Here is a 115,343-nt window from a genome sequence, read left to right as displayed (position 1 = left end):
GATTTCATTGGCTAGGCGAGTGGGTAAATACAACAGAAACATTTTCATACCCTACTTGGAAGATTCGTTGCCGTAAAGTAAGAACTAATTAAAGTTAAGCATGATGATATGTATGGGTGTTATGATAGTTGGTGCAATCGCTATTGTAATACCCATTTTTAATGTTGTATTAATAACGATATATGCACAGTTATTAAGTACTTCTATTTATCCTTTATAGGCACTCTCAAACTCTTGTAGCAGCTCATCGATGTCTATTTCATTGTATTTTCTTGAAAAATGTACAGGAATAGCATCTTTAACATTACATGCTTTCATAATTCTTCCAGATTCAGAAGAATAACTATGATAATTGGCAATAGCCCCTTCTTTATCGGCTACTTTATAAAAGCTTTCTATAAAAACTTGATCTGCATTTGTAAATGTGTCTAAGATATTTTTATGATTTGCTGTAGATGCAGCATGATCCATAATAATGCCTAATCTCTTTCCTTTTTTCACATTAATTAGATGAAATAAATCAGAAGCCTTATAGGTAGTGTTGTCAATGATTATTTCATAAGTAAGGTCATTTGTTTCAAAGGCTGTTTTTAAATCTTTCACCCATTTTCCACCCTTAAAATCACTATTTTGAAGATCTATTTTAGTAGTGTCTCTCCCTTTAAATAGATACGCAATGGTATCAGTTTTATGATCTAAAATGGTATAGTTTACCTCAAATAAATCATTGTCAAATACATTCGGGCCATGTATATTTTCTAAAGGAGTAATTTCCCAGAATGGAGGAGTTAATTCAGCTCTTTTGATGATTCCATTAGGTTGAATTTCTCTTACTTCATAGATGATTGCATCTTCTGTGATGAGATTCCAACAATAACTTTGTATTCTGCTTTGTACCTGTTTTGTGATATCGGTTGGTCCACAAATAATAACCCGTTGTTTTCCTCCTATTTGATGACGTAATATAGTATCAAAATTCACAAAATGATCTATATGTGTATGACTAATAAAAATAGCCTTTGTATTCTGACATTCTTTTACTGTAAGTGATTTTGCTTCACCACATTCACAGATATAATTATAGGAGTGATTTTCAACACGGATTAAGATGCATATATCTTCGTCTTTTTGACTTTTAACTTCTGGAATAAACATACCTGACTTTTATGAATACAATTATTTAGAAGTGCAATGATAACTAATTTTAACAAGTAGAAGGTTGTATACGCTTTCGCGAAAGCGTACTCAGTAACATTTCAATTAATTTTAAAAATAGAAAGGCATAGATACTGCACTATGCCTTTTAAGATTCAAGGAGTGATTTAATACCTTTTATTCATCTCCTAACGAAGGATGCCAGAGATCTTCCGAAGTTCCTGTAAGTGGAATAAACTGTATAGGTGGATATGACATGGTAACATCATTTACAGTCTCTCCTTTCAGAAAGCGTAGAATAGTTTCTTGAGCTTCGGGATGATATACTATTTGTTCATGTCCTGCATTTTGCACGATAATATGTTGGCTATTTGAATATCCCCATCGCACTTGCTCTGCTTGATAAGGAGGCGTATTAAAATCTAATGTTCCGCTTAAAAATAGCGTACGAATATCTGTTGCTAAAGGAGTTCTGAAATCTTCCCCTAAATCTGGTATTGGCCAGTTTTTTACATTAGAAGGATTGATTACATTCTTAAAAAGGCTCTTTTTGTTTTCTGCCTCAATACGAGCTAGTCTACTTGGAGATGCTCCAGAAGCGGCATCCATGGTAATAGCCATTCCGTGTATGCCATATACCCGTTGATGTCTTTTTTGAACAAACCATTGTAATAAAGAATAATCCCCTTGATCTATACTATATAAAAGTCTAGGCAGTACAGGAATATCGCTAGCATCACCAATATCTATGCGTAATATGACATTCAACCCATATGAGCCTACGCGTACTTTTAAAGGTGCTCCTGTAAGTGCTGAGGTTATTTCTAATTCGACTGGTTTTTCTTTGATTTTACGGATGACTTTCTCATACAATGCCACAAGGTCTGGCACTTGTTTATTTATGGTAGGATCATTATTAGAAAGTAAAGCGATTTTATGTAGTTGCATATCCATTGCTAATGGTAATTTAAAAGTATCATTAAACCCTTCTACGCCTATGAGTACAGCATTTTCTACAGAATCAGGGTAGTATTTCATATACGTTTGTCCTAAATGTGTACCATAGCTAAAGCCAAATAATGAGATTTTAGTATATCCTAATGCCTGTCTAAGTGCATCTAGGTCGTTTGCATTTTCAATAGTCGTGTATCCTTGTAAATCTACACCCCTATCTTTATAGACTTTTAAAGCTTCTTGAGACATATTGTTAAAATGCTTTTGTGCATCTTCTGCATGTACAAAAAGGTTTTTTGGAAGCTCTTTTTGCCATATAAATAAAGTACGTTCGGTTTCGGCACCCGTTCCTCTTTGGTCTACCAAAACAACATCCCCTAATTCTAGATACGGCAACCAATTTTCTAAATATGCTGGATTACTCGCTTGCCATGTACAGCTAGAACCTGGACCTCCTTCTAGATAAAAAGTAGGTGTTTTGCCATTTGGATTTGTACTCTTTAGCTTTATAAAATGAATAGGGATCATTGCAGCATTTGGATTTTTACGATTTTCAGGTACTGCTATAGTTCCTACTTCTGCAGTAACTTCTTTTCCAGATTTACTAGTAAATGTAGTGGGTGTGATTTCTAGTTTTTGTGCAAATAAGTGCTGTATTGCAATACTAAAACATAAGAGAAAGATAAGTTGTGATTTCATGATGTGTTTAATTTTTGAGCAATGTACTCGCTGTATGAACTCCATTTTTAAAAAGAAGATGAGTGTTTAGTCAAGTAGTTTATATACTACATAAAAGAGGTTAAATACAATTCATAGGGTGCTACCTGAAATTGAGGAGTTGTTATTGCGTATTGATCGACCTATGTTATAATTGATTTGATTTTTTTCTATTTTTCATTTAATTATGGGAAAATCACTTCAATTTTTAGACAAACTATTACAAAATAGAATCGCATTACATGTGTTATTTTGGATGTGTGTATTGTTTCTAGCACCTATTATTGCAGATAGGAGCATGTCGGAAGCTATGAATTCCTTAATCTATAGAGTAGTGGGTTTACCTACTAAAATGCAAGCAACCTATTTTCTAGCCTATTATTTGATTCCAAAGTATTTTCAGAAAGAAAAGTACTTTCAATTTGTTCTTTACTTTTTATTAAGTACGGTGTTGTTTTGTGTGTTGTATCGTTTCAATAATGTTCAGATAGCAGAACGATTAGCAGGAGAAGAAGGATACAAAGAACCCATATGGGAAATTATTCAATATTATGATGAAACTATTTTAGGATATATAGGAAGGGTCTATTCTGTAACTATTCCTTTTATTTTTATTAAAATGATGAGGTCGAGAAGTGCTGAAAAAAGAAAAGTGTCGCGTTTAGAAAAAGAAAAAATAGATGCCGAGCTTAACTTTTTAAAAGCACAAATTCATCCACATTTCTTGTTTAATACACTCAATAATCTCTACGCATTAACACTTAAAAAATCAGATCATGCTCCAGATGTAGTAGCCAAACTTTCAGAAATGCTAGATTATATGCTATATCAATGTAAAGAAGATAGGGTTTTGATAAGTAAAGAGATTACACTTTTGCAACATTATTTAGATTTAGAGAAACTGCGATATGGAGAACGATTACATTTAAAATTTGAACATCATCTTGATAATGAGATAGCGCAAATGGCTCCTTTAATTTTAATTTCTATTGTTGAAAATGCATTCAAGCATGGAGTAAGCGGATCCATACAACAACCCGAAGTAAGAATCTCTATAGAAGTAAAAGAAAACGTATCGTATATTAGAGTGTATAATACAAAACCAGAAATCCCTCAAGTAGACGAAATGGGATACAAAAAAGGAATAGGGGAGACCAATGTAAAAAGACAATTAGAGCTCATTTATCCTAATCGTCATGAATGGCATTGTATAGAAACACCAAATTCCTATGAGGTTAACTTGACCATCCAATTATGAGTAAAAAAACAAAATGTATTGTGGTAGATGATGAACCATTGGCCATTGAACTTTTGGAAGGACATATTCGGCAATTTGCACAATTAGAACTGGTAGCTACTTGTTGGAATGCAATAGAAGCCTTTGAAATTGTAAAAAACACTCCGGTTGATATTATTTTTTTAGATATACAAATGCCAGGATTATCGGGAATTCAATTTGTAAAATCTCTTCAAAATCCACCAGCTATTATTTTTACAACAGCCTATCGTGAATATGCTGTAGAAAGCTATGAGCTTGATGTCATTGATTATTTATTAAAACCCATCACCATGGATCGTTTTTTTAAATCAATTACAAAATACTTTGATAAAGTAGGAGATCCTATCATTCAAAAAGAAACACTCTCAACGACGGTTACTGAAGACGATCATATCTATGTAAATACCAATAGAAAATACGTTAAGGTTGTTTTTAAAGAGGTGTTATATGTAGAAAGTATCAAAGATTATGTACGGATACATCTGGAGAAAGAAAGTATATCCACCAAAGAAAAAATCAGTGTTTTTGAACAGAAAGTTCCTTCTTATTTTATGAGAACACATCGTTCTTATATGGTAAATACAAATAAAATAACTAGTTATACGATGCAGGATATTGAGATTGGAGAGATAGAAATCCCAATAGGCATTTCATATAAAAAAGAAGTTATTAAAAAGCTACAATCATAATTGATATGTGGTTGTGTATTACCTATGGCATTTCCTAATATGAGTAACGGAAAGTTTACTTCTTTTTGTAAAATAAAAAGTTACAAAAAGCTGTAAACAACCACACCAATTCTTGGCTTATCTTGATAAGGTTATAAACTTCGTCGTTCGTACTTCAAACTTTCTACTTTGATTACCATTTTCCTAATATGAGTAACGGAAAGTTTACTTCTTTTTGTAAAATGAAAAGTTACAAAAAGCTGTAAACAACCACACCAATTGTCGGCTTATCTTGATAAGGTTATAAACTTCGTCGTTCGTACTTCAAACTTCCTACTTTGATTACCATTTTCCTAATATGAGTAACGGAAAGTTTACTTCTTTTTGTAAAATGAAAAGTTACAAAAAGCTGTAAACAACCACACCAATTGTCGGCTTATCTTGATAAGGTTATAAACTTCGTCGTTCGTACTTCAAACTTCCTACTTTGATTACCATTTTCATTAGATGAGTAACGGAAAGTTTACTTCTTTTTGTAAAATAAAAAGTTACAAAAAGCTGTAAACAACCACACCAATTCTCGGCTTATCTTGATAAGGTTATAAACTTCGTCGTTCGTACTTCAAACTTCCTACTTTGATTACCATCCTCCAGAAGCACCGCCTCCTCCGAAGCCACCGCCTCCGAAGCCGCCACCAAAGCCACCGCCTCCGCCAAAACTTCCACCACTTCCGAAGCCACCGCCGCTCCCAAAAGTACCGCGTCCCATATTACTTAAGATAATAACATCCAAAAGAGATTCTGCTACCCGTCTGCGGCCACCACGACCACCGCCACGATGGTTCTTTCTACTTAAAATAATAAGGATAACCACAAAGAAAACAAACGCTATGACAGGACCCGTAGGAAAGGAATTGTTATCTTTCCGAGTGCCTGTAAAATTACCTTCAAGGCGTGCAATCATCTCATTGGTTGCTGCATCAAGACCCCCATAGAAATCTCCTTTTTTAAATGCAGGTATCATGGTTCTATTAATAATACGCTCTGCATCACGATCAGAAATAATAGATTCGATGCCATAGCCCGTATTAATATCTACTTTTCGATCATTAATAGCTAATAGGATAAGAATTCCGTTATCTTCATCTGCTTGGCCAATACCCCATTTTTGTCCCCATTGCGCTCCCAGTAATGAAAGATCTTCACCGTTTGAAGAGTCTATAATTGCAATTACAATTTGTGTGGAGGTGGTATCACTATAGCGAATCAGTTTTTGATTTAGTGTATTGAATTGATACGAATTGAGCTGTTTTTTATAATCGTATACTGCTCTTTGTTCTGTCTTTGAAGAAGGTTTAGCAGGAATATCAAATTGCGCATGAACCACACCATTGCCTAAAAAAAGAAGAATAAATATCATGTATACGCTTTCGCGAAAACGTATATGCACTCCTTTATATGTAGCAAGTGTATCAATCATTAACTTGTAGTAATCTCATCAGGAAGTTCGTTAATATCTCCGTGTTGCCAAGGAAAATAAGAACTTAGGCGTTCTCCTGCATCTTGAATGCCTTGGATAATACCTTCTTTAAAACGCCCTTCTTTAAAATGAGCACTCATGGTATCTCTTGTAGCCTTCCAAAAGTTATCAGGTACTTTTTTATCTATCCCGCGATCACCACAAATCACAAATTTATGGTCATCTACAGCAATGTAAATAAGGACGCCATTTTCTTCTTTGGTATTATCCATCTTTAGGATATGGAAGATTTCTTTAGCACGTGTAAACGGATCAAGATCAGTATGCCGTTCTAGATGTACACGTATCTCGCCAGAAGTGTTACTTTCTGCACTTCGTATAGCTGCAACAATCTCTTGTTCTTCTGCCTGCGTAAGAAAATCTTCTACCGTTGAAGCCATTTATATAGAGTTAGGAACGACAGGTGCTTTATCTGCACCTTCGTCAGCTTCAAAATAATCTCGTTTTTCAAATCCAAAAATACCTGCTATTATATTTTTTGGAAATTTTCGAATAGCGGCATTTAGATTTTCAGAGCTTTCTATAAATCTTTTTCTGTCTACATCAATTCTATTTTCTGTACGTGACAATTCATTAATCAACTCTTTGAAGTTTTGATTTGCTTTTAAATCTGGATACCTTTCAAAAGTGGCTATTAGTCTAGATAATGCAGAGGTGAGTCCTTGCTGCGCTTGCTGAAATTGTTGTAATTGTTCAGGTGTAATATTAGATGGGTCTATGGTAATTGAAGTGGCTTTAGAACGCGCTTCTGTTACTTCTATGAAAGTCTCTTTTTCAAACTTTGCATATGCTTGAGCTGTGTTTACAATATTTGGAATCAAATCTGCGCGACGTTGGTATGAGCTTTCGACATTACCCCATTTTGATTTTACATTTTCATCTAAGTCAACAAGACTATTGTAGGATGATCCTATGAATAATCCTACAATAAGTAGAACACCGATAATTATTAATCCTTTCTTCATATCTAGTTAGTTTGTGTTTGTTGGTTTTTGTTACAGAATCCCTTTGGATTATTCAAGAGATAGTGCAAGTTAAGAAAATCTTATTTTTTTGGTTCTGTAACAAAACGAAGTTCTTGTGTACCTATGAAGTACATAAAACAATCGATGATGAGAACAACAAAGTATATATTAGTAACGATAGGTGTCTTAGGAATGATGTCCTCTATCTACCTTGCAGTGATTCATAATGAAGTTACTACAAATATAGCATCGTTTATAGCAAGCCTTTCTTTAGTGTATCTAGGAATATATAAAGTAGTTGATCCAAAAACAACAGCATGCCCTGTAGAGGAAGAAAAAACTAAAGATTTTTTTTAAGCTCTATTAATTGTGCTTTTACATGCTCCAATTTTCTAATAATATCAAAATTACTGAGCGTTTCTTTTTTACCTTCTTTAAGATGAATTTTAGCACCTTCTAGTGTAAAACCTCGCTCCTTTACAAGGTGATAAATCAATTCAAGATTTTTAATGTCTTGTGGTGTAAACTTGCGATTGCCTTTAGCATTTTTTTTAGGTTGTAATACATCAAATTCCTTCTCCCAGAAACGTATTAAAGAAGCATTCACACCAAAAGCTTTGGAGACTTCTCCAATACCATAGTATAATTTTTCTGGAAGGTTTACATGCATACGATTAATCTAACGATTGATTTTCTTGTTGAGATTGTTTTAATAACTCATCAAATTCGGCAGGAGAAAGTTTTCCATAATAAAAATGGATAGGATTGATACGTTCTCCTTCTTTAAAAATTTCATAGTGTAAATGCGGCGCTTCAGAACGACCCGTACTTCCCACAAAACCAATGAGATCTCCACGTTTTACTTTTTGTCCTTTACGTACATTGTATGCATTTAAATGTGCATATAAACTCTCATAGCCATATCCATGAGTGATTCGGATATGCTTTCCATACCCAGAAGCAGTAGCATCAGCTCTAGAAACAGTGCCATCCCCAGAAGCATATACAGGCGTTCCTCTTGGTGCTGTAAAATCCATCCCCCAATGTTTCTTACGTGCTTTTGTAAAAGGATCTGTACGGTATCCAAAACCAGAAGCCATACGCGTTAAATCTTCATTACTCACAGGTTGTATAGCAGGAATGGCAGCCAATAATTTTTCTTTATCGGCAGAAAGGCGTGCTATCTCATCAAGAGATTTAGACTGAATATCTAACTGTTTTGTGATTTGATCCATACGCTTATGACTTTCAATAATCATAGCCGAATTATCATATCCTTTTAAGTTTTCATAACGGTTTATACCTCCAAATCCTGCTTTACGTACTTCATTAGGAATAGGATTTGCATCTAGTAAAATTCTATAAATCTCGTTGTCACGATCCTGTATATTCTCTAAAACATTACTGGCAAGATCCATTTTAGATTCTAGGATAGAGAGTTGTAATACAAGGTTTGCGTTTTCGCGTTCTAGTCTACGCTCTTTTGGAGTGTCTATTCCAGAATTAGATATGGCAATTAATAAAATAAGCCCCATAAGTACAGAAGCTGTAATAAATAACAGGACAAAACCTATGGTGCGTCCTTTTTTACGCTCTACTTTTCGATAAGAAAGCGTATCACTATCATAGTAATATTTTACCTTAGACATAAGTTAAAATGTGTATTTTTGCCAGATGTTAAAGATGGTTTGTTCGCTTTCGCGAAAGCGTACTTCACTCATCAAAACGATCAAAGATAAAAATAATTATTCGATACGATTACTTCTATGAAATCTCAAGAAATACGTGCCAAATTCCTAGCGTTTTTTGAATCAAAAAAACATGATATAGTACCCTCTGCGCCTATGGTGTTAAAGGATGACCCTACACTCATGTTTACAAATGCAGGGATGGTCCCGTTTAAAGAATACTTTTTAGGCAATGGGACTCCTAAAAACACACGTCTTACAGATAGTCAAAAATGCTTGCGTGTTTCTGGAAAACATAATGACCTGGAAGAAGTAGGGAAAGATACCTACCATCATACCATGTTTGAGATGTTAGGGAATTGGAGTTTTGGAGATTATTTCAAAAAGGAAGCTATTGATTGGGCCTGGGAATTATTAACAGAAGTCTATAATATAGATAAGAACAGCCTCTATGTAACCATTTTTGAAGGCGATAAAGCCGATGGACTAGATCGTGATCAAGATGCGTATGATCTATGGAGAAATCATATTTCAGAAGATCGTATTCTAAATGGAAATAAAAAAGATAACTTCTGGGAGATGGGAGCGCAAGGGCCTTGTGGACCTTGTAGTGAGATACATGTAGATATCCGATCTGAAGAAGAAAAGGCTAAAGTAGACGGTAAATCCTTAGTAAATCAAGATCATCCATTAGTTATTGAAGTATGGAATCTTGTTTTTATGCAGTTTAATCGTATGGCAGATGGATCATTAGAAAAATTACCTGCACAACACGTAGATACAGGAATGGGGTTTGAACGTCTTTGTATGGTGTTACAAGGAGTGCAGTCTAATTATGATACCGATGTCTTTACACCATTAATGCGCGAAATAGAAACCATTACTTCTTTTAAATGCGGTCATAAGGAAGAAACAGATGTGGCTGTGCGTGTGGTAGCAGATCACTTAAGAGCGGTTGCTTTCTCGATTGCAGATGGTCAATTGCCTAGCAGTAACACAGCAGGATATGTCATACGTCGTATTTTACGTAGAGCTATTAGATATGGATATACTTTTTTAAATACTAAAGAACCTTTTATTTATAAGTTGGTGAATACGCTCGTCAAGCAAATGGGGGAGGCTTTCCCAGAATTGAAGCGAGAGAAAAACTTAATTGTCAATGTGATTAGAGAAGAAGAACATTCTTTCTTACGAACATTAGATCAAGGATTGATTTTGCTAGACAATATGGTTGCAAAAACAACTGGAGATATAATTTCTGGAGATAAAGTTTTTGAATTATATGATACCTATGGTTTTCCTGATGATCTTACAGGACTTATTCTTAGTGAGCAAGGATTGAAATATGATAAGGAAAGATTTGATGTTCTTCTGGATGAACAAAAAAAACGTTCTAGAAATGCTTCCCTTGTAGAAACTGGAGATTGGACAGTATTGATAGATGATTCAGAAGAAGAATTTATAGGGTATGACACCTTAGAGGCTAATGTGAAAATCACTCGTTATAGAAAGACAGAAAGTAAAAAGGATGGGGAAGTTTATCAATTGGTCTTTAACTTGACTCCTTTCTATCCAGAAGGTGGAGGGCAAGTAGGTGATAAAGGATATTTGGAAGTTCCTAATGGAGAAGTAGTGTATATTATAGACACAAAAAAAGAAAATAATCTTATTATACATTTAGCAAAGAACCTTCCAAGATCTACAGAAGGGACATTTAAAGCTATTGTAGATGAGAAGCAACGTTTCCGTACGTCTGCAAATCATACGGCAACACATTTATTGCATCAAGGATTGCGTAAAGTACTAGGAACACATGTAGAGCAAAAAGGAAGTATGGTGCATAGCCGTAATCTTCGTTTTGATTTTTCACATTTCTCAAAAGTAACTAGTGAAGAATTGAAAGCTGTAGAAAATTTTGTGAATGCTCGTATACGTGAAAGTTTGCCATTAGAAGAGCAACGTGGTATTGCCTATGATCAAGCGATCAAAGAAGGAGCTATTGCATTGTTTGGAGAAAAATATGGAGATGCGGTAAGAGCAATTCGTTTTGGAAAATCTATGGAACTTTGTGGAGGAACACATGTACAAAGTACAGGTGATATTTGGCATTTTAAAATCACTTCAGAAGGTGCTGTTGCATCGGGAATACGTCGTATAGAAGCGATTACTAATGATGCGGCAAAAGAGTATTTTACTTCTGAAACGGAGGCTTATAATAAAGTAAAAGCAACACTTAAGAATGCACAAGATCCTGTAAAAGCAATTACGAGCTTACTAGATGAAAATGCAGCACTTAAAAAACAAGTAGAAGCACTTATAAAAGAGAAAGCGCAAAGTTTAAGTGGAGATCTTGAAAAAGAATATGAAGAAATCAATGGTGTTCAATTTTTAGCAAAGAAAGTAGATTTAGATGCGGGCGCTATCAAAGATTTGGCTTTTAAGTTAGGTCAGAATAGAAATGATGTTTTTCTACTTTTCGGAACCGAACAAAATGGCAAAGCATTGTTGAGCTGTTATATTTCCAAAGAACTAGTAGCTAGTAAAGACTTGAATGCTGGACAAGTAGTACGCGAACTCGGAAAGCACATCCAAGGAGGCGGTGGAGGACAACCTTTCTTTGCAACAGCAGGAGGTAAAAATCTAGCAGGGATAGATGCCGCTCTGGAGGCTGCTAAGAGTTTTTTGAACTAACGACTTAATTGTCTCGCAAAGACGCGAAGACGCAAAAGCTTATTCAAAATTATAATTAGTAGACCTTAATGGAGGAAGAAAAAGAATTTTATGAAAATGATTTAGCTTCCATTATTGTGGATGCCTGTTATCATATTCATGTGAAATTAGGGCCGGGGTTATTAGAATCTGTTTATGAAGAAATTCTATATTATGAATTGACTTCTATTGGCTTAAAAGTAGAACGACAGAAACAATTACCTGTAGTTTGGAAAGGAAAGAAGATGGAACTAGGATTTAGGACTGACCTAATTGTTGAGAATAAAGTAATTATTGAAATAAAATCTGTACAAGAAATTCATCCTGTACATCCTAAACAATTACTTACATATTTAAAATTGACAAATATGAAACTAGGATTATTAATTAACTTCAATAGTCCATTAATAAAAACAGGAATCACCAGAGTAGTGAATGGATTAAGATAAATACACATCAGAATATAGAGGCTTTGTGTCTTAGCGTCTTTGCGAGATAAGTCTAAAATACTACAATAAATTTATATCTTAACAAGATGAAACTACAAACCAATATCCCACTAGAACCAGCTTCAAAACAATTTGGTTATGAAGATCAAGTGTTGTTGTTAGGGTCTTGCTTTGCAGAAAATATAGGGAATTCACTTTTATATCATAAGTTTCAATCTGTTGTAAATCCTCATGGAATTCTTTTTCATCCTCTGGCAATTGAACGGGTGTTGCAAGACGTATATAATGACTCAGAGAATGTAGAAGACACTGTTTTTGAAATAGATGGTATTTGGAAATCTTTTATAGCACATAGTCGTTTAAATAGTGGTTCTAAAGGCGCTATGGTAGATAAGCTTAAAGAAGCTCAAGAACAACTTACAAAAGCAATTGCAAAAGCCTCTCATGTTTTTATAACGCTAGGAACAGCTTGGATATACCAACATAATGAAACAGGAATTGCAGTGGCAAACTGCCATAAAGTGCCTCAAAAACAATTTGTAAAAGGGTTGCTGCCTATAGAAGAAACAACGGCAAGTCTTAAACGTCAATGCGCAATTATTCAAAAAATAAACCCTAAAGCTAGCATTGTTTTTACCGTTTCTCCTGTGCGACATCTTAAAGATGGTTTTGTGGAAAATATGCGAAGCAAAGCACATTTGATTTCGGCGGTACATCAAGCATGTGAGATAAAAGGAGTACAATACTTTCCTGCGTATGAATTGATGATGGATGAACTGCGTGATTATCGGTTTTATGCTACAGATATGCTACATCCTAGCCAACAAGCTATAGATTATATTTGGGAGAGGTTTCTGGAGGTATACGCTTTCGCGAAAGCAAAAACAACACTCAAAGAAGTGCAATCAATTCAACAAGGACTTTCACATCGCCCTTTTAATGCAAATAGTGAACAACATCAAGAATTTCTGCGAAAACTCAAGGTGCGTATAGCAAATCTACAGCAAGAATATTCTCATATTAAGTTTTAACAAGATTGTATAATAGAAAAATATAGTAGATTCGTAGGACTAAGTAAACTATTCTATGAATCGTAATATACTATATGGAGTTTTTGTGGCGATACTCATTGTGTTGAGTTTTCGATATTGCGAGTTTAAGGATGATGACTATCAACGTCTAGAAGAGCACTCTGCACTGATTGAAAAAACCATTAAAAATGTAGGAAAACTTGTCGTGACAGAAGGAGAGTATGCTGAAGTGTTTACCTATGAAGATTCTAAAGATTTTTACCTAGATATACTCACCGCCACCAAAAAAGCATTGGTAGTAGCCAATGCAAAAGCTACTATATCATATGATCTTAGTAAAGTAGAAACCCAGATAGATGAAGCAACCCAAACGGTTTATATTACTCATATTCCAAAACCTGAGTTGACTATCAACCCTAATTTAGAATACTACGATATCCAACAGGATTTATTTAATCCTTTTGAAGCCGAAGATTACAATGTGATTAAATCCAGAGTCACAAATACTCTTCGAGAAAAAATAGAAGCCTCGAGTTTATATACCAATGCTGAAAATAGATTGATTACAGAGCTTCATAAAATTTATATTTTGACCAACTCATTAGGGTGGACACTACAATATGAAACAACCCCTATTACAGGTATTTCAGATTTTGAAGAGCTTTTAGATTAGTCTTTTGAAATTCTATTTTATTTTCAATTAAACATCCTGTTTTGTAATAAGTTATCTATTGCTTTCGCGAAAGCAATAACTAGTGTAATTCGTAAATACGTCAATTGCCGTATGGATTCTCATGCGCTCTTTTGTCAATTTTACACCATCAAATAACAACACTAAAAACTTCAATTATGAAAACAATTAAATTAGTAATGCTTCTATGCGTCGTAGGGTTAACCTATACCTCTTGTAAAACAGATGATGATGGAGGAGATGGAGGAAATGCCGCTGCAGGAACTGTTGAGGCAACAGTAGATGGAGCATCCTTTACTTCTGATGCAATCGCAACAATGGCTACACAAATCAATGCTCAAGGAATTACAACTCTTAATATTGTAGGGTCGGCACTATCTGCAGGGAGCGCAAGAACAATAACATTAACAATCATTGGTGTAGATGGAGAAGGAACCTATCCTATTCAAGTTTCGACAGATAGCGGTATTATAACAGCAACTGCTACTTATATAGAAGCATCTGGAAACGTTGGAGGTGGTGGAATAGATGGCTCTTGGTTAGCGCCTTTTGATGAGAGCTTAGCGGGTGAGGTAAATATTACTGAAATTACAGATACTACTGTAAGAGGGACATTTAGTTATAGCGCAAGAAGTCAAGATGATGAATCAAATTTTGTAGAAATAACAAATGGTTCTTTTAATCTCGATTTATAGCGTTTATAAAACAATGATTTTAAAAACGACTCTGATTTTTCAGGGTCGTTTTTAGTTGCAATATATGATGTGTAGTACAAATTATAAGGCAGTTGACGTATTGAATGATGCCGTTATGATTAAGACTTTTGAACTAGTAAAAATTTAAAACCAATCAACAATGAGAACAGTACATTTTTTTGTAATTACTCTTTTACTAGTAACCACAAACGTTTTAGCTCAAAGAGCAGAAGAACCAGATATTACCTATAACATAGATGGTAAGATTAATGAAATGATCCTTACCGAAGTAGGTACATTAATAGTAGCTAGTAATGATGGACTTGTAGGTATTAAACCAGAGTCAAAAGAAGTAGTCTTTAATTTTAAAGAGTATGGACGTATCAAACCTGAAGAAGTGTATGTGAAGCCACAAACACCTTACTTGGTTGTAGATCAATCTGGCTTTGCAGCTATCAGTACTAAAAAGACAGTAATTGATTATCTGTCTGGTCAAACGCTTTTTAGTTCAGAGAAAAATGGATGGAAGCAAGTAAACATTTGTGAAATCATGATGCCTCAGAATAAACTTGTAGTTCAAGGACAGCGTAAAGCGAAAGAAAAATATGCAAATGCCATTGCTATTTATGACTTGAATACAGGAAATCAAGAAACATTTTTAAAACTAAAATACTCAGAATATTTTCAAGGAAAACCATTATTGCTTGATGACGGTATTGTGATGTCTTCTAGTAAAGGAACTTTTAAAGTAGACTTAAATAACGGACAAGAATTATGGCGCAATGATTTAAAGAATGTTACTGCGATGATCACAAATGATGATCAGTCTGAAATATATACCGTTCAAGCTACGGCTAATGGGCAAAACTCTAAAATTAGTAAAATAGGAGCAAATGGAAATGTGCAATGGGCAAAACCTCATAAGGTAAAAGGAGGTGTGAGTCAGCTTTCATTAACACCTAAAGGTTTAGCGATTGTAAGTGATGTGGATAATTCTGGAAAGAAAGGATTAATGAAATTGGCTGCAGGTAGATCAGAATCTAAGATTGCATTTTTAGATCAAAATTCTGGAGCAGACCTTTGGGATAAGGCACCCAAAACAAAGGGATATGTGCAGCATTTTTATGTGATGGATGATGGGATACTTTTTGGAGTGTATGAAGGGGGAATAAATAAAATTTCATTTGATGGGAAAACCTTGTTTAAGAAACCTTTAAAAACAGGAGAGAATATTATTACCATGGCAGAAACAGATCAGGGATTGATTTATATCACGAGTTCAGACTGTAATATCGTAAATCTTGAAACTGGTGAACAGGCTTGGAAAAAACCATTAAAGTATAAACGTGCTGATGCTGTTGCGGTAACATTAGATCAAAGTAATAATAGATATTTATTAAGTACGGATGAAAAACTGTATGCAATTAATACCCAAACAGGAGAAGCGTCTATGCTAACAGAAAATAAATTTGAGGGAAAAGAAGAACCGTCAGATATAGAAGTGCGCTCTAATGGTATTTTAAGAACATCAGATCAAAATATGACCATGTTAGATTGGGAAGGGAAAGAAGTATGGCATGAGTATAAACGGGCTCCAGGGAAAAGTGCTTTTGGAGCTATACTCGCTGGGGCAATGGCAGTGGCAAGTGCAGCGGCGGCAAGTGCTTCTTATCTTGAAGCCAATAGCCGTAGAGATGTGTTGGGTAATCTCACCCAAACTGGAGAGGCATATGCAGATTTAGGGGATGGGCTATTAATGGCTACAGGAGCTTCTGTTGCAGAGATGCTAAAGAAGTTTAAAGCCACTGCAGCAACAAAAGATGCACAGTTTGTACTCACAAAACTAGATGAGGGAGTAGGTCTTGTAAAGTTGAATAAGGATACTGGAGCTGTAGAGAAAGAAATCGTTTTAAGAGATAAAAAACCAGAATATATCGTAGATGATCACTACGGTGTGTTGTATTACAAAGCAAATAACAACACAGTGTATATGTATAATTTAAAATAACAGCGTATAAAAAAGCTCAGAATGTTGAGGTTTTTACGTGAGCCAGAATAAGATACTGTTTCTGTTCTGGCTTTTTTATTTTATCACCTTGTTCTCGCTTTGGTCGTGAACCTGCCTGTCGGTAGGCAGGTCTCACAAGTTCGCTTTCGCGAAAGCGTAAATACGGCAATTGCCCTATGGAATGGTAATAAGTATATATAGATATTTGAATACGTAAAAACCGATGATGAGATCAAAAGATAATTTTTTAATAGTGACTTGGGGGAGGCATTATTAAGAGTTGAGGAAGCCACGATTTTTGTGGCTTTTCTCATTCTTTTTGATTTTGTTACTTTTAAAACAACTAACCATTCTGAAAATCATGAAATTTACATACCTGTTATTAGGACTTTTTTTTGTCCAGTTTTCGTATGCGCAAGAAGAGGCAAAAGAGATAGATAGTTTAAAATATCTAGTTAAAAAAACCAAAAATGATATTGAAAAAGGGCAGTTGTATATTGATCTTAGTCATGCGTATTTGTATGAAATAAATGATTCTTTAACGCATTATTTGGAAAAAGCAAAACCACTTCTTAGTAAGCAACCAGATTCCATTGTTTTTAAATGGCATCATAATTACATGCTTTATTATCTGGATATTAGTAATATGGATTCTGCATCGTATCATAGAGAAAAGATGCTTCCATTAAAAGATATTAATAACACAACTAAGAGTAATTTTAGTTTAGATTCTGGGTATTTCTATTACTATCAATCAGATTTCACAAATGCATTAGAAGCTTGGAAAGTAGGATATGATGTGGCGGTCCAAGATAATAACGAAGAAGAACAAGTATCTTTTGCTTCTAAAATAGCCCTTTGTTATCAGCAACTTGGAAATTATGAAGAGGCCATAAATTTTCAACAGAAAACACTTGATCTAGCTATTAAAAATGGAGATAAAGAAGAGGAGTCAAGATCGTATAATAATACTGCGATGCTTTTTGAAAAACTCAATCAATATGAAAAAGCGCAAGAATATCTTTTAAAATCTTATGAAATAGATAGCATAACAGATGATAAAGAAGGATTGGTAGGTACGCTTATGAATCTTGGGATTGTAAATCGAAAAACAGGAGAAAAACAGAATGATACCGCCAAAATTATTTTAGCTAAAAAATACTATCAAGAAGGATTGCAGATAAGTAAAGAAATTGGGTATGAACAAGGTGTGCAAGGGGGACTAGTCAATCTAGCAAATATTGAATTGACCCTTGGAAACGATGAAAAGTCTATTGAGTATGGTTTTGAGGCTGTCGATTTAAATGAAAAGAAAGGAAATAAAATAGGAGAGATTATCTCAAGATTAAATCTTGCAATTGCCCTAAAAAATGAAGAGCGCTTACAGGAAGCAGAAGCACAAATTAAAAAATCACTTGACTTATCTAAAAAGACAAAATTTAGAAGGGGAGAACAAGATGGTTACACAGTACTCACGTCGATTCAAGAACGTAAAGGTGATTATAAAAAAGCGCTGGGTAATTATAAAAAGTATGTAGATATTAAAGATTCAATATCATCAAATGAAGTAAAAAATAAAGTTAATGAACTAGAAATAAGTTTTCAAACGGCTCAAAAAGAAGCAGCACTCGCAGATACGCGTACAACACTAGCAGAAAAAGAATTGGAAGTTCGGAAGAAGAATAATCTTATTTATGGAGTTGGAGGCGGTGCATTGTTACTAGGTTTATTAGGGTATTTGTTTTACAACCAGCAACGTCTTAAAAACAGACAGCAAGTAAAAGAATATGAACTTGAGAAAGCTTTGGTTAAAATAGAAACCCAGAATCGTTTGCAAGAACAGCGTTTACGTATCTCTAGAGATTTACATGATAATATAGGAAGCCAACTTACTTTTATTACCTCTTCATTAGACAACTTAAAGTATGGAATGAAAGACGAAGAGGTGAAGACAAAAGAAAAACTTACTGAAATAGGAGCTTTTACAAAAACAACCATTAATGAATTGCGAGATACGATCTGGGCGATGAATAAAGAAAAGATCACATTTGAAGATTTGGAAGCACGTTTGGGCAATTTATTAGATCAAGCACGTACCGCTTCGTCAGAAATAAATTTTGATCTGATCATTAGTCCTGAAATTAATAGGGAGGATGCATTAAGTTCAGTAGAAGGAATGAATTTGTATCGCATTATTCAAGAGGCTATCAATAACGCCATAAAATATGCAGAGGCAAATCATATTACTGTTACGCTTTCGCGAAATCGAACAAATTTAGAAGCTACCATAGTTGATAATGGGAAAGGTTTTAATACAGAAAGTCCAGAATTAGGGAATGGCTTAACCAATATGAAAAAACGTATTAATGAGATACAAGGTGAGATAGATATAGCGTCAAGTATAGGAAAAGGAACGACCGTTAAACTTCGTTTTCCAATAGCTATAAATACGGCAAACGACGTATAGCCTAGGAGCTTTTATAGTGATACTTTTAACTCAAAAGAATTGTATGGGAAAGTTGATTTTTTGGGTTGTATTTGTATTGTCTATTCTTAGTCTGTTCTTGTTCAAAACGAGAAACCAAAGATTGAAGATTTTACATGAACAAAGAGAAAAAGTACTTAAAGAGCAGCTAGATAAAAATAAAAAGCAAATACAAAAGAGACATCGTTATCTTAAAATGTATAAATTGTTAGCGTTTAATTTAGAAGAGTCTCTGCATGTTCAAGAAGAAATTGATGTATATTTTAAATGATGAATATTAAACTAGCAATTATAGATGACAATACCTTTCTTGTCAAGGCGATAAAAGATAAGTTGTCTTTTTTTGATGATATATCTATTAAATGGATCGCGTTAGATGGAAGTCAGGGGCTTGCTAAACTGGAAGAAAATCATAATCTTGATATTATTTTAATGGATATTGAAATGCCAGTTCTCAATGGTATTGAGACCACTCAAATGGTCAAACAAAAATATCCACATGTTAAAATTATCATGCTTACTGTTTTTGATAATGACGAAAATATATTTAAAGCAATACAGGCTGGAGCAGATGGTTATTTGCTAAAGGAAGTAGATCCTGAGACGCTACATAAAGGAATTCTTGAAACCATTAATGGTGGAGCTGCAATGAATCCAAGCATTGCGATGAAAACTCTTAAACTACTTAGAAATCCTGTAGATGAAAAATTTCTAGAAAATAAAGAAGATATTAAATTGTCTAAAAGAGAAATTGATGTTTTAGAACAATTATCTAAAGGCCTTAGCTATACGGTCATTGCAGACAATCTTATTTTATCTCCTAGTACCGTTAGGAAGCACATAGAAAATATCTATAAAAAACTACAAGTGCATTCTAAAATAGAAGCAGTTCATAAGGCAAAACGCCATAACTTGATTTGATAAATTATCTTAATTATTTAATAACTCGATGCCATTTTCTATGAGATGAGCAACTTCAGAGCGTTTTTCTTTGAGTGATGTGAGATGTTCTAAAACCGCTTTCGCGAAAGCGGAATTATTTTCATAAACGAGTTCATAGATTTCTAATGAAAGTAACCAATCGTTTGAGTGATGTATCGATACTTCTTCAAAGAGAGTTGATAATCTTTCTTTAGAACCTTCATTCTCTCGAATAGAGCGCACTTCTTGATACAAGCCTAGTAACTGTTGTTCTTTGTCAGAGATACTAGTTTTAATGGTAGTAGAGCTTACGATATGTTCATCTAATTTGAATGACAAATAATCGGCAGCGCCTGCAAAAGCAGATAAAATTTCTTGCCCTAATGCCATATCAAAATCTCCCATTTCAGGAGAAAATAATACTTCATCTTTATAGCGTACTATACAATCTGTAAATTGGATAAGCATTAGTTTTCCGTTAAGGTTACGCATTCCTGTAACGTTGAGACCATCTACCGTAATCCCACTTTCAAACTCAAAAGAAATAGGTTTGCCATCATAAAAATTATACGCCTGTAAATCCCTTGGGCCCATATTTTCTATAGATAGATTGATTCCTTTTAGCTTCCCAAGGGGAGATCTAAAACCATTAAGATGTCTGGCAGTACCATGACCTATCAATTCTTTTTCTCTGTATGCTAGTGCTGTAGGTCCTTCCGTTTCAAAATAGATGACTTCATTATCTTCATTTTGAATCATACGTGTAAAAACACCACTTACTTGAAGTCCAGTACTTAACTCAATAGTCCCTATTTGTTTAGATTCAATCAGCTTTTTGAGTCCGCGCCATCCTCCTTTTCGAACTGCCATGGTACTAGCAAACTCTTCAAGCACTTTCATAAGATATGCAAAGTCTGGTGTTACATACAATTGAGGTTGTGGTTTTGTAATATCAAACTCCTGATAAATAGCCTCTATAGAATAGGGTAATTTCTTTACCTGATCTGTCATGCACCAAGCACTTTCTCCAATAGACGATAATAGGCCTGCTCCATAAATTTTAGGATCTTCTACCGTGCCTATAAGACCATACTCAACAGTCCACCAGTGAAGGTTACGTATCAATGCAATTTCAGAGGGTTCTACTTTTTTATTTTGAAGCTCTTCTATATGTTCTTCTGCTTTTTTAATAGTATCGAGATATTCTTTTTGGGCAGGAGTAAGCGTTCCCTCTCCCTTTGGGAAGGGGCTAGGGGGAGGGCTTTCTTTTAAGATAGATAGTTTGCGTACTGCTTCATACATATCCATATCATGTGCGCTTGAAATAGCTTTAGCACCTATTTCTCCAAAACGTCTCAGGTATTCTGCATAATCAGGACTTGCAATGATAGGAGCATGTCCTGCACCTTCATGAATGATATCTGGAGCAGGTGTGTATTCAATATTTTCTAGTTGCCGAATATCACTAGCAATCACCAATACCTTATAGGCTTGAAATTCCATAAAAGCATTGGGAGGTATAAATCCATCTACGGCAACAGCAGCCCAACCTATCTCTTTTAGAATACGATTCATTCCATACATAGATGGAATTTGATCTATAGAAATTCCCGTTTGTCTCAGTCCGTCTAAGTAACTCTCATGAGCTACTTTGGCTAAGTAATCTACATTTTTACGCATTACATAACGCCATACAGCTTGATTAATAGCTGTGTATTCCTCATAATTTTGAGGCTTGATGTATTGCTTTAAATGCGGAGGTAAACGATCCAATAAAGGATTTGTTTCTATAGTAGTACTCATAGAATGTAAAATTAATGACTTTAGTGGGAATTTTTAGCACTCCTTTCATAGAGTTTTGTGATTTCTGCAAAAAGAAAAACAATGATGCTTTCATACTTTAACAAGCTTAGTATAAATTTCACTTACGTGAAAATATATAAAGTATGTTACTCAGTATACGTCAACTGACGTATGTTTTTTCAAGGTTTTCTCTGGTAGTTTTGAAACTATAAAATTAAAACCATGAGAAAATTTATAATCGTTTTTTTAGTCGCCTTTAGTTTCTATACCTGTAGTAGTGATGATACTGACACTATGATGGAAGAAGAACAAATGGAAGAACAAATGTCAAGTGAAGGATGTGACGGAGATACCTGTGAAGCAACGGTTGGAGCAGATGAGACTTCTGCTACAGTGCCCGATACAGCTTTTGGAACTTTTAATGTGGAATATACATTTGCAGATACAGGTTCACCTTTTGAGTTAGGGACAACAGCAGTATTTATTGTAAAGTCAGATCAAACATTAAGTGTGGAAATAGAGGGATTTGAATGTATTACAATTAGCAATCCTATTTGGCGCTTTGGAGCCGATGAAACATCTGGGAATTATACGTTTCAAGATGAATGCCGTGATATGCTATCGTATAATTTATCTTATAACACAGACGGTAGTTTTAATGAAGTAAACATAGAACCTTCTGAAGGGCCGGGATTTTTTGGGCAATTTACGTTGCAATAAATCAAAGCTTTACAAGAGCAAGTGCACTTTATGAAAGTAAAGAATGTTAGTTTTAATATTCTTTCATAAAGTGTATATTGCGTGTAATGAAAACAAATACGCTTTCGCGAAAGCAAGAAATATATAGAATCGCTGCCAAGCTTTTTAAAGAAAAAGGCTATAGTGCAGTTACCATGAGAGATCTTGCCGCAGCTGTAGGTATCAAAGCAGCTAGTTTATACAACCATATTTCATCAAAACAACAAATTCTCTCTGAAACCATTATAGATATTGCAGAGCAATTTACAGAAGGAATTGAGATGATAACAATTCAAGATTCAGATACCATTACAAAACTCAAAGCTGTTATCTCACAGCACATCACACTTACTGCAAACAATCCTTATGGAATGGCAGCCCTTAATAATGACTGGATGCACTTAGAAGGGAAGCTTGATTATTATTTAGCATTGCGTTCTAAATATGAAAAGAAATTTGAGAAAATTGTTCAGGATGGTAAGATGTCTGGAGAGTTAAAAGATGTCAATACAGAAATTTTACTCTATTCAATACTTACTACACTACGTAATCTCTATCTCTGGATTCCTAAAAAAGCAGATCTTAAAAAAGATGAATTAATTGAAGGCTTAAGCGTTACGTTGCTACAAGGTGTTGTAAAATAGATAGTTGGCTTTGTGTTTGGAAAATAAACTAACAATTGTTAGTTTTGTAGTATTCTAAATATCATAATGGCACAATTTCACAACATAACGATTAAAGATATTTATAAAGAAACTTCAGATTGTTCTGTAGTGACTTTTGATATTCCTGAAGCATTGCATAGTGCTTTTGATTTTCAGCAAGGACAACACCTTACTCTTAAAGCAATACTAGATGGACAAGATGTACGTAGGTCTTATAGTTTATGTTCTAGTCCAGTAGATAAAGAGTGGAAAGTTGCTGTAAAACAAATACCTGGCGGCTTGTTTTCTAGCTATGTAAATGAAAAATTAAAAGCTGGAGATATACTAGAAGTGATGGAACCAAGCGGAAAGTTTGGTGTGCCAGTATCAAAAGATAGCGCAAAAAATTATGTGGTATTTGCAGCAGGTAGTGGGATAACTCCTATCCTTTCTATGATTAAAACGCATTTGGCTCTTGAACCAAATGCTAAATTCAAGCTGTTCTATTTAAATAGAACCGTAAAATCCATTATCTTTAAAGAAGAGATAGAGCAATTACGTAATCAATACTTTGGAAGGTTAGAGATTTTCTATTTTTTAACTAAAGAACAACGAGATATAGAGTTGTTTAATGGGCGTTTTACAAGTGATAAATTACAAACGCTTACCAAAACATTAATTTCTGTAGAGGCGACAGACGAAGTTTTTATTTGTGGGCCAGAAGAAATGATATTTCTAATACGCGATGAATTGGTTACGGCAGGGTTAGAAAAAGATAAAGTCCACTACGAATTATTTGTAACAGGACTTTCAGAAGAAGATAAACAACGCGCTGCTAGACTTGCAGAACAACAAGTAGAAGGAGTTGAAGTTACTATTGTAGATGGAGGAAAAGACTTTCATTTTACAATGACAGATGAATATGATAATATTTTGGATGCAGCATTAGGTGCTGGTGCAGATTTGCCATTTGCTTGTAAAGGAGGTGTATGTAGTACGTGTAAATGTAAAGTAGAAGAAGGATCTGTTGAGATGAAAATTAACTATGCATTAGAAGAAAATGAAGTGGCTCAAAACTTAGTCTTAAGTTGCCAAGCCGTTCCAACTTCAGAGAATGTAAAAGTGAATTTTGACGTCTAGTACTGACGTTATTTGAATAACATACTATTCTCTCCCTCTGGGAGAGATGCCCAAAGGGCAGAGAGGGTTTTCGCGAAAGCAAACCATTTTTAACCTTTAAAAGATACCCGTCTACGCGGGCATAAATTATGAGTGAACAGGAAGTAAAAAACTTAGAAGAAATTTTTGAAGCGCGTATTGCACGTGATGAAAAAATTGAGCCTAAAGATTGGATGCCGGAAAAGTATCGTAAAACACACATTCGTCAGATCAGTCAGCATGCGCATTCTGAAATTGTAGGGATGCTCCCAGAAGGGAATTGGATTTCTAGAGCGCCATCATTACGACGTAAAGTAGCATTACTTGCAAAGGTACAAGATGAAGCAGGACACGGATTATACTTATATTCTGCTTGCGAAACATTAGGGATTTCTCGTGATGAACTTTATGATCAATTACACACTGGAAAAGCAAAGTACTCATCTATCTTTAACTACCCAACAGTAACTTGGGCAGATATGGGGGCTATTGGATGGCTAGTAGATGGTGCTGCGATTATCAATCAAGTGCCTTTATGTAGTACTTCATATGGGCCGTATGCACGTGCTATGATTAGAGTGTGTAAAGAAGAGAGTTTTCACCAACGCCAAGGATTTGAAATTATGCTTAAACTAGCTAATGGAACTCCTGAACAAAAAGACATGGCGCAAGATGCATTGAATAGATGGTGGTGGCCTTCGTTAATGATGTTGGGTCCTACAGATGCAGAATCTGTACATACTGCACAATCTATGAAATGGAAATTGAAGCGTAAAACCAATGATGAGTTACGTCAGCAGTTTATAGATCAAACCGTGCCACAAGCAGATTTATTAGGACTTACCATTCCAGATCCAGATTTAAAATGGAATGAGGAAACTGGTCATTATGATTTTGGAGAAATAGATTGGGATGAATTCTGGCAAGTTGTAAAAGGATATGGACCCTCTAATAAAAAACGTATGAAAGATAGAGTTGGTGCATGGGAAGAAGGAGCATGGGTACGTGATGCAGCAATGGCTTATGCCGAGAAGAAGGAGAAGCGTAAGAACGATATTAAAAGAGCTATCTAAAATAATAAAGATATTCTCTCCCTCTGGGAGAGATGCCCAAAGGGCAGAGAGGGTTTGTCAATATAAACCCTCTTAAGAATTTAAAAGATACCCGCCTACGCGGGCACGAATTATGTCAAAAAATAACTGGCCCCTTTGGGAAGTCTTCGTAAGAAGTAAAAACGGATTAGAACATAGACATTTTGGAAGCCTTCATGCTGCCGATGCAGAAATGGCATTAGAAAATGCCCGTGATGTGTATACACGTCGTAGTGAAGGTGTGAGTATCTGGGTGGTAGAAAGTAGTAATATTACAGCAAGTAATCCAGAAAATAATGGAGAATTATTTGAACCCGCTGCAGATAAAGTATACCGTCATCCTACGTTTTACGATTTGCCTGATGAGGTAAAGCATATGTAATATTCTCTCACCTCGAACCCTCTCCCAAAGGGAGAAGGAGTAATATTTTAATTATGATAAATAATAGTACAACAGATACAAATTCTCTCCCTTTGGGAGAGATGTCCGAAGGACAGAGAGGGAACTTATACAATTATATTCTAGGTATTGCAGACAATAGCCTTATCCTTGGGCAACGTCTAGGAGAATTATGTGGTCATGGACCAAGTCTAGAAACTGATATCGCAGAGACAAACATCTCATTGGATTTGTTTGGTCAGGTGCGTAGCTACTTTCAATATGCAGCTCAGATTAGTGGTGATGATGCAGCTACAGAAGACACTATTGCATTTTTGAGATTAGAACGTCAATATAAAAATGTACTCTTAGTAGAACAGCCTAATACTGATTTTGGATATGTGATCGTACGTCAATTTCTTTTTGATGCCTATCATCTGTTATTTTTAAGAGAATTAGAAAAAAGTAACGACCAAACACTTTTGGCTATTGCTAAGAAATCTGTGAAAGAAGTAAGTTATCACTGGCGTTTTTCTTCAGATTGGATTAGAAGATTAGGTGATGGAACACAAGAAAGCCATGAGCGTGTACAAGAAGCTGTGACAGATTTATGGATGTATACTGATGAGCTCTTTCACCAAACAGAGGCAGATCAAGCAATGATCGCAGAGGGTGTTGGAGTAGATACCGCTGCCTTAAAAGAGATCTATTATAAAATGGTTTCTGAAGTGTTAGAAGAAGCTACTTTAGAAGTTCCTGAAAATAAGTATTTCCATAAAGGAGGTAAACAAGGAATCCATTCAGAACATATGGGATATATCCTATCAGATATGCAATATATGCAACGTACCTATCCTAATATGGAGTGGTAAGATGACATTAGAAACCCAACATATAGAACCACATCTTGTATCAATTCTGGAAGCTGTTTCAGATCCAGAGATACCTGTGCTTTCTATTATGGATATGGGTGTAGTACGAGAAGCCATTGAAGTAGATGGAGTGATTCAAGTAAAAATAACACCTACCTATTCGGGATGCCCAGCAATGGATGTCATCGGGGATGATATTGTATCCGCTTTCGCGAAAGCGAATAAAAAAGCAAAAATTACATTGGTTTTAAGTCCCGCATGGACAACAGACTGGATCACTGATCGAGGAAGAAAAGCATTAGAAGAATACGGGATTGCAGCTCCATTATCTCCTGAAGCAGATAAAGAGGCATTATTAGGCAATAAGAAAATTGTAAAATGTACCAACTGCGGCTCTACTGAAACCCATTTAGTAAGTCAGTTTGGCTCCACAGCTTGTAAAGCATTGTTTAAATGCGACACCTGTCAAGAACCTTTTGATTATTTTAAATGCTTGAAATAGGATGTGTATGAAAAATATATTAGTAGTACTATTTTTTATTGTTTTTACTTGCTTTTCGGTAAACGCTTCAAGAGTGGTTGTCTCTACAGATATTGGATTTGATGCTAATGATAGTACTTCCTTTTTAGAAATAGCATTTACAAATACGACTGCAGATACGATTATTATAGATAATGTAGGAATGGATTGGCGTACAGGTCCTCTAGATATAAATCGTGATGATGTGACGATTATATTAGAGAGCGGTGTGGTGATACGAGCACTCCCTAATGTATTTGGAGAATTTGATTCCTTGATACGTATACGAGATAGAAGTAATATCACCATTTTGGGATATGGGGCTACATTAATAATGAATAAGCAAGAATATATTGATCTTGCAGATAGCGAGTTTAGACATGGTATTGATTTGAATTCTGCCATAAGTATCTTGATAGAAGGTTTGACAATACGAGATTCTGGAGGTGACGGGATTAGTATAAGTAAAAGCTTTGCAGCAGATAGCCCTCAGAATTATTCGGAAAATATCAGGATTAAAAATTGTGTTTCTAATAATAACTACAGACAAGGATTAGCGATTATATCTGCAAAAGATGTTGAGATTTTGTATTGCGAGTTTTCAGATACTAGCGGAACATTACCAGAGGACGGGATTGATATAGAACCTTTTGAACCAGATCAACGTATAGAGGATGTGCTTATTAAAGGGTGTAGAATTCTTAATAATAATGGGAATGCGATTCAGGTAGCCATGGAGTTTATGGACGATTCATCTCAAGATATTTCTATACTAGTAGAAGATACATACATGTCTGGTAATCATGACCCTTCTAATGCATTTTCATTTGCAGAGTTAAATATAGATGACAATGGTGAAAATGGAGTCGATGGCTTTGTTACTTTTTCTAATTGTTATGTTGATAGTAGCGAGTGGACAGCTGTGTATATATCAAAAACAATAGATAGTTATCAGGCAAATTTTGAAAATTGTGTTTTCAAAGATGTTTCAAATGATCCTATAGATTTAAATAATCCAATATTTTTTGAGGTTACAGATTATGAAAACCCAGTAGCGAGATTTGGAGGTGCTACATTTACAAATTGTACGATTATTTATGATGAGGATATTCCATTTCTGAATTTGGTTGAAAACTTACCTACGTCTCCAGGCTTAGGAAATGTTACTGGAAATTTTTATGTAATCAATCCTAATACAGTCTCTTTTGAAACAGGAGCCGATCCTGAAAATACGGCTATTACATTTAACTCTTTTGATAGTTTTCCTGTAACAGAAGTCAATATTTCGGCCTCTCAATTTCAGTACACAGAAGGGGTTGATGCCTCTTTTCGATTCGACCTTCAAAGGGAGAGTGATATATTATTACCAGTAGCAGTAAATCTTTCTTTAGATGGCACAACAACATTTGGAGAAGATTATGATAGGCAGCCTGGCTTTGTCATATTTGAAGATGGAGAAAATCAGATAGAAGAAACTATTGATATTATACTTGATCAAGAAGAAGAAGCTATAGAAAAGTTAGATATTGAAATTTCTCCAAATGATTGTTATGTAATAGGTTCTGAAGGATCATTGTCGTTAGATTTGATAGATGCAACATTAAGTGTTGATGTTTTTGATATACGTTCTTTAAAAGCATACCCAAACCCTGTAAGTGATAGGTTAATGCTTAAATTACCCGAAGGGAATTATCAAATAATTTTGTATTCGATTTTAGGAAATAAACTAAAAGAATTTTCACTTTTAGAGAGTAATACTCAGATAGCAATGAATGACTATCCTACAGGAACGTATATTTTAAAAATAATTGATAACACAGATCAAAAACAAAAAACTATAAAACTTATAAAAAAGTAAGTTTTATTAAGAAGTAGAAGAATTTAATTAAAAACAATACCTGCTTAAGCAAGGATTATTATGAGTCAATCTATACAAAAAGAAATACATAACGGAGTGGCAACACTTACGCTAAATCGTCCAGAAGTTTTTAATAGTTTTAATAGAGAGATGGCATTAGCTTTTCAAAATGAATTAGATGCTTGTGAGAATGATGCATCTGTAAGAGCTATTGTAATTACTGGAAGCGGGAAGGCTTTTTGTGCCGGCCAAGACTTAAAAGAAGTTACAACACCAGATTTAAATCCAGGATTTAAGAAAATATTGGAAGAGCATTATAATCCTATTATTACGAGAGTAAGAGCTATAAAAAAACCAATCATAGCAGCAGTAAATGGAGTGGCGGCAGGAGCAGGTGCAAATATAGCACTAGCTTGTGATATTGTGATTGCTCATGAGAAAGTGAGTTTTATACAAGCATTTAGTAAGATAGGCTTAGTGCCCGATAGTGCAGGAACATTTTTCTTACCTAGATTGATAGGGTTTGGAAAAGCCAGCGCTTTGATGATGTTGGGTGATAAAGTATCTGCTACAGATGCAGCGGAAATGGGAATGATATATAAAGTAACATCATTAGAAAACTTTCAAACAGAAATAAAGAAAGTTGCAGTTACCCTTGCGCAAATGCCTACAAAAGCATTAGGCATGACAAAGCAATTACTCAACGAGTCTATGGGGAATACATTAGAACAACAACTTGCGTTAGAATCAAAATTACAAATAGAAGCAGCAAGCAGTGAAGATTATGCAGAAGGAGTAGCCGCTTTTGTAGAAAAAAGAAAACCAAATTTTAAAGGACAATAATCATTCCCTCTCCTTAGGGAGAGGGGTTAGGGTGAGGGAATATTTATGGAAATACAAAACATTGGTATAATAGGAGCAGGAACCATGGGTTCTGGAATTGCACAAGTAGCAGCAACAGCAGGATGTTCTGTAAAACTTTTTGATGTACAACAGCCTGCTTTAGATAAAGCAGCGGTAAAACTCGAAAAAATTCTGAATCGCCTCATAGAAAAAGGGAGGATTGATGCAGATGAGAAAAATAGAATTCAAGGAAATATTCAATATGTAAATTCTTTAAAAGAACTAGCAAATGCAGACTTGACTATTGAGGCTATCATTGAAAACCTTGATATTAAAAAGAAGGTATTCCAAGAACTAGAATCGTATGTATCTGATACAGCTATTATAGCCTCAAATACGTCCAGTCTTTCTATTGCATCTATTGCAGCATCGTTAGAAAAACCAGAGCGCTGTATAGGAATTCATTTCTTTAACCCCGCACCTTTAATGAAATTGGTTGAGGTAATTCCGGCAGTACAAACTTCTCAAGATGTATTGGATACGTGTGTTACAGAAATTACTCGCTGGAAAAAAGTGGTTGCTGTAGCAAAAGATACTCCTGGATTTATTGTAAATCGTGTAGCACGTCCTTTTTATGGAGAAGCTTTGCGTATCTACGAAGAAGGAATAGCAGATCTTGCAACGATAGATTGGGCTATGAAGACTATAGGTGGATTTAGAATGGGGCCTTTTGAGTTGATGGATTTTATAGGAAATGATATTAATTATACAGTAACAGAAACTGTATTTAATGCCTTTTATCAAGATCCAAGATATAAACCTTCATTTACACAACAAAGACATAGTCAGGCCGGTTATTTAGGACGTAAGTCGGGAAGAGGATATTATCATTATACCGATGAAAATGCTAATAACGCTTTCGCGAAAGCAAACCCAGATACAGATGAGGTAGTAGGAACATACATTTTTGAACGTATTCTTGTAATGCTTATCAATGAAGCAGCAGATGCCTTATTTTGGAATATAGCGAGTGCCGAAGATATAGATAATGCCATGACTAAAGGAGTAAATTACCCTAAAGGATTACTCGCATGGGCTAATGAGAAGGGGATTGATTGGTGTGTGTCACAGTTGGACAACTTGTATGATGAATACCATGAAGATAGATACCGATGCTCACCTTTGTTAAGAAGGATGAATAAAGAAAATAAAAAGTTCTTTTAATGAAAGAAATTGCAAAGTATTATATCTCAGATAAATTTATAATTACTGGAAGAGGGTTAATCTTTGCGGGACATATATTAGAAGGTCAAATAAGTTTAGATAACTTGATTAAATTTTGTGTTGATAACAGGCTTATAGTAAGGAAAATTATTGGGATTGATGAAATAAGACATTCAATACATGATATAGGTGTATTTGATAAATTGAATATAGGATTATTGATAGAATGTACTAATGAAGAAGAAATGCAACAGATACGAAACTCAGGTTTGAAAGATGTAGAAGTGTTAATTTTTGAATCATGAAAGGGAAAGACATACCACATAAAATGCTAAGCCAAGATGCATATAGCACTTGGTTAGGAATTGAGATTATAGAATCCAAAGTTGGCTATGTAAAAGTGGGAATGACGGTGCGTAAAGAAATGCTGAATAGTATGAATTTTGCACATGGAGGTATTACATATTCACTCGCCGATACAGCTTTTGGGTTTACAGCAAACACCTATGGTAAATATGCGGTTTCTATAGAAACAAGTATTAATCATATTGAGGCTTTAGTAGAAGGCGATTATATTACTGCCGAGGCAACTGTAGATAAACAAAAAATGAAAATAGGCTTTAATATTATCGAAGTGAAAAGAGGAGAAGAACTCGTTGCTTTGTTTAAGGGCGTTGTTTATAGAACGACAAAAGATTGGGTAGAATAATTATATTATAAGTTAAATATATTCTCTCCCTTAGGGAGAGATGTCCAAAGGACAGAGAGGGCTTGTTAATATGAAGCCTAAGTTTAATTAAAAAGATACCCGCATATGCGGGCATAATATGGAAGCATATATTATAGATGGAGTTCGTACTCCAATAGGAAATTATAAAGGGACATTAAAAGCAGTGCGTACGGATGATTTAGGAGCACACGTAATACGTGAAGTCGTAAAACGCAATCCTGATATTCCAAAAGAAGCCTATGACGATGTGATTATGGGATGTGCTAATCAAGCAGGAGAAGATAATCGTAATGTGGCTCGTATGTCATTATTATTAGCAGGACTTCCATTTACAGTGCCTGGGGAAACAGTAAATAGATTGTGTAGTAGTGGTCTCTCTGCGATTATACAAGCAAATCGCGCAATCAAGTCTGGTGATGGAGATGTATTTATCTCTGGAGGAGTAGAAAACATGACTCGCGGCCCCTACGTTATGGCAAAACCATCTACTGCTTTTGGTGGAGATAGTAAAATGTATGACTCTACGTTTGGATGGCGCTTTGTGAATCCTAAAATGCATGAATTATACGGCACAGATGGTATGGGGAGTACTGCCGAAAACCTAGTGGAAAAATATAATATTTCTCGCGAAGATCAAGATGCGTTTGCATACCATAGTCAAATGAAAGCTGCAAAAGCGCAAGAATCTGGAAGGCTTGCAAAAGAAATAATTGCTGTAGAAATTCCACAACGTAAAAAAGACCCTATTGTCTTTAAAGATGATGAGTTTATAAAACCAACTACTTCCAAAGAAATACTAGCAAAATTACGTCCGGCTTTTAAGAAAGAAGGAGGAAGTGTGACTGCTGGAAATAGCTCTGGATTAAATGATGGTGCCGCAGCTACAATTGTTGCTAGTGAAGACGCTGTAAAAAAATACGGATTAAAACCATTAGCGCGAATAGTAAGTTCGGCAGTAGTAGGAGTAGAGCCGCGTATTATGGGAATAGGGCCTGTGCAAGCTTCAAATAAAGCATTGCAAAAAGCAGGACTTACCATGGATGATATAGATGTGATTGAGCTTAACGAAGCCTTTGCATCACAAGCATTGGCGTGTATCAGAGAATGGGGACTAGCAGATGATGACCCTCGTATCAATCCAAATGGTGGGTCTATTGCAATAGGACACCCACTCGGAGTAACAGGAGCACGTATTGCTTATTCGGCAGCTTTAGAACTCCAGGAACAGAAGAAAAAATATGCCTTAATTACAATGTGTGTAGGCGTAGGACAAGGATATGCGGCAATTATTGAAAATGTAACTTTATAAGCTTTCGCGAAAGCGTATTTAAAATATACCTATATGAAAATACTAATCATAGGAGGAAACGGAACGATAGGAAAAACAGTAACACAGCGTTTTGCTGAAAATCACGAAGTGATTATTGCAGGGAGGTCATCAGGAGATGTTACCGTAGATATTGCTTCATCAGCATCTATTCAGAAGATGTTTGAAGCTGTTGGTAAAGTAGATGCCATTGTAAATATAGCTGGGGATGCAAAGTGGGATAAATTTGATAGCTTATCTGAAGACGATTTTTATATAGGCATCAAAAGTAAGATGATGGGGCAGGTTAATTTAGTGCGTCTCGGAAGAGCCTTTTTAAATGATGGAGGCTCAGTAACACTGACCACTGGAATCCTAGCTGATGAACCTGTAGATATGACCACAAGTGCAGCAATGGTAAACGGTGCGATTCAAAGCTTTACAAAGGCAGTCGCTTTAGAATTAGAAAGAGGCATTCGTGTAAATGTTGTATCGGCAGATCTTGTAGAAGATGCCTACGAAAAATACAAAGATTATTTCCCAGGAAATACTCCAGTACCTATGCAGAAAGTAGTAGACGGATACGTGAAGAGTGTATTAGGAAGAATTAATGGAAGTATTATACGAATAAGAGCATAATAAAATACGTTTTCGATTTCAGTTTCGATGTTGATTTCGACTTTAAAATAAACAGTTTATGATTTTAGAATCTTATATAAATGGCCAGTGGGTTACTGGAGACAATAACAATACTCGTAATATGTATGACGCTATTACAGGGGAAATAATTGGTCTTAGTAGTACCGAGGGACTTGATATAGCAAGTGCCTTACAATATGGTCGTGATCACGGAAAAGCATTGAGAGATATGACTTTTCAGCAACGTGGTAATATGATTAAAAAACTAGCATTATATCTTAACAAGCGTAAAGAGCAGTTTTATGAAATTAGTTATAAAACGGGAGCTACACGTGTAGATAGTTGGATTGATATAGAAGGAGGTTTTGGAAATTTATTTGCAAATGCAAGTTTACGTAAACTATTCCCAGATCAATCATATGCTGTAGAAGGAGATCCTATTGATTTATCAAGAGGTGGCCGATTTATGGCACATCATATTTTGGTGCCAAAAAAAGGAGTAGCAGTGCATATCAATGCCTTTAACTTCCCTGTTTGGGGAATGTTAGAGAAGTGTGCTGTAAACTGGATGGCGGGAATGCCAGCGGTGGTACTTCCTGCACCACAAACAGCGTTTTTAACAGAAGCTGTCGTTCGAGAAATTATCAATAGCGGCATACTTCCTCCGGGAGCATTACAATTGTTGTCAGGACTTACAACGTCAATCCTAGATACGGTAGCAAGCCAGGACGTTGTTACGTTTACAGGAAGTGCCCATACAGGACGTTTACTCAAAGCACATCCTAGATTACTAGAAGAAAGTGTACCATTTACTATGGAGGCAGATAGTTTGAATGCTGCTGTTTTAGGGCCTGATGCCGTTCCGGGTACTCCAGAGTTTAGCATTTTTATCAAAGAAGTGCGTAAGGAAATAACAGTGAAGTGTGGTCAAAAATGTACGGCCATTCGCCGAATTATTGTTCCAGAAAACTTAATGGAAGATGTGCAAATTGCATTAGGAAAGCAATTGGATAGAACGGTTATAGGTGATCCTAAGCTTAAAGAAGTACGTATGGGATCATTAATCAATACCGATCAACGAGATACCATAAAAGCACAGGTTGAAAAAATTTCAAAAACAGCAGCTATTGTATATGGTTCTTTTGACCCTGTAGAAGCGATAGGTGCTGATGGAGAGAAAGGAGCTTTTATGCGACCTATCTTGATGCGCGAAGATCAGCCATTTAAAAATACACAAGTACACGAAGTAGAGGCCTTTGGCCCTGTGAGTACACTAATGCCATATAATGGTGTTGAAGAGGCGATAGAGCTTGCTCAAATGGGGAAGGGATCTCTAGTGAGTTCTGTGGTGACTGCAGATAACGCTTTCGCGAAAGCGTATACCGTAGAAGCTGCATCTCATCATGGACGCATCTTGACACTCAATAGCGAAAGTGCTCCACAAAGTACAGGACACGGCTCACCATTACCATTATTAGTTCACGGAGGTCCAGGACGTGCAGGTGGCGGAGAAGAAATGGGTGGATTACGAGGAATCAAACACTATATGCAACGATGTGCGGTACAAGGAAGTCCTACAAGCCTAACGGAAATTACGGGAATATACCAGCCTAATGGTGCATATACTGAAGCTGAAAAGCATCCGTTTGCATACCATTATGAAGATATCAAGCCAGGAATGAGCTTGCAAACGCATAAGCGTACTTTAACCGATACCGATATTCAGAATTTCGCAAATCTTACTTGGGATCATTTTTATGCTCATACAGATATTACAAGTTTGGATGGGAGTATTTTCCAAAAACGTACTGCTCATGGATACTTTATTATTTCAGCAGCAGCAGGATTGTTTGTGTATCCTAATAAAGGACCCGTTTCTGCCAATTATGGATTAGAAGATATTCGTTTTTTAAGACCGTTATATCACAATGATACCATCTACGTACGATTGACTTGTAAAGAAAAACGTGAACGCGATGTGTCAGGAAGAGAACATCCAAGCGGGATTGTAAAGTGGTATGTAGAGGTATTTGATGCAGAGCCTGTAGATTATGAAAATGGAAAAACAGATGAAGAGGCAACTGCATTAGTAGCTGTAGCTACTATCTTAACTATGGTAGAGAAAAAACAAACTACGTTTGTTGAAATGACTGAAGGAAAAATAAAAGCGTGTCTCTCAAAATTAACTAAAGATAGTAAACCAAATTGGGGAATGATGACTGCCCAGCATATGGTAGAACATTTAGAATTTAGTTACCGTGTAGCTGGAAATCAATTGCAAGATTTTGACATTGCAACTCCAGAAAAATACATAGATAAAGTAGCTGCTACTTTATGGAATTATGAAAAGATGCCACATGACTATGAGATGCCATTAATGAAAAAAGGAACGGTTGAAGACTTGCGTCATGCAGATTTAGAAACTGCTATAACGAAGTTCTGGGAAGCAAAGGAAGTGTTTAAGGATTTTTATAAGAAAAACCCTAAAGCGCAAACAAAAAACCCTGTTTTTGGATATTTAACCAAATATGAGTGGTACTTGCAAGAACGCAAACACTTGAATCATCATTTTGAACAATTTGGTTTGCTATAAGTGAGTGCGGTAGTCAATGCGCACTTGTTGCGCATTCGCATAAATCAACAACTTATTAGGTTAATCAAATGAACTGATAAAGGTATGAAAACAATGTACACTTATATTATGGCTCATATTGAAAATAAGTTATTTTATGTAGGTGTGACAAATAATATTAGACAGCGTACATTTGATCATAAAAATGCAACTTTTGGAACACATACAGGAAAGTATAATATTAAACAGTTAGTTTGGTATGAAGTCCATGATAGTCCAAAAATCGCAATTAGAAGAGAAAAAACGATTAAGAAGTGGAAACGAGAATGGAAAATAAATCTCATTGAAGAGATGAATCCAGAATGACGAGATCTTTCAGAAGGTTGGAATTTTGAGGACTATGCTACAAGTAAAGAGAAATTTGGAAATAATTAAAGCGAATGCGGACTAAATCCGCATTGACAATTCAATAAATATGAGCGATCCATACGTAAAAGAAGACATACAAAACGGCATCTCAACGATTACGTTTTTTCACCCTGCGCATAATAGTTTGCCAGGAGATATTTTAGCAAAACTTACACATACAATAACTGAAGCAGGAAAGAATGATGAAGTAAAAGTAATTATCCTTAAAAGTGGAGGTGATCGTACATTTTGCGCAGGAGCAAGTTTTAAAGAATTAATTAATATTAATGATGCAGAGACGGGACGCGTATTCTTTTCTGGATTTGCTAATGTAATTAATGCCATGCGTACGTGTCCTAAGTTTATTATAGGGCGTGTGCAGGGAAAAACTGTAGGAGGCGGTGTAGGTGTTGCTAGTGCTACAGATTATTGCATGGCATCTAAGTTTGCAAGTATTAAATTAAGCGAACTCAATGTAGGGATAGGACCCTTTGTGGTTGGGCCAGCTGTAGAACGTAAATTAGGTCTTACCGGAATGTCACAAATAGCTATTGATGCAAATACATTTTATGATGCAGAATGGGCACGTCAAAAAGGACTGTATGCACAAGTGTATGATACGACAGAGGCACTAGATGAAGCTGTGCAAGCATTTGCAGAAAACCTTTGTACTTATAACCCAGAAGCTATGCGAGAAATGAAAACAATCTTTTGGAAAGGAACCGAAAACTGGGATACCTTGTTAGCCGAAAGAGCTGCTATTTCTGGACGTTTGGTGTTAAGTGATTTTACAAAAGAAACATTAAAGCGATTTAAATAATCCATGTAGATCAATCTACATGGATAATGCGTTTTATAGGGAGTGTAACACCCTTTTTAAGAATGACATCATTCTTTGTAACACCCCATACGGTAGTGTATACGAAAATGACTCTATCTAAAGAATCTCTAAAATAAATGCGAACTTTATTTTTTACGACATTTCCTAAACGCATTGCTCTATTTATAGAATGTAAGCGTAACTCTTTTTCTTGTTGATTTTTGATGACATCTTCATCGGGGAATTTTAATGTGTATAAAAACTCCTTTTTGGTGGGATATATTTTTTCTAAAGTATCCATGAATATTTGTTTATTAAGTTGGGTGGGTTGTGAATGTGTATTTTAATCAATGTATACAATCCGATGTCGAGGTATAATAGTTCCCTTTTTAAGGATAACACTACGTTGAGTAACGGCCCAGATTGTTGTGTGTACACGCATGAGATTGTTTTCGGCATCTTTAAAATAAATATGAACTTTATTTTTAAGTAAGTTGCCTAATTGTGAAGCACGATTTAAATAATATGCACGTGTTTTTTTCTTGTTTTTATCTTGAAAAACATCTTCTTTTGGAAATTTAATGGAAGAAATAGTTTCTTTTTCTATAATACACGATGTGCTTTGTTCTATCATAACGTAAATTTGTTTACTAACTTAGTTCTAATGTAAACGCAAATGCTTACAGGATTATGAGGCAGATGAGTGATTTTTAACACAATTTTAGTTGCTCAATTGTTAAAATGATATAATATTCTAGATAATTCAAGAGTATATACATGCACATAGTTTATACAATGATTAAAAATCATGATATATAGTTTTAAAGGACACATACCTGTGATACACCCTTCTAGTTTTGTTCATCCACTAGCAGCTGTAACAGGTAATGTTATTATAGGTAAAGATTGTTATATAGGCCCAGGGGCTGCTATACGTGGAGATTGGGGAGAAATCATACTGGAAGATGGAGTAAATGTACAAGAAAATTGTACCGTGCATATGTTTCCAGGAAAGTCTATACGCTTTCGCGAAAGCGCACATATAGGGCACGGCGCTGTAATACATGGCGCAAATTTAGGAAGGAACTGCCTCATAGGAATGAATAGTGTGATTATGGACGATGCAGTGATAGGTGATGAATGTATTGTAGGTGCTATGGCATTTGTAAAAGCAGAAACAGTCATTCCATCTCGAAGTCTAGTGGTGGGTAATCCTGCAAAAATAATCAAAGAGGTGAGTGATGAAATGATCGCTTGGAAAACGGCAGGAACAAAATTATATCAACAACTCCCCGCCGATTGTTATGAGTCACTACGGGAGGTTGAACCATTAAGAGAGATCCCTAAAGATAGGCCTCAACAAGAAGACTTTTATAAAACACTACAGGAGTTTAAAGGAGGATAATCTAAGTGCAATATTAACACTTATGAGATGTTGCGTTAATTTATTGGTAATTAAGTGTTAAATAGCTCAACCCTTGCATGAATTTTGCGTCTAAAGAGTATAAAGTAATTATTAACTCTTAAAAACAAAAATTATGAAAAGGTTATTGAGAATTTTTCAGGAAAAGATGAAAAAAATGGCTGATTTTTTACAAGAATTAGCAGATGGAGCAAGTTATGCGATTCATAGATAATACATTTGAAAACCAACTAAAATAACATATGTATTATGAAAGCACAGTCATGAAAGTGATAATAGCGTTTAAGTATTATCACTTTTTTTTATGCCAAGAATGATAAATCTACCTCGTTGGTTTCTTTGCTAGTAGATAATACAATATGGCTTTGTACATTCCCTAAGTACGGGAGTAATGTTAGTTTTGATATAATAAACTTCTCATAGGCTTCAATATCTTCAACCACTAGCTTGAGTAAGTAATCAAACCCGCCACTTACACGATGACACTCTACTACCTCCGGAAAGTCATTGATTTCTTTTACAAATTTTTCAAGATAACTTCGAGTATGTCCTTGTAGCGAAATAGCAATAAAAACAGTCTGCTTAAGACCAATTTTCTTTGTGTTTAATCGGGCGGAATACCCTTTAATTAGCCCTTCTTTTTCAAGCTTTTTAATTCTTTCAAAAATAGGCGTTGTAGATTTCCCTAACTTTTGTGCTAATGACTTTACGGTTTGGCTAGAATCTTTTTGGAGTAGATCTAGTAATTTTTGATCTGTAGCATCTAGTTTCATGAATAATAGTTTACTATTTTAATGAATAAAGAGTGGCAAAAATAGAATAAAAATCTTTTTATATAAAAATTAACGAATATTATTCTATTTTTAATTTATATAGTAGGGTATTAGGCTTTTTTTAAGGTGTTTATTAGTATTTTGTGTTAGTTGTAAATAAAAATATAAATGACAGAAGATCAGCTTTTAATGCCTAAAATGGGTGAAAGTATTACGGAAGGAACTATATTAAATTGGCTAGTTGCAGAAGGTGAAGCCTTTGAAGAAGGAGATATCCTTTTAGAAGTAGCTACAGATAAAGTTGATAACGAAGTACCAGCGCCAGCTTCTGGAATATTAAAAAAACATCTTTTTGAACCAAAGAGTGTTGTTGCAGTAGGTGTTGCAATTGCTACTTATGAAGTTGTAGAAGGAACTATTGTAAAGAAAACTCCTAAAAAAGAGGCTGTAGCAACTAAAAGTACTGAGGCTTCTACTAAGAAGACTACTAAAAAAACTTCTCAAAAACCTGTAATTACAACAAATCATAATACAGCATTTACAGTTCCTGACGGGACGATGTTTGTGAGTCCGCTTATTAAAAGTATAGCACAGCAACATCATGTGTCATATGAGGAGTTAGCACGAGTACCCGGAACAGGAAAAGAGGGGCGTCTTCGTAAGAGTGATCTCATGCAATATATAGAAGACGGTCGCCCTTTTCAGTTTGCTCAACCTGTAGCTCAGGCTGATCCTACAGCATATAGAATCCCACAATTAGATCTTGATAAAGGAACTGGAAAAATTGTAGAGATGGATCGTATGCGCCAGATGATAGCAGATCATATGGTGTATAGTAAACATACGAGTCCGCATGTAACGGCATATGTAGAAGCAGATCTTACCGAGTTAGTACATTGGCGTAATGCTAATAAAGTTGCTTTTCAAGAAAAACATGGTCAAAAATTAACCTTTACACCACTCTTTGTCGAAGCAGTTGCAAAAGCAGTAAAAGATTTTCCTATGATTAATGTCTCTGTAGATGGAGCTAATATCATTGTAAAAGAGCATATCAATATAGGAATGGCAACGGCACTACCTTCAGGAAATTTAATTGTTCCTGTAGTAAAAGATGCCGATAAAAAAAATCTAGTAGAAATCGCCTCAGAAGTAAATAGGCTATCTGCACTAGCGAGAGAAAATAAACTAAGAGGAGATGATGTTAAGGGAAGTACATTTACGATAAGTAATGTAGGAACCTTTGGCAGTGTGATGGGAACCCCTATTATTAATCAACCGGAAGCAGCTATACTGGCTACAGGAATTATTAAGAAGCGTGCTGAGGTGATGGAGCGCCCAGAAGGCGATACCATTGAGATTAGACAGATGATGTATTTGTCATTAAGTTTTGATCATCGAATTGTAGATGGATTTTTAGGAGGTAGTTTCTTGAAGAGAATAGCCGATAATTTAGAACAATTTGATACGAAAAGAAAAATATAAATAATAACCTCAATACTCCCCGTTTGGGAGATATCCAAAAGGATACAGAGGCATAAAGTATAACCCTACTATGAATATAACAATCACTAAAACTTCAGATTCAAAGCTAGATAGTATTGATTTTGATAACATTCCTTTAGGTCGCGCTTTTACAGATCATATGTTTATTTGTGATTATGCAGACGGAAAATGGCAAAATCCAAGAGTAACTCCTTTAGAGCTTATTCCTACACATCCAGCGGCTATGGCATTGCATTATGGGCAAGCTATTTTTGAAGGGATGAAGAGTACGCTTTCGCGAAAGCGAGAGCCTCTTTTATTCCGCCCTGCAGAAAATGCTTCGCGTCTTAACGCAAGTGCACGCCGTATGGGGATGCCAGAATTTCCTGAAGATCTTTTTGTAGAAGGGTTAAAAGCACTTGTAGCTGTTGAGCAAGGATGGATTCCGCCAGCAGATGGAAGTGCTCTGTATTTAAGACCATTTATGTATGCAGATGAGCCTTTCATAGGGATGAGGGCTGCGACGAGTTTTAAATTTATTATTATTGCCTCACCAGCAGGACCGTTTTTTAGTAAACCCGTTAAGTTATGGGCAGAAAAAAACTATATACGTGCTGCTGCTGGAGGAACAGGAGAAGCAAAAGCAGCTGGAAATTATGCAGCAGCTATTAGACCTACAGAAATTGCAAAATCAAAAGGGTTTGATCAAGTACTTTGGCTAGATGCCAATGAACATACCTATATTCAAGAAGTTGGAACCATGAATATCTTTTTCAAGATTAATGGACAATTTATTACCCCTAATCTTGATGGATCTGTGTTGCATGGTATCACTAGAAAAAGTGTAATTGATCTTTTAAAACATAAAGGATATACAGTAACAGAAAGGCCCATTACGATACAGGAAATTGCTGAGGCAGCTCAAAATGGAAATTTAGAAGAAGCCTTTGGTACAGGTACCGCAGTAGGGATTGCTTATATTCAAGAAATAGGATGGGGGGATGATACTATAAAAGTGTCAGAAACATATCCTGTTGGGGAAGCTATAAATGATTCGCTCAATGCCATCAAAACAGGTCTAGAAGAAGATGTGTTTGGATGGATGATGCCCGCCACTACAAAAGAATTTGTATAAATAGTCATTAACACCAAAATAGTTGCCTGTCTTTACAGGTGCTAAAGATGAATAAAGATATACTTAAAAAAGGATTTAAAGACCTATGTACAGCAAAAGCAATGACCGAGCTGTATGAAGAAAATTTTAAAGTAGTTTCAAAATATGTACATGCAACAAGTCGTGGTCATGAAGTGATTCAAACGGCAATAGGAATGCAGTTATTACCTCAAGATTATGCGTTTCCTTATTATCGTGATGATGCTATGTTACTTGCTATAGGAATGACTCCATATGACTTGATGCTGCAAGTATTTGCAAAGCGGGAGGATCCTTTTTCAGGTGGTAGAACCTACTATTCTCATCCCAGTTTAAAAGATGATGATAAGCCTAAAATTCCACATCAAAGTAGTGCTACTGGAATGCAAACTATTCCCGCTACAGGTGTTGCTATGGGCTTTTGGTATTCAGAGGCAGAAGGGCTTTCAAACCCTGATGTAAAAGATGCGCCATTTGTAGTATGCTCATTAGGAGATGCCTCTGTTACTGAAGGAGAAATTGCTGAGGCATTCCAAATGGCAGCTTTAAAACAACTCCCTATCTTATATCTTGTTCAAGATAATGGTTGGGATATTAGTGCAAATGCAGCCGAGACAAGAGCACAAGACGCCTATGAATATGCGCGTGGTTTTAATGGACTAGATGCAGTAACTATAGATGGAACCGATTTTGAAGAAAGTTACAATACATTGCAAGATGTTATTCATACCATACGTACAGAACGTAGGCCTTTTTTAGTTCACGCAAAAGTACCTTTATTAAATCATCATACTTCTGGGGTGCGTATGGAATGGTATCGAGATGATTTAGAAGAAGCGCGTAGTCGTGATCCGTATCCAAAAATGATACAATTACTTTTGGATCGAGGAGTTTCTCAAAAAGAGATTGATGAAATTATTGCTTTCGCGAAAGCGGAAACAGAAGAGGCTTTCTCTAAAGCACAAAAAGCAGAAGACCCAAAACCTGAAGATTTATTTACACATGATTTTGCGCCCACACCTATTACAGAAGAGATAGGAGAGCGTTCTCCAAAAGATGGAGAGCAAGTAGTGATGGTAGACTGTGCTTTATTTGCTATCGAAGAGTTAATGCGTAAACACCCAGAATGTTTAATGTATGGACAAGATGTTGGTGGTCGTTTAGGGGGTGTTTTTAGGGAAGCTGCAACACTAGCTCAGAAGTTTGGAGATAACCGTGTTTTTAATACCCCTATCCAAGAAGCATTTATTATAGGGTCTACTGTAGGGATGAGCGCAACAGGTTTAAAACCTATTGTAGAAGTGCAATTTGCTGATTATATCTGGCCAGGATTAAATCAATTATTTACAGAAGTATCTCGCTCTTGTTATTTAAGTAATGGGAAATGGCCGGTTTCTATGATATTACGAGTTCCAATAGGGGCGTATGGCTCTGGAGGTCCTTACCACTCGTCTTCTGTAGAAAGTGTCGTAACTAATATACGAGGCCTTAAAATCGCATACCCTTCTAATGGGGCAGATTTGAAAGGGCTTCTAAAAGCAGCATATTATGATCCGAATCCTGTCGTGATCTTTGAACATAAGGGATTGTATTGGTCTAAAGTTCCTGGAACCAAAGGGGCTACTTCTATAGAGCCTTCTGAGGATTATGTGTTGCCTTTTGGAAAAGCATGGGTATTGCAAGAGATCTGGAAGCAAGAAGATGTAGAGACTATTTCTATTATTACATATGGTATGGGAGTGCATTGGGCGATGAATGCTAGTGCAGCGCTGGGAATGCAAGATCGTATAGAAGTAGTAGACTTAAGAACATTACATCCTCTTGATTACGAAACAGTTTTTAAGAGTGTAAAAAAATGCGGGAAATGCCTAGTGATTACTGAAGAACCTTCAGATAACGGTTTTAGTCGCGGTCTTCAGGGAAGAATTCAAGAAGAATGCTTCCAAGAATTAGATGCTCCAGTAATGCTGATTGGATCTGAAAATATGCCGGCAATTCCTTTAAATAGTACATTGGAGCAAACCATGATTCCCAATACAGAAAAGGTGAAAATTAAAATAGAACAGCTTTTTAATTATTGATTTTTTGCTATTAGTTCTAAAAAAAAAGAGCCCATTGAAATAAAAACTCAATGGGCTTTAACATATATTATTAATCCCCTTTGTTGTTGTTTTTGTTCTTAAACAACGTCATGCTATTACTAGAGTTATTAAGAGTTTTACAAGAGAAAATTTTATTTTTTTTCTTACTGAAATATATGTAAAATACGGTAATAACGTATTGATTTTCAGGTTTTTAATCAAATTTTAAATTTGGATTTTTCTACTATTTAATGTACTTTTAAGTATGAGATAAAATAAGCATCCCAAATTAATAATTGAATTGTACTTTATTGAGAACGTTTTTATTTCTACGTTATTTTTATTTCAATTTTTGCCCCAATTATTGCTCAAGTAGCTATAGGAACAATAGCTTTATCTGTCAGTTTTATGTTGGGTATTACTATAGCTGGTAAAGATATTTCTTGAATAGAGTTCATGTAGTAGGTTTTGCAACAGTCGTTTTTGAGTAGGAAAAACGACTGTTGTGCTACTAGTCTTTATTATGAATATTACAATTATAAAGAGTAGGCATTACTAATTTTTTTACGACTTTTAATAATGAGCACAAAAAAACACCGAAGAAAGGAATTCGGTGTTTTTCGGGATACAATATGAGAATTGCATCATTTACAGGTCTTTTCTTTTAAGGAGAAGACTAAATTTTTTCGCGAGTTAATTTACTATTGCTTGCAAGTGCTGGAGGATATACTTCCATAATTTCTTTTACAATTTCTTGTATACGAGCTTCGCGTTTATCTACATTTCCAGAGATTAGAGAAGCAGTACCTTTACCTTGCCATACCAATTGTTTTTTATCTACATCTAGTAAGTCTATATAAAGGATACCTTCTATACGCTCAGAAACAGTGTTTCCGTTATAGGCGCCACCGCCCCACCAAGGGCCGAATCCGCCTCCCCAGCCAAATCCGCCATATCCGAAACCTCCCCAGCCCCAGCCTCCTCTGAAGCCAAAGTTGTTTTGGTATACATCTACACGCTTGTTTGCTTTTGCAAAAATGCTCACAAGTACTGCTGGGTTTTCTGATTTTGTAAATCCTTTGGCTTCCATTTCTGTTTCAATAGCTCTAAGGACACGTTTTTTATCGAGATCAGAAATCTCGGCTTTGTCTATGCCTGGTTTGTAAAAGGCATAGGTTTTATATTCGTTAAAATTGACAGTTTGATCATAATCTGATGCGACACGTACAGTGTTGCATGAAGACACAATTAGCATGATGGCTAGTAATGGGAGTAATCGTAATGCTTTCATAGATTCCTTTTTTAAGTGTTATTGTTCAAATAAACGATCTTCTACAATATTTGGTAACGTTACTTTCAAGTCGGGTTGTGATTCCATGGCTCTTTTTATAGCAAAAACAGCACCTTCATTACGAGCCCAACTTCGACGTGCAATACCATTATTTACATCCCAGAAAAGCATGGATTGCAGACGTCTTTTAGCGTCATTAGTACCATCAAGAACCATACCAAAACCGCCATTTATAACTTCTCCCCATCCAACACCTCCTCCGTTATGGATACTTACCCAGGTAGCGCCTCTAAAACTATCTCCTATTACATTGTGTATCGCCATATCAGCAGTAAAACGACTACCATCATAGATATTACTGGTTTCCCTGTATGGAGAATCTGTTCCAGAAACATCATGATGATCACGTCCTAAGATTACATACCCTATAGTGCCTTGAGCAATTGCGTCATTAAAAGCTTGTGCAATTTTCATGCGTCCTTCTGCATCTGCATATAAGATACGTGCTTGTGATCCAACAACAAGTTTGTTTTCTTGAGCGCCTTTAATCCATTGGATATTATCCTGCATTTGCTGCTGGATTTCTTCAGGAGCTTTTTGAGCTAGCTTTTCTAATACGTCACAAGCTATTTGATCTGTCTTCGCTAAATCTTCAGGATTTCCAGAAGCACATACCCATCTAAAAGGACCGAAACCATAGTCAAAACACATAGGTCCCATAATATCTTGAACATAGCTTGGGTATTTGAAATCGATACCGTTTTCTGCATAAATATCTGCACCGGCTCTAGAGCTTTCTAGTAAAAAAGCATTTCCGTAGTCAAAGAAATACGTGCCTTTCTGTGTGTGGGCATTAATGGCTGCGGCATGACGTATAAGGGTGCTTTGTACGCTTTCGCGAAAGCGTACCGGGTCTTCTGCCATACATGAGTTTGCTTCTTCAAAGCTCATCCCTAATGGATAATATCCACCTGCCCACGGGTTGTGAAGAGATGTTTGATCACTCCCAATATCGATGTGAATATTGTGTTTGTCAAAGGCTTCCCATACATCTACGATATTTCCTTGATAGGCGATAGAAACCGTTTCTTGAGCCATTTTTGCCTTTGTTACTCTGTCTACAAGCGAAGCTGTATCTGTGACTACTTCATCTACCCATCCTTGTGAATGTCTTGTATGAACTGCTTTTGGATTAACTTCGGCACAAACAGTAATACATCCAGAGATATTTCCTGCTTTGGGTTGTGCTCCGCTCATGCCTCCTAAACCTGAGGTAACAAAAAGCCCTCCTTTAGGTGATTTTTTTATCTTTCTAAAAGCATTAAGTACCGTAATAGTGGTTCCATGTACAATACCTTGTGGTCCAATGTACATATAACTTCCTGCGGTCATTTGCCCGTATTGAGTCACGCCTAATGCATTAAATTTCTCCCAATCATCCGGTTGTGAGTAATTAGGGATCATCATTCCGTTTGTTACGACTACTCGTGGGGCATCTTTATGTGATGGGAATAATCCCATAGGATGTCCCGAGTACATAACTAATGTTTGATGATCATTCATTTGAGCCAAATACTGCATGGTAAGTAAGTATTGTGCCCAATTGGAAAAAACACCTCCATTTCCGCCATAGGTAATCAATTCGTGGGGGTGTTGCGCTACTGCATAGTCTAGATTGTTTTGAATCATTAGCATAATGGCAGCAGCTTGTTTAGACTGTGCTGGATACTCCTCTATAGGACGAGCATACATCTTGTATTCAGGTCTAAAACGATACATATAAATACGTCCATAAGTATCTAATTCTTCTCTAAATTCAGGAAGTAAAGTAGCATGGTGATTTGAATCAAAATATCGTAGTGCATTACGTAATGCTAATTCTTTTTCGGCGGGAGAAAGAATTTCTTTACGCTTAGGTGCATGGTTTATAGAGGGGTCGTATGTTTTTTTAGCAGGTAGCTCGTTTGGAATTCCTTGAAGTATGTGTTCTTGAAAAGTCATATGTTGATTTTTTAATAATACTGATTTTAATCGGAGTATACTTTAAAAATCATGGGTAACGCATATTTGCTCTATGATGGATCGTAGAAATACAAGTGCGATATGATACAATTGTATTATCCATTTTTAGAAGATTGCGAATTGGTTTTTTTGTCAAATCCATACGGGCAATGTCTACAGCCACTTTCACAACAATAACCACGCTTAAGGTGGTATTGCTCTGTAAAGCACTTATAACCTTCTGGAGTGAGATAATAATCTCCTTCCTCAATAGGAATATGTTTTCTTGTAAACGACATTGCTTTTTTTATGGATTACAAATATACTAAGACTGTCTGGAGATTACTATAGATGGCTGTTAATAGATTGGTAGATAATTATTCTAATGTTTGGTTTGATTACTAAGATTATAGAGTACTTTTGAACTGTGTTTTTGATTGTAAATAAATACCTGTTAAGAAAGCGTTTTGTAGGGCTTACACTATGGCCTTTTATTATCATGAAACGTGTCGAGTTAAAAAAAGACCAAGTTTTTATTAACCATGAACGTATTCATTTACGCCAACAGTTAGAAATGCTAGTACTTCCCTTTTTTGTTTGGTACGGAGTAGAGTATATTATAAGATTACTACGCTATAGGAATAGTTATAAAGCATATAGTAATATTTCTTTTGAGAGGGAAGCTTATAAAAATGAAAGTGATCTCCATTATCTGGAGCGTAGATCGTATTGGTCTTTTATTAAGTATCTATGAAAAGGGTAGAAACACATATTTTTAAATTATTTTGAATTGTGATAGAGGTAACTCAAAACCAAACAATATCGCTTCCTTATAATGTAAGTTTATCTATTAAAAGAGAAGACCTTATTCATCCACATATTTCAGGTAATAAGTATAGGAAACTTACATATAATATTGCTTTCGCGAAAGCTAATAATTATAAAACCCTACTTACTTTTGGCGGTGCATATTCAAATCATATAGCTGCTACCGCAGTTGCAGGAAACATATATGATTTTCATACAATAGGTATTATACGTGGTGATGAGTTAGGTGTTGATTTAGATAAGACCTTAGCAGAAAATAAAACACTACAGCAAGCCGCTAACCATGGTATGAAATTTAAATTCATATCTAGGGCATTATATAAACAAAAAGATGAGGTGTCATTTTTAAACATGCTTAAAGAAGAATATCCAGATGCCTATATTTTGCCAGAAGGAGGTACTAATAGTCTTGCCATAAAAGGATGTGAAGAAATACTAAGCCCATCAGATCTTTCGTTTGACTATATATGTTGTGCGGTGGGTACTGGAGGAACTATATCAGGTATTATTAATACGGCTGCTACTTCTCAAAAAGTGCTTGGATTTCCAGCATTAAAAGGTGATTTTTTGACAGCAGAAATACAGAAATTAGTACATGCATCTAATTGGGAATTAGAACAGAGATATCATTTTGGCGGATATGCTAAAGTACCCGAAACACTTGTGCACTTTATGAATGAATTCAAAAACACACATCAAATAGTATTAGATCCTATCTATACCGGGAAAATGATGTATGGTATTTTGGACCTTATTTCAAAAGATTTTTTCCCACAAAATTCTCGTATTTTAGCAATTCATACAGGAGGGCTTCAGGGTATTGAAGGGGTGAATAAAAAACTGCAAAAAAAAGGGAGTCAAACCATAGATATATAGAACATAAAATATGATAAGACGAATAACACTGTTGCTTTTAATTGGATTTGTACTTGGAAGTTGTGGTTCTTCAAAAAGAACAACACGTAAAGTAGTTACCCCAAAAAAAGAGCGAGAAGAACGTGTCATTACGCAGCCAAAGGATGAAACGCCTAAAGAAGAAGAAAAAGTAGTCAACCCTGTTCCTAAAACAGGAGTAGAAGGTTATATAGAAACATACGTAGAGATTGCTCAAGAAGAAATGCGTCAATATGGAATACCAGCTAGTATCACATTGGCACAAGGAATATTAGAATCTGGAGCAGGAAATGGGGAGTTAGTGAGAAAAGCTAATAACCATTTCGGAATCAAATGCCATGATTGGAAAGGCGCAAGAGTCTATCATGATGATGATGAAAAAGGAGAGTGTTTTAGAAAATATAACCTAGCAAAATTTTCATTTAGAGATCATTCTTTGTTTTTAACCAATAGAGGAAGGTATTCTAGTCTTTTTAAATTACCTAAAGATGACTATAAAGGATGGGCAAAAGGATTGAAAGCTGCAGGTTATGCAACAGATAGGAAATATCCAGATAAATTAATATCCCTTATAGAACGATATAAATTATATCAGTATGATGGAGAAGTATTAGGGAAGGAAAAAAGAGATTACAAGAAAGTTACCGATAGGAAAAACCAACATACAGTAGTAAAAGGAGAAACATTATATCGCATTGCAAAGAAATACAAGATTACTGTTGATGATCTTAAAAAATTCAATGGACTTGAAAGCAATGAGATTTTTGAAGGTCAAGTACTATATGTAGAACCATTTGATAGAGGATATTAATTCATGATATATAAAAGAAGTAGCGCATTATTTGTAGAGGCGCAAACTGTAATTCCAGGAGGAGTAAATAGCCCAGTAAGAGCATTTAAATCTGTAGGAGGCGATCCTATTTTTGTAAAAGAAGCAAAAGGAGCTTATCTCTATGATGAGGACGGGAGAACATTAATAGATTATATAAACTCTTGGGGTCCTATGATATTAGGACATGCATATCAACCTGTGGTAGATGCGGTAGTATCTAAAGCTCAAAAAGGAACTTCTTTTGGGATGCCAACAGAAATTGAAACAGATATAGCAAGATTAGCTATAGAAATGGTGCCAGGTATTGATAAAATACGTTTTGTAAATAGTGGTACTGAGGCTTGTATGAGTGCTATACGATTAGCAAGAGGATTTACGAATAGAGAGAAGATTATAAAATTTTCTGGATGCTATCATGGTCATTCAGATTCTTTTTTGATTCAGGCGGGTAGTGGAGCCGTTACTTTTGGAACACCAAATAGTCCTGGAGTTACTGAAGGTACTGCTAAAGACACTTTATTGGCCGATTATAATAATTTAGATCAAATAGAGGCTCTTTTTAATGCAAATCCAAATGAAATTGCAGCAATCATAGTAGAACCAGTTGCTGGGAATATGGGATGTATACCTCCAAAAAATGGTTTCTTGGAAGGGCTAAGATCATTATGTGATCAACATAATACACTTCTCATCTTTGATGAAGTTATGACGGGTTTTAGATTGGCAAAAGGAGGTGTGCAAGAACTTAAAAATGTGAAGGCAGATATTGTGACTTTTGGAAAAGTAATAGGAGGAGGATTACCTGTTGGAGCTTTTGCAGCTCGTGATGAAATCATGAATCATTTAGCACCATTAGGTCCGGTATATCAAGCAGGGACATTAAGTGGAAACCCTCTGGCAATGGCAGCAGGACTTGCAATGCTTACAGAAATCAATACAGACAAGGATCTTTTTAAGCGCTTAGAAGAAAAGACAGCATATCTTCATAAAGGTATTGAATTAGCTTTAAATAGACATGGAGTCGTGCATACAATCAATCGTGTGGGATCCATGATTTCTGTTCATTTTGCAGAAGAAGAGGTTGTTGATTTTAAAACAGCTGCATTGGGTGACAATGATACATTTAAGAAGTTTTTTCATGGATTACTAGCTGAAGGTATTTACATTGCTCCTAGTGCTTATGAAACTTGGTTTATCACAGATGCATTAACCTATGAAGACTTGGATACAACTATAAATGCTGTGCAAAAAGTAGCAAGTACGTTATAGATATATAAAACAAAAGGAGAGATGCCATAGTATCTCTCCTTTATCCAAACTACATCTGCGCTACCTTCTTCTGTGGTGTTTACGTTTACCTTTTTGTTGTCTTTTGAGTTTTATTTTACGCCATTTTTCAAACTGATCGGCAGTAAGGATTGCTTTCATTTCTTTCTGAACAGCAATCATATTATCTAGTTTCTTTTCTTCTAATTCAAAGCGCTGTTCTTTGGTTAATTCAGGGCGATCTTGTTTTTTACGTTCTGCAATAAATGCCTTTCTTTTCTTGGCTTGTTCTAGTTGTATAGTATAAACCTTATTTGCTTGTTGATCATTTAGATCTAAGGCAAGCGTCATTTTTTTTGTTTGTAAAGTAGCTTGTTGTTCAGCACTTAATTGCATTCTGCCTCCATCACGTCCTCTTTGTGCACTAACTGTTATTGTCATACAGAGAATAACCATTGTTAAAATATGTTTCATTTCTTTATTATGTTTTGTTATGCTACTATGACCTTATGTTTTTTAGAAGGTTTAATATGTTGTTTATAATTAACGTATTCTTAAGAAAAAAGCCCTCCAAATGGAGGGCTTTTTACAATACAAAAAAAGATGTATTTATTATTTAGGATCTAAAATTAAATCGATGCGCTCTATTAAATCAATAAGGTGTATTCTACTTATTTTATCTCGCATGCGTCCAGTGTTGCTCTGTAATGTGCGTTTTAAGTCTTTAAGTTCTGAACGAACAATAGCACGTATATCACTTTGACTTACATCGATATTAGTACGCGAAGAGAAACGAGCAAAAGCGCCAGATAGACGAGTTTGTTCTTTGGTCATTAATGTCTCTAGGCGTTCTACATACGCTCGTTGTAAATTACGACGATAGATATCAATCTTTCTACTACTTCTAAGTTCACTAAAAAGTCCATCGCGCAAATCTTCCATCATATCTATGGTTGTGTATGCATCAGCACCATTTAAAGCTTCATTTTCTAACATACGTCCTACTCTTCCAAAGTCAAGTAAGTTGTTAAGTGTACGAGTTTGGAAACGACGTATGCGTTCTACACTTCCAGCTGATTCTACTTTGTCAAAGATGTTTTCATCAATAAGCCATTCTGGTGTTTCAAATAATTCTTTTTGTAAAAATTCCAGTGCTTCTTTTTGTTTGTCTGCACTTACATGTGTGTATACAGCACCATCTTGGTCATATGTTTTATAATATTCATACACACCACCTATATTACCAGTTACATGTCCCATATATCTATTGTATTGAGACAATACTTGGTTGTACATAGTTTCTAAATCATCGTAGTTTTTACCATCTTCTGCAGTCCATTTAATAAGATTAGGAACAATACGTTTTAAGTTGGCAATACCATAAGTACTTGCTTTTACAGCATCGTCTCCAAGATCTTCTGTTTGTGAACTAGGATCGATGACACCAAATTGTTGTCTTCCAAAACGGTACATAGGATCACCTGCATGTTCTAATATCCAGTTATCTAATGTTTTCTTTTCATCTTCTGCAGATTTGTCTAGGATTGGTTTATATCCCCACTTGATAGCGTATTTGTCATAAATACCAATATTAGGCATAAGAGCAACATCACCATCTCCAGGTTGAGCTACATAATTGAAACGCGCATAATCCATAATAGAAGGAGCTGTTCCATATTTTTTTGTAAACTCAGGATCACGTAATTTGTCTACAGGATATGCAACACTGCTTCCCATATTATGTGGTAATCCTAATGTATGTCCAACTTCGTGAGAAGATACAAAACGTATTAAACGTCCCATTACTTCGTCTTTAAACTCAACACCTTGTGCATCTGGATTGATAGCGGCTGTTTGTACAAAGAACCAGTTGCGTAATAATGTCATTACATTATGATACCAGTTGATATCACTTTCTAATATTTCTCCACTTCTAGGGTCACTTACGTGAGGTCCATTTGCGTTTGGAATAGGAGATGCTAAATAACGTACTACACTGTAACGTACATCTTCTGGACTCCAATCTGGATCTTCTTCTGGCGTAGGAGGATCTTTTGCGATGATGGCATTTTTAAATCCAGCAGCCTCAAAAGCAACTTGCCAATCTTCAATACCTTGTTTAATATATGGAACCCATTTTTTTGGAGTAGCCCTATCTATATAGTACACAATTTGTTTTTTAGGCTCTACAAGTTCACCTCGGTTATATTTCTCAATATCTTCATCTTTTACTTCTAATCTCCATCTATCTAAATATGTAATTGTTTTACTTTTTTGAGCATCTTGTCCATAATCTGTTTGGCCACGAGCAAACCATCCTACACGTTGGTCAAAGTAGCGACGTTTCATAGGAGTTTCAGGAAGTAAAATCATAGAATTGCTCATCATCACAGAAAGTGATCCAGTAGCACCATTGCTTGGTGGTTCTGATGCATTATAGGTTTTTACATGTCTTGTTTCAATATTTCTAGGATAACTACGTATCGTATCTATATAAGAACGTTTCTCATCAAGACGCGTTACTTTATACCCTCTTCTTCTAAACTGAGGTAACCCTAATGGTTTTACATCTTTTTTGAAAAGTTCTGAAGCATCTATCACTGTGTTTCTAGTATCACTTACAGTGTCTTTATGATATGCTTTAATATCAAAAGCATATAAAACAGGTTCAAAATTACTATTCTTTACAGCTTCAGAAATAGGAAGTGAATCTGCAGCATAAATTTGATGAGATACTACGCGAAGTAATACTTTTTTGTCTTTTACTTCCCAACGTAATACAGAGGTGTTTTGTTTACCACCACCAAAACCTAATCCAGTTGCAGTTTTTGCAATACGAGTTACCATAAGCATCTCTCTACCAAAAAGAGAATCCGGAATTTCATAAAAATAAGAATCGTCTATTTTATGAACAGTAAATAGACCTTCGTCGGTTTTTGCTTCTTTGGTAATTACCTTTTTATAAGGTTTTATTTCCCCTTTTTTTGGTTTGGGTTTGGGTTTTGAAGAAGCCGTAGCTTTCGATTTTTTAGGCTGAAATACAGCACAACCTGTAACAGATACTGCTAAAAAGGCGAGTATCAGAAAATGTAATTTTATACGCATAACGAGTTTTTTATAAGAGTCAAAAGGTAAGTATAGTTAGGAGGGGATTTTGTGAAGATATTGTTAAACCCATCTGATTTATTAGAGGTTTTTTATAAAAATAACAAAAACACCTTATTTTGTGCATTTTGCAGTGATGTTTTGCATTTTAAAATGAAGAATCAACAATTGATTGGTGTGAATTTTTAGAGTAAATCAAGAGTAGTCTGATATAATGATTTTTGAGTTGTTTTTGAGTGAATCCATGCAAAGTAACTCAACATGAATATGTCTTCTTTCGCTTTGTCTTTTGATGTAAAAAGCCTTTTTACGCTTTCGCGAAAGCGTATACTTTTTATTTCTTCAGGATATTTATAGATAATTTCTAGTGTTTTTAAGAAATCTTGAAGTCTATTTTCGTGTTGGATTACATGTTTATACTTACGTTTAAAACGTTTTAAGAGGGATGCTACAAGATCGATATGCTCTAATTCTATATGTGTGATGAGTTCTAGTAAATCATGTTTAATAACCCAATCTTCTCCCATTTTAGCGATATACCAGGTGGTGCTATGTCTTAATTTGTTTAGAGCGCTATGTGCTTGTTTATGCCGTTCTTGTTGTGTTAAACAGATGCATAATACAAGAATAAGATCAGGATTCTGGGTTTTGTTTTTTTGCTGCGAACTTTCAAAATGTTTTTCTAGAAGAGTAATAGCATCAAGACCGTGTCCTGTATAATTGAGAATAAGTGTGCGTAGCAAGAGTTCGCTTTCGCGAAAGCGGAGTTCGTATTTTCCTCGCTCGCTTAGCATGTGTGACTTCATAGTGTCTAGATAGCCAGTAGCACGTTCAAATTGCCTATTCCTGAAATAAGCATTTGCCATAAAATAAAGCAAGTGAATATGATAATATAAATGCTTGTTAGAAAGTGTTTTTTTGAGATTGATTTTATGATAAACACGCTCAAAAAATGGTAAGGCATCCACATAATTGTTTTCTAATCTAGCAACTGTATTGATGATTTCTAATAACTGGTATAGTGATTTAAATGTGAGAGAGGTGTCTATAGTAATATTAAATTTTTGAAACGCATCTGAAAGAAGTTGGTTGACATCTACAGTTACTATATTATTGGTTTGTGAGATTTTGTTTTTGATGTATGCATATGCTAGATTAAGATTCTCTTGATGTTGATGTAGTTTTTGATTGATCTGAAAATCTTGAATGAGGATCTCAAGATTTATTTCTGGATGAAGATGTGTGTATTGTATTTGTGTGTGATAGATCTCCGTAAGCATACTATATAGATCATGAGTTTTTGCCAAAGTTGCTGCTTTTTGAAGCGTCTTTTGCGCAGCTTTATGTATTTCTTGTTCGTAAAGAATTCTGGCAGTAAGTATCAACTTTAAAACTTCAAACTCTTCTGTGGTTTCGGTTTCTAAACTACGACTAGCTATAAAATCAATCAGATTATCATGAAGTCTTTTACATAACGCATGATATGCATTTTTAGAAGCTTTTCCATAAAGGATGTGATCAATATTTGCGGGAAGTTGTGATTGTCTTAGTAGTTTGAGTAATGCTAGATTTTTGGTGTCTGTGCGTTTGTTTTTACGACGTATATATGATTTAAATTTTTCATAATCTTCTGTAGAAAGTGAATGTATTAAATCGTAAAGTATCATATTATATCGTAAGTGTAAATGTATATTGTGATAGTAAATATAATATTTAATTAAAGCTTAAATATAAATATATCGTAAGTATTTGTTGAATTTTTGATTTTCTGACTTGAGTGGCTGTTGCATATTTGCCTTGTCATTTAACCACACAATCATGGAATTTAATAATAAGAAACTCACACGTACTACCACTTTTATTCACTATGTCATCAGTTTTCTTTTAGCTATTTTTTTAATAGGACTGGCTAATAGAATTATCTGGGATATTGACGGAGAAGATAAACGTCCTTATGTATCTGACTTTGAAATAAAAACAGATGTTAAAAAATACAGGGTATTAAGACAAAGTATTAAAGATTCTATAGAAGGGAAGAAAGATGCTCAAGAAGACGTACGACTTTCTATAAATCTTGCTCAGAATACATTAGATCAACAGCAAGCATCTTTTAAAACATGGATTTCAACACGTACGGCAACACAATCTTCTCAAGTAAATGCTGAAATACAAAAGCGTAATTATGTTTTGGATTCTTTGCGTACTTCCCTTAAAACATTAAAGTCTGAAGAGATTTTACTACAATCTGTTATAAATAATTTTAGGACTGAGCATGCTACATATATGAATGCGATAGATGAAGAAATGTCTAAAGCAAAGGCGCTACACCTTAAAGCAGAAAGAGCCTATGATTTACAGCTATTTATAAGTCGTTTGTTATTTGTAGTTCCAGTGCTACTTCTAGGAATTTGGATGTTAGTAAAAAAACGTAAGCATAGTTACTGGCCTTTATTTAGAGGATTTGTCTTTTTTGCCTTCTATGCCTTCTTTATTGGATTGGTTCCTTACTTACCCAGCTACGGAGGATATGTTAGATACACTATAGGAATCATAGTATCCGTATTACTAGGAATATATGCTATTAAACATTTAAGAGCCTTTGTAAAGAGAAAAAAAGAAGAGTTACAACTCTCTTCTCTAGAACGGTCTAAAAAAATAAAAGAAGAGGTAGCAGAGAAGGCACTAGAAAATCATATGTGCCCAAGTTGTGGAAAAGATTATTTAATTAATGAGATTTTTCAAAGCGGAAAAAGTAAAAAAATATCGGGCTCACTAAAAGTTACTACCTACTGTCGTCATTGCGGACTTCAACTTTTTAAAAATTGTAAAACTTGTGATACTAAGAATTATGCTCACTTACCACATTGCTATTCTTGTGGAGATCAGATTATAAATAAATAAAAATTACACAAACATTAAAACATACAACAATGGAAAATCAAGTAAAAATTCAAACAGAAAAGAAAGCAAAAGAAAAAATAAAAGAAGATTTTAATGCCAAACCTACACCAGCATTTATAGCTGCTTCATGGGGCTCATTATTAATAGGAATGGTTTCTTTTTGTGTAGGACTTTGGAATGCAACAATGCAACTTAACGAAAAGGGATATTACTTCACTATACTGCTATTTGGTTTATTTTCAGTGATTTCTGTGCAGAAAACAGTGAGAGATAAGCTGGAAGGAATACCCGTAACAGATATTTATTATGGTGTAAGCTGGTTTGTTACAATAGCATCTATACTATTATTAATTATAGGGTTATGGAATGCAACATTAGATCTAAGTGAAAAAGGGTTTTATGGGATCTCATTTTTCTTAAGTCTTTTTGCCGCTATAGCCGTGCAGAAAAATACAAGAGATGTCAAGTTTTTAGAACAGAAAGATAAATAAGGCAATAAAGTGCAATGTTGGAGTGTGAGAGGTTGCACTTTGTTGTGTGGTGTGAGAAACCCGGTAGTAAGTAAAATGCTATCGGGTTTTACTAAAACTGAAAAAAGCTACACTAACTTGCTAATCCCTAAGTCAGTATAAGTTAATGATCATTTACTGTTTTATGAACGCTCATCTATAGGTAGTTTTTGTAGTATAAAGTTAAAAAGTAGGTCTACTATGGATGTTTATGAAAATTATGGTAATGATTTTAGCTAAGCATCACTCTCGTCGTTATTAATTAGGAACAGTACATTGCTTACCTCAAAGGGTAATGTTTGTGAGAGTGATGCTTTACAATAAAAAAACGGATGGTAACACCATCCGTTTTTTTATTTATATATACTTGTAATTACCCAAAATTAATGGTGCAACTATTAGATACTCCAAACCATTTGAGCCTATTTCGAGAAGCTGTTTTATATACATAATCTCTCATCATTCTAGGTATAAAAGCTAATAAGGCAGCAACACGTTTCCATTTAGGTATTTCAGCAACGATCTTTAAGAAACCGTCAGAATGTGTGTGTATTCCTTCTTTATTAATAAGAATGACAGTGTCTAATTGATTTGTTGGTTTATTATAATGACGCAATAGTTGCTGACCTTTGGGGGATTGAAAAGGCAGAAATTCAAAAGTTGCCGTTGGGGCAAACTTCATAAGCCATCCTATTACGCCATTACATAAATTACATTCTCCATCAAATATGATGATATCTTTCTGATTATTAGTTTCCATAACTTTTTTGAAATAAATGAGTTATGAGAGTTGTGTCGTGTAGATATTAAAATCATTACGACAAAAAATGTAAAAATGACAATTTTTAAAACTTCTATCTCATTTTGTAAGTACTCAGATATCTCTGTCGACTTACTATGGTAAATCACAAAAAAAAGTAAACACTTATGAAAAAGATAGTACTAATACTTAGCCTTGCTATGGCTACTGTTTTTAATGTGCAAGCACAAGAAATAAATGCAATTCCATATAGTAGTGACATTGCTCAATTACCTGATGGGTGGCATAAATTTACATTACAAGGGGCTAGTTTTGATGTAGAAGTAGCATCTGGTAATCTTGTAAAAGGAAATATTATTTGGTTTGATGGAACAAAATATTCTGGAAACTTAGCGGGGTCAGTAATTTCTGGAAGAGGAACGTATACATGGCCTGATGGAACAAAATATGAAGGAAGTTTTAGAAATAACCAACGACATGGGAAAGGATCTATGATTTTAGTAGATAATTCAAAATGGAGTGGGAAATGGAAGAATAATAAGAAAAACGGAAAAGGGAAACAATTTGATGCTTCTGGAGAAATTGTACAGCAAGGTGTTTGGGAAGCGGATCAATTTTTAGGCGCTAAAAAATAATAATCTACAAAAGATTATGTGATAAAAATGCCTTCTGTCTTTAAAACAGAAGGCATTACTTATATTAAAATATATTCTTTATTCTTTTGTAAGTGTCACTTGCCATACTTTATTAGAAGCAGCTGAGTTGCCAGAACCATAGGTTCCAGGATTTGATTGATATGCTTCAATACCACCATAAATATGACCTATCACTACTTCTTTAGTACCATTAAAAGTACTATTTAAATCAATGATTTCAGTATTCTCAGAATTCATTTTATAGGCAATACTACTACTGCTTTTTATAAGAATAGATTCGGCACCATAAAAATTAGGGGTACTTCCATATACATTTTTAAGGGTGTCTACAATTTTACTCTGCATAGGTTTTTGTTCTACATTCATTGCAATATGAAGCCCTGTGTTTGTAAATCCAGAAAGATGTCCAGGAGGTGCAATGTCACCATCACCTATACCACCAAATAAGAACGTGTGTAAGAGTTTTGTATCGCTGTCATATCCAACAAAATTTCCACAAGCATATACATTGTGATTTTTTTGATCATAGGTAGTGTCATAGGTGTATAGTTTGCTTTCTGTTGCCCAATCTGGATGTACATAGATTGCATCATTCCATGCCTGTAGGTCATTATCACTTCCAGGTTTAAATACCCCTCCATAGAACGTTAAACTTTGTTCCATTTGATCATAGGTTGTGTTATAATACATAGAAGGAACTACAGGTCCGTCTCTACGACGGAAAATAGATAAATTATCTGAAGATGGATCTGTAGGGTCTGATACATCAGAAATAGGGCCACTTACGTTGATGTCTAATAGTGTAGAACTACGCCCAGATACTACTGTAAATGGGTACACTGCATCTAAATATTTTTGGCTATTACTGGTGAAGTTATGACCTCCAGCTGCATATAATGTAATATTGGTTGAATCTTCTAGCTTTTTAACGTGACTGAAAGAACCTGATTTTACGAATACTTCAGCACCCGTACTAATGAGTTCTGTGCTTGTTCCATATCTAAATACTTTTGCCCACTCATCATCCGTAAGTGTTTGACCTTTTGCAAGTTTTATCATAGACCCTATGTGTAATCTTGCAACTTGATTATAGGTAATGTATTCTTGTTTTTTCTTATCGGCCGCTGTGGTGTCTTTTTTCCAATTTGGAGTTTCCTCAAAATAGTTAAAACTCTTTGGGCCATAACCTCCTACTACATACATATATCCCTGCTCATCTTGCGTTACTAAAGGGTTAGAGTTGACAAAAATAGATGTAAAATCATAATCTCCTTTAGATAATGATTGACACATTTCAGAAGAGGAGTCTTTACATAAATTTGTTTTTAGATCATCCAAAAATTGAACATAGCTTATACTAGATACCTTGTCTTCAGCTAAATTGTAGGCATAAATTTTTTGATTAAACGATTTAGGGATAAAAGATTTATCCGCATAATTGGCATTTAAATTATGGAGCCCACCCACTTTTTCTTCTCTATTGGTTCTCCCTGCAAATAAGAGCCAGTCTTCTCCAGAAGTAGCATGAGCAAAGGATTGTAATGCGGGAGCATTGGTGATGGGTAAAGAGTCAATACTCACTTTGTAAGATGAAACGGTAACGTCTGAGTTGTTTCCAGAATTGTTGTTGTCAGGTCCAGGACAGGCAGTACATAAAAGCAATACAAGTCCAGCCGTAAAAAAAAGATACATTTTTTTCATGGGGATAATGGTTTAGATTAATTAGTGATTTTCAAAAATAATTAGAATACAGTATTGAAAATCAGGTGTTTTTACGTGGTTTATGCTCTTTGGTACTCCGCTCTCCACTTTGGTCGTGAGCCTCGCAGGCTCGATTTCGCGAAAGCGTATAAAGAAAAAAGGCCTACTATAGAAGTAGACCTTTTGTGATAATCAAATGTTGTTGATGTAAAAAAGATACTTATAGTTTGGTAAACTTCTTTTGCTCTTTTTTGTTATCTGTAGTAGTTATTTCTAAAATATAAACACCCGAAGCTAGATGGCTTACATTAATTCTATTGTTATCAATGGTTATAGGTGTAATTTTTCCTAATAGATCATAAATAACGCCATCGCTTTTTATACTAGTTCCATTTGTTGGAGTGATATTTAAAATATCATTTGCAGGTATTGGATATATATTAAAAGCTGTTGGCTCATTTTCTTCTATACCTAATGGTGCGCTACCTTCTAAGACATAAATAGTTTGATTTGCATCAACATTTGTAAGCTGATCTGTAATTCCAGAAGGCCACTCTATGGTTACCGTTTCTATAAAGTCAAAAGTTCCTAATCCAAAATGCGGGTTTAATGAATGCATATTAGCAAACCCTTCTCCACTTCTTACATTACGTACTTTGGTGCCAAAAGCTCCTTCTATAGTAATTAAAGCTCCGATACCATTATGATTACTTTCTACACCTTCAAGATTTAATTTGAACCAGAAATTAGAATTTCCATCATTCATATGGACATTTCCTCCAGCATATACATCTAGAAACCCATCGTCATTAAGATCTCCTACAGCACCTCCACCTTGGATTTGTTGTGAATTTGAGGAGAATGTCATGTCTCCATTATTTAATAGTAAAGTCGTTTGTAATTGTGAGTAGATATCTAAGTATCCATCATTATTGAAATCAAAAGTGACAATTTCTCTAGCTCCATCTAGGTTTTCAAACCCAGATCCAGCTGTAATATTTGTAAAAGTACCATCGCCATTATTTTCATAAAAGATGGTCCCGATTTCATTAAAATGCTCGTCTGCAGCAATAATATCCATATCTCCGTCATTATCAAAATCTCCCACGGCACTAGACCAAGACTGTGTTCTTGTATCAACTCCAGCCGCAACACCTACTTCAGTAAAAGTACCATCTCCATTATTACGATGTAATTGGTTAGAGCGTCTTGTATCTGCAGGGTTACCAGAACCAAATACACATTTAGATAAATAAAGATCGGTATCGCCATCATTGTCATAATCAAACCAAATAGATCCATAATTATGTCCAGTAGGTGTATCACCTAACCCTCCTTGGATTTCATCTAAGAATCCACCAGTTCCATCATTGAGGAAATATACATTAGGTTCTATATCATGGCATACAAAAGCATCTAGATCACCATCATTATTGATATCAATAAAGTTGGTGCGTTGCGAAAAAATAAAAATGCTACTTTGATCATCTTGTGAAAATGAGGTTCCATCGCTATTTGCTTTTAGAAAGCTTACGCCATTATTACCTCCAAACATGATGTCGTTAATTCCATTGGCATCATAATCTGCAATACTAAGGGACCAATCTGGGCCATTAGAGGCACTAATAGAGATATTTGTAGGTACAAGGCCTGTATCTGTTTGATGATGAATTGACAGGTTAGATTGTGTAGGGCTTATCGTGTCATCTAGGTAATCTCCATTCATATCTACGATTCCAATTTCGGCACTAGAGCCTCCTATATTTTGTGAAGTAAACGTGGCATCTTGCGCTTTTGCGTAGGATATAGCACATAAAGCCAAAGCTAAAAGTGTAATTTTTTTCATGATTTCAATTTTGTAGTTTTTATTAAATCTAATAAAATTTCCTTCTAGATGTTAACGTTTTACGCACTACAGGAAGAATTGGTTAGTGTTTTTGGAGAAGTGAAAATGTTTTATACGCTTTCGCGAAAGCGTATAAAGAAAAAAGGTCTACTTTATAAAGTAAACCTTTTTAAAAATTTAATAGAAACTATTAGTAATATAAGTTATGAAATATGTGTTTTAGTTATTCGTAGTAATCGCTAATAATTCTGCGGGCTCACTACGACTTTCAGAACTGCATATACTAGTTATGTAAATATCGTATGTTGTATTAGGAGTTAAATTTTCTATAAGTGCAAAACTATTTGAAGTTGTCAATCTATCACCAGTACCTAATGAGAATCCAGTAATACCATATTCTATTTCAAAAGAATTTGCATTGGAAGTATTTGTATCGTAATTTATATTAATTTGAGTTGATTCAGCCAAGAAGTCTAAGTTTCCTACTTGTAGACAATTTTGTTGATTATCATCTTCAGAATCAGAAGAACAAGAGTTTAAACAAAGGATAAATAATGAAGTAATGAATAATAGTTTTTTTAACATAATGAATTTATTATTAGTTTTTATAAATGGTTGTAAATTTATTTTTACTTTTCTAAGGTAACGGTCAGTCCTGCATCATCTTTAGTAACTTTTGCAACGCCTAATTTGGTAAGGCCTTTGATGCCTTTATCCCATCCTTTGTTGCTCAATCCAGAGGCAGTTTTTAATGCTCCTAATTCTATAGAGGGTTCTTTTTTAAGAATCTCATAGATGGCTTTTTCGTTATCGTTAAGCTCTAAAGCTTTTTTCTCAGGTTTCATTTGAGGAAAGAACAATACTTCCTGTATCGACTGATTATTGGTCATAAACATGGCTAGACGATCAATTCCAATACCAATTCCAGAGGTAGGAGGCATTCCGTATTCTAATGCTCTTAAGAAATCCTGATCGATAAACATGGCTTCATCATCTCCTTTTTCAGAAAGCTTTAATTGATCTTCAAATCGCTCACGCTGATCAATAGGATCATTCAACTCTGTATAGGCATTGGCAAGTTCTTTACCATTGACCATAAGTTCAAAGCGTTCTGTCAATCCTTCTTTACTTCGGTGTTTCTTGGTAAGCGGACTCATCTCTACCGGATAATCGATGATGAATGTAGGCTGGATATATAAGTGCTCACATTTTTCTCCAAAAATCTCATCAATGAGTTTTCCAGTTCCCATGGTTTCATCTACTTCAAGACCTAATGCTTTAGCAGCTTCTCGGATTTCATCTTCTGATTTTTGATATAAATCGTATCCTGTATGTTCTTTGATAGCATCTAAAATACCAATGCGCTTATAAGGGGCTTTGTAGTTAATTACATTTTCGCCGAAAGGCACTTCTGTCGTACCATGAAGTTTGAGCGCTACTTTTTCTAGTAACTTCTCTGTGGTATCCATCATCCAATCATAATCTTTGTATGCAGCATACATTTCCATCACAGTAAATTCTGGATTGTGCGTACGATCCATTCCTTCATTACGGAAATCTTTTGCAAACTCATATACCCCATCAAAACCTCCTACAATTAATCGTTTTAGGTATAGTTCATTTGCGATACGCAGATATAAAGGAATATCTAATGCATTGTGATGTGTCATAAATGGACGTGCAGAGGCTCCTCCAGGAATAGGTTGTAGGATCGGAGTTTCTACTTCTAAGAATCCCATCTCATTATAAAAATCACGAATTGTCGTTGTAATCTGTGTGCGTTTTACAAAGGTGTCTTTTACTTTAGGGTTTACAACAAGATCTACATAACGCTGACGATAACGTAATTCTGGGTCATTAAACTCATCATATACATTTCCTTGCTCATCTATTCTAGGTTGTGGTAATGGGCGTAATGATTTACTTAGTAATGTGAAGTCTTTTACCATAACAGTGATTTCTCCCACTTTTGTAGTAAATAATTCTCCTTCAATACCTACAAAATCTCCTATATCTAGTAGCTTTTTATAGACATCATTGTACTTTGACTTGTCTTCTCCAGTACAAATCTCATCACGATTAAAGTATACTTGTACACGGCCTTCAGCATCTTGAAGTTCGGCAAATGAAGCAGAACCTTGAATACGTCTAGACATTAAACGTCCAGCAATAATCACCTTCTTCCCTTCTGTATAGTCCTGTTTTATCTTTGTAGATGTATTATTAACTGGATATAAAGGAGCGGGATATGGGTCGATACCCATTTCGCGTAAGCGTGATAATTTGTCACGACGTACTTGTTCTTGTTCTGAGAGTGCCATACACTATTGTTTTAAGCGTGCAAAGATACTCGTTACGTCATTAAAATTCAATCTTATTCTTCTAAGGAATTTGTGTTTTTTAAATTCTCTTCAATTGTAGTGATAGCAGTTGTTATTTTTTTGTTTGTAGGTTCTAATGCTAATGCTTTTTGATAACTCTCTAAAGCTTGTTCTAATTGGTTTGATTTTGATTGCTTATTGCCAAGATTCATATAGGTTTTAGGATCATTTGGAAAAAGCATCGTGTTGAAGGTGAGAATTGCGAGTGCCTTTTTTGTTTGCCCTGCATAAAAAAGTACACTTGCATAGGTGTTAAGTTGGCTTGTTTTTTGAGCAAATTCTTGAAGCTCTTTTATATTTTTCTTTGATTTTTTAAGGAATTTCTCAGTGCCTGCTTCTTCAATGAGTTGATTGGTTAGGGTTACAATATGATGGTTAGGTGTGTATTTGTTTTCAAGAATATGTAGGATGTCTTGTTCCAAACTCCCGACGGGTGACTCTACAATTCGATTCACTTCTTTTCCTCCTTTATATATGATAATGGTAGGAACTCTATGAATATTTTGCCCTTCATGTTCTCCACCTGGGCTTTGTTTGTAGGTGTTGGCACTTCTAGAAACTGCAATAAGTGTGAGTCTGTCTAATGGGAATTGGGCTTCTTCTAAAACCTTATACAGCCTAGGGATTTCTCTTTTGCTATCACCACACCAAGTCCCCATAAAGGCCGTTATGGTATAAGGAGATAATTGTTCTTTTAAGATGTTGATTATTTTTGTGTCTGGTGTATATTGATCATATCCTTTGGCAAACCAATCTGCATATGGTGGAGCGTTAAGTGCTTCTTTGTTTATTTTCCCTAGTAATAAGGATCTATTGTTTTGTTTTTCTTCATGATTAAATGATTGCGAGAATCCGATGTTTTGAAACAGGATTACAATAAGTATTAATAGGATATTTTTTTTCATTACTTCTATTTTTAAATGCAGTTTAAAATTGCAGTTAAAAACGGAAAACGTGAAGAAAATAAGGGTGGGAAGAAGGACTAGACCTAGGTGGAATTTTGTATTAGGTAGTTTTATAAAGTGACTTTACTTCGTCTCTATTAGTGACATTTAGTTTTTTGTAAATATTGTTGATATGCGTTTTTACAGTGCTCACACTAATAAATATTTCTGAAGCGATTTCCTTATTTGTGCGATTTTGAAGAATTAAGTCTAATATTTTTTGTTCTTGTTTGGTTAGTGAAGTACTCGTTACTTGTTTTTGGGATGCTATTTTCTTTTTAGAAATAAATAAATAGATATTTATCAGTAATGAGATCAAGAATAACGAAGCAAGAAGGTATATCCATTTTGAAGAAGTTTCCTCTTGTGATTTATGAATTAAGAAATAATCGGCAGCTAATTCCTTTTTGTATTGTTCTGTATAAGGTTGATTAGGATATGTTGTTTGTAGTCTTTGAAGGAGGTCATTATAATAATTTGTGTGGTCTAGATCATTTAGGTAGTATGTATATAGGTCTTTAGATCTATTTGATAAAAATGCATACGAGTACAATTCGGCAAGAGGTTCGTCTAGTTGTTGTCCGTATTCTTGAAATTTTTTAAACCATTTTTTTGCATTTAAATCCCAATTAGCTTGACTTCTGTAGGATCCAAACTCATAACGCATGAGTTCTTTAAGAGAATCGATCTTTATGAAGGTATTTGCTTTTTCGTTGGTAGAAGTAACACTGCAAAACATTTCTTGATCAAATGTGAAAGGGAGTGTTATGGTGTCAGAATTATTAGCAACAAAAAGCACTTCTTTACTATTTATACAATGTCCTGCAAAGTGAGCTATATCTTTTGTTTCATCTGGACAACTATCTATATGAATGCGATAGATGTTATTTTGAGAAGATAGGTTATTACCTGAGAATGTAAAATATCCTAAAGTGTCTGGGGATGTTTTACTAATAATTTGTTCGGGATAGATACCTGATATTTTTCTGTAATCTTTTACAATAGATAAGTATACATCACCTTCCCAATTTTTAATATCAATATGTCCAGAAAACTCATATTGACCTTTACAAAACCATGAGAAGCTCAAGAATAAGAGGATTGCAATAAAATGTTGATGTCTCATGTTTATTTAAAATGCTAATATAGAAAAGATGGATTACATCCTCTTTAGGTATGTAACAATATCGGGCAATTATAGACGTATAGTGTACATCAATCAATCATACCTTGCTGAGACGTAGGGTTTAAAATTAAAATTATATGAGTTTCTGGCGCGTACTTTTGGCCATTTTTTTTCCACCACTTTCAGTAATTGGAAGAGGATGTGGATCAGTATTAATAGTTTTCTTACTTTGGCTATGTGGTTGGGTGCCTGGCGTAATTGCCGCACTGGTCATACTAAATAACCCAAAAAACAACTAAAATGACAAAAAAAATAACGATATTATGTAGTGTGTTGGTATTCATACTGATAAGTTGTAATGTTCAAGAACGTATTGTTTTTAATGAAGATATGGGAGGTCGTTATGAAACTTCTTTTGACTTATCGAAAATGATGGCTACTATGAATGAAATGGGAGCAGGAGCTTCTAATCCAGATAAGAAAAAAACAAAAATGGATACTATAGTGGTTTTTGCTGATATGTTTAAAGAACACAAGGATAGTATCGCAAATCTATCTGCAGAAGAGCAAGCTAAATTAGAGATGCTCAAAGACTTCACAATGAAAATGAAAATGGATGAAGAAACTGGAGAATTTAAAATGAATATTTATAAAGATTTCAAGGACTTTAGTGGTTTAGAACGTGTAGCTTATGAAATGGATAATGTATTAGATCAAGCAAAAAGTGAATCACAACAAGGACAACAAGCGGGTCCTGGAGACGATTTAATGTCTCTAGATAAAGTGATTTATACATTTGAAAATAATACGTTTAGAAGAACAGACCCTAAAAGCTTAAGTGAGCATTTGGAAGATGAAGGTATTCTTAAAGAAGAGACGCGTATAAGTCTTGAAGAATTAAAAAACAACTTAGCAGTAGATGGAGACGATAGCGAAGAGAATGCTATGATTAAAGGAATGATGGGGCAATTTGCTGAAGAACTTGAAAATTCTATGATGAAATTGGAATATGTTTTTCCACGTAAAGTAGTTTCTGTTTCTCCAGAAGGAGCTACTATTTCTAAAGATGGGAAAACAGTCACTTTTGAAGTGCCTTGGAGTGATCTATTAGAAGAAAAAGCAAAGGTGTTAGAAAACTTTGAAGTTGTGCTAGAGGAATAATTTATGGTTTATAATAATGTAATGCGTAAAAGATTTTATAAATTTTCACTAATTATTTTAACTGTGTTCTTTCTTACAAGTTGCAGTGTGACTGAACATATTATTTTCAAGAGTAAAGAGAATGGTCTTTACGAGAAAAATATTGATATGTCATTGTTAATTAAAGCAATGAGTAAAAAACAAGATTTGACGGCTAATGGGGCTCCTGTAAGATTAGATACTACTATTGTGTTTTCTGATTTTTATAAACAAAACCCACATCTAATAGTAGATATGTCATCAAAAGAGAAAGAAATTCTTGAATCTTTAGCGGGGTACACGATTAGGTCTAGTTATGATTTAGAAAAGATGACCTATGATGTTGTTGTTTCAACTCATTTTTCTGAAACAGAAACATTAAATGAAATCCCTAAAAACATAGATAAAGTATTAGCACTTTTATTGGCTTCTAATGGCTCAAGTAGCACACTTGAAAGTTTTTATAATGTATTTGAAGGAGGTGTTTATGATATTGTATATGAAGTGAGAGAAAATTCTTTTAAGCGTACTTTTAAAAATTTAAAAGAAGATAAAAAAGAAATACACGATTCTAATGAAGAAATTGTAATTATTGAAAGTGATGAAATCATAACAGAAGAGGGTGCTGAAGGAGAAAATCAGTCAGATGATGACGGTTTGACAATTATTGCTGTTGATGAAAATGGTAATACAGAAAGCTGGGAAACAAAAGAAAAGAAGTCAACATCTTCTAATTTTAAATATGCAAACGAGTTAGAAAGATCCATTTTTGAACCTTATGAAGAAGAATTAAAAAAATCTTCATTAACTATTAAATATACATTTCCTAAAAAGATCACTGAAACATCGGTAAAAGATGTAAAAATATCTGATGATAAAAAAACAGTTCTGTATACAGTATTATTTGATAACTTGAAAACTAATATTAATATACTTGAGAACTTCGAGGTTGTACTAGAAGAGTAAAATATATAGTATAGTTTAACAAAATCCTCTTATACAAGATATAAAAGGATTTTTTGTTTCTCCGTATCTTTGTAGTGTGAACAAAACAATTCAACTTCAGGACTTAGGTAACCAAGATTATAAAGAAACTTGGGATTATCAAGAAGTGCTTTTTAAGCAGATTTTAGATATAAAAATCAAAAATAGACGTGAAGAAGCAGGACTTGAAACACCTAATCATTTTCTATTTGTAGAACATCCACATGTTTTTACATTGGGGAAGAGTGGGGATTTTGATAATTTGCTTGTCAGCGAAAAAGAACTCGCAGAGAAAAACGCTACCTTCTATAAGATTAATAGAGGAGGCGATATAACGTATCATGGACCTGGGCAAATTGTAGGATATCCTATTTTAGACCTTGAAAATTTCTTTACAGATATTCATAAGTATTTACGGTTATTAGAAGAAATGGTGATTCTTACACTAGCCGAATATGGTTTAAAAGCCGAGCGTTCTCCTGGAGAAACAGGCGTTTGGTTTGATGTAGGAACTCCATTTGCCCGTAAAATCTGTGCTATGGGTGTACGTGCCAGTCGTTGGGTAACCATGCATGGTTTTGCATTTAATGTAAATGCAGATTTAGGCTATTTTGACTTAATGATTCCTTGTGGAATAAAAGATAAATCAGTTACTTCTCTTAATGTAGAATTAGGAAAAGCTACTGTTAATGAAGCAGAGGTAAAAGAAAAACTACTCAAACATTTTAAAACGCTTTTTGAAGCCTCTATAATAGAAAAAACCGAAGCTTAAACTTCGGTTTATAACTTGTGAAATTACGTAATTGGCTAATTGTATTAGTGCTTATAAATTAATAACAGCAGTAGGTTGCTCTGCAATAGTGATGTTTAAAACACCTTCTGTGATATTAAAAGGAGGGCCGCTTTCACCTCCAAAATCTTCTACGCGTATATAGAAGGTATCAGCAATCACATCTTCATTCATAAGCATAGGTGTAAATGTTCCAGAAAGTAATTGTGCAGTAATTGCATTATTTGGATCTCCGTTAAATCTAATAGTGGTGCTAAAACCATTATTGGTTTCTACCCATGGAGCAGGAATGGGGGTGTTAATAGGAGTGACATCTGGTGTATGTTGAAACTGGATTTGACGTACGCCTCCATTATCAATACCGCCTAATAGAAAATCGTACGAAGTTCCTGCTCGCAGATTAAGTTGTATGTTTTCAAGATTATCATCTTGGGTAAACGTTCTGTCAAATCCATCTCCAGTAATTTTAAAGGAAAATGAAGGTGCAGTGGTGTCTATTTCCGGTATGTCTGTTTCACAGCTCATCATACTGAAAACCAATAGCGATATAAAGAGATAGTTAAATACTATTTTCATGATATGTTTTTTAATAGGTTGATGTGGTATACGCTTTCGCGAAAGCGTATACATTAAAAAGCCCAATAATAGTTTAGTGAGATCGGTCTTATGGATTGTAATACCGCGAGTATTTTATTATTGGGCTAAGACTATAAATGGATCATTATTAATAATCCGTTACTTCATTTAAGAGCGACCTGCTCATAAGCCTGCCATTCTGTTTATAGGTTTCCTGTTTTACCATACCAATGCCTTCTGCAATCCAGTCTGTACATTGATAACTTCTTGAAGCCACTCTACCTCTCATTTCATTGTTGTACGTGATTACATAACAGTCAAAGGTTCCAGCTGGCGTTTCTATTTGTTCTCTGCGTACTACCTTTCTGTTAGATAGAATAATATCAAAGTTTATTTCTAGAATTTGTGCATTTAGACTGATGGATGCACTTGCATCAGGTAAGGTTTGTCCAATCTCTAAATCATTAGGAATCGCAAGCCTATCTGTAGTCGTAACTGTATATTCCATATCTTCATATTGACTCAATAAATCAGTCATGATAGATTCTGGAGCTAGGTATGTAGTCCTATTGTCACATCCTAATTCTAACTTACCTCCTGTAATATGTTCTCCACGTTTGTCCCAAAGATTGAAGTTGACTTGTATTCCAGATGAGGTGACGCTTTCTACGTTATATTCTGTGGTCATACTATGACGTTCTCTTTTGTCAAAAACCTTGTGAATTAACTTTCTTCCAGGTTTTGAAGCATAGTATTTACTGCAATTGCCTTGAGCAAGTAATGGTGTTGTTATGCACAAAACAATAATGATGATAAATGTTTTCATGGTATCTATGATTTTAAAGTTTTACAAACTCAACACGACGGTTAAGTGCTTTTCCTTCTTTTGTGTCATTAGACGCTACGGGGTCGCTATCGCCCATTCCGTCTGTACTAATTCTTGATGTATCTATTCCGTAAGCAGTAGTCATCATTTTCTTTACAGCTTCGGCACGCTTTCGCGAAAGCGTACGATTGCTCTCTTTCTGACCGTCAGAATCGGTATGTCCAATGATTTTTATGCGTACTTCTGGGTTTTGTTCTAAGACACTAGCTATTTCTCTAATCGTAGAAAACGACGTGTCTTTAAGTGTTGCACTTGCCGATTCAAAAAGAATATTATTGGTGGTGAGACGCCCTTCAGTAAGTAATTTACTGCGGTTGTCTTCTCCTGTTTTTGTCATGCTAAAGTTTGTAATATAAATTTCATCAAGTCCATCTGGATCTCTAAGACCTCTTGTTGCTAGTTTAAAATTATGAGCCCCCTCAGGAATCAATCGTGGCACATCAATAAGCTTGTTTTCATTAAGCCATACACGCATGCGTGTTTTATTTACAGCAATAGAAATATGTGATTTTCCCTTGATGGCATCTCTATAATCTTTTCCAATCTGATTGCGAAGCTGACGCTTACTATTGGTAACTTTTTCTACAACGCCTTGGTTTCCTATAAACTGACATACAGAAAGCTCAACCATGCACCAATTTTTTGAACGTGTAAATCCAGTATTATCTTCAATAAATAAGGTCAAGAAAGCCTGAGAGCTTGTTTTTTTATCTAAACCATTGGTGAATAAATCAAACTCTATAGTATAGTTTTCAGGTAGTGTTTCTTTAAGCATAGGTATATACTTAGACTTACCACTAAGACGCATCCATTTTTGATCGTTTATCATCGTAATTTCTCCACTGCCATTGGTATCCCATTGCGCTGGGAAATCTCCAGGGTTGTCCTTTGTAAATTGATCTTCAAATATGACAATATTACCAGGCGTAAAATCAGAACTTCGTTTTATGGTATATGAAGGTTCTGTGGCCTCATTATCTGATGTTGTATTGTTGTCTTTTTTGCCTTTTTTCTTCTTGTTTTTGCGTTTCTTTTTCTTCTTTTTTTTCTTGCTAAAGACACTATCAAGTGCTTGATCTGTTTTTTTGGTAGTTTCTTTTTCTACTCTTCGTTCTATAGCACGTTCGGCAGATTTTTCAGCAACTTCTCCTAATTTTTTGAAGAGTTGTGCTTTTGCTCCTGAACCACATAATAGAAGACAGAAAACGAGAATGGTTTGTAGTGTTTTCATGGTGTTATCCTTTGGTTTTTAAGTTGTCTTTTTCTTGGCCTTCTTTTAATGCTTTTTCTATCATTTTAGAAAGCTTAAGCTCCATTTCTTTCTTCTTTTTTGGATCGTCACTTAAGGCAATGATTTTGTATTGCTCTGTAAACTTTTGTTTAAGTTCAGGGCTTAAATCGCTTTTGTTTAAAAGATCCATATAACCAGTTATTCCTTGCATTTCTTTTACGCCTCCAATGTCTCCAAATACATTTCCTAATACTTGTGCTTGTTGGTCTAGTAAGTTTCCATCTGCTGGAAGATTATTATTGGTTTTAGGCTTTTCTTTTGTTGGGGTAGTCTGCGCTTTCGCGAAAGCGCAGACCCCTATTATCATGATCATAGTGAGATAAAATGTTGTTTTCATGGTGTTTGTTTTTTAAAAGTGTTAATCATTTATTTTTATAGAGCCAATAGCTCCAGAGAGTCCATCTTCTTGTACGCCTCCAAAAATCCATAGCTCATCTTCATACACTAATGTCTCATGAGCATACAATCCATCAAATGGTATTTCTCCATCGTAGTTTATCCAGTTGATTCCATCTTGAGAATACCAGATATGGTTGTTATATTGGTTTATATTACTCCAGCCGCCTATAAGCCATAATGCATTTTCATAGGTGTTTAGGGTGTGAAAGACAATGGGATCTGTAAAGCTTCCTGAAGGTGTTACTTGTGACCAAGAAATGCCATCTTCAGAGGTCCAAATGTCATTTAAGAAATTGGAATCGTTAGTGCCTCCTATAAGATATATGCTGTTATTAAAAACAACTGTTTCTGCAGCAGTGCGAATAGGAAATACATCAGTAGCAATGAGATCCCAATTAAATCCGTCATTAGATCTGTATACAGCCATCATTTGGGTACCGTCATCATCTTCATAATCGTCTGTGATTAAGTAAAGTTGATCATCAAGTACTACTGTACTATGAAATGAGACAGCACCAAAAGGAAGCAGGTCAGATCCCAATGTCCAGAAAAAACCATCATTGCTTATCCATACTTCTTCTAATTCATTATCATCATTATCGGCTCCTCCTATAAGGAATAAATCACCATTAAACTCAGTTACAGAATGTCCTCTGCGTTCACTTCCAAATGAGGCGTCAGATTCCCAAGCGATACCATTTGCACTATGCCATACTCCTAGATTATAAGGCATATCTGTAGTTGCACCAAGCCCTGCTCCATAATAGGAGTGCACATTTCCATTAAAGGCTGCCATTTGATGAAATGCAAAATCACCTATTTGGTCTTGTTGTGTATGTAAGGTAAATGTGAGGTTAAGGTTTGCAGTGTCGTCATCATTATCATCATCATCATTTGGAATATCGTCCATTGGATCTTCCATGCCTATTTCTGGTTGTGCGACATCGTCATCGGTGTTACAACTAATAAGTAGTGTAATTACTGATAATGGAATAATGAATAATCTGATTATTGTGGTTTTCATAATTAATAGGATGTTTTAGTGAGATTTAAAAAAAGGAAGAGAGTGCATATCGGTTATTTCCTAAAAGCACATTGGCTTCTAGAATGGAAATATTATCGATAGCAATTTCATTTTCCCAGATGAGGTTTTGAGCTTTATAATTGAGTAATTGTGAACGTGTAGTACCTGTATTAGGATCTGAGATAATTAGTAAGTAATCGTCAAAATTTATAAACTCTATTTCGCTAGCATCATTTAATGCTGGAAGCGCAAGATTAGAATTGAACGTTCCGTTAGTCAAGTCTAATTCATTAATTGCGATTGTGTTGTCTGAAAAGTCTCTAGTGACAGACCATACCGAATTACTGTCTGTAAAAAAATCTAATATGAATAAATCAGGAAGGTTTTGAGACCAATTTATGTTTCCAGTTGAAAGATCAAGTGCATATATGAATTCATCTCTTGAGTGAAAGAGAAATTGATTCCCTACAATAGCCCCTCGTTGTACATTTGAGTTATCTGTTTCAAATATCCAGTTAATAGAAAGGTTTTCATTTATACTATAGACCTTATTACTCCAAGACATGACAATAACTTCATTAGTACCTGGAATAATGTGTGAGATACGTTCATCTACTTGCCATTGGTTAAGAATGCTTCCATCGGAGATATCGCGACTTGTAATGCGTACCTCATTATTAAAAGTTTCTGAAGTGATAATGTTATTATTAAGTATGGCAATACGTCTAAACTCATACTCCATTTGATTATTCACCCAAAGCGGATCTCCTGTATTTGCATCTATAGCTAAGAGTGTCGGAAATGGTAAGGGTAAACTAGGATTATCAGTTACATAATTTAGATATAGTACACCGTTATGAATAAGCATTTGAGTTCTATTAAAATCAAACTCAATGTCAGTCCCATCAACGAGATCAATTTCCCATAATTGCTCTCCCGAAAAATCTACTTCGCTGTTGCGTACGATACGATCTCCTACTATCCCAATAAAAGAATCTTCATAGACGACACTCGTTGCGAGTCTTTCATTTTGTGTAGCTAGGGAATTTCCTGTTTCCAAATCTATAGTAGCAAGCGTATTAAATGTAGCAATAGATGCTGTTGCATTTGCTAAATTTGATGTATCTATTACTTGATTAGTGTCGTCATCATTATTATTGCAAGAAAAATGTATGATACACAGAAATAGAAAAAGTAGCTTATATGTTCTCATGTGCTTATTTTTTAAAAGTTGTTTTCTTAATAATTTTATTCTTATTAATAATCTTTAATTCATATTCTCCTTCATGCAATGCATTTACATTGAGGTAAATTTCATTATCAGGCATTGGGGGAAGTTTGCCTTTAAGTTTTTTAGACTTTTTATTCATAGATTCTAAAAAGGGAGGTTACTAATGTTGAGACAAAATTATTTTAGAACTATGCTGAAGATTAGCACAGATGTAACAAAGCCTGTCACGTATGTAACAAGCTAGTAATAATGGGGCTTTAGCCCCTTTGAGAAAGGGGTGTTTTTATGCTTTTTTAGCGTAATCAGAAGGAGATACTCCGTAATGTTCTTTGAAGCATTTTGTGAAATAAGAGTGGTTGTTAAACCCAACAGCATATCCTACTTGTGATACATTTATATCAGACTTTTTAAGTAGTTGTGCTGCTAATTTTAGACGCTGACTTCGTATAAATTCAGTAGCAGAAAGTCCTGTAAGTGCTTTTAGTTTTCTGTGTAATTGCATACGACTCATACCTAATGCTTTTGAAAAAGATTCGGTTGTAAAATCAGATTCTATGATTTGTGTATCGACTATTTCTTTAAGATTGTCAAGAAAACGTTCATCGGCACTATTAACAGCAATGTCTTTAGGAATTAATACCACTTCTTGGCTAAATCGTTCTTGTAATCTTTTACGCGTTTCTAATAAATTATGCGTAGTGGTTTTAAGGATCTCTGTATTAAACGGCTTTGTGATATAGGCATCTGCACCTGTCTCTAGACCTATAAGTTGATTTTCATCACCCGCTTTTGCGGTAAGCATTACAATAGGAATATGAGAAGTGGTCTCAGAAGCTTTACAATTTCGCGTAAGCGTAATCCCATCATCTTTTGGCATCATCAAATCTGTAATGATCAAATCAGGAACGATAGAGGAAGCCACCTCAAATCCTTCCTGACCATCTTGAGCCGTATGAATAGTATATTGGTCTTCGAATAACGAACTCACATACGTTCTCAAATCAGCATTGTCATCTACGATAAGAAGGATAGGGTTGGTGTCTTTAGAGAAAATATCGACTTCTTCTTGAACGATTTCTTCTTTTGAGGTTGTTGTTTCCGCTTTCGCGAAAGCAGATATCTCCATAACACCTGATGTTTTTTCACTATCTGTAAATGCAGATTCTGTTACAGGAATCGTGATGGTAAATATCGTTGTGTCATGCGCACTCTGTGCATGAATGGTTCCTTTGTGTAAAGTGACAAGTTCTTTAGAAAGAGCTAGACCTATTCCTGTGCCAGCGGTCTGTTCATCTGTACGGGCAAAACGATTAAAAATAGTTTGTAGTGCCTCTTCAGAGAGTGTAGCTCCAGAATTTTGAATAGTGAATTGTAGTTTTTGATTTTCTATAGCGCTTGTAATTGTAATGGATTCTCCATCTGGACTATATTTTAGCGCATTACTAATCAGATTCGTAATGATCTTTTCTAAGGCGTCAGCATCAAAATAATAGGTGTTTTCTGGGATGTCAATAGCAGTCGTGTATTCTTGATTATTTTCCTGAGCTAGATAACTAAATGAACTGGTTAATGATCTTAAGAAAAGTCCTAAATCTCCTTGTTGTACGTTGAGTTTAAAATGCCCTGCTTCTACTTTTGAGAGGTCTAGTAATTGATCTACGAGGGTGAGTAAGCGTTTGGTATTGCGTTTTGCGATGCTTAGATTTTTCTTTTCAGACGTGTCAATATCAGGTTTCCGTAATTGTTTTTCTATAGGACCAGCGATAAGGGATAATGGTGTTCTAAATTCATGAGAGATGTTTTCAAAAAAACTAGATTTCATGGTATCTAACTCACGTAATTTATCGTTTGTTTTTTTACGGTTTCTAAACCCTAAAAAGAGAAATATTCCTGCGATAGAAGTCAATCCAAGACCTCCTAGTAAGAGATTACGTTGGTTTTTCTTTTGTGCTTCTACAGCTTCATTTTGAGCCTGTAATAAAGCAATTTCTTGTTCTTTTTTTTCGGTTTGGTATTTAGCCTCTAGTTCCATGCTATTTTTAGTGTTTTTCTCTATATACACTTTTTGTGACTGAACTAATGCTTTTTGCATTTTGGTATAGGCTTCTTTGTAGTTACCTATGTCTGCGTGTAAATAAGCTATATCTCTAAGTAGATTTTTTTTCTGACTCTCATTTGGGTAGCCAATTTTCTCATAAATAGTTTGCGCGCTATCTATATATGACAAACCTCGATAAGGATCTCCTCCTTTTCTATCCGCAGAAGCAATAAGATAATATGTTTCTGCTATCTTGGTTGTATCAGTTGTCTTTTTAATAGCTTTAATCCATTTTTGATGATAATTAGTTTTGAGTTTTGGATATTTTTTTTTGTCTGTCATTAAAGCTAGTCCACTATAAATTTCTGCGATCCACCAATTATCTTGGTTTTTTTGAAAATATTTTAATGCATCAAAAAATAAAACTTCAGCGCTGTCTTTATGTTTTTTGGGAGATACTTCTTGAGCAATAAAAGCATGCCAACTTCCTAAATGATACTTCATTTCATAGTGTTTAGAAGAATCACTAAGTTTTTTAGAGAGCTCTATGCCTTCCATAAGATAATCTTTGGCGTTCATTACACCTTCTAATGTTAATGTGAATTTTGATATTTGAGAGCGATATATTTTTGTGTCAATAATTATTGATTCTAATCCTTCTTGCTTATTTGAAAGACTATCTATTTTATCTATAATGTTAAGCGCTTTTGAGTCATTCGCCTGAAAGTATTCAATATATGCGCTACGTAAATATGATGCAGCTAATAAACTATCATTGCCCTGTTTAATAGAAAGATTTATAGCTCTGTTTGCGTGATATCTACTGCTGTCTGGAGTGCGTTTTTGTAATTTTTTTGCTATTTCTAGATGCGTAAGAATTTCTTTCTTTTGGAAAGCTCTTTTATCTATTTGACTGTGTATGTCATCAATAGATGAAATGCTAATTATTAATGATAGTAAGATGAATTTTGCAATTGATCGTATTGCGTCTATTTTTCGCCTTTTTTGCAAATTGATAGTATGTGTAGTCAGCAAAACTAAGGATAGAGAGAATAAAATTCGCATGACAATAAGGAGTTAGTGAGTGTTATAAATGTACGCAATTATAAAAATACCAACTGCTTACTGTTATCACATATGTAACAGATGTATGTTATATATGTTGTAATATCGTTAGGTTGGGTAATTAAATCGGATTTAGGTGAAGGTTTTATTTATAATAAAGGCTATTTAAAATATATTTTAAATAGCCTTTATTATTTTTTGAATCATATGGTATATGATTCAATCATGATTTTTTCAATTGAGTAAAACTAAACCTCTTGTAAACATTAAAAAGGTGTGCCTGGTTGGTTAACATAACTTGTATTAGATGGGCAATTAGGGTCGAAGTTGGAACAAACGCAATCAACCTCACCGGCCTCACAAGTAATATTTCCTCCGTTGATATATTTTAAATTATGAATGGTTAATTTATTAATTCCCTTTAAATTATTGATTTTTTCTAACATAATTATTTTGTGTTTTTAATTTACATTAAAGTACAAATAAATTAATTAATCTGATAGATCAGAATACTATTCGTATCTCCTTGTGTTACAAACCCTACATTTTTATTGCGTTCTAAATAGTCAAAATGTGCGGGACCAATTCCATATACAGGGAAGTTTTCTATAGGTTTTCCATTCTCATTAAAACACAATACCTGACTCGTTTCTGTATTGGTAAGTGTAATGAATAGTTGTTTACCTACTTTAAAAATTTCAGGAGTTGTATACGTGCCATATTCTAATTCTATGACCTTGTTATTAATGATTAATTTATTTTCTAATAAAGAGGTCATCGTATTTCCAAAGGTGTTTACAATAGTGTTTGTTGTATTATCACTTTGAACTCGTGTTAGCTTACCACTAGTGTTGATGCTTATTTTACCTCCATTGATATCATGGGTTGCAAATGTATTTTTTTCTTTAAAAATAGGAGTGTCTCCAAATAGAATGGATTCTTTTACTTCGATTCGAGATTTTCCTGTGCGACTTAAGATGTGAAGTTTCCCACTGTTTTCTGCAATAACAATATAATCTTTATTGCTTATTTGGATATGTGTTGGAGGATAGATAATCTCACTGTCTGTATTCGTAAAGCCAAAACCTTTCACAATTTTCGCCTCTTTATCAAACATCTGTAATTGATCTCCTTGTGTGATGATAAAGCGATATTTTCGATTTTTTTCATAGTCAAATACAGCTAATGGCTGTGTAATAACTTCATTAAAACTTACTGGGAAAGGTTTTACTTCATTACCGTTACGATCTAAGATGTAAAATGTTTTTGGAGTTACAAAGGCTAGTTGTAATCTTCCATTACGATAGAGATCTACTTGCTGAACATCTCCTAAAATGGGGCCGTCAAGTTCTTTTTGCCATAGTAGTTTTCCGCTATTGCTTAGTAAGTGTAATGTATTTGATTCATCTTGTAAAAGAACATCCACACCTTTAGTTCGGTGATTTTTGACAAGCTGTGGTGTGCTTGCAATTGCCTTTTCAAGTTTTGTACTCGCTATTTGAGTAATAGCACCATCTTTTTGTGTGTTTTCATTTTTGTTTATCACAGCATTCAGATGCATAAAGTTGGTATCTTGTATAAGCTGTAAGGCTGCAAATGGATAATCAGTAATGGCAGTTTTTTTAAAAACCTTTTCATCACTTTCAGATACCAAGTTTGCATAAGGGATTTTTTCTGTGTTGGTTATTCTAAGTAAACTAGAAGCGTTACTTAGTTGAGATTTTGTGTTTTTATAAGCCTCAGAATTTATTAATGTGGCATTATTTTGATAGTTTGCAATAATAGTTTCCAGTAGCTCTTGCTGTGCTGCAAAAACATAAAAATTATCTAAGATACAGTATCGTTGTACTGAAGGAGTTTTAATAATAGATTCATATGTTTTTGTAAATAGCCCCTTTTCTTTAAAGCTATATATAGGAACCTGTCTATAGATAGTTTCTTCTTCTTTTTGAGAAGCGATGGCCTCTTCTGTAAGTGTAGGATCTAATGAATGTGCCGCAATTACTATTCCTGCATCTAACTGTATACTCCCTATCTCATCAAAAGTACGTAAGAGGTCTTCTGATTTTATTTCAAATTTTAAGGGATCTATTTTACGAAGATCAGCTAAGTTATTTTTGTAAGTACTCCAATTATCATAAGAAATAGCAGTCACACTTTGTGCACTAATAGGCGTGATTTGATCTATTGTATTAGCAACAGGTTTTGTGTTTTTGAATATGAGTAAACGTTGTTCTGTAGAGTCTTTAGAGAGCGTAACACCATTTACTTTAATGTCATTTTGAGAAATGTTTAAATCTCCTAACGACCAGGAAAAAGCATTTCGCAACGGATGGTCTTCTGTTTTTGGATATAAGGTAGTCCATACATCATCCATTTCGCTTCCTTTCATAAGGATACTTGCCGTTGCATTACTAGTTGCATTATACGCTGTAATAAAATCTTTATCGGTTGCAATAGCGGTGTCTTCTTGTTCTCTAAGTGTATTTTCTAACAATAATTGAGAAGTGCTGACCATAAATACCCCCTCTATTTCTAGTGTGTAAAATGTAGCTTCAGCTGCTTGTATTTTTGTAATGGAAGGTGAGGTGTTGTCTAATTTGGTTTGTGTTATTTTAGTGCTGTCTGGAGTGAAAACATTGGGTGTTGCCTTGGTGATAATGCTCACATCATAGGTGTTATTTCCTATTTGCGTATAACAAATTAAAGTTTCCTTTTTTGATCTGATATCCTTTAATAATGGGGTAGTACTCTTTAAAAAATCTTGATATCGGGTAGAAGCAAAAGCTTGAATGAGATCATTGTTTTTAATAGCAGACTGTAGCCCTTTAAGATCTGTGGTCTTTACAATAACACTTGCTTTACGGGGGATGTATTTTGTAAGTGTAGAGGTAGCAGTAGATTGCTCTTGCTCGCAACCCATAAAACATAAAATAATTGCAATTAAAAAAAATCGTTTCATACGTATAAATCCCTTTACTCAAATGTAAGGACTTGTATAAAAGAAATAAGCGATTACTTAGAGGAGTTATCTACGGGGTTTTTAACAACACTATCTCTAAAATAGTAGGGTTTTCCTTACAATTACGAATGCTTGTATGAGAAGTCGTATATTCCTTGAATAAATAGTTTAAAGATGACTCAGGAAGAAAAATTACAATATTGTAAAGTATGTGTACATAAAAAAATGGATTTTCAACAAGGTTTGCTTTGTGGACTTACAAATGAGAAACCAAGTTTTGATATGTTTTGTAAAGATTATGAGAGAGACGTTGCGGCAGAAAATAAGCAAAAAGAAAGAGACGAAGCATCGCAATGGTCTAATGGATCTGATTCAAAAGTGACGTTTAAAAATGTATTATTCGTACTAGTTACAATTTTTGTAATCGTTCGATTGTTATATAGAATTTTTTCAATATCTCGATAATATCAAGGAGTAAAGCTATTAAGAAGTCTTTCGATTCATTTTTAAATCAAAATCGATCTCATATTGCTCTGGAAGGAGTCTAAAACTTTTACGATGGTATTTGGTAATGCCATATTTCCTGATGGCTTCACGATGTTCTTTGGTGGGATATCCTTTATTTTTTTTCCAATTGTACATGGGATATTCTTCATGGATACGTTCCATAAAGTGATCCCTTTCCGTTTTTGCCAGTACTGAAGCCGCCGCAATAGGAAGGTATTTTGCGTCCCCTTTAATCACACAAGTATGCGGAATATCAGGGTAAGGCTTAAATTTATTTCCGTCTACAAGAATGTGTTGTGGTATACGCTTTCGCGAAAGCGTATGTATCATGTTATCAATACTACGGTGCATCCCGGCGATGGAAGCATTTAAAATATTAATTTGATCAATCTCTTCCATCATAATATGCGCTACTCCAAAAGCAATCGCTTCTTGCTCAATAATAGGTTTGAGTCTCTCTCTTTTACTTTCAGAGAGCTGTTTTGAGTCGGTAAGAATCTCATTTTTAAAATGATCAGGTAGTATGACAGCTGCAGCAGTAACCGGGCCAGCAAGGCATCCGCGGCCCGCTTCGTCGGTGCCACATTCTATAAGATCAGGATGAAATTTAAGCTTTAACATCGTTTTAGAGTTGTAAAATACGTGATTACGCTTAAAAAAATTAACTTTGGCTCTTCAAAATTAGATATGAAGGCATTTGTCATTTTATTTTTTATACTTATTACTTCGTCTGTATACGCTCAATTCCCTACTCTAGGAAGACAGAGTACAGGTACTACAGGAGGTGCGCAAGGCACTATAAGTAATAATAAGGTTGCAGATTTTGTAAGACCTCCTATTGAAGATTATAAGATTGTCTCTATTAAAAATGATACGGTTACTGTAGATACTTCTCTTACCATAGCAAAAGATTATAAGTTCAATTACTTGCGTAAGGATCGTTATGGGTTATTGCCATTTGCAAATACAGGACAGGGGCATAATACGCTGGTGTATCATTTTGATAAGCAATCTACACTTCCAAATAGTGTGGCGCAATCTAGACATTTTAATTATCTAGAAGTAGAAGATATTAAATACTACTATTTGCCTACACCAGTTACCGAGTTATACTTTAGAAGTGCTTTTGAACAAGGACAACAGCTAGATGCTTTTTTTACAATTAATACATCGCCAAGACTTAACTTTTCTGTTGCATATAAAGGGTTGCGAAGTCTAGGGAAATATCAAAACGCATTAACCAGTACAGGTAATTTTAGATTAGCAGGAAGTTACAGGACAAAAAATGATAGATACCGAATTAATGCACATTGGGTAGCTCAAGATTTATTAAATCAAGAAAATGGCGGATTGCAAGAACAGGCTATAGAGCAGTTTACTAGTAATGATAATCAGTTTAATGATAGATCTAGACTTTTAGTAAATTTTGAAGATGCCGAAAATATTCTGGATGGAACACGTGTATATGTAAATCATCATTATAAATTATTAGGAAAAAAAGATAGTATTACAGATTACGCTCTTAAAATAGGGCATGTTTTTAATAGCGACGATAAGTTTTATGAATATAGACAGGATGCTGCTAATGCTATTTTTGGCGAGGCGTTTCAGCAATCTAACTTTAGAGATAGAACAAATAATGAAGAAACATATAATGAGCTATTTGCAGTATATAACGATAAGAATTTAGGGGAGCTTAAGTTTCAAGCAAATGCTACGTATTATAATTACGGGTATAATTCTGTTCTGATACAGGATACGAATGGAGATGGTATAGAAGAACGTATTCCTAATAGATTACAAGGGACGATTATTGCTGTAGGAGGAGGGTATAAAAATACCATTGGAAAAATAAACATAGAAGGAAATGCTCAGGTGAATATTACAGGTGATTTTGATGGGTTTAATATCTTTGGAAAAGCTTCATATGACATTGCTCCTGATAAAGTGTTTTCGGCTAGTATACTAAGCAATTCTAGACCTGCAGGATATAATCATCTATTATATCAGAGTAATTATATAAATTACAATTGGCATAATGCTCCTATATATGATAATGTACAAACCAATACACTATCTGCACGATTAGAGGCTAATAAATGGATTAATCTAGACGCTTCTGCAAGTACGATTTCTAACTATACCTATTTTGGAATCGATGCGACAGATGGCCTTGTAAACTCTTTTCAAACTAATGAAACCATAAATCACCTTAAGATTACAGCAAACAGAGAAGTAAAGGTGGGTAAGTTTGGCCTAGATGCAACAGTGACGTTTCAAAACGTAAGCGGACAAGAAAATATATTGAATACACCTGATATTCTAACTCGTGGGAGTTTATATTTTACTGATAGACTGTTTAAAAAAGCATTGTTCTTACAAACAGGATTTACCGTTCAATATTTTACAGAATATTATTTGAATTCATATGACCCTGTTCTTGCAGAGTTTTATGTGCAAAATGAACAGGAGATAGGCGGTTTTCCTTTGGTAGATTTCTTTGTAAATATGAAGGTGCGCCAAACCAGAATATTCTTTAAAGCAGAGCATTTAAATAGTGGTTTTACAGGAAATGATTTCTTTAGTGCTCCTGGATATCCCTACCGTGATTTTAATGTGAGATTTGGTATTGTTTGGAATTTCTTTTTATAATAATCTTAGTCATTATCTATAATTGTTGAATTTTTAGTCTCCTAAAAGCTAATTTTTTACTAATTAGCTAAACAATTTTTTAGTTTTTTTTTAGTTTTACTGTCTATGGTTTTAGATTATGATTTAGCAGATAATACAATTGCGTATGTATTTGACGGTCCTATGGATGCTACTACTATTGAAGCATTGCGCCATCAAATAGAACGTAAATTAGAAATTCATAACCGTATTAATGTGTATCTGGAGGATAGAGGTGTCGAGTATTTTACATTGTACTCCGTTATTGTAGGTATTATTTTTCCTTTACAACATCATAAACGATTTAATAGGGTTGCGATGGTGACAGATAGGTCATGGATACATTTGCTATCTGCTATTAATAATCAGTTTATAAGTGGCGAAATACGTAACTATACTTCAGAAAAAAGAGTAGAGGCTATGCAATGGGTTTCAAAAAGTTAATTCTAATTCGTATATTACTACCTATTAATTTTCGCCCCTAAGAAAAATGCTAGCAGATTTTAGTTTTGCAGATAATACTGTAGGATACCTCATAGAAGGTACTATGGATAAAGAAGCTATCATGGAATTACGCTCTCAGATTTTAGAGAAGTTTGAAACTCATGATAAGATCAATCTATATCTAGAAGATAGTAATATTGAGCATTTTTCATTAAGTGCTGCTGCTATAGGAGCTCTTTTCCCATTAGAGTATGCAAAGCGTTTTCATAAAATTGCCTTAGTCACCGACCGAAAATGGATTCATGCATTGGCTGCTATAGATAATACCCTTATAGGCGCTAAACTCAAATATTTTCCTGTTAAAGATCGCATCGCTGCTATTTCTTGGATTGCAGCGATAAATAGCTAATACACAGCCATTAATTTCTTGAATTTTATAGTTGATCTATTTTTTTTGCAGGAATAGTAAATTTTTATTGAAAAATTGTTTCTAACTCAAAAAACGGTTGTATATTTGCCGTCCAATATCGCGGGATAGAGCAGTAGGCAGCTCGTCGGGCTCATAACCCGAAGGTCACTGGTTCGAGTCCAGTTCCCGCTACTAGGAAAATCAAGCCTTCACAAAAATGTGAAGGCTTTTTTTATGGAATGGGTAAAACATAGGTAAAACAAATGGCAATTTAACTTAGCTTCAAATGGTGCATTTTGAAAAGGAAATAAAATACTTTTAATTAAATGAAACCATATTAAGCCAAATTATACATTAAGAGAATATCGTGTTATTTTTCCTCTCCTAAACCCTTAAAAAAGTCTGTAAGATTCATGCTATGTGCATCTAGAACCCTCAGAAGACTTGTAATAGTAAAGTTAGTTCCCTTCTCTAATCTCCAGTACAGCATTCGCGGAATACCTTTATCAATAGCAAAATTCTCATAAGAGGTATAGCCAGCTTCTTTACGTATTGCTTCCAATCGCCTCCCAATCTCAATTATTCGAGGATCAAGTTCTTTTTGAATCTTTACTTGTTTTGCCATAGCTATGTCGTTAGTTGTTAGGCAACAAAGATTAGTTTTTCGTACTTTATACGTTACGTTATAAATAATGGACTATATATAGTGTATTATTTATAATACATTTCTTATGTTTGCTTCATTAGTAACTCAAAAACATAGATTTATGAAAACATTTAACTACATCCTTTTACTGCTTTTTGCTTTTTCACTTACTAGCTGTATAACTACAAAGACACTAAAAGCTACAGCAAGTGTTCCTGCGGGTACTACCGTCAATTATTCAAAGGTGGTAAATCCTGCATACGCTACGGATTACATTGAAGCGGATATCGTTACCGAAGTAGAATTTTATAATGCTGGTAAGGCACGTAACCAAGCGACCAAAATTCCTAAAGATCATGTTGTATTTCAAGTACTACCTATAGGAGGCACACCAAAAGACGCTCCTTTTGGTGGAGGACAACTAGGAGATTATGTATTTCTTCCAAAGGATCAAAGTGATATCATATTCAATTTAAAACGTGGCGATAAGATTCAGTTACGTGGTGGCACCCGAGTACAGAAATACCATCTCAACGGTATAAAAATTATTGAATTTGTAGCTACATCAATCGAAAAAATATAAATAACCGTATTATGAAAAATGTAATCTATTTAATTGTCTTTCTCCCCTTATTCCTTAGCTGTTCATCTAACACACTTAAACAAGAAACCGTTGAAAACTGGATGCAACAAAAAATTGAAGATAACAGCTATTTTAAACACTCTATTGAATACAAACCGTATGGAAAGATTTGGAAATATAACTATCAGATAAATGAAGTTACTATTGATACTATTGGCGTAGTACAGATGGTTAATGAAAACCAAGCTACTGTTAAGGTAACAATACGCTATATCGAAAACCTTCATATAGGTAAAAGAAGAGATAGTAATAAACAAAAAGACAAGCTCACTTTTGTATTTAATAAAAGTACTGATGATAAATGGTATTTAATAGCTGTAACAGGACGTGAATCATCTACGAATAGTTATGGTCATCAAACAGATTGTTTAAAACAGTATAGAGAGAATTTTATAATCAACTATGCTACGGAATCTATTGAATAATAATTCAATGTCCTTTAACCAAAATGTCTTTATCTATGTTTACCATTTACATATTTAAAGACATTTTTGATTTGTCCAAAGTCATTCTTTTTTGGACAAATTGCCCCAGTGTTTCAAGTCGCTCTAAGCTTTTAAGACACTGAGAGCAAGATTGCAAGTTACTACAAACACTATCGTTATATGTAAAACTTGCGATCTTGCCAAAGGAGACCTTTGGAATCCCCGTTGTAAAAACTACCCAAAGATTTTTTTACTCTCTTTAACATTATAAGTGATAATCGAAAGACGAATTGCAAAAGCAACAATTAAACAGAAAGCACCTAAGACATCCAAAATTTGACCAATGGTAATATATAGACCAATCTTTTCATTTTTATCCTTCCTTACTTTTATCAGATCTTGAAGTGCTACAATTCTCTGGAGATCTTCATTATAATTTTCTATTACTTGATCAGTTTTAAACACTAATTTTTCAATATCTACTTTATCGAAGTGCTCATATTCCTTTTTCTTATATTGATTTATAGAGATAACCATCTTTTGACTCCAAATGCAATAGGCATCTTTATCTTCCTGACGATCCTCTATATCTATTGGTGAATTTGATGTCCTTGAATATGTCCAGCAATTACTATTATTGTCCATAGAAAGTAGAATATTACGGTGTGTCAAATTAATTTCACGATTTAATGAGTTAATTTCTCTTTTTGTGTGATTAATATTATTGCCCGATACCAGTGTAATTAGACCAATCATTCCTGCAAACACCCAATAATATTCTAATCTTTTATAATTTGTTTGATTATAATTCTGTTTTTTATAGAACCACGCTAAAATTTTCCAAAGTATTATAACTGACAGAATCGCAAGAAGAGGGTTAAGCACAATTGAAGTCATATTCTATACATTTTCAGGTAAATATAATTCTTATCGCTCCAATCCTCTATTCTTAATTTGCTTATTTTGGGATATTGTATCCAATCGCTTCTGCTCTAAGGTCATCTTTTTAAGATGTTCTTTTCCTACACCAAGAGTGGCCAATCTGAATTTCCTGTTTCCTAGCCATACACCCGTTAATAATCCTCGTCTGTGATATGGATGTAATGATTGTTCTTTAAGCTTTGTTTCTAGCTCACTAAGACTTACGCACCCTTTAGCTAATTGCATTACTTTGCATGACAACTTTTCTTTGTAAGACACTTTGCCATTGTCTTTCATACGCTCTTCTTGATACGTTAATTTTAATTCGAGTGTTTTAGGTTTGGTATGCTCAACAATTGAATGTGATAGTTCTGGATAGTGTTCTTGCTGGAAATTTTGCAATTGGATTTTAAAGGATTTGAACTGCTGGCGACTCACCCTCGTGGCTGTAGAGTCCAACGCAACTCCTGCAATCACAAAATGAATATGTGGTGAAGAATCATAATGTACTACCCCGATTCCCATTGTTGGCTTGGTCATTCTGTTCTTTAAATAATATTTTGCAAAGACTTGAAGAGTTTCGCGAGAAATAAGTGGATTACTTTGTGAGGAAAAACTGATAATTTCGTGCCTGAGGACGGTACGTTTTGTGTGGTTAAAGGTTCTGTTATCATCATTAGATTTAAAAGATTGTACCCATTTTTCTGTATCATAACTTTGGAGATACTGCTTTACCATAAGAGGTTTTCTGCCGTAATAGTTGTCTTGCATCTTTTCTGGATTGCTGACGTACTGTACAAGCTTTCTAATAGCAGATACGCTAGTACTTTTATGAGACAGGGCTTTTACTATCATCAAGTAAGGTTTGACACTGTTGTATGAGTGATAATAGTTGCCGCTTGTCTATTATAGTATCTTCATATATGGCTTCTTCAAGCAGATCAATAACCTCTAATATGATAACTACTATTGAGGCTATGTTTGTTGTGTTTGAGATATTTCGATCTTGGGTAGCAATACGTTTGATATAGGTAGTAACAGGAATATTGTGTTGTTGTGCTTGTTGTTCAAATTCTTGATACTGTTTTTTATCAATACGAAAACTAATCTGAATATACTGTTTCCGATATTGTTTATGATATTGAGAGAGATAGATTTTACGATAGTCCTGCTTGATTTGTTTAAGCAATTCTTCGCTGACTGTTTCGGAATTACTGCATCGAAATTCAAGATATTCCTGTAGGTTATTATATGTTGTATTGTTATTGCTCAATGTCTTCTCCTTGTTCTTGTTTGTTAAGTCTATTCTGTAACTCTTCAATACGTTTAGGATGATTTTCTATAGTAAGCTGTGTTTTCCTTATTGCTTCCTTCATCATCTTGATAAGGTCATCGAAAGATTCACTGCTTTCAAGGAGTTGATTTGGATAACCAATTTCTATCTCCTTAAATCCAGCAATATGGGTTAGTAATCCTTGTATTTCGTTGTCATATCTGTGTCCTGTATAGACTTGGAAAATGTGATTAATAACATCTTGATTAAGTTCAGTATTATACAAAAGACTTTCGGGGTCAGTAATTTCAAAAGCTGATTCAATAAAATCGGAAACCTCTATTCTTGTTATATGGTCTAGTGCTTTTTGAGGATGTCGTTGTATGAATTCATGTCGGAGTTCTTGGATAATAGTCTTAAAAGTATCCATACGTTCTAAATGTGTATCATTACTCCTTACATAGATTTCAACCTGTTGTAATTGTTTTTCTGCTAATTCACTTTGAAATTTAAGGTCTCCTACAAAATCAGCAAACACTGAAATCATAAGAAGACCTTGTTTATCAACTGGGTGGGTAAAAAAGCTCTCTAGTGAAACATAGTGTTCTTTGATAAGAGAGGTGATACGCTCTTTGTCTTTTGTATAGATGTCATCTGTGTTCATATTTAAGTTAGTATATCACCTTATCGTTCGATAGTAATATCAGTTTGTTTCTTTTCTTCTATTTCTAATTCCTTAGTTCGCTCAAGACTTTGTAGATGCTGTTTACGATAACGATCAATGGTTTCCATTCTCTGTTTGTGAGTATCTGACAGAAGTTTCATTACAGAATCCATAGTGTTGATGGTATCAAAGTCAGGTGTAGTAAGACTAATATCCTTTTTCGTAAAAGGGTCTCTGGCTATGAGTTTTCCGTTTCCATAAAAAGAAGAACTAAATTCCTCTAAAAGATTAGTAAGAATCTCATTTCTCATTTCTTGACTAACAAATTTATTGTCAAAAAGCTGCTGTTCGTTTAGTGCATAGGTTTGGCGTAAATAGGTTCCTACAGTTTTACGTGTTATTAAAGGTTTCATAGTATTTGGTTTTATGTCTGCACCAACAGACGGGTTAATAATATTAAGTTATCGTTCGTGTTTAATCGTATTGCTCCGTTCTCTTTGATATATATCTCTTTCTATCTCTGCCAACCTGTTAATTACATCTTCCTTACTTAATCTTTTTTCAAGTGTTTTTTGTTTCTTCATAGGGTGGGATGGAAATTGTGAGCGTTTTTTAATTTCTTCTTGAAATATTTCTTTGGCATGCTGACGTTGTAATTTCTTTGCTATAAATAATTCGAGTTGTTGTGATTTTTTACTCAAAAATAGCTCTGCCCTCTCAAGTAATATGGAAGGGCTTCTCATCCCGATACCCATAGGCACAATATCTCCGATTATATCAAGAGCGAATTCAAGTCCTCGTCTAAATGTATTTTTAGTTGTTTTCATTTCGATAAGATTCTAGGGGGAGATATTCTGTTTGATGACGGCCGTTGGATTCTCTACTAAATGGATTTTCAACGTCAGTCATATTCATATATTCAACATATTTTGACATTTTATACCACGGTTTAATGCCTTTCAGTAAAATTGGTTTCAAACCACCATTAGGCATCACTAATACCTGATCACGAGGCATCGTTCGTAGTTCCTGTGCCGCCATGAGATAGCGGGTACGTTCTGCTTTGTCTTTGTCCTTATACGTGTATGATCCTAATGATTCTTGAAGGCGTTGGCACTCATCGGTAAGCCCTGTAAAGTAGGCGCGACAACAGTTGTTAAGTATCGTTTTAGCATTCCATTCCCCATACTTCTCATACAATTGATTCTCAGATTGGAGTATGCCTAATATGCCAAAAAAGCTACGTGCCGTACTTATGACATTTGCAAAATCAGGTAAAGGAATATTTGCAAGTTCATCTATGATGACAAATATCTTACGGTCATATTCTTGTGGAATCTCTTTGTATAAGTAGTCAAAGAGCTGTTTGTAGAAGATGCCAAAAATCGTATTATACACTCCTTGATTCTGTAACGGACAGCGTAGAAACAATACAATTTTCTCGGATTTTAATCGTGAAAAATCAAAGCTATCAACACTGGTTATGTCACATAAATCCTCTGACATTGATATAAAAGACAAAGCTCCAATAGCAGAACTCAGAATACTACTTTTTGTTCGATCAGAAGCGTTCCCTGCAAGCGTTTTGAAACGTCGCCAAATATCTGGATTACTTTCTGTGGCAAAGAGCGTACGAATGGTTTGTTCTTCTCCGATCATATTTTCAAGCAGATAAGCAATATTTGCTATGTTGTGATATTTGGGGTCGGTATGTGTTTTCAGAAAATCTGCAAAGTCAAAAATAGTTTTAATGCTCTGCTGTGTCCAGTAATCAGAGTCGTTACGCTTCCCATTCTTATTTACCAACATATCAATGATGATATAGAGTTCACTTGATGAAGCGGCTCTAGTTAAAGGATTAAAATCAATTGATTTTTCAGGATACAGAAAATCAAGTGCGTACACTTTATACCCACAAGACTTTAGAAAAGGTTCGATAGGTTCAAACTCTCGTTTTGGATCACCAATAACCATCGACGCCCCTTCTGAAGACTGTGCAATATTTATGATACTGGGAAAAATTACAGAACTCGTTTTTCCGACACCAGACGGCGCCATGCACATCAAATGGGAATGAGCTTGTTCGGTACTCAAATTGTTTCCTACTCCAATACTAAATGCATGGTGCTTGGAAGAGAAAAGTTGAGATTTTTTACCGAAAGATGCATTAAGACTATGGTCTCGTTTTCCTAATGACATAACACCATCAGCAAAATCTTCGGTAAGATCAGAAATTATTTCGGTAAACATTTTCATTACTATTAAATTATTATTCCAATACCTTTTGTAAACTCTTTGAAGCTATTTTACATACTGCTTCGGTAATTTTAAAACAGGTAAAGAGTCCTAATAGAAAAAGATGAAAGAGGGTTGTTGCTAATTTTTTACTGAGCCTAAAGAGAAGTTTCCAAAAATCCATTATTTTAATTTTAAAGATGAGTGGTTATTTGGGCATTGAGCATACCACGACAATCAGGACAATCTTCCTCATATTCTGGTACAAGCTCTGGTTCTATTTTTTGCCAAATTGGAGTGAAGAGTTGTGCTGTTTTACCAAGATGTCCATAGGCATCATCGAATAATGGATTACCTCCTCGAGGATTCACTTTAAACTGTAAGAGGGTATGACGTATCACTCTATCGTCATCACATAAGGATCGGAACAAGAGTGCAGATTCTTTATCATCTCCTTCATAATTTCGATGTAATATCGCCATTACCAGCATCCCTATCATAGAATCCAATAGTTCTGAATGGAATATAGTGTTTGCGTTAGAAGAAATCTGTACTTCCTCTTTTTCATTAGCCTTGTATCGTGGTGAGACGGCGCACCTAAAACAACTTGGTGTGAATTGTGGTACTTGGTAGACAATTTCCGCTGTACGACTATGCGCATACCATCCACCCCATAGGGCAGGTTTGTTATAGTCAAGTGCAATGATATTGCCAAAGCTCTGTGCCTCAAAACTGTCTGTTAAAAATAACAATATGTCTGCTGATCCAAAAATCCGATCTAACTCATCTGAGGGCATTGAAAGGAAATTTTGCGTAATACCTTCGTAGATGATATTTGGATTGATAGCCTTTACTTTAGATGCGAGTGCATCCACCTTATATTTTCCTACATCAGATTGATCGTATCCCTGACGTGGGATATTTTTTTGTTCTACAACATCAAAATCAAGGGTAGTTATCTTACCTACTCCAGATCGTATAATATTGATAATGAGATTATAAGAGCCTCCAATACCAACAATAACAATATGGCTATTTTGTAATATGGAGATATCAAATGCATGTTCAATTCTACTAAAATCCATAATGGCTGAGTTTATATTGGTGAAACATATATTGATAGATAAGCCAGAGAGTGCAGAGTGTAAAGACAAGACCTCCTGTTAAGAGCGTACTCCATAATATGAGATAGTAGTTTTTAAAGGTGAATTGCCTTGTATTGCCTCCTACATATTCTGCTTCCATAGGGATTGGTGGGAGCAATTCTGGTGGGCGTTGTATGTATGACTTATAATCATTTGGAAGCAGTTCTAATTCTGCTTGCTCCACACGACCATCTTTGTAGATGATATAGGGGATAAAATCATATTCGCCATCAACCGCAGATTGTATGATCGGAACAATAAAATAGTCCAAGTCTGGGAAATTATTCTGAAGCTGGCTCTTAAAATATGTGATATCTGGATTTGAGAGATTTCTTATTCCAATTGGATGGCTATGTACTATTCCCACTAGATCAAGTCCTTCTTGGCGCATTTCATCAATTTTCTTATTTAGAAAAGGCGCATTTAGCGTATATGTTGAGGCTGTTACAACAGCTTGTTCGTCGTATACAAATGCTTGTACAACGAAGTCATCTGGACTGCCAAATAAGACCCCTCCTGCTTCTGCTGTTTTGCTCGCCAATGTCTGGAGTAGATGATGGTAGGCGCGTGTAATAATTTTTACTTTTTTCATAGTGTATATATTTAATTGTTTGATTGTTGTGCTATTTGCTGATCAGGTGTAACGTTTGTTTTTATATAAATGTTAATGAGTTCCGCATACATTTTTGATAACTCTTGCGCGTCCTGAAATGACTTTGGCTCATGCCCAGCTTTTAAGCACACCTTATATCTCGCCTGACGAGGACTATCTAACACATGGATAGTATGAATATCTTTACTTCTTCCTTTGAAATCAGGAAGAAGATGAATGTCAATTTCATATTTTTCCTCTCCAATTTTGTGATATGAAAATTGAAAATAATTTGTACTCCCATCCTTCGGTCTATAAGTATATATATTAGGATCTGGTGAGATGGGGCTAGCCGAGCGATGATGTATTTGTGATTGTCTTCGCGTAATTTCTGATTGATTTTCACCAGAAATTAAAGAGTTAATAAGTTCCCAAAAATTCATAGTTTGTTATTTTATTTAATTGTTTTTTGAAAGAAGTGGGCAGATAAACTCTACCCACTTTTAGGGTCATCGTTTAAAGAGTACTATTATTCGTCTTTAATATTAAAATATTCAAAATCAATATTTTAGTTCGTGTGCAAGGTGCCAGGGTCGATGTACCCACCACCTTTGGTATTTGAATTTTTCATCTTAAAAGATTTTAATTAAACAATCCGTGTCTCCTTTTGTGGTTAAAGTGAGTAAACCATTATTTTCGACTTCACAAGTTGCTACAATATGTGTAACAACTATTACAGCACAGCTATATACAGCCAGAATAAGTGAAATGGTATATCAATCGCTTTGCTGTTGGTAATGAGTGTTTCTAAAAAGTTTTTTGAATAGCTTTCTTGAACAGGGATGGTCAAAGTCTTACCCGTTGGGACATATATATACGTATGAACTTGTTCTCCTAAATGAGTAGAAATACAAAGACGACTATTGATAAGATAGCTTGTGAGTTTGTGATGTAAAATGTTTTTTTTCATGACATATCAAGTTTTTAATGTCAGAAAAATGAAGCACGAGTATTAGTTGTAATACCTAATAATTCATGTAGTATTAATTATTAGTCCTATCAGTAATAACTTCGACATTACTTACTTTTAGGATAGCCTCTTTTTTCTGTTGATGTAAGAGGTGCCACTGGCTTGCCAGTGGTTTTTTTACTGGCGTGACAACCTTTATTTTGATTAAGATTTTTAATATCAAAATCATCTCTAGAAAATGAAATATGATAATAAAAATGCTTTCGTCTAATATAATTTTAAGTGTTGATTATCAATATTTAGTAAGAAGACATTAAGGTGGACATTATGATATTTTTTTTGAACATTTATATAGACATTAAAACTTTTTACTACATTTATGGACATGAAAGATAATCAGGCAGTTAAGCAAAGCTCAAAGGGGGCAAAAATGTCTTTGAAAAAGAATATTAATGGAAAGTTGCCATCCAAAAGTTTAGAGGAAGTATTGTCTATAATATTGGGATTAGAAAATGATAAATCTAGATGGAAATTAGTAGCTAATTCAGGAGAAAGATTTGAAAATGCAAAACAATTTAATGAGATTGTTGTTGCTAAAAATGTAAAAACATTCGGCAGAAATTTCGAAGAAAAACACTTAACTCATAAAGTACTTGGAGCAATTATCTGTTACATCTTCGAAAAATTTAGTGATTCGCAAATAATTAACAATAAGCTACATCAGTTATTTCATCTTATAGAAATTAATGAAGGGACAAGTTATTTTCACTCAATAAATACGCTTATTAAGCATCATATTATTCAGAGAAAAAATCAAGAAGACAAACAACTTCGTAATAATAAGAATTATTCTCTAACATACCCTAAAGATTGGGCTTATGAAATTGATGTGAATTGGAAGTCTTCTTTATCTGTATATCCTGCTCCTAATAATCAAGTAGAAATACAGAAATTTATAAGCCAAATATATACTTTAGGTATAGATGATGAGGCAAAGCCTAAAAAATTACGTGAAAGAATACAACAGTTTATTATTTTACCTAAAGATCCTAAAAGTTATTTAGTACTACTTCTGCTTCTACTATTATTTTTATTAGCAAAAAATAAGTTTAGTAATAATTCTACTAATTCATCCAATATTGAAAATAACGGAATAAAGAATGAATTTTATGGCGATGTTGAGAAAGTAAACTTTATAGAAGAAAAAGAAAAAGTTGAATTATGAAACTTTCTGATTGCAAATTATATCTTATAATTTTCTTGCTAATAGCTTGCATTCCATATTGTACATATTCCCAAATTGATGGAAATAATTGGAATAAAAGTATTCCAATTGAAGCTGAAATTGATGATTTTATAAATACTGATATAGATGATAACTGTAGTTTACCGTTAAACTTAATAAACAGATTCAATGGGAAGGTTGATACTGTAAATAATATAAATAAAGCAGGGGAAATAATCCTTAATAATAAGGACGGTGGTTATGTGAAAATATCAGGAGATGTATATATAGCTCCACAATTTCAAATCTCTGAAATAAGAAAAGTATTTCGAGAAGAACTAGAAGTTGTATTGAATGAAAAAATAGTACCTTCAATACGAGAGTTGTCTGAAAATGTTCTGGAAATAAAGGCGCAGCTTAATGAAATAGCAATGATATTGAAAACAACTCAAAAGCCAAATGAAAAAAAACGAGAAATTTTAAATTTATTAATTATCTATCAGAACATAGTTAATTTCACAAAATGTGTGCATCAGGATTATAAAGATGAAGCTGTTATTAGAACAGATACTAATGGTCAAGAAATTTATCTTTTTGACATAGAAAAAATTGGAAATGATCCTAATTATTTTTTTAAAGGTGAAGAAAAAGAAGGTTTTAAATTAGTTAAACAGTTCAATAAATATGGATATCAAAGTAAGACAGATGAATATAGCGATATCCCTTTTAAGTATGACGATGCAACTGATTTTACTAATGGATATGCAATAGTTAGAAATAATATGTCTTATCATGTTATTGATAGAAAAGGAAATGAATTATTGTCTTTTAGTACTGCTAATACCACTTTTATAGAAATCCTAGAAAATGGATTATTTATAAAGCATGGAATGGAAGAGCCTTCTAGTAAAGACAGTTATTTTATTGATGAACGAGGGAATATAATTTCTGAAAAGTTCGATAAAATAGTCTCATACGATCATAAAAATATTTTTAAGGGTATTCCAGAGTTAAAAAAAAGATTAGTATTCGGAGCTAATAGTTCAATTTCAAAAAAACCTGTAGATTCCTTGGAAAGAGACCCTGAAGTACCTTCTCCTCCTATTGATTGGGGAACATATTATGACTATAATCGTACTTTTTATCTAGATAATCAAGGTGATAGGATTCTTTTATCTTTTAAAGATTTAAAAAAAGTAAAGAAGACATTTAAACTTAAAGGCAAACTAACTTATTGGTTTGAGCAAATTATGCTATTGCCTAATAACACAGAAATGCTTTTCATTATTAATATCAAAGGAAATGAATATCTCTTGCTAAAAGATCTTATTTCTAAAGAAATCTCTATTCTAAAGGACGTCGAGAATATAGACAGTTATTTTAAAATTGCTGAATTCCCTAAAAAAATATCAGATTCTTATAGCCATTCGATTCTAGGATATTCACTAAGTGAACATTACAATATGTATAATTCTATTATCATAGATAATAAAGCTTTTACTAAGCTTAAAATGAGTTATTCAACACATTCAAATTTATTAGACTCTAACAAGAATAATTTACGAGTATTTAATATAATAGAAAATAAAAGTATTGGTCCGTTGTGTCAAAAAATAAATGGGGTGTTTCCCAAAAGGAAATTAATCCTTTTTGGTAAAACATTAAGTGTTGTGTCTGAAAATGAAAATCATATACCTGTAGAGCCTTATAATGAATCTCAAGAAAGTTTGAATGAATCAGAGGGAATTAATGCTGGTGATTTAGAAGGTAATAATAATTTTGAAAATATTACAAGTTACAATTTAAAGACTGGTTATGGAGTGATGACCTATAATGGACAAATTGTTATCCCTCCTCTTTTTAAGGAGATTATTTATCAAGAAGACGAAAACTACTTTTATGTACTGGATTATTTTGAGAATTCATATCGAATAAATGATATGAATTGGAATTGTATTCAAGGTGATTGTGTCGATTATAGACAATTAATCCGGGAATATTTTCCTTTAATTGAAGAAGACTAAAAGTCGTAAATATAGATGTTTTACCTTACTCCTCCTTCTACTATCTCCCCTTTATACCTAATCATAATTGAACAAGCGGATAGCAACCTCCCATTAACTTCATGAATAGTAATATTAAGTGCTTGAGAGACCTCTCGTGCTGTTAATTCATCCATGTAATATGCATCACAGACCTCCCGCATTTTTTGCTCTACAAGAAGGATATGAATGGTCTCTCGATGTTTGAGATAAAAATTGCGTAAATCATTAATTATTCGTGTTTTCATTGTTTTGTTTTTGGTTAAGGTGGCTCAAAGTGAAGTAGCAGTATAATAAGGAGTATGCGTCAAAGACTACTGTTCTATATGATTCAGGGGTTGTTAAGGTGCGGGGTGGTGCTAAAAACCGTTTTAAATCTGGATACCATAACGACAGTACTAGAGAAATACCATATTTGTTTGTATTGTCCGTATAAGGTTCAAAGACCTTACGGATATGTTTGCGGGAATAACGATAGACCATAAGTTCATTGCTATACGCTTCTTTTTCCATAGCTTCAATAATTTTGCGAACTCGTGGGCTGACCACGACTCCAGCGTCATAGTAATCTTTTAAGACCACGACGCTTGGGCGGTAACGTGCAATCATTTTGCGAAGACGTGACACATATCCATAAGGAGAAAGAATTGAAAGACTTCCAACGCCTCGGCTGATAATATCATTTGGGGTATCTCCGCATAAGACAAATCCTAATCCTCTGGAATTAGGATAGATTGCCATAATAATAGTGTTTTTAGACATGGTCTTCTATCAAAGTAGTTAAGCGGTTGATAATGATATCGATCATGTCTAATCGTTTGTAAATAAAGGGAGATGCTTTTTGATCTAGAAGATATTCTCTACGTTCCTTAGCGTGCTTAAGATTTTGTGTTAGTGACTCTTTAATATGTTGTTTAAACAAGCTTGGTATTGGAACATCAAGAATATAATGATAGCTCAGAATGACTTCAATGGAAGGCTGAATAAGTCCTTGTTCAATTTTAGATAAAGCAGAACCAGAGATGCCAATCACCGCAGATATATCCTGTGATGAGAATCCTGATTCTTCTCGATATTTTTTTAAATAGCTATAGGTTTTTATTTTTTTCATAATTTAATTGAAGAACACTGGTCGTTAGGTCACCAACGTCTGGAAATAGAATACCTCGCATTGATTTAAAAAATTAGAACAGGGATTTTTCCTTGAGGTTAAAATTTTTTCGTGGTGTCTTGGATATTTTGGGGATAAGTATCAGATTTTGTAGTGATACAGAGTAAGCAGCGAAGTAATGTCGCTCTACAAGGTTATATATAATTATTGTAGAGCGACATTACTTCGCTGGTATGGTAAAAGATGATTATAGATTTTAATGAGCAGTAAAAAAACTACTTCAAAGTTACTTTGAAGTAGAGTTTGTTAGAAAATTTCCGATCCATAGGTGTATGTGCAAATTTCCCGTGTTCATTTTTAACGAGTATTAATTGTGCATCTATAAGTCGTTGGATTGCGATACCTATTGTCCTTCTCTTTAGTTTCGTCTTTTTACAAAAGACGGAAATTGCTATCCAATCCCACTCCTTGTGCTTCCTTGTTTTAGGATCATAGTATCCATAGGTCTGACGTATGATAACAAGTAAAACTTTGAGCATTGACCCTTGTATGTCTAGATGCTTTTCAAACACGATATTGGGTACACTCGTTTTATATTGATATGCCATATATTGACTAGCATAGGTAACAAGTCACAGAGAGGCTAGAAGCCCTATTTTAACCTCTGTGACAAGCTAAAAACCTATCCATAAGTCAAAGGATAGGTTTGTTAGTTATAACGTTTATTTGTTTAATCTGTGATTAAAATAGTGGTTTGTAGTGTTTTTGGAAAATGTTGACGATGTTGGTATAGAGTGGATAAGGGAGAGTGAGGAAATAGCTTAATTTTAAAGAATTACGGAAGAATAATTTTAACAAGTTCTGGGTTTTCTGAATCTTTTTCTTGGAGGTAAGTGGTTCGAATACTTTGCCACATGGTGCGCAAATTGGGACACACATCCTGAAATTTACCGAAATCACCTTTATTTACAAGGTGATTTTTTGGTTCGAACTGGTTACCTTTAGACTTGAAACTATTTAGTCCATTAATAAGGTAATTTAGCCATTTGGGACCATAAAAACTAAGGTTTTTCTCATCCCATATAAAGTTCGATCGAAGTGTCTTTAAAGCATTTCTTTTATGAGTTACATCATTAGTTTTCCAGACCATTTTAAGTTCAGAACCAAAATGAATAAGTGAGCATAAGAAGTCTTTCCAGTCATTGGAATATTTTGTAGATCGTGAATTAAGTGCAATTTCTGCATCTATTTTCTGAATTTCTTGCTGATATTCTTCTTTGCTAAAGATACCATCAATAAAGGCTTCTTTAATACGACTCTTTTTTTTCGTAAACCTATCAATTATATATTTATCTCGTTGTGATTTTTCTTGCCAACTATTAAGTTCTTGATCAGCAATATCATTAATGAATTGCTGCGACCATTGTGCAAGTTTGGAATCCATTTCAATATGGTCTGCTATTTTTAAGACAATAATGTCTAAATCATTTTCCGGAACTCCTTTTGTTTTGATTTTATTTCTTTTGAGATATGAATTGTAATAATATCGACGAGTATAGAATTTTGGATTTTTCATTTCTATTATATCTAACCCACAATGATAGCATTTAGTTTTATGCCTTATAGAGAATCTTTTTTTACAATCACAAGTAACACGTTCTACAAGATCAGGGGTACAAAAATATCCTTCAGGTGATTTTATAAAATTAGAATATGTAGAAATATTTTTTGTTACTTTACTATTCCCTTTCTCACCAAGACGTTTTTGTATTCTCCAATATTCATCTTCTGTGATCATAGGAGTTATGCAATCATTAATATAAATTTTGTCTCCCTTGTAATAGAAGAATCCTGCTACTTCTGGACGTCTTAAAAATCGATAGAATGATGATTTAGCGATGAGTTTCCCACCAGATATTTTTCTTATAGGCATTTTTAACTTCACTTCTTCTTTCAGCCATTTGTAAGCCTGTGATGGACTTATCTTATCATCAAGTATTTTTCTTAGAGCTTGTTGCATAAATTTCCATCTTTCTGGATCATCACGCCAATCACGTTCTCCTTGCAATTTATGTTTGTTGTTCAGATATCCCATTATGGCAAAAGCATTTGGTATCCCTTTTTTTACTTTTTTAGTATTACCATCTTGAACCTTTTTTCCAAGTTCTCGACTATATTCAGTAGCACTTGCCATTTCAATTGCTGTAATAATGGTGTTATCTTCTGGAAGATATACCTTGTCTTTGGTAACAATGGCTTTGAGTTTACCGTATTGTAAAAGGTCAATTACCCATCCACCTTCACGCATATTCCTAACGAGGCGATCTATTTTCCAGCATACAATAACTTCGGTTGTACCATTCTCAATACGTTGCATCATTGCTTCAAATTGAGGGCGCTGTCCGAATGTTTTTGCTGATTTACTTTCAGAATAGTTTTCTCCGATAGTAACATTCCAGTACTTTGCTATTTCATCACAAATATCATTCTGCGTTTCCAAGGAGAGTATTTGACGACTCTTATCTTCTTGAGATTTTCGACGATAGATATCGGCAGACGCTCCTTTGAGTTTTTCTTCGGTTGATATATACATGGTTATTTTAGTAGTTATACAAAAATGGACCCCTGATTTTTTTTACTCAATCGCGAAACTAAGTATCAGGAGTCCATTTTTATAGGCAAACAAATGATGTTTACCTAGGTATTTACTTAGTTTCGCTCTTTAAGTATATCATATCCATTCTATCTTATAAATGTTATTGATCACCTCCAAAAAGCGATCGTTTGATCTTTAATGAGGCAACCATGACGGTCATCACAAATTCTCCTATCTCTTTTACATCTTGATCTGTTAGTTGCTCATAATATTTTGGAATCATTTGCGATTTAAGAACTTCGCGTAATTCGCTTAAGGCTTGCCGTGAAAGGTTCATACTAATATTCAATATCAGTAGATGAATTGCTCTTTTCAAATTCCTTAGATATTACGCATTCAGTAATATCTTCTACCTGATCTTCACTCAGCCAATGAATGTAAATGCCTCGATAATTAATTATTCGTCTGAAAAATGAAGTGATTTTTCTTTGTACGTGTTGTAATGTGTTCATATATACTCACCATACTTTTCATAATGAGTCTGACTAGAACTGACATTTTAACCAGAAGGAAAATCCTGTATTGTAATAGTTTTTGCTGAAAAGCCTTTAGGTGTAATCCTACCGTTAATGAGTAATCTTATGTAAATATGATAGCGTTCTAAATTGAGAAAATCACTTGAACTAAAAATAGGTGTAAATATTTTTTCCATTTGTTTTGCGTCTTCACCAAGTCGGAAGCAGATTATTGAACCAACGTTGGAGAGGATTGCCGAACGAATATCTTTGTGCAATTGATCTAAATATTGTAGTCCAAATACGATATTAAATTTACTTTTTCGGAGTTCTGATACTGCATTTACGATAGATTTGGTTGTATACAGTCCTGCTTCATCAAGGTAAAGCATAAAAGGTTGTCGTTTTTGTGGGGGAAGATCTAGACGACTAAATCCTGCCGATACCATAGCAGAAATTAAAAAACTACCGAGCAAGGTAACACCATCGGTTCCAATTTTAGATTTTGATAAGTTGACCAGAAAGATTTGCTTGTTTTGCATAATCTGTGTCATAGAAAGTTGTTGAGGGTTTTCAACTAGAACTTTTCGTAAGTATGGGATAGATAGTAGCGACGTTATTTTATTAAGTACTGGCAAAATATCTCCTTTAGAGTATCGAGGAAATTCCTTTTCAAAGAAACGACTAATATGTTGATTGGTAGTGTGTGGAATGCATTTATTACGATACTCTTCATTAAGTAATAGGCGTGGAATGTCATCAAAGGTCACCTTCCAAGGCACTTGTAATAACAGTAACAATGACTGACGCAGAATAAATTCGAGACGAATTCCCCATGACTGCTCTCCCCATACCTTACGAAAAGTCTCTAAGATGGATGATGCAATTAAAGCTCTGGTATTAGGATCACGTACTTTACGTAAAGGGTTGTATCCCCAAGAACAATTTGGATCAGTAGGAGAAAGATAGATTACCTCTTTTTTGAGATGTTCTGGAATTAAATCATACACTTCATTTACAAGATCGTTATGGGCATCGATAAGACAAAATCCTCCTCGGTTATATGTTCCATAATGCAAAATATCATTGTATGCTAATACCTTTATTAAATTACTCTTCCCATTTCCTGTGGCTCCTATAACAAGCATGCCTCCAGCAAGAAGGTCAGAATAGTAGATGCCAAAGGTGCGGCGATCTTCACGAAAATCAGTCTTAGCAAAATATGAAATATCAGGGTTTAAGTAGTTTGGCATAGTAACAGTATTACTCGCACTCGAAGTGTCTGCTAGAAGCCAGTTTTTTCCTTTTTTATTCTCGTTTTCCTTCTGGTTAAAATATGGGTTCTAATTTTTAGAAGGATGCCATGTCATACTGCCGACAAATGAACTTTAATTAAATACACTATGAAACCAACAAAAGAACTCCATCCTTTGGATATCTCTCTATGCCAAGAAGTACATATCCATTACAAACGTCTGCTCTATGACGAAACAAAAAAGATACGAAGTAGCCAGTCTGCTCAAAATATCTTCCGTGATTTTGCTGATGCAGATCGTTTGGACTATAAAGAATTCTTTTGGGTCATATTACTTACCAATGCTAATCAAGTAATCGCTATTAGTGAAATATCTATTGGTGGTACAACAGGCACGCTTGTAAATACAAAAGAAATTGTACAACTAGCATTACTTACTAATACTTCAGGAGTCATCATTGCTCATAATCATCCTTCGGGAAAATTATGTGCTTCTGCTTCTGATAGAAAAATCACCTATCGTATTAAGAAAATACTTTCTCTTCTTGATATTAAATTACTCGATCATATTATCCTAACCTCTGAAAGCTATACTTCTTTCGCTGATGAAGGCTGGCTATAGCTTTCCTTAAAAATCCTTATGCCCATTACTTCAGTGATCCCGTATTACGGATCTAAAAATAGGATGTGTAAACATATCCTTCCTCTTATCCCATCACATACGATCTACCTTGAACCCTTTTTTGGGTCTGGAATTATATTCTGGAATAAGGAGCTTGCTAGTTCAAATATTATCAATGATAGATGGAATATGGCAGCTAATTTCTATCAGCAAACCAAACTGAATTTTGATGAGCTGAAAAAACGGATTGAAGCTACTCCTTTTTCACGAGGTATCTACAAATATGCATGGTATATCAAAGAAAATCCACAATTCTATTCAAAAATAGAACTGGCATACGCATTCTATATCGGCGTAACACAGGGTTTCAATTCAAACTTTGGCTCCTGGGCAGTAGATAATTATGGAAAGTCTTTTACAGCTTTTAAAAATCGAAAGATGAAGTACAACAAAGAGGTACTTGCAAAACTTGATAATGCACAATTAGAGAATATGGATGCTGTGAAACTTTTAGATTCTAAAAAAAATCTCACAGATGTATTTGCATACTGCGATCCCCCATACATCGGAACGAACTGCGGTATGTATGGATCATATAGTGAGGCAGATTATATAAATCTATTAGAAATACTTGCTAAGATGAAAGGTAATTTTTTACTCAGTTCCTTTCCTAATACTACCCTTTATACCTACATCAAAAAATACGGTTGGCAAGTACAAGAATTTCATAAGACAAAAACTGCTGTAAAAGGAAAACGTGGTATCTCTCGAACTGCTAAAAAAACAGAATTGCTTGTTGCGAACTACCCTATCTAAAATTAAATACTAATTTTTAAACACAACTGAATATGACACTTAAACAACAACGCTTGTTTCTGTACTTCTTTGAAGTACTAGAAGCACATTTACGTTATACCGATGCACTGCCACTCTCTAAAGAAGTAAAACAATTTCTAACTAGAGATGAGTGTATTGATATTATTCTTTGGCTATCGCCAGAGAAATATCATAGAAGAGAATTAGAAAGTTTTGATGAAGATAAGTTGTACTCTGCTTTAGTGACTGATTACAACATCCTGTTATACATAATTCATAAGTGGCAAGTACAGCTTTCTCAATCCATCACTTTTTCAGACGAGGAAGTCGATATCCTGTTTGCCAGAACCAATAATCAGATGCATTACTTGTATATGAAACCTACTTCCGAGTGGGATAACTATGACAAGAATAACTACATCTCATTACTCTACAAAGCAGGATTTACGATTCAGGTCTATGGTATTTATTCTTCTTCGGTAAAAGAAGAGGATAAATATATTCTAGAATCTCCACCGAAAGTGTTTTACGACACTAAAGAAGAAGCTGAAGCTGAAATTACTCGGCTTATCAAAAAAGAAAACTATAACGAAGGAGACCTTGTAGTCTATCCACTTCATAAAATCAAATAATCCAATTACTAATTTTTAAAACTGAATATTATGGAAACACCAAACATGGTTGATGTACTCATTCAAAACATCACAACTGATCAAGAGCTCTTAAAACAAGCTGATCAAAAAATAGCAGATGCAAAACAAGAAAAATCAGATGTTGCAGATCGTATCAAGGGCTATCGAAAAGAAGCAGAAGTTTTTTTAAAGTATGCCAATGAAGATCAGAAGAAAAAGATTGAAGCACTTGGCTTTGATACTGCTGAAACTAGAAGTTCATTAAATGATGTGGCCACACGAGCATTAAATATTATTATGGAGGCTAAAGGTAATTCGCTTACCAATGATGAATTGTATACTATCTATGCAGGGAGTCACAAAAATCCTAAAGAGTTAGTAAACTATACTGCTTTTAATATTAAATGTAGACCGCTGTTTAATTCTCAACGATTGTTACGCAAAAAAGCAGGCGAAGGTCTTTCTTCTCGTGAAGATATCATTTCATTAAATGGAACTCCTATTACAAAGGAAGAATCAAAAGATGGAGTACAGGAGGTAAAAGATACTACTATTGATAAAAAGGATACTTCCCCAAAAGAAGCACCTAAAACCATAGCTCTTAGAAAAGGAACTCTCAACAAGAAGAAAGATGATACGACACAGGCTAAAAAGTAAAGCAATTGATAATGCCTTATGGCTCAACTTTGAAAATCGTACAACCAATAAAGAATATGTTGTGATTCAAGGTGTCGGTCATGACTATAGAATAGTCCCTAAGGATCATCCAAGTATTCAAAACGAAACTTTTGTAGTATTACCTATTAGTTATACTTCCCTTTCTTATGATCGGATTACTGAAATATTTGCAGATCGTAATCCGCTTTGGTTTTGGGAAGAACTTAAGGGCACATTTGGAACGTTAAACGGAGAATTACTTAGGTTCATAATTGCCTATAACATTCCACTTGAAAAACTAATCCGTTATAGCTTATCTGCTCGAGGATATGACAAGGAAATGCAATGGGTTGGTTTTAATAAAGCTAAAGAAATTTGGCAGGAGTAATAATTGAAAACTTTTTAAACACCTTTCTTTTGAGATGGGTGTTTTTAATAGCATATTACAAGAATAAGTAGATTTTGAGATGCTGTTAAAATCGTAATAAAATGATATTTAATAAATTAACTTTTGTCTTAAGTTACGTGTCATTTAAAAGTATTTGTATTTATTATCATTAGAATATTGACTTAAAATGTTTTATTTTTCGAGTTCTAAATTGGTTTATAAAAAAATATAATCGTTTTTAGATACGTTATGAAAAGATACCTCCCCATTATCTACACCTTATTTATTGTATCTCTTTGTTATGGACAAGAAGGAAACATTCAAGGAAATATTACAGATGTAAATGGAATTCAAATATCAGGAGCAGTAGTTAGAATAACTGATGTAAACAAAGGGACCGTTTCGGATTTTGACGGGAAATTCACATTAGTTAATATTCCTGAGGGAGTTTATAAATTAAAGATTGAATATCTTGGTTTTTCTGATGTAGAGCAAGAAGTAGAAGTTATATCTAATGAAACCACATCTATTTCTATTTTATTAAAATCTGAAAGTATTTTACTAGATAATGTAAATATTACTTCTTACACCAATAGTGCTCAATCACGAGCACTGAACAAGCAAAAAAATAATATCAATATAACTAATGTCATTTCAACAGATCAAATAGGAAAGTTTCCTGATTCAAATGTAGGCGATGCTATAAAAAGGGTTCCAGGCATTTCTATTCAAGTAGATCAAGGAGAAGCACGTGATATTATCGTAAGAGGTCTTTCTCCTCAATTAAATTCCGTTACTCTAAATGGAAGTAGAATTCCTTCTGCTGAGGGGGACAATCGAAATATTCAATTGGATTTAATTCCTTCGGATATGATTCAGACTATTGAAGTAAGTAAAGCACTTACACCAGACATGGATGCAGACGCATTAGGAGGATCTGTAAATTTAGTAACAAGGACTTCACCTCAAGATTTTAGAGTTTCAGCAACTTTAGGATCAGGAATAAATTTCATAACAAATGAAGGAATATGGAATGGATCATTTCTAATAGGAGATCGTTCAAAGAATAATAAATTTGGTTGGATGGTATCTGCCTCTATAAATGACAGTAGATTTGGTTCAGATAATATAGAAGCCGAGTGGACAGATAAGTTTAGCTATAATTCAGGTGTAATAGATCAAGATGGAAACACTATTCTTGAAGAAGTAACCGTAAATCCCTACACTAATGTTCTTGAGCAACAAACTCATCTGATACAAAGAGTAAGAAGAAGTTTTGCTGTTAATTTTGATTATCAAATTAACAATAACCATGATCTGTTTTTAAAAACTATTTATAATTGGCGGGATGATCGTGAAAATAGATTTGTATTTGAGAATGAAGTTTTAAGTGGTGAAGATATTGAGCTTGATGATTTTACAATAACAAATGGTACTTTAACTCGTTTTCCTGTGGAGGTAAGCCGTCAAACTAGAGGAGGCGTTAATACTAGCAGAAGCCAAAATGCTCGATTAGAAGATCAGAGATTTCAAAACTATACAATTGGTGGAAATCATCTATTAGGAGCCGTAAAATTTGATTGGATTACATCGTATTCAAAAGCTTTTGAAGAAAGTACTAATGATAGGATTATAGAATTTAAATCTGAGTATACAATTTTTAATGATAACTCTATTCCCAGACTCCCTTTATTTATTCCTGTAAATCCTACTGATACCAATAACTTAGGCGACTTTTTATATGAAGATATTACAGAAGAGGTAGGAGATACAGCAGAAGAAGATTTTAATTTTATAGCAAATGCAGAAGTCCCTGTTAATCTTTTTAATTTTGAGAATGGAATTATAAAATTTGGAGCCAAAGTTAGATTAAAGTCAAAATTTAGAGAGAATAATTTCTTCTCATTTGACCTAAGCGATGAGTTCCCAACACTATTAGATGTTTCTACTCGCGATTATTCAGATCCAAATTATCTCGTAGGAAGTCAATATCAAGCAGGTGTTTTCCCAGATCAAAATCAATTAGGTAGTCTAGTTCTTGATAATGGGGCGGTTGTTTCCGAAGAGTTTCTTGGACAAAATTTTACTGTAAATGAAGATGTATTTGCAGGGTATATACTAACGAAACAAAACATATCAGATAGATTAACTATTCTGGCAGGTCTTCGATTGGAAACAACATACATTGAAGCATCAGGCAATCAAATAGAAGACTTAAATAATGATGTAAGTAAAATTACTGAGACACAATCTTACTCTAATGTACTTCCTGGAATTCATTTTAAATATGAATTATCTAAACAAACTATATTGCGATTTGCTTGGACAAATACAATAGCTCGACCTAACTATACTGATCTCGTCCCTACAAGAGAAGTCGTTTTTGAAGATGAAGAAATTATTGTGGGTAATCCTGACTTACAAGCAACAACATCGATGAATTTTGATTTATTGGCAGAGCATTATTTTAAATCTGTAGGTATTGTCTCTACTGGAATATTTTATAAAAACATCAACGATTTTATTTACACTTTTAGAAGTCAGACGGAGAATGATAGATTTGGACAAGGAACTACAGGTTTTACATTATTCCAGCCCCTTAATGGTAATGGAGCTTCACTTTTTGGAGTTGAAATTGCATTTCAACGCACCTTAGATTTTCTTCCTGGGTTTGCTAAAAATTTTAGTCTTGACCTCAACTATACCTATCTAACATCTACTGCAAATGGAATTCGAGATGAAAATGGTATAGAACGTAATGATCTTGATATACCTGACACTTCCCCTAATTTATTCAATGCTTCAATTGGCTATAAAAACCCTAAATTTAGTATGCGTTTATCTGCTAATTTTTCAGATGCGTATCTAGACGAAATAGGTAGTAGCGCTTTTAGAGATATTTTTTATGACAAACAATTCTTTTTAGATCTTAATGGATCGTATAGGATTCATAAAAACATGAATTTCTATGTTGGATTAAATAATATTACTAACCAACCATTACGTTTATATCAAGGTGTTTCTTCTAGAACAAATCAAGTAGAGTTTTATGATTTAAAGTTCACTTTTGGTTTGAAATATGATTTTTATAAAAAGTGATTGTTTTAATCTTCATGATCGGCAATTTCTTTTTTTAAAATCACCCCTTCATTATTAATCATTACATCCATTATAATCCCTCCTTTTTCTATTTCAAATTCAAAATTACTTCCTTCTGATGTTTCTGCTATTTCAGTTTTTTTAATTTTATAATCTGGAAATGCTTTCATTAAAGAAGTTAAAACAGTTTTGGGAACACTTTGTAATTCTATTTTATGTTCAGTTTCTTTCCAAGTTCCATCTTCCATGAAATTTGCAGAATATTCCATGTCATTCATTGTAAATTCTGCTTCCCATTCGACATCAGTTTCTTGTTCCCAAAATACTGTCTTAGCCTCTGGGAATTTTAAAGTAAAAGCATCTTTTACCTCAGTAGGAATTTTAATATTGATATTACATCCTAAAACTCCTAGAAGCCCTGAAACAACAAATATTTTCTGCGCTATGTGTGACTTCTTCATTATTAGGTTTTGTTTTTAATATTTCAAAAATAGCTAACAAATCTAAAGACATCTTTAAGTGAATCTAAAGCAAATATATTATAAGAATGAGGTGTTATTTTGAGTCAAAAATAAGTTCTTTAAATTTCCCTTAGATTTGATAAGTATATTGCTTTATTTTATGAAAATTCTTATTGCCGAAGATGAAATAGCCCTACAACGATCCATAGCTGTCTATTTGGAGCGTGATGGTAATATTTGCGAAGTTGCTTCTGACTATATAGAAGCTTTAGAAAAAGTTTCTATATATGATTATGATATTCTATTATTAGACATCAATCTCGCAACCGGTAGTGGTCTTGATATACTACGAACTTTAAAAAAGGAAAAGAAAACTACTGGTGTTATTATTATTTCAGCAAACAACTCTCTTGATGACAAACTTGAAGGATTAGACTTAGGAGCAGATGATTATATAACAAAGCCCTTTCATCTAGCTGAATTAAACTCTCGAATAAAAGCAGTATTAAGACGTGGGAAATTTGGTGGAGAAGAAACTATTACCTTCAACGAAATCAAAATTGATACACGCTCTAGAACTGCTTATGTTGATGATAAAGCAATAACACTTACCAGAAAAGAATATGATTTATTACTCTTTTTCATATCAAATCAGGGACGTGTATTATCAAAAGAAATTATAGCAGAACATCTCTGGGGAGATCATAGTGACTTAATGGATAATTTTGACTTTATTTATGTGCATATAAATAATTTGCGCAAAAAACTTAAAAACGAAGGAGCAAAGTACATTAAAACTGCTTACGGCAGTGGGTATAAATTTATTGCAGATTAAGTGAATCATCCTAAAAAGACATATAAATTATTACGTAAGGCTTCTAAGAATTTCTTGCTGATGAGTACAGCTTTGATGCTTTTAACAGCATTGGCATTATTTATATACACACGTAGTCTGCTGGACAATGAATTAGAAGAAGAACTATATTCTAAAGTGGCTTTTATTGAAGAAAGTCTTAATAGGGGGAATTCATTAAGCTCAGTAGAGCCTATAATTCATATAACCCGAGTAACTGAAATATATCCAGATGTATTAAAAGACACTCTTATTTATGATCCTAGACAAGATGAAGTAGAGATGTTTAAAGAGTTAACATCTGTAGTAAAAACATCATCAGGATTGTATGAAATAAAAACGCGTACTCTGGTAATTGAATCTGAAGATATTTTTACAGCGATTATTGTTTCATTCTTATCTATTCTAGCTATAGCTTTTATTATTCTATTTTTCATTAATAAATCTCGTAATGAAAAAATGTGGGCGCCTTTTTTTACTAATTTAAACAGGCTTAAAAACTTCTCATTAGAGTCTAGAGGCCAGTTACATTTAGAGTCATCGGATATTGAAGAGTTTGAAGAATTAAATCGCGAACTTCAATCACTCACCGAGAAATTGTATATAGATTATAATAATCTAAAACAATTTACGGAAGATGTATCACACGAAACACAGACGCCACTAGCAATCATTCAGGCTAAAATTGAAAATATTATTAATCAAAATAATATAAGTAATAAACAATACGAGGAGCTAACATCTATTCAGAATGATATTCAACGATTAACACAACTGAATAAATGTCTCATACTTTTAGCTAAAATTGATAACGATCAATTTTCTAATAAAGAAAAGGTTGATCTCAAAAAACTATTAGAAAATCGCATAGAAGATTTTTCTGAGATTACCAATGTAAAATTTAATCTACTTGCTTCAAAAAATGCAATTATTGATATAGATCCATATTTAGCAGAAGTCCTATGTAACAATTTGTTAAGTAATGCATTAAAATACGGGGACACTTCAAAACCTATTGAAGTAATTGTTGATCATAGACATCTAATAGTCAAAAATTATGGGGGTGCTAAAATAAAAGATGAAACAAAGATTTTCAATCGATTTTATAAAGAAGGAGCTAGTAAAAAATCTACAGGATTAGGACTATCTATTGTTAATAAGGTATGTACCTACTATAAATTTAAGCCTAGTTACGAATATATTGATGAGCAACATATTTTCACTATAAATTTCATTTAGAAAATTTTATATCATTTTTGAACCATTCTATTTGTTCATAGACACCTTCTCTCAATTTTGTTCTAGGATTATATTTCAAAATAGAACGGGCTTTGTCTATAATAGCTATAGTACGCTGTTGATCACCTGCTCGACTTGGTAGGTCTTGAAATGAAATTTTTGTTTTTAATAAATCTTCTACAATTTCTATTCCTTCTTGAGTCGTATACTCTTTATCTATACCCAAATTAATAATTTGATTAGTACATAGATCTTCTTTTCCAATTACACTAACAATACCATTAACAATATCACTTACATGAGTAAAACTACGCTTATGGTTTAAACTCCCTTTAAAAAGCGGAAATTTTTTATTGTGTAACCCACAATCTATTAGTTTCGTAAAGAGTTTATCTGGTCGTTCTCTAGAACCATATACAGAATACAATCGTAATGAACAGGCTTTGAATTGTTGTGATCGAGATGAAGCAAGCACGAGTTGCTCAGCAGCAAGTTTTGTAACTCCATAATTAGAAATAGGTAAAACAGCTTGAGTTTCATCACATGAGACATTACGTCCATAAATAGACGAAGTCCCAATATTCACAAACATTTTTAATGATGTAAATTGTCTTGCAAAATCAATAAGATGTTCTGTGGCTATAATGTTGTTCTCCATATAATCTTTAAAAGAACAAGTACTCGCTATTCCAGGCTGTGCTGCACAATGAAAGATATAATCTATATCTACAGGTAGGGACATCACAAGATTAGATGTTCTTAGATCACATTCTATAATTTGTATTCCTTGAGTATCTAGTAAACTTGCATTCTTTCGCTTAAGCATAGGAGAATAATAACTATTAAAATTATCAACTCCTACAACTTCAAAATCCATTTTCTTTAATCGCTCAGCAAGGTGAGATCCTATAAAGCCTGCTACTCCTGTAATTAAAACTTTCACTTTAAAATTAATTCTTTTTGTAAAGAAAAATGGTTTTTTAATCTTAAAAAAGCTTTCATAATTATATTTCAAAATAACCGAAATCTTAAAATTTTCTTTAGAATTGGTATGTATTATTGTAAGTTAAAATCTAAGCATTGTTAGAAAATTTAGCACTTACCATAGTTATTCCAGTATATAATGAACAAGAAAACCTTGCTCGTGTTCAAAAAGAATTACTAGAATATATTAATCAATCTCATACCATTACTACTGTACTTTTTGTAAATGATGGGTCATCTGATAATAGCCAAAGTCTTATTGAAGAAATATGTAACAAGCATATGGCATTTAATTATATTTCTTTTGATAAAAATTATGGTTTAAGTGCTGCAATTAAAGCAGGTTTTGACTATACGACAACAAGTTTAGTTGGATATATAGATGCAGATTTACAAACGACCCCTTTAGATTTTGACCTACTCTTAGAACATATAGAGACATATGATCTCGTTACAGGAGTGAGAACGGCACGCAAAGATTCTGTTGTAAAAAATATGTCTTCAAAAATTGCAAACGGTATACGCCGTAGTTTTACAAAAGATGGTATGGATGACACTGGCTGCCCACTTAAAATAATCAAAACTGAATATGCGCAACGCATTCCTATGTTTAGAGGACTACATCGTTTTCTTCCTGCTATGATTCTTTTGCAAGGAGGGAAAATAAAACAAGTCCCTGTAAGACACTTTGAACGTATTGCTGGCACAGCAAATTTTGGGGTCTGGAATCGTTTACTAGGACCTCTTATGGATTGCTTTGCTTATCTCTGGATGAAGAAAAAATACATTAATTATAAAGTAGCTAATAAAGGATGAGCACTTGGATAATTCTTAGTATAGGCTTTATGGCACAGCTTCTATTTTCTGGTCGTTCTTTACTACAATGGGTCATTTCTGAGAAAAATAAAAAGGTGCTGACGCCTACACTTTTTTGGCAACTTAGTTTAATTGCTTCGTTTCTCCTTTTTGTTTATGGCTATTTGAGAGATGATTTTGCCATTATGTTTGGACAAATATTGACGTACTTCATTTATATACGCAATATGCATTTGCAAGGAAGTTGGAAAAAGCTACATAAAGTTATCAGGCTATTTATTTTAATGTTTCCACTTCTTGTTCTTACTTATGGGTATAACAATAATGTTTATGATATAAATCAACTATTTAATAATAGTGATATTCCACAATGGCTATTTGTTTTAGGGATCACTTCACAAATTATTTTCACATTACGTTTTGTATATCAATGGATATACTCTGAACGCAAAAAAGAGTCTTCATTGCCAAGAGGATTCTGGTTATTAAGTCTTACTGGTGCGGGATTAATTCTAATCTATGCCATATTCAGAAAAGATCCTGTACTACT

Annotated in this window: 118 protein-coding genes and 1 tRNA gene (2 of these 119 cut by a window edge); 63 read left to right on the top strand and 56 right to left on the bottom strand. The window is 34.3% G+C overall.

Going from position 1 to position 115,343, the window contains the following annotated elements; translation table 11 throughout:
* A protein-coding gene (locus CHB80_RS00815; protein WP_089369541.1) for a hypothetical protein crosses the window boundary here: on the top strand, positions 1-92 show its end. 484 nt of this gene lie to the left of the window's left edge; only the last 92 of its 576 coding nucleotides appear in the window; its start codon lies off the left edge, out of view; it ends in the stop codon at positions 90-92.
* A gap of 115 nt (positions 93-207) precedes the next feature.
* Here the strand turns inward: CHB80_RS00815 and CHB80_RS00810 are convergent, their stop codons facing one another.
* Entirely contained in the window at positions 208-1,155 is a 948-nt protein-coding gene (locus tag CHB80_RS00810) for an MBL fold metallo-hydrolase (protein ID WP_089369540.1), read from the bottom strand.
* A 177-nt stretch (positions 1,156-1,332) separates the two neighbouring features.
* Complete coding sequence (locus tag CHB80_RS00805; RefSeq protein WP_179218054.1) at positions 1,333-2,808, bottom strand: alpha/beta hydrolase; 1,476 nt, start codon at positions 2,806-2,808, stop codon at positions 1,333-1,335.
* 205 nt (positions 2,809-3,013) lie between these two features.
* On the opposite strand from CHB80_RS00805, the gene CHB80_RS00800 reads away from it, so the two are divergent.
* Together CHB80_RS00800 and CHB80_RS00795 are read left to right on the top strand one after the other, a co-directional pair.
* Positions 3,014-4,084, top strand: a complete 1,071-nt coding sequence (locus tag CHB80_RS00800; RefSeq protein WP_089369538.1) for a sensor histidine kinase — start codon at positions 3,014-3,016, stop codon at positions 4,082-4,084.
* Positions 4,081-4,794, top strand: coding sequence for a LytR/AlgR family response regulator transcription factor (locus tag CHB80_RS00795; RefSeq protein ID WP_089369537.1), 714 nt, complete (start codon positions 4,081-4,083; stop codon positions 4,792-4,794). Before CHB80_RS00800 ends, CHB80_RS00795 begins: the two co-directional genes overlap by 4 nt.
* Positions 4,795-5,413: 619 nt before the next feature.
* Here the strand turns inward: CHB80_RS00795 and CHB80_RS00790 are convergent.
* The 3 genes from CHB80_RS00790 to CHB80_RS00780 are packed head-to-tail and all read right to left on the bottom strand — an operon-like array spanning position 5,414 to position 7,278.
* Entirely contained in the window at positions 5,414-6,253 is an 840-nt protein-coding gene (locus tag CHB80_RS00790) for a TPM domain-containing protein (RefSeq protein ID WP_089369536.1), read from the bottom strand.
* Positions 6,253-6,693 (bottom strand): TPM domain-containing protein, encoded by a 441-nt coding sequence (locus CHB80_RS00785; RefSeq protein WP_089369535.1) that lies wholly within the window; start codon positions 6,691-6,693, stop codon positions 6,253-6,255. The genes CHB80_RS00790 and CHB80_RS00785 overlap by 1 nt, the downstream gene beginning before the upstream one ends.
* Positions 6,694-7,278, bottom strand: a complete 585-nt coding sequence (locus CHB80_RS00780) for a LemA family protein (RefSeq protein WP_089369534.1) — start codon at positions 7,276-7,278, stop codon at positions 6,694-6,696. It abuts the gene before it with no gap.
* Positions 7,279-7,425: 147 nt separating this feature from the next.
* Here CHB80_RS00780 and CHB80_RS00775 point away from each other — a divergent pair, with 147 nt between their 5' ends.
* Positions 7,426-7,635, top strand: coding sequence for a hypothetical protein (locus tag CHB80_RS00775; RefSeq protein ID WP_089369533.1), 210 nt, complete (start codon positions 7,426-7,428; stop codon positions 7,633-7,635).
* Here the strand turns inward: CHB80_RS00775 and CHB80_RS00770 are convergent.
* Positions 7,619-7,948, bottom strand: coding sequence for a MerR family transcriptional regulator (locus CHB80_RS00770; protein WP_089369532.1), 330 nt, complete (start codon positions 7,946-7,948; stop codon positions 7,619-7,621). The genes CHB80_RS00775 and CHB80_RS00770 overlap by 17 nt on opposite strands.
* A 4-nt stretch (positions 7,949-7,952) precedes the next feature.
* Positions 7,953-8,927, bottom strand: coding sequence for a M23 family metallopeptidase (locus tag CHB80_RS00765; protein ID WP_089369531.1), 975 nt, complete (start codon positions 8,925-8,927; stop codon positions 7,953-7,955).
* A 117-nt stretch (positions 8,928-9,044) separates the two neighbouring features.
* Here CHB80_RS00765 and alaS point away from each other — a divergent pair, with 117 nt between their 5' ends.
* From alaS to CHB80_RS00720, 9 genes are all read left to right on the top strand, one after another.
* Positions 9,045-11,657, top strand: coding sequence for an alanine--tRNA ligase (gene alaS, locus CHB80_RS00760; protein WP_089369530.1), 2,613 nt, complete (start codon positions 9,045-9,047; stop codon positions 11,655-11,657).
* 68 nt (positions 11,658-11,725) lie between these two features.
* Complete coding sequence (locus CHB80_RS00755; RefSeq protein ID WP_089369529.1) at positions 11,726-12,124, top strand: GxxExxY protein; 399 nt, start codon at positions 11,726-11,728, stop codon at positions 12,122-12,124.
* A gap of 86 nt (positions 12,125-12,210) precedes the next feature.
* On the top strand, positions 12,211-13,155 hold the full coding sequence (locus CHB80_RS00750; RefSeq protein ID WP_089369528.1) for a GSCFA domain-containing protein: 945 nt from the start codon (positions 12,211-12,213) through the stop codon (positions 13,153-13,155).
* 55 nt (positions 13,156-13,210) lie between these two features.
* The gene (locus tag CHB80_RS00745) at positions 13,211-13,828 is read left to right on the top strand and encodes a DUF4230 domain-containing protein (RefSeq protein ID WP_089369527.1); all 618 of its coding nucleotides are present in this window, start codon (positions 13,211-13,213) and stop codon (positions 13,826-13,828) included.
* A gap of 176 nt (positions 13,829-14,004) precedes the next feature.
* Complete coding sequence (locus tag CHB80_RS00740; protein WP_089369526.1) at positions 14,005-14,541, top strand: DUF6252 family protein; 537 nt, start codon at positions 14,005-14,007, stop codon at positions 14,539-14,541.
* Positions 14,542-14,701: 160 nt separating this feature from the next.
* The gene (locus CHB80_RS00735; protein ID WP_089369525.1) at positions 14,702-16,549 is read left to right on the top strand and encodes an outer membrane protein assembly factor BamB family protein; all 1,848 of its coding nucleotides are present in this window, start codon (positions 14,702-14,704) and stop codon (positions 16,547-16,549) included.
* Between the two features lie 361 nt (positions 16,550-16,910).
* Positions 16,911-19,016 (top strand): ATP-binding protein, encoded by a 2,106-nt coding sequence (locus CHB80_RS00730; protein WP_089369524.1) that lies wholly within the window; start codon positions 16,911-16,913, stop codon positions 19,014-19,016.
* 43 nt (positions 19,017-19,059) lie between these two features.
* Positions 19,060-19,305 carry a hypothetical protein gene (locus tag CHB80_RS00725; RefSeq protein ID WP_089369523.1) on the top strand — a complete coding sequence of 82 codons (246 nt, stop codon included), beginning with the start codon at positions 19,060-19,062 and terminating at the stop codon, positions 19,303-19,305.
* Positions 19,305-19,955 (top strand): response regulator, encoded by a 651-nt coding sequence (locus tag CHB80_RS00720; protein ID WP_089370732.1) that lies wholly within the window; start codon positions 19,305-19,307, stop codon positions 19,953-19,955. The genes CHB80_RS00725 and CHB80_RS00720 overlap by 1 nt, the downstream gene beginning before the upstream one ends.
* Positions 19,956-19,964: 9 nt before the next feature.
* Here CHB80_RS00720 and CHB80_RS00715 read toward each other — a convergent pair whose 3' ends face one another.
* Positions 19,965-21,758, bottom strand: a complete 1,794-nt coding sequence (locus tag CHB80_RS00715; protein WP_089369522.1) for an aromatic amino acid hydroxylase — start codon at positions 21,756-21,758, stop codon at positions 19,965-19,967.
* Between the two features lie 222 nt (positions 21,759-21,980).
* Here CHB80_RS00715 and CHB80_RS00710 point away from each other — a divergent pair, with 222 nt between their 5' ends.
* The 17 genes from CHB80_RS00710 (at position 21,981) to CHB80_RS00630 (ending at position 37,560) form a co-directional block, all read left to right on the top strand.
* Positions 21,981-22,478 carry a hypothetical protein gene (locus CHB80_RS00710; RefSeq protein ID WP_089369521.1) on the top strand — a complete coding sequence of 166 codons (498 nt, stop codon included), beginning with the start codon at positions 21,981-21,983 and terminating at the stop codon, positions 22,476-22,478.
* A gap of 86 nt (positions 22,479-22,564) precedes the next feature.
* Positions 22,565-23,140: a TetR/AcrR family transcriptional regulator gene (locus CHB80_RS00705; protein ID WP_089369520.1), complete on the top strand. Its 576-nt coding sequence runs from the start codon at positions 22,565-22,567 to the stop codon at positions 23,138-23,140.
* A 66-nt stretch (positions 23,141-23,206) separates the two neighbouring features.
* A complete protein-coding gene (locus CHB80_RS00700; protein ID WP_089369519.1) occupies positions 23,207-24,280 on the top strand; it encodes a 2Fe-2S iron-sulfur cluster-binding protein in 1,074 nt (357 codons plus the stop codon).
* Between the two features lie 128 nt (positions 24,281-24,408).
* Positions 24,409-25,371 carry a 1,2-phenylacetyl-CoA epoxidase subunit PaaA gene (gene paaA / locus CHB80_RS00695; protein WP_089369518.1) on the top strand — a complete coding sequence of 321 codons (963 nt, stop codon included), beginning with the start codon at positions 24,409-24,411 and terminating at the stop codon, positions 25,369-25,371.
* Positions 25,372-25,483: 112 nt separating this feature from the next.
* Positions 25,484-25,771 (top strand): 1,2-phenylacetyl-CoA epoxidase subunit PaaB, encoded by a 288-nt coding sequence (gene paaB / locus CHB80_RS00690; protein ID WP_089369517.1) that lies wholly within the window; start codon positions 25,484-25,486, stop codon positions 25,769-25,771.
* A 101-nt stretch (positions 25,772-25,872) separates the two neighbouring features.
* Positions 25,873-26,640 carry a 1,2-phenylacetyl-CoA epoxidase subunit PaaC gene (gene paaC, locus CHB80_RS00685; protein ID WP_089370731.1) on the top strand — a complete coding sequence of 256 codons (768 nt, stop codon included), beginning with the start codon at positions 25,873-25,875 and terminating at the stop codon, positions 26,638-26,640.
* 1 nt (position 26,641) lies between these two features.
* Positions 26,642-27,142: a 1,2-phenylacetyl-CoA epoxidase subunit PaaD gene (gene paaD, locus CHB80_RS00680; RefSeq protein ID WP_089369516.1), complete on the top strand. Its 501-nt coding sequence runs from the start codon at positions 26,642-26,644 to the stop codon at positions 27,140-27,142.
* 7 nt (positions 27,143-27,149) lie between these two features.
* Positions 27,150-29,018, top strand: coding sequence for a right-handed parallel beta-helix repeat-containing protein (locus CHB80_RS00675; RefSeq protein WP_179218053.1), 1,869 nt, complete (start codon positions 27,150-27,152; stop codon positions 29,016-29,018).
* A 60-nt stretch (positions 29,019-29,078) separates the two neighbouring features.
* Positions 29,079-29,861, top strand: a complete 783-nt coding sequence (locus tag CHB80_RS00670) for an enoyl-CoA hydratase-related protein (protein WP_089369514.1) — start codon at positions 29,079-29,081, stop codon at positions 29,859-29,861.
* A gap of 45 nt (positions 29,862-29,906) precedes the next feature.
* Positions 29,907-31,085 (top strand): 3-hydroxyacyl-CoA dehydrogenase NAD-binding domain-containing protein, encoded by a 1,179-nt coding sequence (locus CHB80_RS00665; protein WP_089369513.1) that lies wholly within the window; start codon positions 29,907-29,909, stop codon positions 31,083-31,085.
* Positions 31,085-31,390 (top strand): hypothetical protein, encoded by a 306-nt coding sequence (locus CHB80_RS00660; RefSeq protein WP_089369512.1) that lies wholly within the window; start codon positions 31,085-31,087, stop codon positions 31,388-31,390. Before CHB80_RS00665 ends, CHB80_RS00660 begins: the two co-directional genes overlap by 1 nt.
* Entirely contained in the window at positions 31,387-31,794 is a 408-nt protein-coding gene (locus CHB80_RS00655; RefSeq protein WP_089369511.1) for a PaaI family thioesterase, read from the top strand. The genes CHB80_RS00660 and CHB80_RS00655 overlap by 4 nt, the downstream gene beginning before the upstream one ends.
* A 118-nt stretch (positions 31,795-31,912) precedes the next feature.
* Positions 31,913-33,124 carry a 3-oxoadipyl-CoA thiolase gene (gene pcaF / locus CHB80_RS00650; RefSeq protein WP_089369510.1) on the top strand — a complete coding sequence of 404 codons (1,212 nt, stop codon included), beginning with the start codon at positions 31,913-31,915 and terminating at the stop codon, positions 33,122-33,124.
* 33 nt (positions 33,125-33,157) lie between these two features.
* A complete protein-coding gene (locus tag CHB80_RS00645) occupies positions 33,158-33,760 on the top strand; it encodes a short chain dehydrogenase (RefSeq protein ID WP_089369509.1) in 603 nt (200 codons plus the stop codon).
* Between the two features lie 58 nt (positions 33,761-33,818).
* Positions 33,819-36,353: a phenylacetic acid degradation bifunctional protein PaaZ gene (gene paaZ, locus CHB80_RS00640; protein ID WP_089369508.1), complete on the top strand. Its 2,535-nt coding sequence runs from the start codon at positions 33,819-33,821 to the stop codon at positions 36,351-36,353.
* Between the two features lie 84 nt (positions 36,354-36,437).
* Positions 36,438-36,698, top strand: coding sequence for a GIY-YIG nuclease family protein (locus CHB80_RS00635; protein WP_089369507.1), 261 nt, complete (start codon positions 36,438-36,440; stop codon positions 36,696-36,698).
* A gap of 109 nt (positions 36,699-36,807) precedes the next feature.
* Positions 36,808-37,560: an enoyl-CoA hydratase/isomerase family protein gene (locus CHB80_RS00630; protein WP_089369506.1), complete on the top strand. Its 753-nt coding sequence runs from the start codon at positions 36,808-36,810 to the stop codon at positions 37,558-37,560.
* Positions 37,561-37,570: 10 nt separating this feature from the next.
* Here CHB80_RS00630 and CHB80_RS00625 read toward each other — a convergent pair whose 3' ends face one another.
* Positions 37,571-37,861: a hypothetical protein gene (locus CHB80_RS00625; protein ID WP_089369505.1), complete on the bottom strand. Its 291-nt coding sequence runs from the start codon at positions 37,859-37,861 to the stop codon at positions 37,571-37,573.
* A 42-nt stretch (positions 37,862-37,903) separates the two neighbouring features.
* On the bottom strand, positions 37,904-38,194 hold the full coding sequence (locus CHB80_RS00620) for a hypothetical protein (protein WP_089369504.1): 291 nt from the start codon (positions 38,192-38,194) through the stop codon (positions 37,904-37,906).
* Between the two features lie 174 nt (positions 38,195-38,368).
* On the opposite strand from CHB80_RS00620, the gene CHB80_RS00615 reads away from it, so the two are divergent.
* Entirely contained in the window at positions 38,369-38,965 is a 597-nt protein-coding gene (locus tag CHB80_RS00615; RefSeq protein WP_089369503.1) for an acyltransferase, read from the top strand.
* 320 nt (positions 38,966-39,285) lie between these two features.
* Here the strand turns inward: CHB80_RS00615 and CHB80_RS00610 are convergent, their stop codons facing one another.
* Positions 39,286-39,756, bottom strand: coding sequence for an Lrp/AsnC family transcriptional regulator (locus CHB80_RS00610; RefSeq protein ID WP_089369502.1), 471 nt, complete (start codon positions 39,754-39,756; stop codon positions 39,286-39,288).
* Positions 39,757-39,924: 168 nt separating this feature from the next.
* Between CHB80_RS00610 and CHB80_RS00605 the strand changes: the two genes are divergently transcribed.
* The 3 genes from CHB80_RS00605 to CHB80_RS00595 all read left to right on the top strand — a co-directional run bounded on the left by CHB80_RS00605 (position 39,925) and on the right by CHB80_RS00595 (position 44,472).
* Entirely contained in the window at positions 39,925-41,238 is a 1,314-nt protein-coding gene (locus tag CHB80_RS00605; RefSeq protein WP_089369501.1) for a dihydrolipoamide acetyltransferase family protein, read from the top strand.
* A gap of 70 nt (positions 41,239-41,308) precedes the next feature.
* On the top strand, positions 41,309-42,373 hold the full coding sequence (locus CHB80_RS00600; protein WP_089369500.1) for a branched-chain amino acid aminotransferase: 1,065 nt from the start codon (positions 41,309-41,311) through the stop codon (positions 42,371-42,373).
* A gap of 47 nt (positions 42,374-42,420) precedes the next feature.
* A complete protein-coding gene (locus CHB80_RS00595) occupies positions 42,421-44,472 on the top strand; it encodes an alpha-ketoacid dehydrogenase subunit alpha/beta (RefSeq protein ID WP_089369499.1) in 2,052 nt (683 codons plus the stop codon).
* Positions 44,473-45,148: 676 nt separating this feature from the next.
* On the opposite strand, the gene CHB80_RS00590 is transcribed toward CHB80_RS00595, so the two are convergent.
* The 3 genes from CHB80_RS00590 to CHB80_RS00580 all read right to left on the bottom strand — a co-directional run bounded on the left by CHB80_RS00590 (position 45,149) and on the right by CHB80_RS00580 (position 48,063).
* Positions 45,149-45,763: a DUF4136 domain-containing protein gene (locus CHB80_RS00590; protein WP_089369498.1), complete on the bottom strand. Its 615-nt coding sequence runs from the start codon at positions 45,761-45,763 to the stop codon at positions 45,149-45,151.
* An 18-nt stretch (positions 45,764-45,781) separates the two neighbouring features.
* Positions 45,782-47,764 (bottom strand): urocanate hydratase, encoded by a 1,983-nt coding sequence (locus tag CHB80_RS00585; protein ID WP_089369497.1) that lies wholly within the window; start codon positions 47,762-47,764, stop codon positions 45,782-45,784.
* 116 nt (positions 47,765-47,880) lie between these two features.
* The gene (locus CHB80_RS00580) at positions 47,881-48,063 is read right to left on the bottom strand and encodes a DUF5522 domain-containing protein (RefSeq protein ID WP_089369496.1); all 183 of its coding nucleotides are present in this window, start codon (positions 48,061-48,063) and stop codon (positions 47,881-47,883) included.
* Between the two features lie 493 nt (positions 48,064-48,556).
* Between CHB80_RS00580 and CHB80_RS00570 the strand changes: the two genes are divergently transcribed.
* The 3 genes from CHB80_RS00570 to hemL are packed head-to-tail and all read left to right on the top strand — an operon-like array spanning position 48,557 to position 51,587.
* Positions 48,557-49,468, top strand: coding sequence for a 1-aminocyclopropane-1-carboxylate deaminase/D-cysteine desulfhydrase (locus CHB80_RS00570; protein WP_089369494.1), 912 nt, complete (start codon positions 48,557-48,559; stop codon positions 49,466-49,468).
* Between the two features lie 10 nt (positions 49,469-49,478).
* Positions 49,479-50,297 carry a glucosaminidase domain-containing protein gene (locus tag CHB80_RS00565; RefSeq protein ID WP_089369493.1) on the top strand — a complete coding sequence of 273 codons (819 nt, stop codon included), beginning with the start codon at positions 49,479-49,481 and terminating at the stop codon, positions 50,295-50,297.
* A 3-nt stretch (positions 50,298-50,300) separates the two neighbouring features.
* Positions 50,301-51,587 (top strand): glutamate-1-semialdehyde 2,1-aminomutase, encoded by a 1,287-nt coding sequence (hemL, locus tag CHB80_RS00560; protein ID WP_089369492.1) that lies wholly within the window; start codon positions 50,301-50,303, stop codon positions 51,585-51,587.
* 60 nt (positions 51,588-51,647) lie between these two features.
* Here hemL and CHB80_RS00555 read toward each other — a convergent pair whose 3' ends face one another.
* The 3 genes from CHB80_RS00555 to CHB80_RS00545 form a co-directional block, all read right to left on the bottom strand.
* Positions 51,648-52,025, bottom strand: a complete 378-nt coding sequence (locus CHB80_RS00555) for a hypothetical protein (protein WP_089369491.1) — start codon at positions 52,023-52,025, stop codon at positions 51,648-51,650.
* 171 nt (positions 52,026-52,196) lie between these two features.
* Entirely contained in the window at positions 52,197-54,689 is a 2,493-nt protein-coding gene (locus CHB80_RS00550; RefSeq protein ID WP_089369490.1) for a zinc-dependent metalloprotease, read from the bottom strand.
* A 185-nt stretch (positions 54,690-54,874) separates the two neighbouring features.
* The gene (locus CHB80_RS00545; protein ID WP_089369489.1) at positions 54,875-56,356 is read right to left on the bottom strand and encodes a hypothetical protein; all 1,482 of its coding nucleotides are present in this window, start codon (positions 56,354-56,356) and stop codon (positions 54,875-54,877) included.
* A 151-nt stretch (positions 56,357-56,507) separates the two neighbouring features.
* Between CHB80_RS00545 and CHB80_RS00540 the strand changes: the two genes are divergently transcribed.
* Positions 56,508-57,590 (top strand): hypothetical protein, encoded by a 1,083-nt coding sequence (locus tag CHB80_RS00540; protein WP_089369488.1) that lies wholly within the window; start codon positions 56,508-56,510, stop codon positions 57,588-57,590.
* 29 nt (positions 57,591-57,619) lie between these two features.
* Positions 57,620-58,081, top strand: a complete 462-nt coding sequence (gene yiaA, locus CHB80_RS00535) for an inner membrane protein YiaA (protein WP_089369487.1) — start codon at positions 57,620-57,622, stop codon at positions 58,079-58,081.
* A gap of 391 nt (positions 58,082-58,472) precedes the next feature.
* Here yiaA and CHB80_RS00530 read toward each other — a convergent pair whose 3' ends face one another.
* Positions 58,473-58,859: a thiol-disulfide oxidoreductase DCC family protein gene (locus tag CHB80_RS00530; RefSeq protein ID WP_089369486.1), complete on the bottom strand. Its 387-nt coding sequence runs from the start codon at positions 58,857-58,859 to the stop codon at positions 58,473-58,475.
* 167 nt (positions 58,860-59,026) lie between these two features.
* Between CHB80_RS00530 and CHB80_RS00525 the strand changes: the two genes are divergently transcribed.
* Positions 59,027-59,494: an MORN repeat-containing protein gene (locus CHB80_RS00525; protein ID WP_089369485.1), complete on the top strand. Its 468-nt coding sequence runs from the start codon at positions 59,027-59,029 to the stop codon at positions 59,492-59,494.
* A gap of 78 nt (positions 59,495-59,572) precedes the next feature.
* On the opposite strand, the gene CHB80_RS00520 is transcribed toward CHB80_RS00525, so the two are convergent.
* The 6 genes from CHB80_RS00520 to CHB80_RS00495 all read right to left on the bottom strand — a co-directional run bounded on the left by CHB80_RS00520 (position 59,573) and on the right by CHB80_RS00495 (position 67,513).
* A complete protein-coding gene (locus CHB80_RS00520; protein ID WP_089369484.1) occupies positions 59,573-61,216 on the bottom strand; it encodes a hypothetical protein in 1,644 nt (547 codons plus the stop codon).
* Positions 61,217-61,436: 220 nt separating this feature from the next.
* Positions 61,437-63,062 (bottom strand): FG-GAP-like repeat-containing protein, encoded by a 1,626-nt coding sequence (locus CHB80_RS00515; RefSeq protein WP_089369483.1) that lies wholly within the window; start codon positions 63,060-63,062, stop codon positions 61,437-61,439.
* Positions 63,063-63,281: 219 nt separating this feature from the next.
* Positions 63,282-63,530 carry a hypothetical protein gene (locus CHB80_RS00510; RefSeq protein WP_143337022.1) on the bottom strand — a complete coding sequence of 83 codons (249 nt, stop codon included), beginning with the start codon at positions 63,528-63,530 and terminating at the stop codon, positions 63,282-63,284.
* 161 nt (positions 63,531-63,691) lie between these two features.
* Positions 63,692-65,383, bottom strand: coding sequence for a lysine--tRNA ligase (gene lysS / locus CHB80_RS00505; protein ID WP_089369481.1), 1,692 nt, complete (start codon positions 65,381-65,383; stop codon positions 63,692-63,694).
* 53 nt (positions 65,384-65,436) lie between these two features.
* The gene (locus tag CHB80_RS00500; RefSeq protein WP_089369480.1) at positions 65,437-66,348 is read right to left on the bottom strand and encodes a tetratricopeptide repeat protein; all 912 of its coding nucleotides are present in this window, start codon (positions 66,346-66,348) and stop codon (positions 65,437-65,439) included.
* Between the two features lie 100 nt (positions 66,349-66,448).
* Positions 66,449-67,513: a helix-turn-helix domain-containing protein gene (locus CHB80_RS00495; protein WP_089369479.1), complete on the bottom strand. Its 1,065-nt coding sequence runs from the start codon at positions 67,511-67,513 to the stop codon at positions 66,449-66,451.
* A 137-nt stretch (positions 67,514-67,650) separates the two neighbouring features.
* Between CHB80_RS00495 and CHB80_RS00490 the strand changes: the two genes are divergently transcribed.
* The 4 genes from CHB80_RS00490 (at position 67,651) to lipB (ending at position 70,448) form a co-directional block, all read left to right on the top strand.
* Positions 67,651-67,812: a YqaE/Pmp3 family membrane protein gene (locus tag CHB80_RS00490; RefSeq protein ID WP_089369478.1), complete on the top strand. Its 162-nt coding sequence runs from the start codon at positions 67,651-67,653 to the stop codon at positions 67,810-67,812.
* A 1-nt stretch (position 67,813) separates the two neighbouring features.
* On the top strand, positions 67,814-68,674 hold the full coding sequence (locus CHB80_RS00485) for a hypothetical protein (protein WP_089369477.1): 861 nt from the start codon (positions 67,814-67,816) through the stop codon (positions 68,672-68,674).
* Between the two features lie 168 nt (positions 68,675-68,842).
* On the top strand, positions 68,843-69,658 hold the full coding sequence (locus tag CHB80_RS00480; RefSeq protein ID WP_188476182.1) for a hypothetical protein: 816 nt from the start codon (positions 68,843-68,845) through the stop codon (positions 69,656-69,658).
* Between the two features lie 76 nt (positions 69,659-69,734).
* On the top strand, positions 69,735-70,448 hold the full coding sequence (gene lipB / locus CHB80_RS00475) for a lipoyl(octanoyl) transferase LipB (RefSeq protein ID WP_089369475.1): 714 nt from the start codon (positions 69,735-69,737) through the stop codon (positions 70,446-70,448).
* A gap of 51 nt (positions 70,449-70,499) precedes the next feature.
* Here lipB and CHB80_RS00470 read toward each other — a convergent pair whose 3' ends face one another.
* The 10 genes from CHB80_RS00470 to CHB80_RS00435 form a co-directional block, all read right to left on the bottom strand.
* Positions 70,500-71,042: a hypothetical protein gene (locus tag CHB80_RS00470; RefSeq protein ID WP_143337020.1), complete on the bottom strand. Its 543-nt coding sequence runs from the start codon at positions 71,040-71,042 to the stop codon at positions 70,500-70,502.
* 148 nt (positions 71,043-71,190) lie between these two features.
* The gene (locus CHB80_RS00465) at positions 71,191-71,868 is read right to left on the bottom strand and encodes a TapB family protein (protein ID WP_089369473.1); all 678 of its coding nucleotides are present in this window, start codon (positions 71,866-71,868) and stop codon (positions 71,191-71,193) included.
* Between the two features lie 13 nt (positions 71,869-71,881).
* Positions 71,882-73,159, bottom strand: coding sequence for an OmpA family protein (locus CHB80_RS00460; protein ID WP_089369472.1), 1,278 nt, complete (start codon positions 73,157-73,159; stop codon positions 71,882-71,884).
* A 4-nt stretch (positions 73,160-73,163) separates the two neighbouring features.
* Positions 73,164-73,556, bottom strand: a complete 393-nt coding sequence (locus CHB80_RS00455; RefSeq protein ID WP_089369471.1) for a hypothetical protein — start codon at positions 73,554-73,556, stop codon at positions 73,164-73,166.
* 21 nt (positions 73,557-73,577) lie between these two features.
* Entirely contained in the window at positions 73,578-74,642 is a 1,065-nt protein-coding gene (locus tag CHB80_RS00450) for a Kelch repeat-containing protein (protein ID WP_089369470.1), read from the bottom strand.
* 25 nt (positions 74,643-74,667) lie between these two features.
* On the bottom strand, positions 74,668-75,855 hold the full coding sequence (locus tag CHB80_RS00445) for an outer membrane protein assembly factor BamB family protein (protein WP_089369469.1): 1,188 nt from the start codon (positions 75,853-75,855) through the stop codon (positions 74,668-74,670).
* Positions 75,856-75,859: 4 nt separating this feature from the next.
* Positions 75,860-76,012 (bottom strand): hypothetical protein, encoded by a 153-nt coding sequence (locus CHB80_RS24850; RefSeq protein WP_218823081.1) that lies wholly within the window; start codon positions 76,010-76,012, stop codon positions 75,860-75,862.
* 144 nt (positions 76,013-76,156) lie between these two features.
* The gene (locus CHB80_RS00440; RefSeq protein ID WP_179218051.1) at positions 76,157-78,922 is read right to left on the bottom strand and encodes a response regulator; all 2,766 of its coding nucleotides are present in this window, start codon (positions 78,920-78,922) and stop codon (positions 76,157-76,159) included.
* 320 nt (positions 78,923-79,242) lie between these two features.
* A complete protein-coding gene (locus CHB80_RS24360) occupies positions 79,243-79,422 on the bottom strand; it encodes a hypothetical protein (protein ID WP_143337019.1) in 180 nt (59 codons plus the stop codon).
* Between the two features lie 41 nt (positions 79,423-79,463).
* Complete coding sequence (locus tag CHB80_RS00435; RefSeq protein ID WP_143337018.1) at positions 79,464-81,938, bottom strand: hypothetical protein; 2,475 nt, start codon at positions 81,936-81,938, stop codon at positions 79,464-79,466.
* Between the two features lie 174 nt (positions 81,939-82,112).
* Between CHB80_RS00435 and CHB80_RS00430 the strand changes: the two genes are divergently transcribed.
* Positions 82,113-82,403, top strand: a complete 291-nt coding sequence (locus tag CHB80_RS00430) for a hypothetical protein (protein ID WP_089369466.1) — start codon at positions 82,113-82,115, stop codon at positions 82,401-82,403.
* 18 nt (positions 82,404-82,421) lie between these two features.
* Here CHB80_RS00430 and CHB80_RS00425 read toward each other — a convergent pair whose 3' ends face one another.
* Positions 82,422-83,066, bottom strand: a complete 645-nt coding sequence (locus CHB80_RS00425; RefSeq protein WP_089369465.1) for a ribonuclease HII — start codon at positions 83,064-83,066, stop codon at positions 82,422-82,424.
* A 21-nt stretch (positions 83,067-83,087) separates the two neighbouring features.
* Between CHB80_RS00425 and CHB80_RS00420 the strand changes: the two genes are divergently transcribed.
* The 4 genes from CHB80_RS00420 to CHB80_RS00405 all read left to right on the top strand — a co-directional run bounded on the left by CHB80_RS00420 (position 83,088) and on the right by CHB80_RS00405 (position 86,160).
* The gene (locus tag CHB80_RS00420; protein WP_229746890.1) at positions 83,088-85,097 is read left to right on the top strand and encodes a putative porin; all 2,010 of its coding nucleotides are present in this window, start codon (positions 83,088-83,090) and stop codon (positions 85,095-85,097) included.
* Between the two features lie 105 nt (positions 85,098-85,202).
* Positions 85,203-85,559, top strand: a complete 357-nt coding sequence (locus CHB80_RS00415; protein ID WP_089369464.1) for a SpoIIAA family protein — start codon at positions 85,203-85,205, stop codon at positions 85,557-85,559.
* 46 nt (positions 85,560-85,605) lie between these two features.
* Entirely contained in the window at positions 85,606-85,968 is a 363-nt protein-coding gene (locus tag CHB80_RS00410) for a SpoIIAA family protein (protein WP_089369463.1), read from the top strand.
* Between the two features lie 119 nt (positions 85,969-86,087).
* Positions 86,088-86,160 (top strand) — tRNA-Met (locus tag CHB80_RS00405).
* A gap of 178 nt (positions 86,161-86,338) precedes the next feature.
* On the opposite strand, the gene CHB80_RS00400 is transcribed toward CHB80_RS00405, so the two are convergent.
* Entirely contained in the window at positions 86,339-86,593 is a 255-nt protein-coding gene (locus tag CHB80_RS00400) for a hypothetical protein (protein ID WP_089369462.1), read from the bottom strand.
* A 142-nt stretch (positions 86,594-86,735) separates the two neighbouring features.
* Here CHB80_RS00400 and CHB80_RS00395 point away from each other — a divergent pair, with 142 nt between their 5' ends.
* On the top strand, positions 86,736-87,197 hold the full coding sequence (locus tag CHB80_RS00395; protein ID WP_089369461.1) for a hypothetical protein: 462 nt from the start codon (positions 86,736-86,738) through the stop codon (positions 87,195-87,197).
* Between the two features lie 11 nt (positions 87,198-87,208).
* Positions 87,209-87,682 (top strand): hypothetical protein, encoded by a 474-nt coding sequence (locus tag CHB80_RS00390; RefSeq protein WP_089369460.1) that lies wholly within the window; start codon positions 87,209-87,211, stop codon positions 87,680-87,682.
* A gap of 234 nt (positions 87,683-87,916) precedes the next feature.
* Here CHB80_RS00390 and CHB80_RS00385 read toward each other — a convergent pair whose 3' ends face one another.
* The 11 genes from CHB80_RS00385 to CHB80_RS00335 form a co-directional block, all read right to left on the bottom strand.
* Positions 87,917-88,579, bottom strand: a complete 663-nt coding sequence (locus CHB80_RS00385; RefSeq protein WP_089369459.1) for a hypothetical protein — start codon at positions 88,577-88,579, stop codon at positions 87,917-87,919.
* A 30-nt stretch (positions 88,580-88,609) separates the two neighbouring features.
* The gene (locus CHB80_RS00380) at positions 88,610-89,458 is read right to left on the bottom strand and encodes a relaxase/mobilization nuclease domain-containing protein (protein ID WP_089369458.1); all 849 of its coding nucleotides are present in this window, start codon (positions 89,456-89,458) and stop codon (positions 88,610-88,612) included.
* The gene (locus tag CHB80_RS00375) at positions 89,433-89,792 is read right to left on the bottom strand and encodes a hypothetical protein (protein ID WP_089369457.1); all 360 of its coding nucleotides are present in this window, start codon (positions 89,790-89,792) and stop codon (positions 89,433-89,435) included. The genes CHB80_RS00380 and CHB80_RS00375 overlap by 26 nt, the downstream gene beginning before the upstream one ends.
* Positions 89,793-89,865: 73 nt before the next feature.
* Positions 89,866-90,540, bottom strand: coding sequence for an amidohydrolase family protein (locus CHB80_RS00370; protein WP_089369456.1), 675 nt, complete (start codon positions 90,538-90,540; stop codon positions 89,866-89,868).
* A gap of 20 nt (positions 90,541-90,560) precedes the next feature.
* A complete protein-coding gene (locus tag CHB80_RS00365; RefSeq protein WP_089369455.1) occupies positions 90,561-90,953 on the bottom strand; it encodes a hypothetical protein in 393 nt (130 codons plus the stop codon).
* Between the two features lie 48 nt (positions 90,954-91,001).
* Positions 91,002-91,367 (bottom strand): hypothetical protein, encoded by a 366-nt coding sequence (locus CHB80_RS00360; RefSeq protein WP_089369454.1) that lies wholly within the window; start codon positions 91,365-91,367, stop codon positions 91,002-91,004.
* Complete coding sequence (locus CHB80_RS00355) at positions 91,354-92,796, bottom strand: type IV secretory system conjugative DNA transfer family protein (protein ID WP_089369453.1); 1,443 nt, start codon at positions 92,794-92,796, stop codon at positions 91,354-91,356. The genes CHB80_RS00360 and CHB80_RS00355 overlap by 14 nt, the downstream gene beginning before the upstream one ends.
* A 173-nt stretch (positions 92,797-92,969) precedes the next feature.
* Complete coding sequence (locus CHB80_RS00350) at positions 92,970-93,860, bottom strand: ThiF family adenylyltransferase (protein ID WP_089369452.1); 891 nt, start codon at positions 93,858-93,860, stop codon at positions 92,970-92,972.
* Positions 93,850-94,461, bottom strand: a complete 612-nt coding sequence (locus CHB80_RS00345) for a Mov34/MPN/PAD-1 family protein (RefSeq protein WP_179218050.1) — start codon at positions 94,459-94,461, stop codon at positions 93,850-93,852. Before CHB80_RS00345 ends, CHB80_RS00350 begins: the two co-directional genes overlap by 11 nt.
* Before the next feature lie 62 nt (positions 94,462-94,523).
* Positions 94,524-94,955, bottom strand: coding sequence for a hypothetical protein (locus CHB80_RS00340; RefSeq protein ID WP_089369450.1), 432 nt, complete (start codon positions 94,953-94,955; stop codon positions 94,524-94,526).
* A gap of 290 nt (positions 94,956-95,245) precedes the next feature.
* Entirely contained in the window at positions 95,246-95,482 is a 237-nt protein-coding gene (locus CHB80_RS00335; protein WP_089369449.1) for a hypothetical protein, read from the bottom strand.
* A gap of 379 nt (positions 95,483-95,861) precedes the next feature.
* Between CHB80_RS00335 and CHB80_RS00330 the strand changes: the two genes are divergently transcribed.
* Together CHB80_RS00330 and CHB80_RS00325 are read left to right on the top strand one after the other, a co-directional pair.
* Positions 95,862-96,707, top strand: coding sequence for a hypothetical protein (locus CHB80_RS00330; RefSeq protein WP_089369448.1), 846 nt, complete (start codon positions 95,862-95,864; stop codon positions 96,705-96,707).
* Positions 96,704-98,731 carry a WG repeat-containing protein gene (locus CHB80_RS00325; protein ID WP_089369447.1) on the top strand — a complete coding sequence of 676 codons (2,028 nt, stop codon included), beginning with the start codon at positions 96,704-96,706 and terminating at the stop codon, positions 98,729-98,731. The genes CHB80_RS00330 and CHB80_RS00325 overlap by 4 nt, the downstream gene beginning before the upstream one ends.
* A gap of 20 nt (positions 98,732-98,751) precedes the next feature.
* Here the strand turns inward: CHB80_RS00325 and CHB80_RS00320 are convergent, their stop codons facing one another.
* From CHB80_RS00320 to CHB80_RS00295, 7 genes are all read right to left on the bottom strand, one after another.
* Positions 98,752-98,997: a hypothetical protein gene (locus CHB80_RS00320; protein ID WP_089369446.1), complete on the bottom strand. Its 246-nt coding sequence runs from the start codon at positions 98,995-98,997 to the stop codon at positions 98,752-98,754.
* Positions 98,978-99,490 carry a hypothetical protein gene (locus tag CHB80_RS00315; protein ID WP_143337017.1) on the bottom strand — a complete coding sequence of 171 codons (513 nt, stop codon included), beginning with the start codon at positions 99,488-99,490 and terminating at the stop codon, positions 98,978-98,980. The genes CHB80_RS00320 and CHB80_RS00315 overlap by 20 nt, the downstream gene beginning before the upstream one ends.
* Before the next feature lie 13 nt (positions 99,491-99,503).
* A complete protein-coding gene (locus CHB80_RS00310; protein ID WP_089369444.1) occupies positions 99,504-99,860 on the bottom strand; it encodes a helix-turn-helix domain-containing protein in 357 nt (118 codons plus the stop codon).
* Positions 99,861-100,135: 275 nt separating this feature from the next.
* Entirely contained in the window at positions 100,136-100,468 is a 333-nt protein-coding gene (locus CHB80_RS00305; RefSeq protein ID WP_089369443.1) for a replication protein, read from the bottom strand.
* Between the two features lie 227 nt (positions 100,469-100,695).
* Positions 100,696-102,453, bottom strand: a complete 1,758-nt coding sequence (locus CHB80_RS00300) for a recombinase family protein (protein ID WP_089369442.1) — start codon at positions 102,451-102,453, stop codon at positions 100,696-100,698.
* A 163-nt stretch (positions 102,454-102,616) separates the two neighbouring features.
* Positions 102,617-102,793 (bottom strand): hypothetical protein, encoded by a 177-nt coding sequence (locus CHB80_RS24495; protein ID WP_179218049.1) that lies wholly within the window; start codon positions 102,791-102,793, stop codon positions 102,617-102,619.
* A 222-nt stretch (positions 102,794-103,015) separates the two neighbouring features.
* Positions 103,016-104,224, bottom strand: coding sequence for a type IV secretory system conjugative DNA transfer family protein (locus CHB80_RS00295; protein WP_089369441.1), 1,209 nt, complete (start codon positions 104,222-104,224; stop codon positions 103,016-103,018).
* Positions 104,225-104,374: 150 nt separating this feature from the next.
* Between CHB80_RS00295 and CHB80_RS00290 the strand changes: the two genes are divergently transcribed.
* From CHB80_RS00290 to CHB80_RS00265, 6 genes are all read left to right on the top strand, one after another.
* Positions 104,375-104,848: a JAB domain-containing protein gene (locus CHB80_RS00290; RefSeq protein WP_089369440.1), complete on the top strand. Its 474-nt coding sequence runs from the start codon at positions 104,375-104,377 to the stop codon at positions 104,846-104,848.
* 18 nt (positions 104,849-104,866) lie between these two features.
* Positions 104,867-105,664: a DNA adenine methylase gene (locus CHB80_RS00285; protein WP_089369439.1), complete on the top strand. Its 798-nt coding sequence runs from the start codon at positions 104,867-104,869 to the stop codon at positions 105,662-105,664.
* 32 nt (positions 105,665-105,696) lie between these two features.
* Positions 105,697-106,296: a hypothetical protein gene (locus CHB80_RS00280; protein ID WP_089369438.1), complete on the top strand. Its 600-nt coding sequence runs from the start codon at positions 105,697-105,699 to the stop codon at positions 106,294-106,296.
* A 30-nt stretch (positions 106,297-106,326) separates the two neighbouring features.
* Positions 106,327-106,953 (top strand): hypothetical protein, encoded by a 627-nt coding sequence (locus tag CHB80_RS00275; RefSeq protein WP_089369437.1) that lies wholly within the window; start codon positions 106,327-106,329, stop codon positions 106,951-106,953.
* Positions 106,928-107,341 carry a hypothetical protein gene (locus CHB80_RS00270; protein ID WP_089369436.1) on the top strand — a complete coding sequence of 138 codons (414 nt, stop codon included), beginning with the start codon at positions 106,928-106,930 and terminating at the stop codon, positions 107,339-107,341. The genes CHB80_RS00275 and CHB80_RS00270 overlap by 26 nt, the downstream gene beginning before the upstream one ends.
* Before the next feature lie 249 nt (positions 107,342-107,590).
* The gene (locus tag CHB80_RS00265) at positions 107,591-110,440 is read left to right on the top strand and encodes a TonB-dependent receptor (protein ID WP_089369435.1); all 2,850 of its coding nucleotides are present in this window, start codon (positions 107,591-107,593) and stop codon (positions 110,438-110,440) included.
* Positions 110,441-110,445: 5 nt separating this feature from the next.
* On the opposite strand, the gene CHB80_RS00260 is transcribed toward CHB80_RS00265, so the two are convergent.
* A complete protein-coding gene (locus CHB80_RS00260) occupies positions 110,446-110,901 on the bottom strand; it encodes a PepSY-like domain-containing protein (protein WP_089369434.1) in 456 nt (151 codons plus the stop codon).
* A gap of 160 nt (positions 110,902-111,061) precedes the next feature.
* Here CHB80_RS00260 and CHB80_RS00255 point away from each other — a divergent pair, with 160 nt between their 5' ends.
* Both CHB80_RS00255 and CHB80_RS00250 read left to right on the top strand, forming a co-directional pair.
* Entirely contained in the window at positions 111,062-111,736 is a 675-nt protein-coding gene (locus CHB80_RS00255; RefSeq protein ID WP_089369433.1) for a response regulator transcription factor, read from the top strand.
* Positions 111,737-112,993: a sensor histidine kinase gene (locus tag CHB80_RS00250; RefSeq protein WP_443091814.1), complete on the top strand. Its 1,257-nt coding sequence runs from the start codon at positions 111,737-111,739 to the stop codon at positions 112,991-112,993.
* On the opposite strand, the gene CHB80_RS00245 is transcribed toward CHB80_RS00250, so the two are convergent.
* Positions 112,986-113,936 (bottom strand): NAD-dependent epimerase/dehydratase family protein, encoded by a 951-nt coding sequence (locus CHB80_RS00245; RefSeq protein WP_089370728.1) that lies wholly within the window; start codon positions 113,934-113,936, stop codon positions 112,986-112,988. The genes CHB80_RS00250 and CHB80_RS00245 overlap by 8 nt on opposite strands.
* Positions 113,937-114,073: 137 nt before the next feature.
* On the opposite strand from CHB80_RS00245, the gene CHB80_RS00240 reads away from it, so the two are divergent.
* Positions 114,074-114,793, top strand: coding sequence for a glycosyltransferase family 2 protein (locus CHB80_RS00240; protein WP_089369432.1), 720 nt, complete (start codon positions 114,074-114,076; stop codon positions 114,791-114,793).
* A protein-coding gene (locus CHB80_RS00235; RefSeq protein ID WP_089369431.1) for a lipid-A-disaccharide synthase N-terminal domain-containing protein crosses the window boundary here: on the top strand, positions 114,790-115,343 show its 5' portion. It continues 67 nt past the right edge of the window; the window shows 554 of its 621 coding nt (coding positions 1-554); its start codon is at positions 114,790-114,792; its stop codon lies off the right edge, out of view. The genes CHB80_RS00240 and CHB80_RS00235 overlap by 4 nt, the downstream gene beginning before the upstream one ends.

This window comes from Dokdonia pacifica, from assembly GCF_900188275.1.
GTDB lineage: Bacteria > Bacteroidota > Bacteroidia > Flavobacteriales > Flavobacteriaceae > Dokdonia > Dokdonia pacifica.
The sequence above is the reverse complement of the archived record's forward strand: the minus strand, read 5'-3'. Positions and strand labels throughout refer to the sequence as shown.

Bases quoted from the DNA above. Each gene is read 5' to 3' on its own strand.
- CHB80_RS00810 (WP_089369540.1), bottom strand. From the start codon at position 1,155: ATGTTTATTCCAGAAGTTAAAAGTCAAAAAGACGAAGATATATGCATC.
- CHB80_RS00805 (WP_179218054.1), bottom strand. From the start codon at position 2,808: ATGAAATCACAACTTATCTTTCTCTTATGTTTTAGTATTGCAATACAG.
- CHB80_RS00800 (WP_089369538.1), top strand. From the start codon at position 3,014: ATGGGAAAATCACTTCAATTTTTAGACAAACTATTACAAAATAGAATC.
- CHB80_RS00795 (WP_089369537.1), top strand. From the start codon at position 4,081: ATGAGTAAAAAAACAAAATGTATTGTGGTAGATGATGAACCATTGGCC.
- CHB80_RS00790 (WP_089369536.1), bottom strand. From the start codon at position 6,253: ATGATTGATACACTTGCTACATATAAAGGAGTGCATATACGTTTTCGC.
- CHB80_RS00785 (WP_089369535.1), bottom strand. From the start codon at position 6,693: ATGGCTTCAACGGTAGAAGATTTTCTTACGCAGGCAGAAGAACAAGAG.
- CHB80_RS00780 (WP_089369534.1), bottom strand. From the start codon at position 7,278: ATGAAGAAAGGATTAATAATTATCGGTGTTCTACTTATTGTAGGATTA.
- CHB80_RS00775 (WP_089369533.1), top strand. From the start codon at position 7,426: ATGAGAACAACAAAGTATATATTAGTAACGATAGGTGTCTTAGGAATG.
- CHB80_RS00770 (WP_089369532.1), bottom strand. From the start codon at position 7,948: ATGCATGTAAACCTTCCAGAAAAATTATACTATGGTATTGGAGAAGTC.
- CHB80_RS00765 (WP_089369531.1), bottom strand. From the start codon at position 8,927: ATGTCTAAGGTAAAATATTACTATGATAGTGATACGCTTTCTTATCGA.
- alaS (WP_089369530.1), top strand. From the start codon at position 9,045: ATGAAATCTCAAGAAATACGTGCCAAATTCCTAGCGTTTTTTGAATCA.
- CHB80_RS00755 (WP_089369529.1), top strand. From the start codon at position 11,726: ATGGAGGAAGAAAAAGAATTTTATGAAAATGATTTAGCTTCCATTATT.
- CHB80_RS00750 (WP_089369528.1), top strand. From the start codon at position 12,211: ATGAAACTACAAACCAATATCCCACTAGAACCAGCTTCAAAACAATTT.
- CHB80_RS00745 (WP_089369527.1), top strand. From the start codon at position 13,211: ATGAATCGTAATATACTATATGGAGTTTTTGTGGCGATACTCATTGTG.
- CHB80_RS00740 (WP_089369526.1), top strand. From the start codon at position 14,005: ATGAAAACAATTAAATTAGTAATGCTTCTATGCGTCGTAGGGTTAACC.
- CHB80_RS00735 (WP_089369525.1), top strand. From the start codon at position 14,702: ATGAGAACAGTACATTTTTTTGTAATTACTCTTTTACTAGTAACCACA.
- CHB80_RS00730 (WP_089369524.1), top strand. From the start codon at position 16,911: ATGAAATTTACATACCTGTTATTAGGACTTTTTTTTGTCCAGTTTTCG.
- CHB80_RS00725 (WP_089369523.1), top strand. From the start codon at position 19,060: ATGGGAAAGTTGATTTTTTGGGTTGTATTTGTATTGTCTATTCTTAGT.
- CHB80_RS00720 (WP_089370732.1), top strand. From the start codon at position 19,305: ATGAATATTAAACTAGCAATTATAGATGACAATACCTTTCTTGTCAAG.
- CHB80_RS00715 (WP_089369522.1), bottom strand. From the start codon at position 21,758: ATGAGTACTACTATAGAAACAAATCCTTTATTGGATCGTTTACCTCCG.
- CHB80_RS00710 (WP_089369521.1), top strand. From the start codon at position 21,981: ATGAGAAAATTTATAATCGTTTTTTTAGTCGCCTTTAGTTTCTATACC.
- CHB80_RS00705 (WP_089369520.1), top strand. From the start codon at position 22,565: ATGAAAACAAATACGCTTTCGCGAAAGCAAGAAATATATAGAATCGCT.
- CHB80_RS00700 (WP_089369519.1), top strand. From the start codon at position 23,207: ATGGCACAATTTCACAACATAACGATTAAAGATATTTATAAAGAAACT.
- paaA (WP_089369518.1), top strand. From the start codon at position 24,409: ATGAGTGAACAGGAAGTAAAAAACTTAGAAGAAATTTTTGAAGCGCGT.
- paaB (WP_089369517.1), top strand. From the start codon at position 25,484: ATGTCAAAAAATAACTGGCCCCTTTGGGAAGTCTTCGTAAGAAGTAAA.
- paaC (WP_089370731.1), top strand. From the start codon at position 25,873: ATGTCCGAAGGACAGAGAGGGAACTTATACAATTATATTCTAGGTATT.
- paaD (WP_089369516.1), top strand. From the start codon at position 26,642: ATGACATTAGAAACCCAACATATAGAACCACATCTTGTATCAATTCTG.
- CHB80_RS00675 (WP_179218053.1), top strand. From the start codon at position 27,150: ATGAAAAATATATTAGTAGTACTATTTTTTATTGTTTTTACTTGCTTT.
- CHB80_RS00670 (WP_089369514.1), top strand. From the start codon at position 29,079: ATGAGTCAATCTATACAAAAAGAAATACATAACGGAGTGGCAACACTT.
- CHB80_RS00665 (WP_089369513.1), top strand. From the start codon at position 29,907: ATGGAAATACAAAACATTGGTATAATAGGAGCAGGAACCATGGGTTCT.
- CHB80_RS00660 (WP_089369512.1), top strand. From the start codon at position 31,085: ATGAAAGAAATTGCAAAGTATTATATCTCAGATAAATTTATAATTACT.
- CHB80_RS00655 (WP_089369511.1), top strand. From the start codon at position 31,387: ATGAAAGGGAAAGACATACCACATAAAATGCTAAGCCAAGATGCATAT.
- pcaF (WP_089369510.1), top strand. From the start codon at position 31,913: ATGGAAGCATATATTATAGATGGAGTTCGTACTCCAATAGGAAATTAT.
- CHB80_RS00645 (WP_089369509.1), top strand. From the start codon at position 33,158: ATGAAAATACTAATCATAGGAGGAAACGGAACGATAGGAAAAACAGTA.
- paaZ (WP_089369508.1), top strand. From the start codon at position 33,819: ATGATTTTAGAATCTTATATAAATGGCCAGTGGGTTACTGGAGACAAT.
- CHB80_RS00635 (WP_089369507.1), top strand. From the start codon at position 36,438: ATGAAAACAATGTACACTTATATTATGGCTCATATTGAAAATAAGTTA.
- CHB80_RS00630 (WP_089369506.1), top strand. From the start codon at position 36,808: ATGAGCGATCCATACGTAAAAGAAGACATACAAAACGGCATCTCAACG.
- CHB80_RS00625 (WP_089369505.1), bottom strand. From the start codon at position 37,861: ATGGATACTTTAGAAAAAATATATCCCACCAAAAAGGAGTTTTTATAC.
- CHB80_RS00620 (WP_089369504.1), bottom strand. From the start codon at position 38,194: ATGATAGAACAAAGCACATCGTGTATTATAGAAAAAGAAACTATTTCT.
- CHB80_RS00615 (WP_089369503.1), top strand. From the start codon at position 38,369: ATGATATATAGTTTTAAAGGACACATACCTGTGATACACCCTTCTAGT.
- CHB80_RS00610 (WP_089369502.1), bottom strand. From the start codon at position 39,756: ATGAAACTAGATGCTACAGATCAAAAATTACTAGATCTACTCCAAAAA.
- CHB80_RS00605 (WP_089369501.1), top strand. From the start codon at position 39,925: ATGACAGAAGATCAGCTTTTAATGCCTAAAATGGGTGAAAGTATTACG.
- CHB80_RS00600 (WP_089369500.1), top strand. From the start codon at position 41,309: ATGAATATAACAATCACTAAAACTTCAGATTCAAAGCTAGATAGTATT.
- CHB80_RS00595 (WP_089369499.1), top strand. From the start codon at position 42,421: ATGAATAAAGATATACTTAAAAAAGGATTTAAAGACCTATGTACAGCA.
- CHB80_RS00590 (WP_089369498.1), bottom strand. From the start codon at position 45,763: ATGAAAGCATTACGATTACTCCCATTACTAGCCATCATGCTAATTGTG.
- CHB80_RS00585 (WP_089369497.1), bottom strand. From the start codon at position 47,764: ATGACTTTTCAAGAACACATACTTCAAGGAATTCCAAACGAGCTACCT.
- CHB80_RS00580 (WP_089369496.1), bottom strand. From the start codon at position 48,063: ATGTCGTTTACAAGAAAACATATTCCTATTGAGGAAGGAGATTATTAT.
- CHB80_RS00565 (WP_089369493.1), top strand. From the start codon at position 49,479: ATGATAAGACGAATAACACTGTTGCTTTTAATTGGATTTGTACTTGGA.
- hemL (WP_089369492.1), top strand. From the start codon at position 50,301: ATGATATATAAAAGAAGTAGCGCATTATTTGTAGAGGCGCAAACTGTA.
- CHB80_RS00555 (WP_089369491.1), bottom strand. From the start codon at position 52,025: ATGACAATAACAGTTAGTGCACAAAGAGGACGTGATGGAGGCAGAATG.
- CHB80_RS00550 (WP_089369490.1), bottom strand. From the start codon at position 54,689: ATGCGTATAAAATTACATTTTCTGATACTCGCCTTTTTAGCAGTATCT.
- CHB80_RS00545 (WP_089369489.1), bottom strand. From the start codon at position 56,356: ATGATACTTTACGATTTAATACATTCACTTTCTACAGAAGATTATGAA.
- CHB80_RS00540 (WP_089369488.1), top strand. From the start codon at position 56,508: ATGGAATTTAATAATAAGAAACTCACACGTACTACCACTTTTATTCAC.
- yiaA (WP_089369487.1), top strand. From the start codon at position 57,620: ATGGAAAATCAAGTAAAAATTCAAACAGAAAAGAAAGCAAAAGAAAAA.
- CHB80_RS00530 (WP_089369486.1), bottom strand. From the start codon at position 58,859: ATGGAAACTAATAATCAGAAAGATATCATCATATTTGATGGAGAATGT.
- CHB80_RS00525 (WP_089369485.1), top strand. From the start codon at position 59,027: ATGAAAAAGATAGTACTAATACTTAGCCTTGCTATGGCTACTGTTTTT.
- CHB80_RS00520 (WP_089369484.1), bottom strand. From the start codon at position 61,216: ATGAAAAAAATGTATCTTTTTTTTACGGCTGGACTTGTATTGCTTTTA.
- CHB80_RS00515 (WP_089369483.1), bottom strand. From the start codon at position 63,062: ATGAAAAAAATTACACTTTTAGCTTTGGCTTTATGTGCTATATCCTAC.
- lysS (WP_089369481.1), bottom strand. From the start codon at position 65,383: ATGGCACTCTCAGAACAAGAACAAGTACGTCGTGACAAATTATCACGC.
- CHB80_RS00500 (WP_089369480.1), bottom strand. From the start codon at position 66,348: ATGAAAAAAAATATCCTATTAATACTTATTGTAATCCTGTTTCAAAAC.
- CHB80_RS00495 (WP_089369479.1), bottom strand. From the start codon at position 67,513: ATGAGACATCAACATTTTATTGCAATCCTCTTATTCTTGAGCTTCTCA.
- CHB80_RS00490 (WP_089369478.1), top strand. From the start codon at position 67,651: ATGAGTTTCTGGCGCGTACTTTTGGCCATTTTTTTTCCACCACTTTCA.
- CHB80_RS00485 (WP_089369477.1), top strand. From the start codon at position 67,814: ATGACAAAAAAAATAACGATATTATGTAGTGTGTTGGTATTCATACTG.
- CHB80_RS00480 (WP_188476182.1), top strand. From the start codon at position 68,843: ATGAGTAAAAAACAAGATTTGACGGCTAATGGGGCTCCTGTAAGATTA.
- CHB80_RS00470 (WP_143337020.1), bottom strand. From the start codon at position 71,042: ATGAAAATAGTATTTAACTATCTCTTTATATCGCTATTGGTTTTCAGT.
- CHB80_RS00465 (WP_089369473.1), bottom strand. From the start codon at position 71,868: ATGAAAACATTTATCATCATTATTGTTTTGTGCATAACAACACCATTA.
- CHB80_RS00460 (WP_089369472.1), bottom strand. From the start codon at position 73,159: ATGAAAACACTACAAACCATTCTCGTTTTCTGTCTTCTATTATGTGGT.
- CHB80_RS00455 (WP_089369471.1), bottom strand. From the start codon at position 73,556: ATGAAAACAACATTTTATCTCACTATGATCATGATAATAGGGGTCTGC.
- CHB80_RS00450 (WP_089369470.1), bottom strand. From the start codon at position 74,642: ATGAAAACCACAATAATCAGATTATTCATTATTCCATTATCAGTAATT.
- CHB80_RS00445 (WP_089369469.1), bottom strand. From the start codon at position 75,855: ATGAGAACATATAAGCTACTTTTTCTATTTCTGTGTATCATACATTTT.
- CHB80_RS24850 (WP_218823081.1), bottom strand. From the start codon at position 76,012: ATGAATAAAAAGTCTAAAAAACTTAAAGGCAAACTTCCCCCAATGCCT.
- CHB80_RS24360 (WP_143337019.1), bottom strand. From the start codon at position 79,422: ATGTTAGAAAAAATCAATAATTTAAAGGGAATTAATAAATTAACCATT.
- CHB80_RS00435 (WP_143337018.1), bottom strand. From the start codon at position 81,938: ATGAAACGATTTTTTTTAATTGCAATTATTTTATGTTTTATGGGTTGC.
- CHB80_RS00430 (WP_089369466.1), top strand. From the start codon at position 82,113: ATGACTCAGGAAGAAAAATTACAATATTGTAAAGTATGTGTACATAAA.
- CHB80_RS00425 (WP_089369465.1), bottom strand. From the start codon at position 83,066: ATGTTAAAGCTTAAATTTCATCCTGATCTTATAGAATGTGGCACCGAC.
- CHB80_RS00415 (WP_089369464.1), top strand. From the start codon at position 85,203: ATGGTTTTAGATTATGATTTAGCAGATAATACAATTGCGTATGTATTT.
- CHB80_RS00410 (WP_089369463.1), top strand. From the start codon at position 85,606: ATGCTAGCAGATTTTAGTTTTGCAGATAATACTGTAGGATACCTCATA.
- CHB80_RS00400 (WP_089369462.1), bottom strand. From the start codon at position 86,593: ATGGCAAAACAAGTAAAGATTCAAAAAGAACTTGATCCTCGAATAATT.
- CHB80_RS00395 (WP_089369461.1), top strand. From the start codon at position 86,736: ATGAAAACATTTAACTACATCCTTTTACTGCTTTTTGCTTTTTCACTT.
- CHB80_RS00390 (WP_089369460.1), top strand. From the start codon at position 87,209: ATGAAAAATGTAATCTATTTAATTGTCTTTCTCCCCTTATTCCTTAGC.
- CHB80_RS00385 (WP_089369459.1), bottom strand. From the start codon at position 88,579: ATGACTTCAATTGTGCTTAACCCTCTTCTTGCGATTCTGTCAGTTATA.
- CHB80_RS00380 (WP_089369458.1), bottom strand. From the start codon at position 89,458: ATGATAGTAAAAGCCCTGTCTCATAAAAGTACTAGCGTATCTGCTATT.
- CHB80_RS00370 (WP_089369456.1), bottom strand. From the start codon at position 90,540: ATGAACACAGATGACATCTATACAAAAGACAAAGAGCGTATCACCTCT.
- CHB80_RS00365 (WP_089369455.1), bottom strand. From the start codon at position 90,953: ATGAAACCTTTAATAACACGTAAAACTGTAGGAACCTATTTACGCCAA.
- CHB80_RS00360 (WP_089369454.1), bottom strand. From the start codon at position 91,367: ATGAAAACAACTAAAAATACATTTAGACGAGGACTTGAATTCGCTCTT.
- CHB80_RS00355 (WP_089369453.1), bottom strand. From the start codon at position 92,796: ATGAAAATGTTTACCGAAATAATTTCTGATCTTACCGAAGATTTTGCT.
- CHB80_RS00350 (WP_089369452.1), bottom strand. From the start codon at position 93,860: ATGGATTTTAGTAGAATTGAACATGCATTTGATATCTCCATATTACAA.
- CHB80_RS00340 (WP_089369450.1), bottom strand. From the start codon at position 94,955: ATGAATTTTTGGGAACTTATTAACTCTTTAATTTCTGGTGAAAATCAA.
- CHB80_RS00335 (WP_089369449.1), bottom strand. From the start codon at position 95,482: ATGAAAAAAAACATTTTACATCACAAACTCACAAGCTATCTTATCAAT.
- CHB80_RS00330 (WP_089369448.1), top strand. From the start codon at position 95,862: ATGGACATGAAAGATAATCAGGCAGTTAAGCAAAGCTCAAAGGGGGCA.
- CHB80_RS00325 (WP_089369447.1), top strand. From the start codon at position 96,704: ATGAAACTTTCTGATTGCAAATTATATCTTATAATTTTCTTGCTAATA.
- CHB80_RS00320 (WP_089369446.1), bottom strand. From the start codon at position 98,997: ATGAAAACACGAATAATTAATGATTTACGCAATTTTTATCTCAAACAT.
- CHB80_RS00315 (WP_143337017.1), bottom strand. From the start codon at position 99,490: ATGGCAATCTATCCTAATTCCAGAGGATTAGGATTTGTCTTATGCGGA.
- CHB80_RS00310 (WP_089369444.1), bottom strand. From the start codon at position 99,860: ATGAAAAAAATAAAAACCTATAGCTATTTAAAAAAATATCGAGAAGAA.
- CHB80_RS00305 (WP_089369443.1), bottom strand. From the start codon at position 100,468: ATGGCATATCAATATAAAACGAGTGTACCCAATATCGTGTTTGAAAAG.
- CHB80_RS00300 (WP_089369442.1), bottom strand. From the start codon at position 102,453: ATGTATATATCAACCGAAGAAAAACTCAAAGGAGCGTCTGCCGATATC.
- CHB80_RS24495 (WP_179218049.1), bottom strand. From the start codon at position 102,793: ATGAACCTTTCACGGCAAGCCTTAAGCGAATTACGCGAAGTTCTTAAA.
- CHB80_RS00295 (WP_089369441.1), bottom strand. From the start codon at position 104,224: ATGCCAAACTACTTAAACCCTGATATTTCATATTTTGCTAAGACTGAT.
- CHB80_RS00290 (WP_089369440.1), top strand. From the start codon at position 104,375: ATGAAACCAACAAAAGAACTCCATCCTTTGGATATCTCTCTATGCCAA.
- CHB80_RS00285 (WP_089369439.1), top strand. From the start codon at position 104,867: ATGCCCATTACTTCAGTGATCCCGTATTACGGATCTAAAAATAGGATG.
- CHB80_RS00280 (WP_089369438.1), top strand. From the start codon at position 105,697: ATGACACTTAAACAACAACGCTTGTTTCTGTACTTCTTTGAAGTACTA.
- CHB80_RS00275 (WP_089369437.1), top strand. From the start codon at position 106,327: ATGGAAACACCAAACATGGTTGATGTACTCATTCAAAACATCACAACT.
- CHB80_RS00270 (WP_089369436.1), top strand. From the start codon at position 106,928: ATGATACGACACAGGCTAAAAAGTAAAGCAATTGATAATGCCTTATGG.
- CHB80_RS00265 (WP_089369435.1), top strand. From the start codon at position 107,591: ATGAAAAGATACCTCCCCATTATCTACACCTTATTTATTGTATCTCTT.
- CHB80_RS00260 (WP_089369434.1), bottom strand. From the start codon at position 110,901: ATGAAGAAGTCACACATAGCGCAGAAAATATTTGTTGTTTCAGGGCTT.
- CHB80_RS00255 (WP_089369433.1), top strand. From the start codon at position 111,062: ATGAAAATTCTTATTGCCGAAGATGAAATAGCCCTACAACGATCCATA.